Raw genomic sequence first — 114894 nt, 5'->3', positions numbered from 1 at the left:
CCCCACATTGTCGGTGGCGGCCGCACTGGCCCGCACGCGTTCGCGGTCATGTTCAGTCAGTTCGCCCAAGGTGCGTTCGGCCGCTGCCTCGCTCATGGGCGCCACCAGCGGCCTCACGGTTTGCGCAGGTCCGGCCACATGAGTCAGGCCCGCCATGCTCATGAGTTGGCGCAGGCCCAGATAGGCGATCTGGAAACGCGACAAGGTCAGCCCTTTGAAACTGGTAATCCATTCGCGCGCACGCTCGCGCAAGCCGTAATGCTCCAGCAGCCCGATGGCCGGCAAGGTAAGCAGGAACATCAACAGCGGCCGATTATCGATGAAGCTGGTGCCCAGCAATGCCAGCAGGTCCGGTAGCGAAATGCCGGCCAGCAGTCCGCTGACCAATCCAGCGGCCACCACTACCAGCACCGGATTGAAGCGAAGAACGAAGCCGGCCACTACTACCGCGATGCCAAGCAGGGGCCAGTAATTCATTCGGTGCGCTCCATGGTCTGAATAGTGAAGCCGGAGGATTCGATGGCGGCGCGCAGACCGCGTGCGAAGGCGGGTGCGTCGGGGCGATCGCCATGCAGGCAGATACTGTCGGCCCGCAATGGCACCACTTCGCCTGTGCGCGCCGTAACCACACTTTGCTGCAGCATCTGCCGGACTTGTGCTGCCGCGGTAGCGACGTCTTCGATGCTGGCATCAGGCCGGCTACGCGGAGTCAGCGTGCCATCGGCCTCGTATCGGCGTTCGGCGAAAACTTCGTGCGCAACTTGCAGGCCGAGCGATTCGCCAGCGGCCGTCAACGCACTGCCAGCCAGGCCATACAAAATCAATCCAGGATCGTAATCGCGCACAGCCGCGGCGATGGCGTCGGCAAGCACGCGATCGCGCGCGGCCTGGTTGTAGAACGCGCCGTGTGGTTTGACGTGATGCAGGAGTGCGCCCGCGGCGCGGACGAAGCCACCCAGTGCCGATACCTGATAAAGCGTGAGCGCATAAGCATCACTGGCGGAGATGTCCTGTGTCGTACGACCGAAATTCTCCCGATCCTGGAAGGCAGGGTGTGCGCCGATGGCGACGCCATGTACCTGACAAAGCGCCACCGTCGCCTGCATCGTCTGCGGCGACCCGGCGTGAAAGCCGCAGGCGATACTGGCGGAACTGATGAAAGGAAGGATGCCGGCGTCGTCACCGACGCCTTCGCCGAGGTCGCAATTGAAATCAACGCGCGGTGGGTTCGACACGGGATACACCTCCCTTCCACTATTTCGCGGTATTGCCCTTCAGCAGCATGCTGATACCCACCAGAATCAGGATGGCGGGCCACCACTTGGAAATCAGTGCGCCTAGGCTGATCTGGGTGACGCCCAAATTGTTCAGCAGAAACAGAGCGCCAAGAACAATCAACACCACAGCCGGGACAAAGTTGCGTTTCATGCAGACGGACCACTGGGATAGGTAGACCGATTATGCGGCTTTTCGCCTTGCCGGGAGCTACACCTCCGACGCCCGTGCAAGCGGAAAGCAAAGCGTCGGCCACGTGGCGCCGACTTGCGCGCCGAAGTCTTGTTGCAGCCGCTGGCGGATGGCGATGGCAGTGCGTGCATGCTGCTGCCGTTGTTCTCGCGCCAACCGGTGCGACTCTTCCGCGGAGACGGCGGTGAAATGCACTTTCGCTCCGGGCCGAAGCTGCGCCAGCCGTGGCAGATCGCTGCTGACGGTATAGCCAAGCCGGGCGTAGCCGCCGACGGTCTGCGCGTCGGCCAATAGCACGATAGGCTGGCCATCCGGTGGAAGTTGCACCGTGCCAACGGCGACCGGCTCCGAAACGCCGTTGCCTTCGGAACAAGTCAGCGCCGGTCCTTCCAGTCGCAAGCCTTGCCGATCGCAGCGAACGCTGGTGGTCCAGCTTTGCGAAGCAAACGCAGTCCCGCTGGGGTGGGAAGACGCGACGAAACGAATCGGCTGGTCCTGCCAGGCATCCCGTTCGTCGATCCACCACTTGGCGATCAGCGGCGCGTCTCTGGCAAGAACGCCAATATCGTCCACCGCAAGCCGATCACCAGCGCGGAGCGCACGGCCTTCCAAACCGCCAAAATAACCGCGCAGATCGGTGCTGCGACTTCCCATAGCCACCGACACGTCAAACCCTCCGGCCACCGCGAGCCAACTACGTGCGCCGTAGCGCATGCCGCCCAATTTGAGATCCCCCGGGGGCAAATCCATGGGGCGTCCCATTGGCAACGCGATACCATTCCAATGCGCTTCTATCGAAGCGCCCGTGAGCGCTATGCGGGTCGCTTGGTGCAACCGCAACGTCGGTCCGTGCAGGGTGATTTCGAGTGCGGCGAGTCCATCGTCGTTGCCCACCAGGCGATTGGCCAAGGCTAATGCCAGCGGATCGAGTCCGCCCGCCCGGGCGACACCCACATGGCGCCAGCCATCGCGGCCTAAATCCTGCACAGTGGTCTGCAATCCTGGTGATAGCACTTCCCATGAGGTCATTGGAATGTGTCGTCCGCGAAAGCGTCGGAAGCTACGGGCACGAATCGCACGCGATCGCCAGGCGAAAGCAGCGAAGGCGAATCGCGCGTCGCATCGAACAGTCGCCGTGGCGTGCGTCCCAACAGACGCCAGCCGCCGGGGCTCTCGCGCGGATAGATGCCGGTCTGCGAGCCGCCGATAGCCACCGATCCGGCCGGCACGCGGGTGCGCGGCGTAGCCAATCGTGGCAGTGCCAGCGATTCGTCCAACCCTAGTAGATAAGGAAACCCGGGCGCGAACCCGATCATGGCGACGGTGTAGGTCGGCGCGGTATGTCGCGCTATGAGTTCATCGATGCCGATACCGCACATCCGTGCCGCTTCTGCCAGGTCGGGTCCGTATTCACCGCCATAGCAGACTGGCATTTTTATCGGGTCCGCTTGGTTCCAAGTTGCTGCCGAGGTGGTGTGGAATAGCGCCTTGATCGCGCTGGCAACATAAGTGTGCGGATCGGCATGTTCGATATGCTGCGTATCGAAGAACACGGCCAGGCTCGCGTAAGCGGGCACCAGATCGCGCAACCAGCTCGGATCCTGTTCGCGCAGCCGCGATGCAAGGGCATGTGCTTGTGCGTTGAGCGTAGCGTCGATGTTGTCGCCGAGACGGAGCAACAGCGCATCATCGGACAACGGCTCGAACGAAGGCGTCATTTCAGTTTGCGACGCCACGCGTCCACATTGCTTTGAAGCTGCTCATGCGGGAGCCGCACTGGTGATCCATTGCCCCAGACTGGGCCAGGCCAAGCGGCATCGCCATCGTGCCGGCCGACCAGATGGATGTGCAATTGGCGCACAATATTGCCCAGCGCACCGATATTCAGCTTCTCTACGCCGGGTTCATTGCGGAGCAGGGCGCCGACTTGGTTGACCTCCGCCAACAGCAGTCGCTGCTGCCCGCCATCGAGTTCGATCCATTCGCTCGCGTCGGCAACGCGAGGAATCAATAGCAGCCACGGATAACGCGCGTCGTTCATCAGCCGCACTTGTGAAAGCGGGCCGTCGGCGATGAAGACGCTGTCCTGCTCCAGTCGGGGATCGAGCACAAAGCCGCTCATGCCAGGTTCTCGGCGAAGAAGCGCAGCGTTCGTTCGCGCGCCAGCTGCGCGCTGGCAGCATCGTAGTCGGCGCGGACATCGCAGTTGAAGCCGTGACCGGCAGGATAAGTGAAGGTTTCCATCTGCGGCATCATCTCGCGATGTTGTTGGATGCGTTCCGGCGGAATGGAAGCATCACGTTCGCCAAAATGAAACATCACCGGCGCTTTGGGTTCCTCGGACAGGAAAGGTCCATTGCGAGCCCCGTAATAGCTCACAGACGGCAATCCCAGCCGCAGTGCTGCCAACAACGCGACGGTACCGCCCCAGCAATATCCGACGGTGCCGATCTTGCCGGCGCCATTCAGCGCTTCGGCCGCGGCACTAGTGATTTCCACAGCCGCTTCCAGGCCCAACTGCGCGATCAATTCGCGGCCCCGGGCTATTCCTGCATCGTCGTAACCCAGCTCTACGCCGGGCTCAATCGGATCGAAATAAGCCGGCGCGACAACGGCATAACCTTCGGCAGCGAAGCTCTCGGCCACGCTGCGGATATGCGTATTGACGCCGAAGATTTCCTGGATCACGACCAGTCCCCCGCGGGGCTGTCCGGGCGGCTCGACTTTCCAGGCGGAGATGCGGCCGCGAGGAGTATCGAGAAAAATCCAATGACCCATGGCGGCGACCCATTGCGGTGAGGGATACAGTGTAGGGCGATCAGTGCACTTTTGGGATGAAATACCCTGGATTGTTTGTGCTGCCGTGGCGCCATGCTTGAGAGCATTCACGAAAACATGAAGCCAACGGGCACCGAAGAGAAAGCCCCCGTTTTAACGGGGGCTTTTGTTCCTCCGCAGGTCGGTGAGCACTACCTGAGTGCATTCCCTTCGACAGCTCTCTCATGCATCGCCGCCAAAAAAGCTTCCGGGTCGTTAGGCGAAAATAGTACGTCGTAGCCAAGTTCCGTCGGAATAACAATCACGCGTTGCCAATCGGTCACGGCCAAGAAGACAGGGCGCTCCGAGCGCCGAGCGAACCAGCCCAAGCTCAAGCCAGGCATCCCGATCCCGTTCGTTCGACTCTGTATAGTCAGTGCAGGGTCTCTAGGCTGCACAATATGTGCGTCGGCCAGTCGCAGCTGGTTGGCTGGAAGAGTGAGGGAATATAACCCGCCGCCTATCGTCAACGCTTTTCCCGACCATTTCGCTTTGACGAAGAACAGCTGAGCGAGAAGTAGCGCAAACACAGGTACAACCAAGGCAGCAACGATGAGCCCGATCGCCGCAGCTTTCGGGCTGCCGACTAGCTTGAGTGTCCCGGCGACGATAGAGACGGGAACCAAGGCCATTACCAGAACGAAGGCAAGCGATTTCCAACTCAAGGCGCCAAGCGATTGAATATGATCCATGGTTCCTCCTTCATATGCCAAGGGTGCGGTAGGCGTAACGAGTCATTGCATCAGTAGCGGTGGAAAGCTGGGCCTTATCCAGCGTCAGTAGCCCTATCTTCTGCATAGCATTGACGACAGCTCTAACCTCCGCGGCAATCATTTCCTGAAGCGCATGCACCTGCATCCCGCGCTGGCCTCCGACAGCCCCTATTCGCAGCGCTCGCTCAGTGTTGCGCATCAATGCTGGGTCGAGCTTTGCGAAATTTCCGGTAAACGGAGCCGCAAATGGATTGGATTGAATCTGGCAGAAAACCCCGGGATCGCCGCATCCACCCCCGCCTCCACCGCCACCGCCACCAACAGTTATTGCGGTATGAGCCACAACTGACACACTCACGGCCGCCATGATCCCGATCGTCACTGCCACCGCTACTGAGACATAGGTAACAACAGTCGCCGCGATGCCCACGGCTACCGCGCACATGGCGACAGCCGTGCAGCTCATGACTGTCATGCCGTTGGAAGTAACCAGCTGACTGACAATGGCAAGGTCGTCCTCGGTGGCGTGCACGCCAGACTCCTCCAGTATCTGAAGCAGCAACTTGTTCTGATCGGAGGTCAGTGGAACTGAACCCGCCTGCTGGATGCCAGCCCGGATAGCTTCGATGTTGTCCTGCATGATCTTTTCAATCTGCAGTTGCAGCTTCGATGGGTCACGGGGTTCAAACAGTCCTGCGGCTCGTAAATAGCCGAACAGTCCCTCATAGTCGCCGCGAACCGTGCTGTCCTGCACATCGGGATGCGAGAGTGCGGTTAGCATGATGATGGTGTCGTCCTGCAACGTCTTGTCTGATACATCTAGACCGAGAGATTGCATGTAATGCTTGGGGTTGGTTGAGAAAATCCTCGCCTCATCTCTAGATGTAAGCACGTTCTCCAGCAGTTGGTTAGCGGCAGCAAGGGTGCGCAACGCCTCGGAAGGAACGCCCGCGCGTGAAAGCGGCAGGATGAATTTTTCACCAGTAGTACCGCCATTTGGGAGGACGCTGCCGGGAGTTCCGTAAAGACGTTCGGCTCCCGCCGACAATGGCAATCCAGTCGAGATGAGGCTGGCTTGGAGAAACTTTCGTCTTTTCATTGAGGGTGATCCTTCAGTTCGTAGCTTCTGTGCTGGTGGGTGCGTGCGACTCTCGTGAACGCACGCCTTGTTTCAGGAAAAACCGCGTCATGACCTCGGGTATGAAATGATGATAGCTAGCTGTGAGTTGTGCTCTTACTTCTGGCTCCTTGTGTAAGAGCACACAGGCCTGACAAACATGCACAACGTCACGGAGGAGTGATTCACTCCGATCTCCGAGGAGGCGCTCAATGATTGTTCTTGGCCCGTCCACATTGATCCAGTATTTCAGGAAGTCATCAGCCTGTGAGCGATACAGCATGCCCAAATTGGTGCCGTCGTTCTTTCCGAGTCGCATCTCTGGAATATGTTCCAGAGTTAGGCCGCAGCAGGCAGACAAGTAGTCGTGAGGCGTGACGACCATATTCCCAAAGATCTGGTCACATCCGCTTCGCATCTCAGTTAGATCAATTGATTGCTTTCTATCCTCGGCGGATTCATGGAACGGCATCCACGAGTTGGATTGCACAACTAATTTCCGAGTTCGCAACAAATCTCTAACGCGATCGTCAGCTGTGATCGCGGCCAAACAGCTCTGCTGTTCGTTGTCGAGTTCCACTGTGATAAGCGTGAAGATACCGGCATCAACTAGGGCCTCCGCAGCGTTGATTACGCTCTCCAGGGGAACCCACTCTTGGTGATCCTTGCCGGTGCTGATGTTGATCTCGCTAAGCTCGGATTTTTGCAGGGCCGACGCAACCCTAGAAGCATTGGATTTTGTTTTCCCCCAGGAGCCATTGGAAACGATGCGGGTCCGTAGATTCAGTGCGGTTGCGTGTGCTACGGCGTCGTAAAGATCTTGTTTTAGCAGGAACGCTTCGCCGCCGCTAAACACCACCATTTCCAGACTGTCGAATTCTCGTTTAGCTTCGCTAATTCTGGCTTTTATGGTTTCGGACGATAGTCGTCCCCTTACTTCTGGGCTCGATTCAAAACAGCATTGTCGACAAGCCGCTGTACACTGATAAGTACACAGCACAGTCAAGGTATGCGGCTGTATGAAATATTCATGTGTTGATTCCACTCTGCGTTCCCTCGGTTGAGTTGAATCAAAAAGGCCATGCTTGTAGCAGTTTTGTCTATCGGGGAAGTCTGAAATTCGTGTAGGAAGTTTGCGGAGCGTAGGATTCGTCACGAGTTGCTTCCAACTGTGAGATGGCGTTGCAGCCACTTGCATCGCTCATTGTTGCGGCCTTCGCATACACCTAGATGATCGCAGTCGGCGTTAGAAGTTGGACGCACTTTCGTAGGTCACGTCGATGATCGCCAGCCGTGTAATGCCAGCCGGGAGATGCGCCTCGACTTCGTCGTCCAATCTTTTTTTCAGCAGCGCGCGGGCCAGCGGCGAATCGATACTGATGTAACCCCGGGACGCATCGGTCTCGTCCGGTCCGACGATGCGGTAGAACGACACTTCGCCGGTAGCGACATTCTCCAACTCCACCCGTGCGCCGAAGTAGACCGCGTCCTGGTCGGTGGGTGGCGTATCCACCACACGCAGAACCTCCAGGCGTTTGCTCAGATAGCGCACGCGGCGATCGATCTCGCCTAGCTGCTTCTTGCGATAGGTGTACTCGGCATTTTCCGAACGGTCCCCTTCCGCCGCAGCCGCGGCGAGCGCCTTCACGACTTCCGGGCGCCGCATCCGCCACAGCTCATCCAACTCGGCTTTCAGGCGCTCGTGGCCCTCGCGGGTGATCAGCGCGGTGCTTTTTTCTGCGGGAGGACGCCAGCGGGACATGGGGCGGGGAGTTAAGAGTCAAGGGTCAATGGTTGGTAGGACGGGTCGAGCGCAGCGACACCCATCGTTCATCCGAGCCGATGGGTGTCGTTGCGCTCGACCCATCCTACCGACGCTATCAACGCTTACCGCCAAAGATGCTGCCCAAGATGCCGCGCAGGATCTGACGGCCCAGCTGATTGCCGACGGTGCGAGCGGTTTGCTTTGCCATGGTTTCCACGATGCCCTGGCGGCGCTTGGTGCCGAACACAGCGTCCTTAACGGTCTGGCCAAATCCACCTGCGTCGGGATCATCCTGCTCGGTCTTCGCCGCCGGTGCGCCCGCCGCTTGCAAGGTGCTGTCGGCGCGCTTGGCCAGCATTTCCGATGCCGATTCCCGATCGATCGCGGTGTCGTACTTCACACCCACCGGGCTGCCAGCGCGCACCTGGGCGCGTTCGGCTTCCGTGATGGCGCCCATGCGGCAGCGTGGTGGCGAAACCATGGTCTGCTGCACAGGCGCAGGAATGCCTTTGTCCTGCAACGTCGAGACCAATGCCTCGCCGGTGCCCAACTGGGAAATGGCCTTCGCGACGTCAAGCTTGGGATTCGGTACGAAGGTTTCCGCCGCTGTCTTCACCGCTTTCTGGTCGCGCGGCGTGAATGCGCGCAGCGCATGCTGCACCCGGTTGCCCAGTTGCCCCAGGATGTTGGATGGAACGTCGTCCGGGAATTGCGAACAGAAATACACACCCACGCCTTTGGAACGTATCAGGCGTACCACCTGTTCAATGCGCTGCTGCAGCGATGCCGGCGCATCGTCGAACAACAGATGTGCTTCGTCGAACACGAACACCAGTTTGGGTTTGTCCAGGTCGCCTACTTCCGGCAGGGTTTCGAACAACTCCGATAACAGCCACAGCAGGAAGCTGGAATACAGGCGCGGCTTGAGAATCAGCTGGTCCGCGGCCAGGATGCCGATGACGCCGCGGCCGTCGGGCGTCGTACGCATCAGGTCAACCAACTCCAGCGCGGGCTCCCCGAAAAATGCTTCGCCGCCATCCTGCGACAGGCGCAACAGCGCGCGTTGGATGGCGCCCACTGATTGCGCGCTGACCAGGCCATAGCTGGTGGAAATATCCTTGCGCTCGGCAGCCACCAGGTTCAGCAACGCCCGTAGGTCTTCCAGGTCCAGCAGCAACAAGCCGCGGTCGTCGGCCAGCTTGAATACGATATCCAACACGCCGGACTGAGTGTCGTTCAGTTCCAGGATGCGCGAGATCAGGGTAGGGCCCATTTCGCTGACTGTGGTACGTACCGGGTGGCCCAACTTGCCGTACAAGTCCCAGAACACCACGGGGTTAGCACCGGGAGCGTAATCGCCGATGCCGATGTCTTTCGCGCGCTGCAGCACCTTTTCGCTGCCGTCGCCTGCGGTTGCCAGTCCGGCCACGTCGCCCTTCACGTCAGCCATGAACACTGGCACGCCCATGCGCGAAAAGCCTTCGGCCAGGGTCATCAGCGTCACGGTCTTGCCGGTGCCGGTGGCGCCAGCCACCAGGCCATGACGATTGCCGAACTTCGGCTGCAAGAACACGGAAATGTCGTCGGTGACGCCTTTGCCGAGCAGAATCGGATCCATGATGCTTCCCTGGAAGTAGTCGGCAGATTCTATCCGCTCAACTTGTCCGGCGGTGGTGGTCGGGGGTGTGCACGATATTGTCCTCGCTTCGGCCTTGCTCGTTTAGGGACGGTGGGGCTACCCTCCCACCTCACGTTACCGACCTTGAATTGATGCCTTCCCCATACGCTTTCGTTCGTCTGTGGCCCACGCTGGCCGTTCTCGTATTGCTGCTGTCAGCGCCTTCGGCGTTGGCGCAGCGCGTTTCCGCTCGCGACAAAGCCGCTGTCGATGCGATCAATGCGCGCATGGCCACCGCCGAAAAACGATATCGCGATGGGTTGGTGCTGATCGCCAACAACGATCCGAAGGGAGCGGCGGAAAGCGATGCGGCGCTGCAAGACATGGAAGACGCCATGGACGCCTGTATCCAGCAACGCGGCTGCCAAGTGCACACGCTGCTGACCGCCTACAAGCGTTTGCTGAAGGAAAACGCCGACGCTGAATCGCCGGCCTCCGAAGAGACATCCGATACCGATATCGGAGAGGAAAGCGACCACAGCGTCGCCCCGGCGACCAACATACCGGAAGCGGCGCGCGCCGCGGGATTGTTGAACGACCAACGCCACGCTTTCGACAAGATGGTCCAGTACAACCCGGCGGTGCAGGCTGGCATTCGTCGCTGGCTGACCGATATGCGTGGCGCTCTGATCACCAGCTACGAGAACTATCAGAACATGCGCCCGGAGATGTACCCCAGCTGGGAGAGCCACCGGCTTCCCGAGGCGCTGCTGTTCGGCATCATGGCCAAGGAGTCCAATGGACGTGTCCATGCGACCTCGCGCGCGGGCGCGGCGGGCCCCATGCAATTCATGTATGCCACCGGCCGTCGTTTTGGGTTGGGCCCGGACGGCACCGGTTTCGACACACGTTACGACCCTTATGCCTCCGGTGAGGCCAGCGCCGCCTATATCAACGAGCGGATGCGGGAACTGAACAACAACATCGAGTTGGCGCTGGCGGCCTACAACGGCGGCGAAGGACGCGCTGCGCGGGTGTATCGGCAGAACCCGAATCTCGGATTCTGGAATGACGTGGTCTATAGCCAGTTCCCGGGCGAGACACGCGACTACGTGCCGATGGTTATCGCGGCGGCATGGCTGTTCCTGCATCCCAAGCAGTACGGACTGGAATTTCCCAAGGTCACGGTGCAGCCCGCACCGTTGAAGCTGGCCAAGGACAGCTCCATCTACGAGCTGACCATCTGCCTGGGCAACGGCGGCACGCGCGAAGGATTCATGCGCGTATTGCGCAATCTCAATCCGCGCTATGAAGCCGAGGCGTGGATTCCCGCCGGCACAACGTTGAAGGCCAATACCAAGATCGTGGGGCTTTACAGCCGCTACTGCGTCAGCGGCCCGCGCGCCGATCTGGCGCGAACCCTGGTTACCGCCGATCCCGCCGCGGCGATCATCCGCTCACTAGGTGGCAATGTCGCCGTCGGCGATGTGACGCCGGTGGAGGGCGTTGCAACCACGGTCGCGACCGGCGAACCAAAACCGGCGGAACCCAAGGCCAAACAGGCGCGCGAATACCGCATCGCCAAGGGCGATACCTTGGGCCGCGTATCGCAACGCTACCGGTGCGATCTCAAACAACTCGCCCGTGCCAACGGCCTCAAAGGTCCAGGCTATAACGTGCGACCGGGTCAGACGATCAGGTTGGAGAGTTGCAAGAAGTGAAGTAACGCGCGCGGCCTGATGTAGCGTGCGCTGTGCGCACGACGCTATCTGCTAAGTGAGGCGAGCCAAAGCCTGCCCAAGCTTCACTGGCGATTCCGCGCGCAACTCCGACTCTAGTTCCGCGACACCGGGCGGAAGCAGGATAATCACGGTGGAGCCGTAATTGAACCGGGCCATCTCCTCAAAACGATCCAGCACCACATTCTCGCCGCGATAGTCCTTCACCGTGATGGCTTCGCCATAGCGAGGAATTTCCACGCCGCTCCAAACGGTTTCCACGCCGGACACCAGCAGTGCGCCGACCATCACCGAGGCCATGGGTCCGAAGTCGGTGTCGAAGTGGCAGACCAGGCGTTCGTTGCGTGCGAACAGGCGCGGGACGTTGGAGACCGCGTCGGTGCCCACGCTGAAAAGCCGCCCCGGTACGTGCACTGTTTCGCGCAGCTTGCCTTTCCAAGGCATGTGCACGCGGTGATAGTCGCGCGGCGATAGATACACCGTGGCGAACAGGCCGTCATGGAATGGCTCGGCGGCACCTTCGTCGCCCAATAGCTCGGCCGCGGTGAACGACTGTCCCTTGGCCTGGAAAATGCGTCCGTTTTCGATAGGGCCGCACTGGCTGATGCGACCGTCGGCTGGCATCAACAGCGCGCGCGGATCCGGGTCCGGCATCCGCGCGCCTGCTTTGAGCGCACGGGTGAAGAACGCATTGAAAGTGGGATAGGCGGTGGGATCGGATTCCGCCGCTTCGGACAAGTCCACGCCGAACTTGCGCACGACCGTATCGATCAGCCACTGCTTCAATTTCGGCGACGGCGAATATGCCAGCCGACGCGCCACGGAGGACATCCAGCGGTGCGGCAAGGCGTAGGTCAGGGTGGTCACCAGACTCATCGCGCGGCTGCCTCGGTCAGCATCTGCAGATCCGTGGCAATGGCCTGAGGTTTGAACGGAGGACGGATCAGCCCGGTCAGACGGCCCTGAGGGTCCAGCACGGCGATGGCAGAGGAGTGATCCATGCTGTAGTCCTCCGGGTTTTCGGCAAAGCCTTTACCGGGCACCTTCATGAAAACGAAGCCCAGCGACTTGGCGAACTGCTCCAATGCCGGCACGTCCGCTGTTGCAGCCAACGTGTCCGGGTGAAAAGCGTGGGCGTATTCGCCGATGCGAGTGGGCGTATCGCGTTCCGGATCCACAGACACGAACAGCACGCGTGGCCGAGTGGAGTCAGGCAGCGACTTCCATTGGTTCTGCGCCTGTGCCAGCTCGGTGAGCGTAGTGGGGCAGACGTCCGGGCAGAACGTGAAGCCCAGGAACACCAGGGTCCAATGGCCATTCAACTCGCCCGAGGTCAACTGGGTGCCATCGGATTGGCGTAACGAGAACGGCGGCAGCGTGCGCGGCTGCGGAAACAGGGTGACTACCTCGGTCTGTGGCCATTGCGCCGACACCGACGCCGGGCCGAAGAACCTCTGCGCGGCGAGCAGGCCGAGGCCCGCGGCCAATGCCAATAGCAGGATCAGGCCGATTTTCTTGTTGAACATGGGCAGTGAGTCTCGAAAAGAGCCGTTCCGGCCCGGTCCTCGGGCGGAAGAAGCGGCAACCCCGCCATGATACCGGCCGGGCAGGTGGGGCGTGTCGCCGTGTTTGGAGCAGACCGCATCGGCGCGGCGCACTCCGAATACAGCGACACACCCTATAATCGGGTGCCCCAACGACGGGCCGCACCCCCGAAGCCTTGCCATGACTGCCGAAGCAGCCGCAGAACTGCACACCATCATCGATTTGATCCGCTACGGCGCGAGCCGTTTCAACGCCGCAGGACTGACCTTCGGGCACAGCTACGACAATGCTCTGGACGAATCCACGCACCTGGTGCTGCATACCCTGCACCTGCCGCCGGACATCGGCCCGGCGTACGGCCAGGCACGGGTGACGTCATCGGAAAAAGCGCAGGTGCTGGCGCTGTTTCAGCGCCGCCTGGACGAACGCGTACCCGTCGCCTATCTGACCGGCGAGGCCTGGTTCGCCGGTTTGAGTTTCAAGAGCGATTCGCGTGCATTGGTGCCGCGCTCGCCGATCGCCGAACTGGTCGAAGCCGGCTTCGAGCCCTGGCTGGGAGGCCGTGAGGTGAACCGAGCGCTGGATCTGTGCACCGGCTCGGGTTGCATCGCCATTGCCATGGGCCATTACAACCCCGATTGGCAGGTCGACGGCGCGGACGTCAGCGACGACGCGCTGGCGCTGGCCGCTGAAAACAAAGGGCGCCTGCACGCCGACAACGTCCAACTGATCAAATCCGACCTGTTTTCCGGGCTGACCGGAAAGCACTACGAACTGATCGTCACCAATCCACCTTATGTCACCAATGCCGAAACCGACGCGCTGCCGAAGGAGTATTCCTTCGAGCCCGATCTGGGTTTGCGCGCCGGCGATGACGGCCTGGATATAGTGCTGAAGATCCTGCGCGATGCGCCGTTGCACCTGAGCCAGGAAGGCCTGCTGATCTGCGAAGTCGGCGAATCCGAGCGCGCGCTGGTCAAGCTGTTGCCTGACGTCGAGTTCGCCTGGATCGAGTTCAAAGTGGGCCAGATGGGCATTTTCGCGGTGGAATGCGCCGAGCTGATCCACCACAACGCGCGCATCCGCGAACTGGCCGACGCGCGAAAATGAAGCGCGACACGCAACAGGGTCTTTCCCTGGTCTGAATCGCCGAGCTTGCTTGGCGGGTCCTCTCCGGGTTACACCGGAGCAGCGGAGCAAGCTCCGCTCTACGCGAGAAGCGATCTTGAGCAGCAACACCTTCGGAAAACTACTGTCGGTCACCACCTTCGGCGAATCCCACGGGCCGGCCATCGGCTGTGTGGTCGATGGCTGCCCGCCGGGGCTGGAGATTGCGCCGGAGGAATTTCGCCACGACCTGGAACGCCGCGCGACCGGCAAGAGCCGGCACACCTCGGCCCGTCGCGAGGCGGACGAGGTGGAAATCCTCAGCGGCGTCTACGAAGGCCGCACCACCGGTACGCCGATCGCGCTGCTGATCCGCAATACCGATGCGCGCAGTAAGGACTACAGCAACATCGCCCAGCAGTTCCGTCCTGGCCACGCCGACTACACCTATTGGCAGAAGTACGGCATCCGCGATCCGCGTGGTGGCGGCCGCTCTTCCGCACGCGAAACCACCATGCGGGTCGCTGCTGGCGTGATCGCCAAGAAGTGGCTGGCGCAGCGCTACGGTGTGACCGTGCGGGGATACCTGTCGCAGTTAGGCGAGGTCGTGCCGCATGGCTTTGATTGGAATGCCATAGAAGACAACCCGTTCTTCTGGCCCTGTGCCGAGCAGGTCCCGGAACTGGAAAGCTACATGGACGCGCTGCGCAAGTCCGGCGACTCGGTCGGCGCGCGGGTGAACGTAGTGGCGGATGGCGTGCCGGCGGGTTGGGGCGAGCCGATCTACGGCAAGCTCGATGGCGAGTTGGCCGCGGCGCTGATGAGCATCAATGCGGTCAAGGGCGTGGAGATCGGCGACGGTTTCGCCGCTGTTGCGCAGAAGGGCACCGAACACCGCGACGAAATTACGCCGCAGGGCTTTTTGTCCAATCACGCCGGCGGCATCCTGGGCGGCATCTCCACCGGGCAGCAGGTCGCCGCTTCCATCGTTTTGAAGCCGACGTCCAGCTTGCGCCTGCCAGGTCGCACGGTCGATGTCACGGGCGAAGCGGTAGAAGTGATCACCACCGGGCGCCACGACCCTTGCGTTGGCATCCGCGCGACGCCTATTGCCGAGGCGATGATGGCCTTGGTGCTGATGGACCAGGCGCTGCGCCATCGCGCCCAGTGCGGCGACGTGGGCGAGGTCCCCCCGATGATTCCAGCCGAAGCACAGCCCGGATCCCTCGATGGCTGAGCCGCGCCGCCGCGTCTGGGTGTCGCAGCCGCTGTTCGACGACATCGTCGGACGGCTGGCGGTGCATTTCGATGTAGCCGCTCCCGCTCGGGTGATGGAATACACGCCGGTACAGATCGCCGACGCATTGCGCGAAGCGGATGGCGTTCTGGCGACATTGAACGAACGCATCGGCGCCGAAGAGATTGCTGGCGCCGCGCGGCTTCGCGCCATCGCCAACGTCGGCGTCGGCTACAACAACCTCGATGTCGCCGCGCTGACGCAGGCGGGCATCCTGGCGACGAATACACCGGATGTGCTGACCGAAACCACCGCCGACTTCGGTTTCGCGCTACTGATGGCCACCGCCCGCCGAATTACTGAATCGGAGCGCTGGCTGCGTGATGGCCAATGGACGCAATGGTCTTTCGATTCGATGCTGGGCGCGGACTTGCACGGCAGCACACTCGGCATTCTTGGCATGGGCCGGATCGGGCAGGGCATCGCACGCCGCGCCGCGGGTTTCGACATGCGGGTGCTGTACCACAATCGCAGCCGCCTGCCCGCGGACACCGAGCAAGCCTGCCGTGCCGAATACGTCGATCTGGATCGCTTGCTCGCGCATTCCGATCACCTGGTGCTGGTGCTGCCGTATTCGCCGCAAAGCCACCACATCATCGACGCAACGGCGCTGGCGAAGATGAAGCCGACCGCTACGCTGGTGAATATCGCGCGCGGCGGTTTGATCGATGAATTGGCCCTGGCCCAGGCGCTGGCGGGCGGGCAATTGGCTGCAGCCGGCCTGGACGTGTTCGAAGGCGAACCCGCCGTACGACCGGAATTGCTGGCACTGCGCAATGTGGTGCTGACGCCTCACATTGCCAGCGGCAGTCTGGCGACCCGCCGTGCGATGGTGTCGCTGGCGGTAGACAATCTGATCGCAGCCTTGGGTGAAGGCCCCACCGCGGGAAATCCACCGAACCTTATCAATGGTGATGCGCTGCGTGCGGCCGGCCTGACCGGCAACGCTGGCGGCGACGCTGTCAAAACCGCGATTAAACGTTAGGGAACCCCGGCGATGCCGGTCGGTTCCCCGAACACAGCCCCGCCTTCCGTTCGCTATTCCCTTACCTCTAATTCGCGAAAACAAACCAAATGAGTAATCAGAACCGTCGTTTCAAGGTCGCTGTCGTCGGAGCCACCGGCGCAGTCGGCGAAACCATGCTGAACATCCTGGCCGAGCGCCAGTTCCCCATCTCCGAACTGGTCGCCCTGGCGTCCGAGCGTTCGGCTGGCGGCACCGTCGATTTCGCCGGGCAGAAGATCGATGTGCAGGACCTGGCCACCTTCGACCCGACGGGTGTCGACATCGCGCTGTTCTCCGCTGGCGGCAGCGTGTCCAAGGAGTACGGACCCAAGTTCGCCGCCGCAGGCGCGGTGGTCATCGACAACTCTTCGGCGTTCCGTTACGACGACGACGTGCCGCTGGTGGTCAGCGAAGTGAATCCGGAACAGGTGCAGAACCGTCCGCGCGGCATCATCGCCAATCCCAACTGCTCCACCATGCAGATGCTGGTAGCGCTGGCGCCGATCCATCGCAAGGTCGGTATCGAGCGCATCAACGTGGCGACGTATCAGTCGGTGTCGGGTGCGGGACGCTCGGCGTTGGAAGAGCTTGGTCGCCAGACAGGCGCGCTGTTGAACTTCCAGGATCCGGACCCGCAGCGTTTCCCAGTGCAGATCGCGTTCAACCTGATCCCGCACATCGACGACTTCATGGACAACGGCTACACCAAGGAAGAAATGAAGCTGGTATGGGAAACCCGCAAGATCCTGGGCGACGACAGCATCCAGGTGAACCCTACCGCGGTGCGCGTGCCGGTGTTCTACGGGCACTCCGAGGCGGTCAACATCGAAACCAAGGTCAAGATCACGCCGGAAGAGGCGCGTCAGCTGTTGGAATCGGCGCCGGGCGTGGAAGTGGTGGACGACCGCAAAGCCGGCGGATACCCGACGCCGGTCACCCATGCCTCCGGTACCGACCCGGTCTACGTGGGCCGCATTCGCGATGATCTCTCGCATCCGCGCGGCCTCAATTTGTGGATCGTCTCGGACAACATCCGCAAGGGCGCGGCGCTGAATGCGGTGCAGTTGGCGGAATTGGTGGCGAAAAACGGTTAAGTCGCTATATTCGTGGCCGGGATAGGACGGGGAGAGGCTGTGTCGGGTTCGGCAAGATATCGATCGGCTTATTGGATCGGACTGGCGTTGGCGCTGTTCAGCAGCGCCGCGATGGCCTTGGGCCTGGGCGAAATCCGGGTCAAGTCGCAGCCGGGTCAACCGCTGTTGGCCGAAATCCCCGTCATCTCCAACGAACCCGGTGAACTGGAACAACTGAGTGCGCGCTTGGCTTCACCCGTCACTTTCGAGCGGGTGGGGCTGCCGCGACCGCAAGGTCTGATCAACGAACTGGACTTCGCGGTCGCCCTGGACGATGCCGGGCGGCCGGTCATCCGCGTCACCAGCCGGGTGCCGGTGGACGTGGCGGCGGTCAATTTCCTGATCGAGGTCGATTGGGGGCAGGGACGGCTGGTGCGCGAATACTCGGCGCTGGTCAGCACTCCCAACACGTTGGCCGCGGCGGGACAGCCGCCCATCGACGCCCCTGTGGCTGCGCCCAGCGATCTCATCGTCCGTACGCCGGAAGCGCCGGTGACGGAACCTCCTCCTGAACCCGCTGCCGTGCCGCAAGCACCGCCGCCGCCGGTTGCTGCCACTCCCTCCGTTCCTCAGGCGCCCGCAGCGCCCGTGGCGCCGGCACCGTCGTTCGACGCCAGCAGTGCGATGGCGCCGGTACGCCGTGGTCAGACGCTGTCGCAGATCGCCGCACCCTTGGCCGCGCAACAAGGCTATTCCCTGGATCAGGCCATGGTGGCGCTGCTGCGGGCGAATCCGGAAGCCTTCATCAACGGCAACATCAATCTGTTGAAGCAAGGCGCGGTGCTACGTTTGCCGCAACCGACCGATGTGGCGCAACTACAGGAGGCCGAAGCAGCGGCACTGGTGCGTAGCCAGATCGCCGAATGGCGACAGGCGCGCCGGCCGATTCCACAACCGGCGGCGGTTGCGGATGCCGCGCCGCGCCCGGCACCCGCTTCCTCCGCGCCGCAGGTGGCCGAAGCGCGACTGGAAATAGCGCCGCCCGCGGCGAGTGCGGCGACTACATCAGGAACACAGTCCGGCATCAGTGCCGGCGGCGAGGGCGACATGCTGGCGAACGAGCAACTTCAACAGACCAGGGAAGATCTGGCCGCACGCGAATCCGAACTGCAGGAATTGCGCGCGCAGGTGGCGGAACTGGAAAAATTGAAGCAGCAGCAGGAACAGCTGTTGGCAATGAAGGACAGCGATCTGGCAGCTGCCCAACAACGCTTGGCGCAATCTCAAGGCGAAGGCGGCGTGCCGGTTTGGATGTGGGCGGGCTTAGGCTTGCTGCTGATCGGCGCATTGGCCTGGGGCTGGTCGCAGCGCCGTAAGCGGGTGATGCCGGTCGTTGCGCCGCGCGCTCCCGTTTTCGATAGTGCTGCATTGGCGGCAGCAATGCCGAACGCCACGTCGGCAACGCAAGACATCGATGTGCAGGAAGATGTCTACGAAGCAACCGAAGCAGTGCCGGCGCCTGCGGCCGAAGAAACCCCAGCACTCGCGCGCAAGCCAATGCAAGCGACCGCCGCCAAACCCGCTTGGCACTCCGGTGAAAGCGCAACAACGGTCGCACCGCTGAATCCGGCGCCGGCGGGGCGCGAAAGGCTGGAGCTGGCCGTCGCCTACTTGGATCTGGGCGATGTGGCGACCGCGCGCGACCTGTTGAACGAAGTCGCCGTTGGCGGCGACGACCGCGCGCGCGATGAAGCTTTGCAGCTGTTGCGCGAGATCGGCTGAAGTAGCGTGAGGTTCTGATGCGCTATGCGCTGGGCGTCGAATACGACGGCGGCGAGTTCCTGGGCTGGCAACGGTTGAGCAAGCCCGGCAAGCCGGATGCGAGCACCGTGCAAGCCGCGCTGGAGAGTGCGCTGTCGTTCGTGGCCAATGAACCGGTCGCCACCGTTTGCGCCGGCCGCACCGATGCCGGTGTACACGCACAATGCCAGGTCGTGCATTTCGATAGCAACGCGGCACGCGGCCCGCGGAATTGGATACTGGGCGTTACCTCGCACCTGCCGCCCTCTATCAGCGTGCTTTGGTGCCAGCCGATGCCCGAGGACTTCCACGCACGTTTTTCGGCCCGCGCGCGCCGCTATCGCTACTGCATCCTCAATCGGGCTGTGCGTCCCGCCTTGAGGCGGCAATACCTGAGCTGGGAGCGGTTGCCGCTGGACGCCAATGCCATGCATCGCGCGGCACAGGCATTGTTGGGCGAAAACGACTTCAGCGCCTTCCGCACCGTTCATTGCCAGGCGCCGCATCCCAACCGCGACTTGCAATCGATCTCCGTACGCCGTGAAGGCGAACAGGTGATCGTGGAAGTGCAAGCCAACGCCTTCCTGCACCATATGGTGCGCAATATCGTCGGTTCGCTGCTGCTGGTGGGAAGAGGCGAACAGCCGGAAGCGTGGATCGCCGAGCTGCTGGCGGGCCGTGACCGCACGGTGGCTGGCCCGACCGCTCCGCCGGACGGGCTGGTCTTCGTTAGCCCTTTGTATCCCGCGCAATGGGAATTGCCTGGTGAGGTGACGTTGGACAAGGCGCATCCGCTATACGATGAGCCGAAAGCACGCCGCTTGCGAGTTGAGGCGAGGAATGTATTCGCCTCGCCATCTACATTGGTAGCTGGATCTCCCCCTTTGAAAAAGGGGGACTAAGGGGGATTTGCTGTTGCTGTTGAACAGCTGTTTTGTAAGGCAAAAGCAAAATCCCCCTCAATCCCCCTTTACAAAGGGGGAGGTAAAGCAAAAGCTTCACTGCTCACTGCTCACTGCTCACTGCTCACTGCTCACTGCTCACGAACCATGTCCCAAACCCGCATCAAATTCTGTGGCCTCACTCGTGCTGAAGACGTCCGTCTTGCAGTGGAGTTGGGCGTGGATTACATAGGTTTGGTCTTCGCGCCACAGAGCCCGCGCCGATTGCTGCTGGGCCAGGCAAAAATGCTGCGTGACCTGGTGCCGGAAGAGATCGCGGTGGTCGCGTTGGTGATGGACAACAAGTCGGCGGACATCGACACGATCATCAAGGACATCCAGCCGGATATCCTGCAATTCCATGGTGCCGAAGACGATGCGTTCTGCGCTGCTTTCGGCCGGCCATTCTTCAAAGCCATTGCGATGGGCGGAAATTCCGAAGGCGCATTCGCCTCCATCGCACGGTATCCCTCCGCCAGCGGCTTGCTGTTCGACGGGCATGCGGCGGGAGAGCAGGGCGGCAGCGGCCAGCGTTTCGACTGGAAACAGTTGCCATCCACGCTGGATAAACCGTTCTTGTTGGCGGGCGGGCTGTCTCCCGACAACGTCACCGTGGCCGTACGTACGGCGCACCCTTGGGGCGTGGATGTATCCAGTGGCATTGAATCGTCACCTGGCGCGAAGGACGCCGGGAAAATGCGCCGTTTCGTGGAGGCAGTCCGGCATGCGGATCGTCCGCAATCATCGTAGCGTGCGCTGTGCGCACGGAGCCGGAAGCGGGGAACCGGCAGCGAAAAGCGAAAGCATAGCTAGAGCGTTTCGCATCGAGTGATGACCCCGAATACATGTTGCTAACACAAAAAAGTGCCAGTCTCTTTCTCGCGCGCACAGCGCAAGCTACGAAGCAGTTGCCAGCTCCGAGCGCAACCATTCGGCCAACTCGGCAACCCGTGTATCGGTATTGCGCTGCGGCGCACATAGCACCCAGGTGCCGGTGGTGAGGGTAAAGCCCCACGGTGCCGCCAAACGGCCGGAAGCGATGTCTTCGCTGACCAGCGGTTGCGGCGCGATGGCCACGCCCATGCCGGCGACGGCAGCTTCCAGCAAGTAATAGAGATGATCGAAACCTGTGCCGAGCCGTAGCGCCGCCGGATCCAGGTCGTTATGTGTTGCCCAGCTCGGCCAAGCTTGCGGCCGTGACGCGGTATGCAACAGCGTTTCGCCAAGCAGCGCCTGAACCGGCCGATCCTGCAGCTTTGCGTATCCCGCATAGCGAGGACTCACGACCGGGCCGATGTATTCCGGCGCGAGTTCATGCACTTGCCATTGCGCGGGCCAGGGTGGCTCGGCCAGCATCAGTGCCGCGTCCAACCCCGGTAGTTGGGTATCGAATGCGCCCTCGTGCGCAGACAGGTGCAGCTTCACCGAAGGCAGCTCACGCCCCAGTCGTTCCAGCCGCGGAATTACCCAGCGCGCCAGCACACTGCCTGGGCAGCCCAGTACCAGTGCCGCAGGGCCATCATCGCGGCGTAGTTCTGCGTAGGCCTCCTGCAGCCGCGCAAAAGCGGTGCCGGCTGCGTCGCGCAGGCGCATCCCGGTAGCGGTCAATGCCAAGCCGCGGCCTTGGCGAGTGAACAACGGCCGCCCTAGATCCGTTTCCAAAGCCCGGATTTGGCGACTCACCGCGCCGTGGGTGACATGCAATTCATCAGCCGCGCGGCTCACGCTTTCCAGGCGGGCGGCCGCTTCAAAAGCCCGCAGGGCGTTGAGCGAAGGCAGTTGACGGCTCATCGATATGTGAGTTTTTCTGAGGTGACGGCGCCGATTTTATAGCTTTTTGGCGCATTCCCGGTGCGCTAGAGTGCAATCCCGGGCGTCGATCAAGACGCCGGACAGACACCCCCGAACAAATCCGGACTTGCCGATGACCGCCCCCAAGATCGAAGACTTCCACGCCTATCCGGACGCCTATGGCCATTTCGGCCGTTACGGAGGACGTTTCGTTGCCGAGACCCTGATCGGACCTCTGCAGGAGCTGTCGGCTGCCTACGACGCGGCACGGATCGACCCGGCCTTTATCGCTGCATTCGACCACGACCTGAAACATTACGTCGGCCGGCCAAGTCCCATCTACGAGGCAGAACGACTGTCACGGGAGGTCGGCGGCGCCCGCATCCTGCTCAAGCGCGAAGACCTGAACCACACCGGTGCGCACAAGATCAACAACACCATCGGCCAGGCCTTGCTGGCCAGCCGCATGGGCAAGCAGCGGATCATCGCCGAGACCGGCGCTGGCCAGCATGGCGTCGCGTCGGCCACCGTCGCCGCGCGCCTGGGCCTGGAATGTGTGGTCTACATGGGCGCCACGGACATCGAGCGGCAGAAGATCAACGTCTATCGAATGAAGCTGCTTGGCGCCACTGTGGTGCCGGTCACCAGCGGCTCGCAGACCTTGAAGGACGCCCTGAACGAAGCCATGCGCGATTGGGTGACGAACGTCCATGACACGTTCTACATCATCGGTACGGTGGCCGGCCCGGACCCCTATCCGCGCATGGTGCGTGACTTCAACGCCATTGTCGGCCGCGAAGCGCGCGCGCAGATGCTGGAAGATTACGGCCGCCTGCCGGATGTCATCACCGCGTGCGTCGGCGGCGGCAGCAATGCCATCGGTCTGTTCCATGCCTTCCTCAATGATCCCGAAGTGAAGATCGTTGGTGCCGAAGCCGCGGGCGACGGTATTGGCAGCGGACGCCATGCCGCGTCGATTGCGGCCGGGCGCCCCGGCGTGCTGCACGGCAACCGTACTTATGTGCTCTGCGACGACGACGGCCAGATCATCGAAACACATTCGGTCTCCGCTGGCCTGGACTATCCCGGCGTCGGCCCGGAACACGCCTTCCTCAGCGATGCCGGCCGTGCCCAGTACGTCGGCGTGACCGACGACGAGGCGCTGTCCGCGTTCCATACCCTGGCGCGCACCGAAGGCATTCTGGCCGCGTTGGAGTCCAGTCACGCCGTGGCGCAGGCGATCAAGCTGGCACGCGATCTGCCGAAAGACGCGCTGGTGCTATGCAACTTGTCGGGTCGCGGCGACAAGGACGTGCATACCATCGCCGCTCGCGATGGGATCGATCTGTAGCTACCGGCACGTAGGAGCCGCCGCGGTAGGTAGGGGCGCCGTCCCGTCGCGAGCTCTTTCTGTCAGATCGCGATAGCCGCGAAAAGCTCTTCAACAGCGAAGTTGGTCAAAGCTCGCGCCGAGACGGCGATCCTTCGCAAATATCCCTCTTTCCCCATTTCCTTGGTTCAGCTCATGACCCGCCTCAAACAAAAATTCGCCGATCTCAAAGCGGTCGGACGCAAAGCCCTGATACCTTTCGTCACCGCGGGCGATCCGTCGCTGGAGTCCACCGTGCCGGTGATGCATGCCCTGGTGGATGCCGGTGCCGATGTGATCGAACTGGGTGTGCCGTTCTCCGATCCCATGGCCGATGGCCCGACCATCCAGCGCAGCTCCGAGCGCGCGCTGGCGCGGGGCGCCGGCCTGCGCTATGTGCTGGAAGCGGTGGAGGTGTTCAGGCAGCAGGACGACACCACACCCATCGTGCTGATGGGCTATTTGAATCCGGTGGAGATACAGGGCAGCGAGCACTTCGCGGCCGAAGCGGTCAAGGCGGGCGTAGATGGCGTGCTGCTGGTCGATCTGCCGCCGGAGGAAGCGGCCGAAACCCGCGCCATCTTCAATCGTCATGGCTTGGACCTGATCGCGCTGGCCTCGCCGACCACCACCGCCGAGCGCCTGTCGATGCTTTGCGACCATGCCCAGGGCTACCTTTATTACGTCAGCTTCGCCGGAGTGACAGGCGCATCGGACCGGCTGGACACCGTCGCCGCCAGCGATCGCCTGCGCCAGCTCCGCGCGCTTTCGAAGGTCCCTGTGGCCGCCGGTTTTGGCATCAAGGATGCCGCCAGCGCGCGTGCGATGGCGGTAGATGCCGACGGTGTGGTGGTCGGAAGTGCCTTGGTGGCTGTACTGGCGGAGGCCAGCGGCACGGAAGACGCGGCTTCCCGCGCTGCCGCATTCCTGACGCCTCTCAGGCAAGCGTTGGACGGCTGACCTGCCTCAACGGCGACTGAGCTAAACTGATGTGCTCTACGGCCCAACCTGAACGGGACCACCGACACGCATGAGCTGGCTCAGCAAATTAATGCCTTCGGGCATACGCACCGAAGGCGGTAGCGGCAAAGGAAAACGCAGTGTTCCCGAAGGGCTCTGGGAAAAATGCGACCGTTGCGGCGCCGTTCTCTACCGGCCGGAACTGGAAGAAAACCTGGAGGTCTGCCCCAAGTGCAACTTCCATATGGCGATCCGTGCCCGTGCACGGCTGGCGTCGCTGTTCGACCCGGATACCACGCAGGAAATCGGCGGTGAACTGGGTCCGGTCGACATCCTGAAATTCAAGGACCAGAAGAAGTACTCCGAACGCATCAAGGCGGCGCAGAAGGCCACCGGCGAACGCGATGCGCTGATCACGTTGCAAGGGAAGCTGAAGGGCAACGCGCTGGTTGCCAGCGCCTTTGATTTCGCCTACATGGGCGGGTCCATGGGTTCGGTGGTGGGTGAGCGTTTTTCCCTGGGCGTGGAAAAAGCGCTGGAGATCGGCTCGCCATTCGTTTGTTTCTCCGCCAGCGGCGGCGCACGCATGCAGGAGAGCCTGTTCTCGCTGATGCAGATGGCCAAGACGTCAGCTGCGCTCGGCAGGCTGCGCGAGGCGGGGTTGCCCTACATTTCTGTGCTGACGCATCCCACCACGGGTGGTGTTTCCGCGTCGTTCGCCATGTTGGGCGATATCAATATCGCCGAACCCGAGGCATTGATCGGTTTCGCCGGCCCACGCGTGATCGAGCAGACCGTGCGCGAAACATTGCCGGAAGGCTTCCAGCGTTCGGAGTTCCTGCTGGAGCACGGCGCCATCGATCAGATCTGCGACCGCCGCGAAATGCGCGACCGCCTGGCCGATCTGTTGACCTTGATGATGAGGCAGCCCAAGCCGGAGGAAAGTCTGGAGGTGACCGCATGAGCCGCAAATACTTCGGCACCGATGGCATTCGCGGCCGTGTCGGCCAGGGTCCGATTTCCGCCGACTTCGTGCTGCGCCTGGGCAATGCCTTGGGGCGGGTGCTGCTGGAGCGTAACGGCGGCCATCGGCCCACCGTGGTCATCGGCAAGGACACCCGGATATCCGGCTACATGTTCGAGGCCGCCTTGGAAGCCGGACTGGTCGCGGCCGGTACCGATGTGCAGTTGTTGGGACCCATGCCGACACCGGCGGTGGCTTTCCTGACCCGTACCCTGGGCGCCGACGCAGGCATCGTGATCAGTGCTTCGCACAACCCGCACTACGACAACGGCATCAAGTTCTTCTCGGCCGAAGGCGAGAAACTCGACGACACCACGGAAGCTGCCATCGAAGCCGCGATGGACGCCGATTTCACCACGGTCGAGTCGGAAAAATTGGGCAAGGCGATCCGCGCCCGCGACGCCGTCGGCCGCTACATCGAGTTCTGCAAGGCCAGCGTGCCGCGCGGTTTCGATCTGCGTGGATTGAAAATCGTGCTGGATTGCGCGCACGGCGCCAACTACCACGTCGCGCCGTTGATGTTTCGAGAACTGGGTGCCGAAGTGATCGCCATCGGTGCCGAGCCGGACGGATTGAACATCAATGCCGGCGTCGGTTCGATGCACATCGACAATCTGTCCCGGTGCGTGCGCGAGGCGGGAGCCGATCTGGGCATTGCCTTCGACGGCGACGGTGATCGCGTCCTGATGGCCGACGACTTGGGCAACGCGGTAGATGGTGACGATCTGATCTATGTGCTGGCCAAGAATTGGCAGGCCAGCGGACGGTTGCGTGGCGCGGTGGTCGGCACGTTGATGACCAATTACGGATTGGAACGCGCCCTGGCGGATCTCGGCATCGCCTTCGTGCGCGCCAAGGTCGGCGACCGCTACGTGCATCAGGCGCTGGTAGAAGGGCAGGGCGTGCTGGGCGGCGAGGCTTCCGGGCATTTGCTATGCCTGGATCGCGCCACCACCGGCGACGCCATCGTCAGCGCGCTGCAGGTGCTGGAAGCGCTGAAGCGCAGCAAGCAGTCGCTGCGGCAGGCGTTGAGCGGTCTGGCCAAGGTGCCGCAGAGAACCATCAACGTACGACTGACCAATGGTGCAAGACCGGCCGAGGCGCCTGGCGTGCAGGCAGCCTTGTCCGAGGCGCAAACGGCGGTGGCAGGTCGCGGACGCGCCTTTCTGCGTCCGTCCGGCACCGAGCCGGTGGTGCGGGTCACGGTGGAAGCCGACGACGATGCGCTGATGCAGGCCACCCTGGAAAAACTGGCGGATGCGGTGCGTGCCGTGAGTTGATCGTTTGCAAGCTGCGCCACTCTCCCTTGGCCGCACCGCAGATACCCGCAAGTCGTCATTCTTCTTCCCTACATCCGGCGCTTCGCGCCACCTTTTCCCGGCGGGAGAAGGAACCAAAGCTCACAGAGTTCACGCATGACCTCACGTATTCCTACCCTGGACATCAACCGTTTCGACAGCGACCGCGACGCCTTTGTGGCCGAACTGGGTGCGGCTTATCGCGAGTGGGGCTTCGCCGGTATCCGCAACCATGGCGTGTCGCAGTCGCGAATCGAAGCTGCGTACGAGGTGTTCAAGCAGTTCTTCGCCTTGCCGGAAGAAGTGAAGCGCAAATACCACGTGCCGGGCGGTGGTGGCGCGCGCGGCTACACCCCGTTTGGGGTGGAAACCGCCAAGGATTCCAAATATTTCGACCTGAAGGAGTTCTGGCATATCGGTCGCGAAATACCGCGCGATTCCAAATACGCCGAGGTGATGCCGCCCAATCTGTGGCCCGAGGAAATACCTGGATTCCGCGAGCACGGTTACGGGCTGTATCAGGACCTGGACAAGTTGGGTTCGCGCGTACTGTCGGCGTTGGCGCTGCATATCGGCCTGTCGGAAAACTGGTTTGCCGACAAAACCAACTCCGGCAATTCCATCCTGCGCCCCATCCACTATCCGCCGATCACCACGGACGACATTCCGAACGTGCGTGCCGGCGCACATGAGGACATCAACCTGATCACGCTGCTGGTGGGCGCCAGTGCGGCCGGCCTGGAAGTGCTGTCGCGGAAAGGCGAGTGGGTGCCGTTCACCGCCGAAGCGGACACGATTGTCGTCAATATCGGCGACATGCTGCAGCGTCTGACCAATCATGTGTATCCGTCTACCACCCACCGAGTGACGAATCCGCCGGGAGAACAAGCGCGCAAGCCGCGCTATTCCGTGCCGTTCTTCCTGCACCCGAATCCTGATTTCCTCATCGACGTGCTGCCGTCGACGATCACCGTGGACAATCCCAAGCGCTACCCGGAGCCGATTACCGCACAGGGCTACCTGGAAGAGCGGCTAAGGGAAATCAAGCTCAAGTAGTCGCCATGCACCTCGTGGGCTTCGGCCATGTGGGGCCGACCTGCGGCTTCGTTCAGCGCTGCGCAGGAGGGTGCGGCCACCCTCTCGACGTCCGACTGTCGTCAGCCAGCGTGAGGGAGGTTATCCTTGCGCGCTCAACTGGACGGGAATTGGTCTTATGCGCCGCAAAATCGTGGCTGGCAACTGGAAGCTTCATGGCGATCGCGCGTTTGCCCATGCATTGATGGATGAAATCGTTGCCGGCCTGCCGTTGGACGGGGTGGACCTGCTGATCCTGCCGCCGCTGCCGTACCTGGGCGACCTGATCGAAGACTACGCGGCTCGCGGCATCGTTTTTGGCGCCCAGGACGTCAGTTGCAACGAGAAGGGCGCCTACACGGGAGAGGTCTCTGCCGGCATGTTGGAGGACGTTGGCGCGCGATACGGCCTTGTCGGCCATTCCGAACGCCGCCAGTACCATCAGGAAAGCAACGAGCTGGTGGCCAGGAAGTTCCAGGCGGCGAAGAACGCAGGCCTGATACCGATTCTCTGTGTGGGTGAGACTCTGGAACAACGCGAACGCGGAGAAACGGAATCCCATGTGGGTGGTCAGGTGCGTGCCGTATTCGACTTGCTGGGATCTCAGGCCTTCGACGACGCGGTGATCGCCTATGAACCGATATGGGCCGTCGGCACTGGCCGTACCGCCAGCCCAGCCCAGGCGCAAGCGGTGCACGCTTTCATCCGTGGCGAAGTAGCGGCGCGCGATGCTAGAATTGTCAATTCACTGCCGATCCTTTACGGCGGAAGCGTGAAGCCCGACAACGCCGCGGAACTGTTCGCGCAGCCTGATGTCGATGGAGGGCTGGTAGGCGGCGCTTCACTGGTCGCCGCTGATTTCCTGGCCATCGCGCGAGCGGCGGCCGAACGAGGCTAACCCCTCACCGGGTCCGACCACTTCCGGTCGGGTTCGCCATAGGTTGAGATGAATTCGAAATGATGTTGACCCTCAATGTTATCTACGTGCTGGTCGCTATCGCGATCATCGCGCTGGTGCTGATGCAGCGCGGTTCCGGTGCGCAGGCGGGCTCGGGCTTCGGTGCCGGCGCTTCCGGCACCGTGTTCGGCTCGCGCGGCGCTTCCAACTTTCTGTCCAAGAGCACCAAGTGGCTCGCCGTGGCTTTTTTCGGCATCAGCCTGTTCATGGCCTGGTACGCCACCCACAGCGCGCGTCCGCCTGCACAGCAGAATCTCGGTGTGATGTCGCAGCAGCAGACGCCGGCTTCGCCCGCGCCTGTCGGTGAATTGCCGAAGCCGTCGACCGTACCCAGCGCACCTATCCAGGCGCCTCCCGCCTCGTCCACGGTGCCGCAGGTTCCGGCATCGACGACGCCGGTGGAAGTCGAATCGGCGCCTGCTGCCAAGCAGCCGCCGGTGACGCCTCCGCAGGGCGGCTGACGGCGGCTACAATGGCGCGGCGTTGGCATTGCGTAGAATGCCGCGTCGCGTAGATGTCATTGCCCAGGTGGCGGAATTGGTAGACGCACTACCTTGAGGTGGTAGCGATGAAAGTCGTAGGGGTTCGAGTCCCCTCTTGGGCACCAATCCAATGCGGTTTCCCGCGCAGGCCGGTCAAGGTCGCGTGAGTACCGCGAAAAGCAGGAAAGCCCGCCGCAAGCGGGCTTTCCTGTTTTTGCCGAAGACGCCTTCCCGCGCAGTAATCGTTTACTAGCGAGTTCACTAACCGTTACAATCTCGCCGATTCGCCGCCAGTGGCATGCATTGCCGTAATACGCGCAAATGCGCTGCCTGGCGACTGTAATCCCCGGTCACGACCGAGGTGCTTCTCCAGGCTTCATGCGCATCCGCGCAAAGTCGCATGCCATGCGGCTTCCATGGAAACGAGAGTCCTTCGCAAGGTGCACGCCCCCAGCGTGTAGACTCCGCGCGGGGCGGGTAAGACAAGAAGAGAATTGCGAGTGCTGGCCAATTATCTGCCGACCCTGTTGTTCTTGATCGTCGCCACCGGCATCGGCATCACGCTGATGGTGGTCGGACGTTTCCTGGGCCCGCGCCGCCCGGATGCGAAGAAACTGTCGCCGTACGAATGCGGCTTCGAAGCTTTCGAAGACGCGCGCATGAAATTCGACGTGCGCTACTACCTGATCGCCATCCAGTTCATCGTCTTCGATCTGGAAATCATCTTCATCGTTCCGTGGACCCTGGTCTTCCAGGAGCTCGGCGCCCGCGCACTGGTCACGATGGGCCTGTTCGTCGGCATGCTGTTCCTCGGCTTTATTTACGTTTGGAAGAAGGGAGCGCTCGAATGGGAGTGATCCAAACCATCGATCGGCTGATGACCAACCCGATCCCGGAAGGGCGGGTGGACGATATTCTTCGGCCCGAAGGCGATAATCCTTTGCTTGAAAAAGGCTACGTGACCACCAGCGTGGATGCGCTGATGAACTGGGCGCGTACCGGTTCGATGTGGCCGATGACCTTCGGCTTGGCCTGCTGCGCGGTGGAGATGATGCATGCCGGCGCCTCGCGCCTGGACCTGGATCGTTACGGTGTGGTGTTCCGCCCCTCGCCGCGCCAATCGGACGTGATGATCGTCGCCGGCACGCTGGTCAACAAGATGGCCCCTGCGCTGCGCAAGGTCTATGACCAGATGCCGGAACCGAAGTGGGTGATCTCGATGGGCAGCTGCGCCAATGGCGGCGGCTACTATCACTACTCCTATTCGGTGGTGCGTGGCTGCGATCGCATCGTGCCGGTCGACATCTACGTACCCGGTTGTCCGCCCACGGCGGAGGCGCTGGTCTACGGCATCCTGCAATTGCAGAAAAAGATCTGGCGCACGCAGACCATCGCGCGCTGATCCTGGTCCGGCAAGCCCAGTAAGTTTTCCCCGAACATCACACTCCAGAGCACGCCACGCCCCATGGCCGAGCAAGCTGCAAATTTCACTGATCGCCTGCGCACGCGCTTCCCGGAAGCGGCTGTCGCCGTTGCCGAGCCGCGCGGCGAAGTCACGATGGAAATCCCGTCCTCGCACTGGCACGCGGCCTGCCTGGCATTGCGCGATGAGTTCGGTTTCGAGCAGCTGATCGATGTCACCGGCGTGGACTACCTGGGTTACGGCAGCGACGAGTGGGATACCACGGACGTGTCGTCGGAAGGCTTCAGTCGTGGTGTGGAAGGCATGGGCGGTCCTGGCCGTTTTGGTTGGGATCAGCGCCCGAAGGGCGAAGGTCCGGAACACCGTTTCGCGGTGGTCGTGCACTTGTTGTCCTATCAGCACAATCAACGCCTGCGTGTGCGCTGCTATGCACCCAATGATGATGTGCCGGTGGTGGCTTCGGTGACCGATATCTGGCCGGGTGCCAACTGGTTCGAACGTGAAACCTTCGACATGTTCGGCGTGCTCTTCGAAGGTCATCCGGATTTGCGTCGCATCCTGACCGACTATGGCTTCGTCGGGCACCCGTTCCGCAAGGACTTCCCGCTGATCGGTAACGTTGAGGTGCGCTACGACGAAGAGAAGCAGCGCGTGATCTACGAGCCGGTCACTTCGGTCGAGCCACGCGTGTCCGTTCCGCGTGTGATTCGCGACGATGCGCGCTATCAGACGGCCGCCGACGAACGCGCTGGCTCTGAGCAGGCGGCGCGCGAGGGCAAACTATGAGCATGCAACCTTCTGTCGCGTCCCCGAGCACTCCCGCCGCCGGCCGCTCCGAAATCCGCAACTACACGCTGAACTTCGGTCCGCAGCATCCCGCGGCACACGGCGTGTTGCGCCTGATCCTGGAAATGGACGGCGAGACCGTGATGCGCGCGGACCCGCACGTCGGCCTGCTGCACCGCGGTACTGAGAAACTGGCCGAATCCAAACCTTTCAACCAATCGATCGGCTACATGGATCGGTTGGATTACGTGTCGATGATGTGCAACGAGCACGCCTATGTGCGCGCTATCGAAACCCTGATGGGCATCGAAGCGCCCGAACGTGCGCAGTACATCCGCACCATGTTCGACGAAATCACCCGCATCCTGAACCACTTGATGTGGGTGGGTTCCAACGGGTTGGACCTGGGCGCGATGGCGGTGATGCTGTACGCCTTCCGTGAGCGCGAAGAGCTGATGGATTGCTACGAAGCCGTCAGTGGCGCGCGTATGCACGCCACTTACTACAGGCCCGGCGGCGTATACCGCGACTTGCCGGACCGCATGCCGAAGTACCGCGAGTCGCCGTGGCGCAAGGGCAAGGCGCTGAAACGCTTCAACGCCGCGCGCGAAGGTTCGCTGCTGGACTTCCTTGATGATTTCACCCGTGAGTTTCCCAAGCGCGTTGACGAATACGAAACGCTGCTGACCGACAACCGTATCTGGAAGCAGCGTACCGTCGGCATCGGTGTCATCTCGCCGGACGAAGCGCGCGCCTGGGGCATGACCGGCGCCATGCTGCGCGGTTCGGGTATCGAGTGGGACTTGCGCAAGAAACAGCCCTACGCGAAATACGACGTGGTCGATTTCGATATTCCGGTGGGCACCAATGGCGATTGCTACGACCGCTACCTGGTCCGCATGGCCGAGATGCGCCAGTCCAACCGCATCATCAAGCAATGCGTGGACTGGCTGCGCGCCAATCCCGGACCGGTGATGGTGAAGAACTTCAAGGTGTCGCCGCCCTCCCGCGAGGAGATGAAGGACGACATGGAAGCCTTGATCCATCATTTCAAACTCTTCAGCGAAGGCTACTGCGTGCCCGCCGGCGAAACCTACGCCGCGGTCGAGGCGCCCAAGGGCGAATTCGGTTGCTATCTGGTTTCCGATGGCGCCAACAAGCCGTTCCGCGTGCACCTGCGTGCGCCGGGCTTCGCTCATCTTTCATCGATGGACCACGTTGTGCGCGGCCACATGCTGCCCGACGTTGTCGCGATGATCGGTACCTATGATCTTGTCTTTGGTGAGGTGGACCGATGAGGGCCACAGGTAATTTCGAGAACGCGCGCAACGTCGATCCGTTGGTCGTCCTGAGCGATAAGACGCGTGCGCACATCGATCATTGGCTATCCAAGTTCCCGCCTGATCGTAAGCGTTCGGCGGTGCTTCAAGGCTTGCATGCCGCACAGGAACAGAACCAGGGCTGGCTGACCGACGAGCTGATCGCCGGTGTCGCCAAGTACCTGGACCTGCCGCCGGTCTGGGCTTATGAGGTCGCCAGCTTCTATTCGATGTTCGAGACCGAAAAAGTCGGCCGCAACAACGTCGCGTTCTGCACGAACATCAGCTGCTGGTTGAACGGCGCCGAAGACCTGGTGAAGCATGCCGAGAAGAAGCTGGGCTGCAAGCTGGGTGAATCCACCGCTGATGGCCGCGTCTACCTGAAGCGCGAAGAAGAATGCGTCGCCGCCTGCTGCGGTGCGCCGGTGGTCGTGATCAATGGTCACTATCACGAGAAGCTCTCGCCCGAGAAGGTCGACGAGTTGCTGGACGGGCTGGAGTAAGCGCATGGCACACCACGAAACATCGGGCCCTGTCGGCCCCGCCCCCAAAGAACACCAGGTCGTCTACACGACACTGCACTTCGACAAGCCGTGGTCGTACGAAAACTATCTGAAGACCGGTGGTTACAGCGCGCTGCGCAAGATCATCGAAGAGAAGATCGCGCCTGCCGATGTGGTTGACATGGTCAAGCAGTCCGGCTTGCGTGGTCGCGGCGGCGCGGGTTTTCCGACTGGCCTGAAGTGGAGTTTCATGCCCAAGGGCGATATGCAGAAGTACATCCTCTGCAACTCGGACGAATCCGAACCTGGCACGGCCAAGGACCGCGACATCCTGCGCTTCAACCCGCACGCGGTGATCGAAGGCATGGCGATCGCCTGCTACGCGACCGGGTCCAGCGTGGGCTACAACTACCTGCGCGGCGAGTTCCATCATGAGCCGTTCGAACACCTGGAAGAAGCGACCGCCGAGGCCTATCAGCACGGCTGGCTGGGCAAGAACATTCTGGGCTCCGGCATCAATATCGATATCTATAACGCGTTGGGCGCCGGCGCCTACATCTGTGGCGAAGAAACCGCGTTGATGGAATCGCTGGAAGGCAAGAAGGGCCAGCCGCGCTTCAAGCCGCCGTTCCCGGCCAATTTCGGTTTGTACGGCAAGCCCACCACCATCAACAACACCGAGACCTACGCTTCGGTGCCGGCGATTATTCGCAACGGCGCCGAGTGGTTCCTCAATCTCGGCAAGCCCAACAATGGCGGACCGAAGATCTTCTCGGTGTCCGGACACGTCAGCCGACCTGGCAACTACGAGATCCGGCTGGGTACTTCGTTCGCCGATCTGCTCGAAATGGCCGGTGGTGTGCGCAACGGCAACAAGCTGAAAGCGGTGATCCCGGGCGGCTCGTCGATGCCGGTGCTGCCGGGCGACACCATGATGGGCCTGACCATGGATTACGACAGCATCCAGAAAGCCGGATCCGGCCTGGGCTCTGGCGCGGTGATCGTGATGGATGAGACCACCTGCATGGTGCGCGCCTGCCAGCGCATCGCGCGTTTCTACTACAAGGAAAGCTGCGGCCAGTGCACGCCGTGCCGCGAAGGCACTGGCTGGATGTACCGCATGATCACCCGCGTGGTGGAAGGCAAAGCCACGCTGGAAGACCTGCATACCTTGAAGGCGGCTGCCGGCCAGATCGAAGGCCATACCATCTGTGCGTTCGGTGAAGCTGCCGCGTGGCCGGTGCAGGGCATGCTGCGCCACTTCTGGCACGAGTTCGAGTACTACATCGCCAATGGACGATCCATTGTGGATGAGAAGCTGGGAGTGGCCGCATGAGCGCCCAACCCGCAAATCCCAATGTTCCGCCGGATCACGTGACCATCGAGATCGATGGCCAGTCGATGGTCGTACCCAAGAGCTCGATGATCATCAGCGCCGCCGACAAGGCCGGCATTCCGATTCCGCGTTTCTGCTACCACGACAAGCTGGGTATCGCGGCCAACTGCCGCATGTGCCTGGTGGAAGTGGAGAAGATGCCCAAGCCCGCGCCGGCCTGCGCCACGCCGGTGATGGACGGCATGAAGATCCAGACGCGCAGCGAAAAAGCGCTGAAGTCGCAGCGCAACGTCATGGAATTCCTGCTGATCAACCATCCGCTGGACTGTCCCATCTGCGACCAGGGCGGCGAGTGCGAACTACAGGATCTGTCGTTGGGCTATGGCCGTTCGGTCAGTCGCTTCCAGGAACGCAAGCGCGTGGTGCCGGATGAGGACATCGGTCCGCTGGTCGCCACCGAGATGACCCGCTGCATCCAGTGCACGCGCTGCGTCCGCTTCACCGCGGAGATCGCCGGCACGTATGAGTTGGGCGGCATGTACCGCGGCGAGAATCTGCAGATCGGTACCTACGATGGCAAGCCGCTGACCACCGAGCTGTCCGGCAACGTTGCCGACGTCTGCCCGGTCGGCGCGCTTACCAACAAGGTGTTCCGCTTCCGTGCTCGCCCATGGGAACTGATCGCGCGCGAATCGATCGGCTACCACGATGCAATGGGATCGAATCTGTTCCTGCACGTGCGTCGGGGCCAGGTTCTTCGCGTAGTGCCGCGCGACAACGAAGCGGTCAACGAATGCTGGCTGTCCGACCGCGACCGTTACTCGCACCAGGGCCTATACAGCGACGATCGCGCGCTCAAGCCGATGCGCAAGATCGACGGACAATGGCATGAAGTCTCCTGGGCTGAAGCTGTAAGCGCTGCTGCTGAAATCCTGCGCGCCCACTTGGGCGACAGCCTCGGTGTGCTGGCGCATCCGGCTACCTCGAACGAAGAGGGTGGCCTGTTGGCCAAGCTGGCGTCCGGCCTGGGCACGGGCAATCTGGATCACCGTATCTTCAACCGCGACTTCTCCGATGGTGCGACGGCACAGCCGTTCGCGTTGCCGCTGGCGGAGATCGAACGAGCCGACATGATCGTTCTCGTCGGTACCAACATCCGCCATGAACTGCCGCTGTTGCACCAGCGCATCCGCAAGGCCAACGGCAAGGGCACCAAGGTGCACGTGGTCAATCCGGTTGAGTTCGACTTCGCTTTCAACCAGACGAGCAAGCGGATTGTGCCACCGTCGCAAATCGCTGCTGCCTTGAGTGAGGCCGCGTTGCGCGATGCTGCCAAAGGCGTCAACCATGCCGTGGTGATCGTCGGTGCGATTGCCGAGAATCATCCTGCAGCCGCGCAGATTCGCGCGGCTGCCGCGGATTTCGCCTCGGCGACGGGCGCCTCGCTGTGCCGTATCCCGCAGGGCGCCAATGCCGTGGGCCTGTCCCGCAACGGCGTGCTGCCTGCTGGCCGCGATGTAGCGGGGATGTTCGCAGAACCACGCAGCGCCTACGTCATCTACGGCATCGAACCAGGCCTGGATTTCGCTGATACCGCTGCCGCGCAGAAAGCATTGAACGCCGCGAAAGTCGTCGCTTTCAGCCACTTCGCCTGCGAATCGACGCGCGCGGTGGCCGACGTGATCCTGCCGATTGGCGCGCTGCCGGAAATCGACGCCACCCTGACCAATCTGGATGGCGTCGAACAGCGCACGCAAGCGGGTGGCAAGCCGCCAGGGGAAGCGCGCGAAGGCTGGCGTGTGCTGCGAGCGCTGGGGGGTGAGTTGCAGCTGGCGGGCTTCGAGTTCGTCGATCTGGCGGAGCTGCGAGCCGTGTTGACCGATCAGCCGGCGACCACAGCGAACCTGCAGTCAGGCAGCAAGCCGGCCGCAAGCGCTTCCGAAGGACTGGAACTGACGGTGACCGCGGCGATCTACCGCACCGATGGCGTCGTGCGCCGTGCCGAAGCCTTGCAAGCACACCCCTTGAATACCGGCGCACGGATCGTGCTTCATCCCACCGATGCGGCAGCCAACGGCGTGTCCGATGGCAAGGTCGCCAAAGTCAGTGTGGCCGGCGGTACGGCAGCATTGCCGGTGGTCGTGGATGCACGCGTAGCCCCGGGTAGCGCGTGGATCGAAAGCGGCTATGGCGCCACGGCGCCGTTGGGAGCGGATCGTGTGACGGTGGTGAGCGCATGAACGAACTGTTGATCAACGCGATAGGCCCGTTGCGCGATTGGTTCTTCGGGCTGGGCGACATCGGCACCGTGTTGTGGATCGTACTGAAGATCCTGACCATCGCCGTGCCGGTGATCGTGGCGGTCGCGTTCTATGTGGTGTGGGAGCGCAAGCTGATTGGCTGGATGCATGTTCGGCATGGACCGATGTACGTGGGCATGGGCATCTTCCAGGCGTTCGCCGACGTCTTCAAATTGCTGTTCAAGGAAATCATCCAGCCCAGCAGTGCGCAGAAGACGATGTACATCCTGGCGCCGCTGATCACGCTGGCACCGGCGTTCGCCGCCTGGGCGGTGGTGCCGTTCGATGCCAAGCTGGTGCTGTCGAACGCCAACGCCGGCCTGCTGTACCTGCTGGCGATGACCTCGATGGGCGTGTACGGCATCATCATCGCCGGCTGGGCGTCGAACTCGAAATATGCGTTCCTGGGTGCGATGCGCTCCGCTGCACAGGTGGTCAGCTACGAAATCGCGATGGGCTTCGCCTTGGTCGGCGTGCTGATCGCGGCAGGCAGCTTGAACCTGAGCGAGATCGTGATGGCGCAGGCGGGCAACGCTGGCTTCCTGGAATGGTTCTGGATCCCGCTGTTCCCGTTGTTCATCGTCTACTGGGTGTCGGGCGTCGCTGAAACCAACCGCGCGCCCTTCGACGTGGTGGAAGGCGAGTCGGAAATCGTCGCCGGACACATGGTGGAATACTCTGGCGCCGCGTTCGCGCTGTTCTTCCTGGCCGAATACGCCAACATGATTCTGGTCAGTTTCCTGGTTTCGATCTTCTTCCTTGGCGGTTGGCTGAGCCCGATCCAGGGTTGGGTAACCGCTGATGTATCTCCGTGGGTGGACTGGTTGTGGAAGGGTGGTTGGCCGTGGATGCTGATGAAGGTGGTGTTCTTCGCCAGCGCCTACATCTGGTTCCGCGCCAGCTTCCCGCGCTACCGCTATGACCAGATCATGCGGTTGGGCTGGAAAGTATTTATTCCGCTGACCATCGCGTGGATCGCGGTGACGGCGCTGATGGCGTTCTTCGGCGTGTTCGAGAAGGGTGCATGAATTTGAAGGGCATGCTGCGATGAATAAGGTTGTCCACTACTTCAAGAGCCTGATGCTGCTGGAGCTTACCCAGGGCTTGTGGCTGACGCTGAAGTACGCCTTCAAGCCGAAGTACACGATGATGTACCCGATGGAGAAGTTCCCGCAGTCGCCGCGCTTCCGCGGGCTGCACGCGCTACGCCGCTATCCCAACGGCGAAGAACGCTGCATTGCCTGCAAGCTGTGCGAAGCGGTCTGCCCGGCGCTGGCCATCACCATCGACTCGGCCCCGCGCGAAGACGGCACGCGCCGCACCACGCGCTACGACATCGATCTGTTCAAGTGCATCTATTGCGGCTTCTGCGAAGAAAGCTGCCCGGTGGACTCGATCGTGGAGACGCACCTGTTGGAGTACCACTTCGACAAGCGTGGCCAGAACATCGTTACCAAACCGCAGCTGCTGGCTATCGGAGACCGGCTCGAAGCCGAGATCGCCGAGCGCCGCGCCGCCGACGCCGCCTTCCGCTGAGAACATTCCTAAAGAGAGCATGATGGACTGGGTATTGATCAGCTTTTACGCGTTTGCCGCTGTCGCGGTGGTTGCCGCAGGCGCCGTGATCAGCGTGCGCAATCCGGTGCATGCGGTGTTGTGCCTGATCCTGACGTTCTTCTCGGTTGCCTGCGTGTGGCTGCTGGTCGGCGCCGAATTCCTGGGCGTGGCCCTGATCCTGGTCTACGTGGGCGCGGTGATGGTGCTGTTCCTGTTCGTGGTGATGATGTTGGACATCGACATCGTCAAGCTCCGCGAAGGCTGGGTGCGATTCCTGCCAGTCGGGCTGCTGGTGGCGGTGGTGATGTTGGGGCAGATGCTGGTGCTGATCGGCATCAAGGCGCGGATGGCAGTTCCATTCCCGGCGAATGCCGCTGCTTCGGCCGCCGAAACATCCAATACTTCCTGGCTGGCACGCACGCTGTTTACGGAATTCCTTTTGCCGTTCGAGTTCGCCGCGGTGATCCTGACCGTGGCAGTGATCGCTGCGGTGATGCTGACGCTGCGTAAGCGGCCGGGCACCAAGACCCAGGATCCCGGCGAGCAGTCGCGAGTGAAAGCCGGGGACCGCCTGCGCATGGTGAAAATGCAGTCCGAAAAGGCGGTGCATCCAACCGGTGCACCCGCTGCCGGCGAAGCGGAGAACTTACAAGGGGGGAACACGCCATGATCACTGTGGGTCATCTGCTGGCGCTGGGCGCCGTGCTGTTCTGTATCAGCGTGGCGGGCATCTTCCTGAACCGTAAGAACGTCATCGTGCTGCTGATGTCGATCGAGCTGATGTTGTTGGCGGTGAACATCAACTTTGTCGCGTTCTCGCGCGAGTTGGGCGACGCCGCGGGACAGATCTTCGTGTTCTTCATTCTGACGGTGGCTGCCGCCGAGGCCGCCATCGGCCTGGCGATCCTGGTCACCCTGTTCCGCACCCGGCGCACGATCAACGTCGCCGAAGTCGATACGCTCAAAGGCTGATGATGACCGGTATGGACGTCGTGATTTCCAAGAACCTGCTGCTGGCCATTGTGTTGGCGCCGCTGCTGGGCAGCGTCATCGCTGGCCTGTTCGGCCGGCAGGTGGGCCGGGCCGGTTCGCATATCGTCACCATCCTGGGTGTCGCGGTCAGCTGCGCGCTCTCCGGTTGGGTGCTGTACCAACTGGTGGGGCAGGGAGCTTCACCGTTCAACCAGAACATCTACACCTTCTTCGAAGTCGGCAACTACAGCGGCCACGTCGGTTTCATGATCGACAAGCTGACCGCCATGATGATGGTGGTGGTGACCTTCGTATCGCTGCTGGTGCACATCTACACCATCGGCTATATGGCCGAAGACCCGGGTTACCAGCGCTTCTTCAGTTATATCTCGCTGTTCACCTTCAGCATGCTGATGCTGGTGATGAGCAACAACTTCCTGCAGCTGTTCTTCGGCTGGGAAGCGGTGGGGCTGGTGTCGTACCTGCTGATCGGCTTCTGGTTCAAACGGCCGACCGCGATCTTCGCCAACATGAAGGCATTCCTGGTGAATCGCGTGGGCGACTTCGGCTTCCTGCTCGGTATCGCGGGAGTGCTGCTGATGTTCGGCACGCTCGACTACGCCACCGTGTTTGCCAACGCCACGTTGCTGGTCGGCAAGGCTATCCCGGTGTGGTCGGGGGCCATCACCGTATTCGGCAATACCTGGCAGGTGCTGGATGGGCCGGTCATCTGGTCCATCGCTACCATCATCTGTGTGTGCCTGTTCATTGGCGCGATGGGCAAGTCGGCGCAGGTACCGCTGCACGTCTGGCTGCCGGACTCGATGGAAGGCCCAACCCCGATTTCCGCACTGATCCATGCCGCGACCATGGTGACCGCCGGCATCTTCATGGTGGCGCGCATGTCGCCGCTGTTCGAGCTGTCGCAGACCGCACTGGACTTCGTGCTGTTCATCGGCGCCACCACGGCGTTCTTCACCGGCCTGATCGGTATCGTGCAAAACGACATCAAGCGGGTGGTGGCGTACTCCACACTGTCGCAGCTGGGTTACATGACGGTGGCGCTGGGCGTATCGGCTTACTCGGCGGCCGTGTTCCATCTGATGACGCATGCGTTCTTCAAGGCGCTGCTGTTCCTGGCCGCTGGCTCGGTGATCATCGGCATGCACCACGAGCAGGACATGCGCAAGATGGGTGGCCTACGCAAATACATGCCCATCACCTACATCACCAGTCTGATCGGCACCTTGGCGCTGGTGGGAACGCCGTTCTTCTCAGGCTTCTATTCGAAAGACACCATCATCGAAGCGGCCAAGCACCACAAGGAACAGGCGGGCGAATTCGCCACCAAGCTGGCCGAGTTGGGCACGATGGCGCCGCCGGAAGTGCATGGACCCAGTACCTTCGTCGCCACCTACGGCTACTGGGCCGTGCTGGCAGGCGTTTTCGTCACCAGTTTCTACAGCTTCCGTTTGCTGTACTTGACCTTCCACGGCAAGGAGCGCTTCAACGATCCCGCGCCCGCGCACTACGTGGCTCCGGAAGCGGAGTCGGAAGCGCAGGAAGCGGCGCTGGCGCACGAACACGAAGCGCATGGTCATGACGATCACGGCCATGACCATCATGGCGATCACGCCCATACGCCGCACGAGTCGCCCTGGGTGGTGACGGTGCCGCTGATCCTGTTGGCTATTCCTTCGATCCTGATTGGCTACTTCACTGTTGGTCCGATGTTGTTCGGTACCGATTGGACCGGCCATCACGAGCAGTTGCCGTTCTTCCTTGGCGCCATCGACTTCATCACGCCGGCATCGGATACCGTCGCCGCGCTGAAGGAGGAGTTCCACGGGCCCGCCGCATTCGCACTGCACGGTTTCACCGCGCCGCCCTTCTGGCTGGCGTTCGCAGGCTTCGCATTGGCGACGCTGCTGTATCTGTTCAAGCCCGACTGGGCGGCGAAGGCGCGCAAGAGCTTTGCGCTGCCGGTCCGGATATTGGAGAACAAGTACGGCATGGACGATCTGTGGATCGGTGGTCTTGCTGGCGGCAGCGTCAAGCTCGGTCAGGCTTCGCGCGCGATCGATACGCATGTGATCGATGGTGCAGCGGTCAATGGCAGTGCCCGGCTGATCGACCTGGCTGCGCATTTGTTGCGCCGTAGCCAGTCGGGATTCCTTTACCACTACGCCTTCGCGATGATTCTCGGCCTGATTGCACTGTTGGCCGTGCTCATCCGGTTTTGGCAGTAATGCCCTGGCAATGACGCCTCTGGCGCTGAACTAACGGATACCACACGTGTCGAACTGGCCCTTGCTAAGTATTGTGATCTGGCTGCCGATCCTCGGCGGCGCGCTGGTGCTCGCCTTGGGCAACGCCCGCGCCGGCATGGCCCGTTGGGTAGCCTTGGTGGTGGCGCTGCTGACGCTGGTTTTCAGTGTGCCGTTGCTGACCGGCTTCAACTTCGCCGATCCGGGCATGCAATTTGCCGAGAAGCACGAATGGGTACCTGCCTTCAACATCTGGTACTCGCTGGGTGCGGATGGTATTTCGGTCGCGCTGATCGTGCTGACCACGCTGACGACGGTGCTGGCGCTGATCGGTGCGTGGACGTCGGTGGACAAGCGCGTCAGCCAGTACGTGGCGGCGTTCTTGTTCCTTGAAGGCCTGATGGTGGGCGTGTTCTGCGCGATGGACGCGATGCTGTTCTACGTGTTCTTCGAGGCCATGTTGATCCCGATGTTCCTGATCATCGGCGTGTGGGGCGGCCCGCGCCGCATCTACGCGTCGGTGAAGTTCTTCCTGTACACGTTCCTGGGTTCGGTCTTCATGCTGGTCGGACTGATCTACCTGTACCTGAAGGGCGGTAGTTTCCAACTGGCGGACCTCTATCAGTTGCCGCTCAATGCCAAGGAGCAGACCTGGCTGTTCTTCGCCTTCCTGATCGCGTTCGCGGTCAAGGTGCCGATGTTCCCGGTGCATACCTGGCTGCCGGACGCGCACGTGGAAGCACCGACCGCTGGCTCGGTGATCCTGGCGGCGATCATGCTGAAGATTGGTGGCTATGGTTTCCTGCGTTTCACGCTGCCGATCGTGCCCGACGCGGGTTACGAATGGGCCACCCTGGTGATCGTGCTATCGCTGATTGGCGTGATCTACGTCGGCCTGGTGGCACTGGTGCAGGACGACATGAAGAAGCTGATCGCCTATTCGTCGGTGTCGCACATGGGCTTCGTCACTCTTGGCATCTTCATCGCCTTTGGCTTGGTTCGCGATTACGGCAACATGGATGGCGCGCGTCTGGGCCTGCAGGGCGCCATGGTGCAGATGATCTCGCATGGTTTCATTTCCGGCGCGATGTTCTCCTGTGTTGGCGTGCTGTATGACCGCATGCATACCCGAATGATCAAGGACTACGGCGGCGTGGTGAACGTGATGCCCTGGTTCGCGGTGTTCTTCGTGCTGTTCGGTATGGCCAATTCGGGCCTGCCGGGCACCAGCGGGTTCGTCGGCGAGTTCATGGTGATCGTGGCCAGCTTCCAGAAGCACCCAGTGATCGCACTGGCGGCGGCGACCACGTTGGTGATCGGTGCGGCTTACACGCTGTGGCTGATCAAGCGGGTGATGTACGGCGAAGTGGCCAATGCGCACGTGGCTGAGTTGAAGGACATCAACTCGCGCGAGGCGCTGGTGTTGGGTGTGTTCGCTATCGGCGTGCTGGCGTTGGGCCTGTATCCCAAGCCGCTGACCGACCTGATGGAACCGTCGATCGCACAACTGGCGATGCAGCTCGCCAACAGCAAGCTGTAAGGAAGAAACATGACGACGCCGATGCTACCTTCCACCGCCGACCTGATGCCGCTGTTGCCGGAAGTGGTCCTGATCGCAGGCGCCTTCGCGCTGCTGATGCTGGACTTGTTCCTGGACAGCCGCCGCCGGGTCGTCACCCATGGCTTGTCGCTCGTGGTGCTTGCCGTGGTGCTGTACATGGTCGCCACGGGCGTCGGCGGGCAGGGCACCGTATTCAGCGGCATGTTCGTGCGCGACACGATGGCCGATGTGAGCAAAGTCGTTATCGTGCTGCTCAGTGGTCTGTCGCTGGTCTATGGCTGGCCCTATCTGCGCGAACGCAACCTGTATCCGGGCGAGGTCCCCGTGCTGGTGCTGCTGGCTACCTCCGGCATGATGATGATGGTTTCCGCCGGTAGCTTGGTGATGGTCTATCTGGGCCTGGAACTGCTGGCGCTGTGTTCCTACGCGCTGGTCGCTCTGAACCGCGACGACGGGCTTTCGTCGGAGGCGGCGATGAAGTACATCGTACTGGGCTCGCTGGCTTCGGGCTTGCTGCTGTATGGCATGTCGCTGATCTATGGCGCTACCGGTACGCTGAGCCTGCCCGGTATTCATGAGGCAGCCAGCAATGCCGCGCTGGCGATCGGCGACAACCGCATGCTGCTGTTGACCGGCGTGGTGTTCATGGTTGCTGGCGTGGCATTCAAGCTGGGCGCGGCCCCCTTCCACATGTGGCTGCCCGACGTCTATCACGGTGCGCCGACGCCGGTGACGTTGTTCATCAGCTCCGCGCCCAAGCTGGCGGCGTTCGGCATGGCGTACCGGTTGCTGGAAGACGGTCTGGGGCCGATGACGGTGCAGTGGCAATGGCTGCTGGCCGGACTGGCGGCGGCGTCGTTGATCATCGGCAACCTGATTGCCATTGCCCAATCCAATTTGAAGCGGATGCTCGCGTACTCCACTGTTTCGCATGTCGGCTTCCTGCTGTTGGGATTCGCTGGTGGCGGACAGAACGGCTATGCCGCTGCGCTGTTCTACGCGATCAGTTACACCGTCATGTCGGCGGCGGCATTCGGCGCCATCATCGTGCTGTCGCGGCAGGGTTTCGAAGCCGACAAGATCGATGATTTCAAGGGCCTGAATGCGCGTAATCCGTGGCAGGCAGGACTGGTTCTGTGCGTGATGGCCTCGCTGGCCGGCGTGCCGCCGTTCCTTGGCTTCTGGGCCAAGCTGGTAGTGCTGGGCGCCGCGTTGAACGGTGGTTTCCTGTGGCTGGCCTTGCTAGGCGTCGTTTGCGCGGTGATCGGTGCGTTCTATTACCTGCGGATCATCAAGGTGATGTATTTCGACGAGCCGGTCGGCGAAGTTCCGCTGGCTCGTACGGACCGCGTGGTTCCGATCGTATTCGGAGTCAACGCGCTGGCGCTGCTGGTACTGGGTATCGCTTGGAACCCGATCATGGCGTGGTGCCAGCAGGCATTCGCCGGCTGATTTTGCTGCCGGTCACGCGGGGAATGGGGGCAGTTAGAAATACAAGCGCGTGCTTGTATTTCGGCTACCCGCTTGTATTGCCGCTATTGGCACCCATCTGTTTCACCGGTCTTCTTGTATTTTGTTTTTGATGCGATTCAACACTTGCAATAAACCGCTTGAATCGTCATAATTCCGCTTCTGCTGCGGGGTGGAGCAGTCTGGCAGCTCGTCGGGCTCATAACCCGAAGGTCGCAGGTTCAAATCCTGCCCCCGCTACCAAGCTTTTCGGTGAGAAAAAGCCTCTTTTTGAGGCTCCTCACTGTCAAAGGCTCGGGCACGCGAAAGATGAATGTTCCCATCTTCGCACCGGAATCCAGCGTATCGGACAAGGGGCCCATCGGGCCCCTTGTTGTTTTCGTAATCCAGACATTTGTTGAAAGGTCACCACGTGAGCGACAAGGCTACCCAAATCGCTAACCTGCTGGCTCCAACGGTGCATGCCCTCGGGCTGGAACTGCTGGGCGCCGAATATCTGCCGGCTCCCGGCAGCGCCACGCTTCGCCTGTACATCGACGTGCCCGAATCCGAACAGGCTTCGCGCATGGTTGGCATCGACGACTGCGAAGCGGTCAGCCGGGAAGTCTCCGCCCAATTGGATGTGGAAGATCCGATTTCCGGCAACTACACCCTGGAAGTCTCTTCTCCCGGCATCGACCGGCCTCTGTTCACGTTGGCGCAGTTCGTTCGCCACCAGGGTGAATCGGCCAAAGTCGTGTTGAAATTGCCGCAGGACGGACGCCGGCGCCTGCAGGGCGTGATTACCCAAATCGAAGGCGAAAACGTGGTTTTTACGGTCGATGCCGCCGAGATGACGGTCGCATTCGATAATATCGACAAGGCTCGGCTGGTGCCCGACTGGGCGGCCCTGGGCTTTGCGCCTGAAAAGCCCAATGCGGGCTCTAATACTGGAAGCCGCAATACCGGGAGCCGTGCGAAGACAGCGGCTCCCAACAAGCCGGGGAAGGGCAAGCCCGCCCCGAAAAAGACACGCAAGCAACAACCCAACAAGCCGGCGGCCAACAAGCCGAGAGCGGAGTGATAAATGAGTAAGGAACTTTTGCTGGTGGTGGATGCGGTCGCCAATGAAAAAGGCGTGCCGCGGGAAGTGATCTTCGACGCGATCGAAGCTGCGCTGGCGTCCGCCGCCAAGAAGCGCTATCCGGAACAGGACGTGCAGGTGCGCGTAACGATCGACCATAAGGATGGCACCTACGAAACCTACCGCCGCTGGGAAGTGGTGGCCGATGACGTAGTGATGGAATCGCCTGACCGACAGATCCGCCTGATGGATGCTATCGACGAAAGCGATGACGTCGAAGTAGGCGATTACATCGAAGAACAGATCGAGAACCCCGATTTCGGGCGCATTTCCGCGCAGGCCGCCAAGCAGGTGATCGTGCAGCGTGTGCGCGAAGCCGAACGCGCCCAGGTGGTCGACGCCTGGAAAGACCGCGTAGGCGAGCTGGTGACCGGTGTGGTCAAGCGTGCCGAGCGCGGCAACATCTACGTGGATCTGGGCGGCAATGCCGAAGCCTTCATTCCGAAGGACAAGGGCATTCCGCGCGACGTGCTGCGCGCCGGCGACCGCGTCCGCGGCTATCTGTTCGACGTGCGCTCCGAACCGCGCGGCCCGCAGCTGTTCATCAGCCGAGCCGCACCGGAATTCATGATCGAACTGTTCAAGCTGGAAGTGCCGGAAGTGGGCCAGGGCCTGGTCGAGATCAAGGCCTGTGCACGCGATCCGGGCGACCGCGCCAAGATCGCGGTGTTGGCGCACGATACTCGCACCGACCCCATCGGCGCCTGCATCGGCATGCGCGGTTCGCGCGTGCAGGCGGTGTCGAACGAGCTCAATGGCGAGCGCGTCGACATTGTGTTGTGGAACGACAATCCGGCCACCTTCGTCATCAACGCGATGGCGCCGGCCGAAGTGCAGTCGATCATCGTCGATGAAGAAAAGCATTCGATGGACCTGGCCGTGGCTGAAGACCGGTTGGCCCAAGCCATCGGCAAGGGTGGCCAGAACGTGCGCCTGGCCAGCCGCCTGACCGGTTGGCAGCTCAACGTGATGACCCAGGACCAAGTGGCTGCCAAGTCGGAGGCCGAACAGGCCGTCGCCCGCCAGCTGTTCATGGACAAGCTGGAAGTGGACGAGGAAATCGCTGCCATCCTGGTCAGCGAAGGCTTCAACACGGTCGAGGAAATCGCTTACGTGCCGGTCGGCGAATTGCTGGCGGTGGAAGGCTTCGACGAAGACATCGTGGAAGAGCTGCGTGCCCGTGCTCGCGACGCGCTGCTCAACGAAGCGCTGGCCGAGGAAGAAGGTCTGGAAGAGCATCAGCCGGCGGAAGACCTGCTGGCGCTGGAAGGCATGGACGAAGAAACCGCTTACGCGCTGGCCTCGCATGGTGTCCGCACCAGCGAGGAGCTGTCCGATCTGGCCGCCGATGAGGTGGTGGAATTCGGCATTGAGGGACTGGATGAGGAACGCGCCGCGGCGCTGATCCTGGCCGCCCGTGCCGAGGAAATTGCTCGTTTAGAGCGTGGCGCATGAGCGCCACGAGGGCCCGTCCGGGGCGCGGCGAATGAGCCGTCGATGAACGCCGCCCTGGTAACCGCAGGGCTTAGAATCCGCGTTCCCTCCGCTACCGGCGTGGGGGCGCAAACAAGGTCATAGGATCCGAATGACGCAGCAAACCACCATCCGCAAGCTGGCCGAACTGGTTAATACCCCGGTCGAAAAACTGCTGGAGCAACTGGCCGAGGCCGGTATGAAGTTCAGCGGTCCCGACCAGGTCGTGACCAGCACCGAGAAGATGAAGCTACTCGGCTTCCTTCGCCGTACTCACGGCAAGACCGAGAAGCCCGTCGAGGACGCGGCCGCGCCGAAGAAGATCACGCTGAACCGGCGCAAGGTCCAGGAAGTGACGGTGGCTGCCGGCCGCACCAAGACCACGGTCAACGTGGAGGTCCGCCAGAAGCGGACCTACGTCAAGCCGACCGAACCGGAAATCCCGGCTTCGCAGTTGGAAATGGATCCGGAGCGCGCCGAAATCCTGCGCAAGCTGGAAGCATCCAAGCAGCGCAACCTGGAAGAACAGCAGCGCCTGGCCGAGGAAGATCGCCGCCGCAAGGAAGAGCTCGACCGTCGCCGCCAGGAAGAAGAGGCCGTGCGCGCCGAAGCAGAGGCTGCGCGTCTGCAGGCCGAAGCCGAGGTCGCTGCCGCCGCGGCAGGCGTGCCGGCCAGCGACGAAGAAGCCACCGCGCGTCCAGCCAAGCCGGGCGGACATCACGTGCCCAAGCCGGTGGTCCGCAAGGATCCACCGCGCGTGGACGATCGCGCCACCGCTGGCGCGCACAAACACAAGACCCGCGGTTCGCACGCCATGGTCGCCGGCGTCGAGGACGACGACAGCACCCAGCGCTTCGCTGGCCAGCTGCATCTGTCGGCCGCCGATCGCGCGCGCCGCACGACCTCGCGCGTCAAGCCGAAGCAACGCCGCCAAGTCGAGCAGGCGCGTGGCGGTGGCGGTCAGCACGGGTTCGAGCGCCCCACCGCGCCGGTAGTGCGCGACGTTGCGATCGGCGAAACGATCACCGTTGCCGATCTGGCGCAGAAGTTGGCATTGAAGGGTGGTGATGTAGTGAAGGCGCTGTTCAAGATGGGCGTCATGGCGACCATCACCCAGACCATCGACTACGACACCGCGGCGCTGGTCACCGAAGAACTGGGCCATGTGCCCGTGCGCGCCAGCAGTGGCGACGCCGAGGACGCGTTGCTGGCCCATACCGAGGAAGTGCAGGGTGAGAAGCTGCCGCGTCCGCCGGTGGTCACCATCATGGGCCACGTGGATCACGGCAAGACCTCGCTGCTGGATTACATCCGCCGCACCAAGATCGCCAGTGGCGAAGCCGGCGGCATCACCCAGCACATCGGCGCCTACCATGTGGAAACCGCGAAGGGCGTGGTCAGCTTCCTCGACACTCCCGGTCACGCGGCGTTCTCGCAGATGCGTGCCCGCGGTGCCAAGCTCACGGACATCGTGGTGCTGGTGGTCGCGGCCGACGACGGCGTCATGCCGCAGACGGTGGAGGCTGTGAAGCACGCCAAGGCGGCGGGCGTTCCGCTGATCGTCGCCGTCAACAAGATCGACAAGGCCGGTGCCGACCCGCTGCGCGTGAAGAACGAATTGCTGGCGCAGGAAGTCGTGGCCGAGGAATTCGGCGGCGACACCCAATTCGTCGAACTTTCCGCCAAGACGGGCCAAGGCGTCGACGAGCTGCTGGATGCCATCACGCTCCAGGCCGAAGTGCTGGAGCTGCGTGCAGCGCGCGATGGCCGTGCCACTGGCGTGGTCATCGAATCTTCGCTGGACAAGGGCCGCGGCCCGGTCGCGACCGTGCTGGTGCAACAAGGCACGTTGAAAAAGGGCGACTATCTGGTTTGCGGCATCCAATACGGCCGCGTGCGCGCGCTGTTCGACGAAACCGGCGGTCAACCGGCCGAAGCGGGTCCGTCGATCCCGGTGCAGGTGCTGGGTCTTTCCGGCGTGCCGGAAGCGGGCGACGACTTCGTCGTGGTCGAAGACGAGCGCCTGGCCAAGGATGTGGCGCAGCAGCGCGATGCCAAGCGCCGTGAATCGCGCCTGGTGCAGTCCGCCGGCAGCCGCATGGAAGACATCATGGCCCAGCTGGGCAAGGGCGAGGGCCAGTTGAGCCTCAACCTGATCATCAAGGCCGACGTGCAGGGTTCGGTGGAAGCGTTGCGTCATTCGCTGATCGGACTTTCCAACGAATCCATCCGCATCAACATCATCCACTCGGGCGTGGGCGGCATCACCGAATCCGACGCCAACTCGGCGGTCACCTCCAAGGCGACCATCATCGGTTTCAATGTGCGCGCCGACGCTTCGGCACGCCGCATCATCGAAACCAACGGCGTGGACCTGCGCTACTTCTCGATCATCTATGACGTGATCGATCAGGTGAAGCAGGTGGCCTCCGGTCTGCTGGGCGTGGAAATCCGCGAAGAGATCATTGGCGTCGCCGAAGTCCGCGATGTGTTCCGCAGTTCCAAGTTCGGTGCGGTGGCCGGTTGTATGGTCGTCGAGGGTGTGGTCAAGCGGAACAAGCCGATTCGCGTACTGCGCGAAAGCACGGTGGTATTCGAAGGCGAACTGGAATCGCTACGCCGCTTCAAGGAGAACGTCGACGAAGTACGCAACGGCACCGAGTGCGGCATCGGCGTGAAGGCCTACAACGACGTCAAGCCCGGCGACCAGATCGAGTGCTTCGAGCGTATCGAGGTACAGCGTACGCTGTGATGTAGGCAGAGACCGGAGACCAGAGACCAGGGGAAAATCGACGGCACTGCCGCCTTGGTTTTCCCTCTGGCCTCTGATCCCTGCTCTCCGGCCCCTGATCAGGAGTTCTCACCATGCCTACTAAATCCTTCTATCGTTCCGACCGCGTTTCAGCCCAGCTCCGCCGCGAGCTGGGCACGCTGGTGCATGAAGCCGTGCGCGAACATGGCTTGCCGTCGGTCAGCGTTTCCGATGTCGAAGTCACCCGCGACCTGGCCCATGCCAAGGTGTTTGTCACGGCGCTGATGCAGGAACGTTCGGCCGAAGCGGTCAAGGCGCTGAAAGAGCTGTCGCCCCAGATCCGCTACCAATTGGGCAAGGCCATGAAGCTGCGGCACGTGCCAGAACTGCATTTCCACTACGACGACTCCGTGGACCGCGGCGAGCGCATCAACAATCTGCTGCGCGACCTGCCTCCGCCTAGCGAACCCGAAGACGAGTAAGCTCCTCGACGAAGCTGCGACGCGGTGTGCCCGATCCCCGTAGGAGCGGCACCCGTCGGTAGGAGCGGCGTCCCGCCGCGAGCTCTTCTTGGCAGATCGCGATAGGAGCCAAGAGCTCGCGGCGGGACGCCGCTCCTACCGGTCCCGAGCCTTCGTGCCCCGTCAAAACAGAGACCTAATGGCCGCACGCCCTCGCTTCCGCCGCCTTGACGGCATCCTGCTGTTGGACAAGCCCCCGGGCCTGAGTTCCAACCAGGCGTTGCAGCGCGTGCGGCATTTGTTTCGGGCGGAGAAGGGCGGCCACACCGGCAGCCTGGATCCACTGGCCACCGGGTTGCTGCCGCTGTGCTTCGGTGAAGCCACCAAGATCGCCGGGCTACTACTGGGTTCGCGCAAGGCCTACGACACCACCGCTGTGCTGGGCGTCACCACGGATACGGACGATGCCGACGGCGCTGTTCTGCGCCAGCGGTCTGTGCCGCCGATCGACGCCGATCGGTTGGAAGCCGCCTTGGCGCCACTTCGCGGAGTCATCCGTCAGCGCGCGCCGATCTATTCGGCTTTGAAGCAGGGCGGGGAGCCGCTGTACGCCAAGGCGCGCCGGGGTGAAACCATCGAAGCACCAGAGCGCGACGTCGAGGTCCATGGCATCCAGATACTCGAGCATGCAGGCGATCGCGTGAAACTCCGCGTGGAATGCGGCTCGGGCACCTACGTGCGCAGTCTGGTGCGGGATATGGGAGAAACGTTGGGTTGTGGCGCGCATGTCGCCGAATTGCGCCGCCTGTGGGTAGACCCGTTCATGCAGCCGCGGATGTTCACGCTGGACGCGCTCCAGGCATTGGCTGAACAGGAAGGCGAAGCCGCCTTGGAAGCTTGTTTGCTGCCGATCGAAGCCGGACTGACCGGCTTTCCACGCCTCGACCTGGATGCCGAGTCCGCCCAGCGCCTGGGCAAAGGGCAGCGCCTGCGTGGCTATGAAGCATCGGCGGGCACATTGGCGGTCTACGGACCGGAAGGACGCGTCCTGGGGCTGGCGGTGGTGGATGCCGAAGGGCTGCTGTCGCCGCAACGATTGTTCACCTGGGCCTGTCCCGAAACGGCGCCAAAGCCAGTACCGCTGCAATAAAGCCTTGTTTCAAAAGGCGTCCGCGGCTACAATTTCGCGGCCGATTTCACGGCAACTCCCTTTTGCTTACGGCGAGCCCAGCGGTGCTCCGGTTTACTTCGGTATCTCCCGGCGTTCCTGCAGGCCACGCATCTCAGAGAAAAAACCTATGTCAGTAGATACCCAGAAAGTCATTGAAGAAAACAAGCGCAGCGCGAGCGATACCGGTTCGCCGGAAGTCCAGGTCGCCCTGTTGACCGCCCGCATCGAACAGCTCAGCGGCCACTTCAAGACCCACAAGAAAGATCACCACAGCCGCCGCGGTCTGCTGCAACTGGTCAACCGCCGCCGCAGCCTGCTCGACTATCTCAAAAAGAAAGACAACGAGCGCTACAAGACCTTGATCGAAAAACTGGGTCTGCGCCGCTAACCCAATACCCCGCCGCGGCGCAGAAATGCGCCGCGGTTTGCATTTCAGGGAATGGAATGCGCCTCACCCGCCAGCCAGGCAGACAACGTTTCAGCAGAGCCAGCGGCCGGAGCATCCGGCCACCCGCGTGCGGCATGGGTCGCGCACGGTCAATCCGTTAAGCAATATCCCTAAGGAATCAACGTGGCAAAAATTACCAAGACCTTCCAGTACGGCAAACACACAGTCACTTTGGAAACCGGCGAAATCGCCCGCCAGGCCGGCGGCGCGGTCATCGTCAAGTTCGATGACACCGTACTGCTGGTCACCGCCGTGGCGGCAAAGTCGGCCCGTGAAGGGCAGGACTTCTTCCCGCTGACGGTCGACTACCAAGAGAAGTTCTACGCCGGCGGCCGCATCCCCGGTGGCTTCTTCAAGCGCGAAGGCCGCGCGACCGAGAAAGAGACGCTGATCTCGCGCCTGATCGATCGCCCGCTGCGCCCGCTGTTCCCGGAAGAATTCCGCAATGAAGTGCAGGTCATCGCCACGGTGATGTCGCTGAACCCGGAAATCGACGGCGATATCCCGGCGCTGATCGGCGCCTCGGCAGCCGTCGCACTGACCGGCGCGCCGTTCAATGGTCCGATCGGTGCGGCCAAGGTTGGTTACATCAACGGCGAATACGTGCTCAACCCGACCGTCAGCGAGCTGAAGGATTCCAAGCTGGAGCTGGTCGTCGCGGGTACCAGCAACGCCGTGCTGATGGTCGAATCCGAAGCCGACCAGCTGTCCGAAGAAGTAATGCTGGGCGCAGTGATGTTCGGCCATCGCGAAATGCAGAAGGTCATCAACATCATCAACGAACTGACCGTTGAAGCCGGTACCAAGTCGTGGGACTGGTCGGCACCGGCCAAGAACGAAGCACTGATCTCGGCGTTGAAGGAGGCGGTAGGCACCCAGTTGGCCCAGGCCTTCCAGATTCACAACAAGTTGCAACGCCGCGATGCCATTGCCGCCATCAAGAAAGACGTGCTGCAGTCGCTGGCCGGCCGTGCCGAAGCCGATGGCTGGAGCGCTGCCGAACTGTCCAAGGAATTCGGCGAACTGGAATACCAGACCATGCGCGGTTCGGTGCTGAGCACCAAGGTCCGCATCGACGGCCGTGCCCTGGATACCGTGCGCCCGATCTCCTCCAAGGTCAGCGTGCTGCCGCGTACCCATGGCTCGGCGCTGTTCACCCGCGGCGAAACCCAGGCCATCGTGGTCACCACGCTGGGCACCGCGCGCGACGGCCAGGTGATCGACGCCGTGTCGGGCGAGTACAAGGACAACTTCCTGTTCCATTACAACTTCCCCCCTTACTCGGTGGGCGAAGCCGGCCGCATGATGGGCCCGAAGCGTCGCGAAATCGGCCACGGTCGTCTGGCCAAGCGCGGTGTGCTTGCCGTGATGCCGAGCCTGGAAGAATTCCCGTACACCATCCGCGTGGTCTCGGAAATCACCGAATCCAACGGGTCCTCCTCGATGGCATCGGTCTGCGGCAGCTCGCTGTCGCTGATGGACGCCGGCGTGCCGATCAAGGCGCCCGTCGCCGGTATCGCCATGGGCCTGGTGAAGGAAGGCAACGACTTCGTCGTGCTGTCGGACATCCTGGGCGATGAAGATCACCTAGGCGACATGGATTTCAAGGTGGCCGGTACTTCCAACGGCGTGTCCGCGCTGCAGATGGACATCAAGATCGAAGGCATCACCGAAGAGATCATGAAGAAGGCGCTGGATCAGGCCAAGGCGGGTCGTCTGCATATCCTGGGCGAAATGGCCCATGCGCTGACCACGCCGCGCCTGGAGCTCAGCGAGTTCGCCCCGCGTCTGCTGACCATCAAGATCCATCCGGACAAGATCCGCGAAGTGATCGGCAAGGGCGGCGCCACCATCCAGGGCATCACCAAGGAAACCGGCACCCAGATCGACATCCAGGACGATGGCACCATCATCATCGCCTCGGTCAACGCCGCCGCTGCGCAGGCCGCCAAGGCGCGCATCGAACAGATCACCTCGGACGTCGAGCCGGGTCGCATCTACGAAGGCAAGGTCGCCAAGATCATGGACTTCGGCGCGTTCGTGACCATCCTGCCGGGCAAGGACGGCCTGGTGCACGTCTCGCAGATTTCCAGCGAGCGCGTGGAAAAGGTCAGCGACAAGCTGAAAGAAGGCGATCTGGTGAAGGTCAAAGTGCTGGAAGTCGACAAGCAGGGCCGTATCCGCCTGTCGATCAAGGCCGTGGAAGAAGGCGAAGGCGTGCCGGCCGAATAAGCCGCCACGACATTGCAGGCTTCAAAAAAAGCGGGCTTCGGCCCGCTTTTTCTTTGCGTGTTTACCGTGGTTGGATCAGGTCTATGGGATTAACATTTGTGGGAGCGACGTGATGATGCGCTAGGCTTGGCATTCACAGGGGAATCTCATGAAGCCATTCAAAGCGCTATTGCTGGCCATCGTCTTCGCTTCATCCACTCACGCAGCTGCCCAGACACCTTTGCCTCTGCACATCGGTGGGCGAGTCGCGACCACCAGCGATGGCAAGCAGCCTATCTACCGTTATCAATGGCCCGCGGTGTATTTCGAAGCCGCGTTCGAAGGCTCCGAAGTTTCTGTGCGCGTGGCCGACGACACTAATCGTTTGCGCATTCTCGTCGATGGACAGCCAAGCGCCGTACTGGATCGCCCGGGTACTGTCGAACACAAGATCGCTAACCTGACCGAAGGCCGCCACACGATTCGTCTGGAAAAACTCACCGAATCGCAGAACGGTACCGGCACCTTCGAAGGGTTCTATATCCCCGCTTCGGGCAAGGCATTGCCGTCGCCATCGCGACCGCGCCAGATCGAGTTCGTCGGCGACTCGGACATGGTCGGTTACGGCAATACTTCCGCGACTCGCGAATGCACCGATGAACAACTATTCCTCTCGACCGACAGCCAGAAAGCCTATGGTGCGCTGGTGGCAAACCGGTTCAACGCCGACTACCAGGTCAATGCGTATTCCGGCATAGGCGTGGTGCGCAACTACGAAAGCACGAAACCGGACATGAGCATGACATCACTCTATCCGCGCGTACTGTTCGATAGTCCAATCGTATACAAGAACGAGGCCTGGAAGCCGCAGATCATCGTCGTCGGAATAGGCGCCAACGACTTCGTGCCCGCAGTCAAATCTGACGGTAGATGGAAGAACCAGCAGGCGTTGCGCAAGGATTTCGACAAGGCCTACGCGGACTTCCTGCGAATGCTGCGGAAGAAAAACCCCAACGCATTCATTCTTCTATTCGTGCTGGAAAGCTACGACACGAATTATGCCGCAGGCAACCACTTGGCCCTGAAAACGATGCAGGAAGAAGGCGACAAGCGCATCCACCTGCTCGCCTATCCCACGGTGGAAATCACCGCCTGCCACTGGCATCCATCACTCAAGGATCATGAGGCGCTTGCTGACACTATCAATGCTTATGTCGAAGCCCATCCTGAACTTTGGCAGGGGAGATAAGCGAACACCCGCAGCTATAAAAAAAGCCAGGTCTTCACCTGGCTTTTTTCCGCGTGGGGTCTACCGCTCGCGCCGCGTAATCATCCGATTCACCTTGCCGCGTCGTTGCCAATCCGGCACCACACGTTCGTGCGGTGAGAATCCGTTGTCGGCTCCGCTGGTTATCCCGCCGGTAGCGGAGGGGCTCTCCAAGGCCGGTGCTGAAGCCGCGACCGCCTGCGACTGCGCCGCGATATCGGTGCCTTGCACGATGCCCAGCGGAGCGTAGCCGGCATAGCCGGGGAATACTTGGCTGAGATTGGGATTGGCCATGCGGCGGATCAGGATTTCGGAGAACACACGGCGATAATCGGTGGTAACGGGTACGTCGCCAAAAGTCGGCGACAGCGTTTCCGGGTTCAGTCCCGGCCAGCTGCCGAAGAAGCGACGGCCGTTGACGGGCCCGCCCAGTACCAGCAACGGATTGCCGTAGCCATGGTCGGTGCCGCCATTGGCATTCGCACGGACGCGGCGACCGAACTCCGATTGCACGATCACCGTGACTCGCGACATCTCTCCACCGGCATTCAATTCGTTGAAGAACGCGTACAGCGCCGAAGACAGTTCGTTGATCTTGTTCTGATAGTAGTGATAACCGCTGCCCGCCGTGCCTTGCCCTTCATGGGTATCCCAGCCGCCCAGGTCCAACGTGGCATAACGCAGGCCCAGGTTGAAGCGGATCGACTGGGCGATGGTCCACAGTTGCTGCGCGAATCCGCCCGTGGGCCAGGTAGTGGGCAGGCTGGCGAAGGCTTGCTGACCGATGATGCCGAGTGCTCCGTTCGCCCGACGTCCCTCGATCTCCAGGCCGCTTTGGCCCACCCAAAGATCCGCCAACGTCTCGTTGATGCCGCGAAAACCCGCGGGTGCGCCGTCGCGGATTTTCTGCCAGGCATAAGCACCTGAATTCAATCCGAAATCGGAAGGGCTGCTCATCGTCAACGCATCGGTGGCGCCCATCAGGCCGGCTGGTTGCGTTCCGCTGACGCCCAAGGCCGGCAACGTGGCAGCTGGCGTGCCGCTGGCGCGGGTTTGCCAGGCGCGCGTCATCCAGCCGGTGCCAGAACCGAACTTGCCTGGCGTGCCCAGGTCGATATACAGCTGCGCGTCGAAGTGGCTGCGAGTGACCGCTGTGGACATACCGCAGGCATGCACGATCGCCAGTTTGCTGTCGTTCCACAGATCGCGCAGGCCGTTCGCCGAGGGATGCAGGCCGAATCCAGTCGCCGCACCGCCGCTCAACGTCAGCGGCAATGCGCCATACGTACCGGTGGCGGCGATCGAAAGATCTGGCCGGGCTTCTTCGTAGAACGTACGGTCCGCGCCGCTGATGGGCACCACCAGATTCAAGCCGTCCATGCCGCCGCGCAGGAACAGATGCACCACGGTGTCGTAGCTGTTCGCAGCCGCTGCGGCACCATCGGCGAAGATCAGGCTGCTGCCGGCAGCGCTGAGTACTGCCGCGCTGCCACAGCCTTTGACGAATTCCCGACGGGTCAGTTTGAAGTTGCTCATGTCGGTGTCCAGGGCCTATTAACGTTATTGGGATGAGTCACGTTGCTTCCCCGCCTTGCCAGGGGCTTGCCCTTGTAGGAGCGCCGTCCTCGGCGCGAGCTTTCGCTTCTACCGCAATCTGACAAGAAGAGCTCGCGGCGGGACGCCGCTCCTACAAAAGCGGACTCCTGGCGAGGCAGGGAAGCAACCCGAAGGGCCTGCCCCGTACTTGAAACGGCGGCCGCAACCCTGTGCGCGCGGGACAGCGTCATCATTCGTGCAAGTATCGACATACATTTCCTCATTCTTCCTTGCCCCGCACGCACTGGATTGCGGCGTGGCTTATCCCAATAGCGTTAATAGGCCCTAGCGGCTCAGGAATTCGGGGGACATCAGGATCAGCGACACCACGCTGCGCAGCCGCTGATGGTTGTAGTGCCGCTTCAGATCGCTCTGCTGCCAGACGTCGTTGTCCAGAATCACGTAGCTGTTGGGGTCGCCGTTTTGCGCCATGAAATTGACCAACACCTGCTTGCGCGTCGCTTCAGGCTGGTAGCCCAGGATGCGCTGGCACCAGAAGGTCACCAGATTATTGGCCGTCCACGAGGCCACACCGCTGCGGCTGGTCGCCAGGATCGGACTCAGCGGCACATCGGCGTCGGTGGTTTCTGTCAGCCAGTTCAGCAGTTTCCAGGTCATCGCGTATGAGTTGGAGCCCGACCACGCAATGCCGGTATCCGGAAAACCATTCGGCGCCGCCCAGTTGTAGGGCAGATGTCCGGTGAAGCCGGCCCGCCACATGAACTCATCGCTCTTGGCGTGGCCGGGACGCAGCGTCCAGTCATGTCCCAATACGCGCATGGCGGCGACCGTTGCCTCGAACGGGCGGCGTTTCTTGCGACCCCAGCTGTAGAAGAGGTCGTCGGAGTTGAGGATATGGCGCAGCGTCAGCTCTATCTGATTCGCGCTCTGCCAGTTTGCGCGGAAGACGGCAGCGGCGCTATCGATCAACGGCTGCGAAGGTGTGTCGCTGATGAAGCGGCGGATCAACTTCTTGCAGATGAACTTGGCGACGCGCGGATGGCTGGCCAAGCGATCCAGCACATCGCGGCCGTCCTTCATGGCCGGTTGCTCGGGATAGATCAGCATCCCCAGCAGGAATTTCGGCCCCGCATCGTGCCAGGACTGGCGGTAGACGAACGTGCCATCGTTTTCGGTAGGAAATTCCCAGTGCCCGTTCTTCGCCGACCAGCCTGTGAAAGCGGCCGAGGTTTCGTACACGTCGATATCGGTATAGCCGATGGGATAGTTGGGGTCTTCCGGCGAGGGTGGCACTTGGAACGGATCGGTGAAGCCCAAGTAGTTTTCCGCGCCAAACGTATGCAACTCCAGCAGCTCGCGGGCGAAGTTCTCGTTGGGACCGGAGCGGGAGTTATTGAGGTTGTCCAGGTAGTAGAGCATCGCAGTGCTCTTGGCCACCGCTTCCAGCATCGCGCGGAAATTGCCTTTGGCATTCGCGCGGATGACGTCGCGGGCGTAGTGCGCGTAGACCGGGCCGGTGTTGAATTCATTCGCCAGCACGTTGAAGTGATCGTGCCAGAAGTTGACCAGCACCTCGCGCAGCTGGCGGCGCGAATACACCGCGCGGACATAGGCAGCGCGTTGCACTTCCGTCGCCGGACGCATGCGGACGGCGTTCTCGGGATCGGCGACGATGTGATCGGCCCACAGCTGCGTCAGGCTTTTTCCCAGCGTCGTGTAACCAGCTGAGGTCAGCCGGCTCTCCACCGCCGCGTCGCTGATATTGTCCCAGTCCAGTTGCCAATCTACGTAGTTCGCCAGCCGTTGCCGGTCGGTGCTGCCCAGCGCGTTGAATTCGGCGATGGTGGTCGGCGTGGCACCATAGCTCAGATGGTTGAGTGCCTGCACGGCGAACGGAGGCCGCGGCAAGGTGACCAGGCGCGGCAGGGACATGCCGGCGCTGATTTTTCCTTCAGGGCTGGTGACTTGGGTTTCTGCTGCCGCCTCGTCGACGGCCTTTGGAGCGACGCGGCCACCGCTCTTCGAACCATACAGCCGGCGATGGCGTTCGCGGACCTGCTGCTCCAGGCTGGGCTGAGCCGGGGCGGACGTAACCGGTTTGACCACCTGTCCGGTTGCGGTTTCTCTGCGGGTCAAACGATCGAAACGGCCGCGGAACATAGTCCGCCGCAAGCTCACGAGGCGTCGCGCCATCTGGAATTCCTGATTTCCCCAATCAGCGCAGAGTATTAGCTAAGTCGCGGCCGATGAATGCGACGGGCTGCACAAGCTATTCATCCGTTGGTCGGGATAGCCTGACGTGCTGGCAAGCCGTCCGGGCGGATCCATATCCTCTCGATTCCCTTTTAAAAAAAGGGGAGGTAAAGCGATGGCATCCTGCCTGCCATCAAACCCAGCCAGTGGCATAGAACACGCCGATGATCACGAAGACCGCCGCCGTCTTGATCAGGGTGATGGCGAAAACATCCTTGTACGACTGGCGATGGGTCAGGCCGGTGACCGCCAGCAAGGTGATGACCGCACCGTTATGGGGCAGGGTGTCCATGCCGCCCGAAGCCATGGCGGCTACCCGATGCAACACGTCCATCGGAATGCCGGCGGCCTGCGCGTTGGCGATGAAGCTCTCGGCCATCGCCGCCAGTGCGATGCTCATGCCGCCGGATGCCGAGCCGGTGATGCCGGCCAGCGCGGTGACCGATATCGCTTCGTTGACCAAGGGATTGGGGATCGCCTGCAAGGCATTGGCGACCACCAGGAAGCCCGGCAGCGCAGCGATGACCGCGCCGAATCCGTATTCCGATGCGGTATTCATCGACGCCAGCAACGCGCCGCCGATCGCGCTCTTGGTGCCTTCGGCGAAACTGGCGAAGACCGGTTTCCAGGCGAACAGCATCACCGTCAGGATGCCGACCAGCAACGCGCCCTGCACAGCCCAGATGGCCGCCACTTTCGATACTTCCTGCACCACCGGTGCGGCATTGCCGATCACCGCAGGCACAAAGGATTGAGTAGGGCCGTAGAAGCCAGGTATCCAGCGAGTGAAGGCGAAATTCGCCACGCCCACGAGCAATAGCGGCAGGATCGCGATCAACGGATGGATCAGCTTGTCGCCACGAAAAGGCTCGGGTTCGTTGCGCAACTCTTTTTCATCGCCATAGCCTTCGCCGGCACGCAGCGCAACGCGGCGGCGCCATTCCAGATAGCTCATGCCCAGAATCAGGATGAATACCGCTCCCAGCGTGCCCAATACCGGGGCGGCCCAACCGGTGGTGCCGAAGAACGAGGCGGGAATGATGTTCTGGATCTGCGGCGTGCCGGGCAGCGCATCCATGGTGAACGTGAAGGCGCCAAGGGCGATCGTGCCGGGGACCAGCCGCTTGGGGATGTCGCTTTGGCGGAACAGTTCGGCCGCGAACGGGTACACCGCGAACACCACCACGAACAGCGACACACCACCGTAGGTCAGCAAGGCGCATACCAGCACGATGGACAGCATGGCGCGCTGCCGGCCCACGACCTGGATGGTGGCGGCGACAATCGACTTAGAGAAACCAGAGATCTCGATCAGCTTGCCGAACACCGCACCCAGCAAAAACACCGGGAAATACAGCTTCAAAAAGCCCACCATCTTGTCCATGAAAAGGCCGGTGAACATCGGCGCGACCAGCGAAGGATCGGTCAGCAACACCGCGCCCAATGCGGCGATGGGCGCGAACAGGATCACGCTGTAGCCGCGGTAGGCCACGAACATCAAAAAGCACAGCGCGGCCAGCACAATCAGGAAAGACATCAACGGATCCCCGGCTCGCGCCTGGCTCAAGATGCGGCGAGTATCGGTAGCGCAGGCGGTGCAGGCCCACTGTACGAAGGTACAAGTGTCCGCAGTGATGGCAGTCACTAGCCTTGGCTGCGAAATCGGCCATCTGGCCGCCGTCATGTCGTACCCGGGAGGAGGGGAGACCTTATGAAGCGCAAGCACCTTAGCTTGGCGATCGGTTGTGTACTGCTGGCACCAGCGGCAGCGTGGGCGCAGGACACCGCGGGTGGGACCAGTGATACGCCAGCCACCAGAGCCACGACCCTGGACGCGGTTACCGTCACCGCGCGCAAGCGCGAGGAAACGCTGCAGGACGTGCCGGTCGCGGTGACCGCGTTCACGCCGGAGACCCTGGACAAGTTGAACATTGAAGACCTGGCCGATCTGGATGCGCAGGTACCTAACCTGACCATCTACGCCGCACGCGGGTCCACCAGCACCGTGACCGCTTACATCCGCGGCGTTGGCCAGGCCGATCCGCTTTGGGGCGTGGACCCGGGCGTGGGCATTTACCTGGACGATGTCTACATCGCACGTCCGCAGGGTGCCTTGCTGGATGTATTCGATGTCGGCCGCATCGAAGTGCTGCGCGGCCCGCAAGGCACGCTGTACGGCAAGAACACCATCGGCGGCGCCATCAAGTACATCTCGCGCGGCTTGCCGAAAGAGATGGAAGGCTTCGCTTCGATCACGGTCGGCAATTACAACCAGCTGGATGCCAAGGCGGCGTTGGGCGGGCCCATCGGCGGCGCGGACAGCGGGCTGCGTGGACGCGTATCGGTGGCCAGCATGAATCGCGATGGCTTCGGTGAAAACACCTTTACCGGCCAGGACGTCAGCGACAAGGAAATCAACGCCGCGCGCTTCCAGTTGGGCGCCTATGCCGGTGACGATTTCGATGTGCAGTTCGCCGTGGACTGGATGGACGACCAATCCGGCGTGCGCGGCGCCAAGATGCTGGCGCCAAATCCGCTGGCGCCGGCGTATCCGCCGACCGACGACCGCTACGACATCCGCAGCGGCATGAAGAACATCAACGACACCGAGATGAAAGGCGCTTCCGCCACGGTCAACTGGCGCGCGAGCGAGGACTGGGCGTTCAAGTACGTCATCGCCAAGCGCGAATCCGATACCGAGACGAACATCGATTTCGACACCACGCCGCTGACGCTGGTGGATGTGCGCGCGTTCTATAGCGATAGCCAGGTCAGCCAGGAACTGCAGGCCAACTTCGATGGCGGTGGCCGCGCCCGCGGCGTCATGGGCGTGTTCTGGTTCAACGGCGACGCCGGCGGCCAGGTGCTGAACCACTTCTACAACCCGCTGCTGGCTACCGGCCTGACCAACCCGTTGTTCGGCGACACCCAAGGCTACGTCAACACCAAAAGCATCGCGGCATATGCGGATTGGACGTTCGATCTGACCGACCGGCTCAAGCTGGACGTGGGCGCGCGCTACACCGATGAAGACAAGCATGCCGTCGCGTTGAATCGCTTCTACACCGATCTGAGCTACGGCACGTCATGGGGCACGGCGGCCAATTTCGACAAGACGGTCAATTTCAAGAACGTCTCGCCGAAGGTCTCGCTGGATTACCAGATCACCCCGGACATCATGGCCTACGGATCGGCGTCGCGCGGTTTCAAGTCGGGCGGCTACAACATCCGTGCCAACACCACCGCGGTGCCGCGTTCGGGCGAACCATTCGACGACGAGAAGGTCGACAGCTTCGAGATCGGCAGCAAGATGTCGTTCCTGGACCAGCGGATGTTCTTGAACCTGGCGTACTTCTACAACAAGTACGAAGACATCCAACTGTCGGTGTTCACCTCGTACACCCTGCCCAATGGCAGCCAGAGCTTCTTCGGCGATTTCACCAACGCCGGCAAGGGCACGGTGCAGGGCCTGGAAGTCGAGTACCAGTTCCTGCCCACGCAGAACTGGCTGATCAGCGGCAACCTGGCGTGGCTGGATGCGGAGTACGACGAATTCATGACCGCCGGCGTCAACGTCGCCGACACACAGAAGTTCACCAACGCTCCGGAATTCTCCGGTGCGCTGAACGTGGAATATCGCACCGACCTGGCCAACGGCGGCAATCTGTCGGCACGCGTTGGCTATTCCTATCAGTCGGAAGTGTGGCCTACCACCGACCTCAGTCCGGCGATCAAGCAGGACGGCTATGGACTGGTTAGTGCGGGCGTGATCTGGCAGGCCAACGACGCCTGGACGTTCTCGTTGCAGGGCACCAACCTGGCCGATGAGGAATACCGGACCACTGGCTACAACATCGCTTCCTACGGCGTACTGACCGGTTTCTACGGTCCGCCGCGCCAGTACACCCTGACGGCGCGCTACAACTTCTGAGCGGGTTAGCTGCGGTAATGGGAAAGACAGCAGCGGTGGGCGGAAGCCCGCCGCTGCTGCGTTATGCTCCCGCCATGGCGTGGCCGCGAAAAGCAAATCCCCCGTCGCCCGCGTTGCGGGCGCCCGCCCCCTTTTTCAAAGGGGACTATTCCTGTTTCTACGCAGCGTGCGCTGTGCGCATGAGCCGAGATCGCATGGCTGCGTGCACAGCGCACGCTACGGGTGCCACATGCTGAGTGTCGGCATCGTCGTACTAGCGGCGCTGTTATGGCTCGGCCTGCTGTTCGGCTCCGCTCTGTACGCCGAGCGGCATCCGCGCGTGTTGGCCATTCAGTGGCCTTATGTCTACGCCTTGTCGCTGGCGGTGTACTGCACGTCGTGGACGTTCTTCGGCACGGTGACGCAGGCCGCGCGCTATGGCTGGCCGCTGCCACCCACTTTCGTCGGCACCATCCTGTTGTATGCGTTCGGCGCTTTTCTGCTGGTCCGGCTGGTGCGGATGGCGCGCGAATCCAACGCCACCTCGCTGGCCGATCTGATCGCCACGCGTTTGGGCAAGGATGGCTGGCTGGCGGCGACCGTTACGCTGGTGGCCGCGCTGGGACTGATTCCGTATATCGCGTTGCAGCTGAAAGCGGTGGCGATGAGTTTTGCATTGCTGACGCGTTCGGCTGGCAGCGACCATTTGCCCGCCTGGCAGGACAGCGCGCTGTACGTGGCCATCGCGATGGCCTTGTTTGCCATGTTGTTCGGCACGCGTCGTGCCAGTGCGGCGGAGCACAACCGCGGGCTGGTGCTGGCGATGGCCTTCGAGTCGCTATTCAAGCTGGCGGCGATGCTGTCGCTGGGCCTGTTCGTCTGGTTCGGATTGCCGGACCTGCCATTGAAACCGCCCGCGCCTGTGGCGCCTTCGACTACTTACGGTTTCATGCCATTGGTCGTACTGGGCGTGCTGGCGATGTTCACGCTGCCGCACCAGATCCATGTCGGCGTGGTCGAGTGCCGCGATGAGCAGCATGTGCGCACCGCGCGCTGGCTTTTTCCGCTGTACATGGTGCTGATGGCGCTGCCGTTGCTGCCATTGGCGCGCGCGGGCGGTGCGATGTTCGGTGATGAAGTGCCGTCGGATTTGTACGTGCTGGCGCTGCCGCTGGCGCAAGGACACGAGGGTTTGGCGCTGCTCGCTTTCCTGGGTGGGCTGAGCGCTGCCACCGGCATGGTGGTGGTCAGCACGCTGACACTCAGCTTGATGATCGGCAATCACTGGCTGGCACCCGGACTATTGCGCGGCGGTTGGTTGCGCAGCCGGGGCGGCGATTTGCGCGGCGTGGTACTGACCCAGCGCCGTGTCGGTATCGCGGCGGTGATGCTCTTGGCCTGGGCCTATAGTCGCCTGATCGCCGGCAATGATGCGCTGGCGGACGTGGGTGCGGTGTCGTTCTCCGCGTTGGCCACGTTGGCGCCGGCCCTGGGCTTCGCCATCTGGCGTCAGCAAACGCCGCCGCGCGCGGTGATTGCCGGCATCGCGGCGGGCTTTCTCGTATGGGCGTGGTTGCTGCTGTTGCCGGTGACCATGGACGCGCGCGGTGTCGCACCACAGTGGCTGCAGGAAGGTCCGTTTGGCATCGCAATACTGTCGCCGAACGGCTTCTTTGGATTGACGGGGTGGAGCCGCCTCGGGCGCGCGGTCGGCGTCAGTCTGTTTGTCGGCACGGCAGTGACGCTGCTGGTTGCGGCCTGGCGAGGGCATGCGCCACGCGGCCATGATAGTCGCGGTTTCGATGCGCAGACGTTGCGCGATGCCGGGCGCCGGTTCCTGCCGCGCGAACGCGTCGAGGAACTGCTGACGGATGCGCCACGCAGTGGTCCGGTGCCATCCGCCATTGAAGCGCGATTGGAACGCGAACTGTCGGCCGTGCTGGGTTCGGCGTCTGCACGGCTGCTGATGGATGCGGCGCGTCGCGAAAGCGGTGATCTGGAAACAGTGGCCGCCATCGTCGGCGAAGTCTCGCAGGACCTGCGTTTCAATCAGCAGGTGCTGGAAGCGGCGCTGCAGAACATGAGTCAGGGCATCAGCGTGGTTGATCGAGAGCAGCGACTGGTCGCATGGAATCGCCGCTATGCGGAGATGTTCGGTTTTCCCGACGAGTTCCTGCAGGTAGGCCGTCCCATCGCCGACCTGACCCGCTGGGCGTTGCAGCGCATGCCGCACCGCGGGCATGACGAACGTGCGCTGGAACGTCGGCTTGCCTTCATGCGGGCCGGCACGCCGCACCTGACCGAACGCGTGTTCCCCGACGGCAGCATCGTCGAGATCCGTGGCAATCCGATGCCGGGCGGAGGCTTCGTCGCCACCTATACCGACGTCACCGCATCGCGTCGCGCCGAACAAGCCTTGAAGCAGGCCAATGAAACACTGGAGCAACGCGTCGCCGACCGCACCGCGCTGCTGGAAACCGCCAAGCGCGATGCCGAACACGCCAACGACGCCAAGAGCCGCTTCCTGACCGCCATCGGCCACGACCTGTTGCAGCCATTGCACGCGGCACACCTGTTTACCGACGCGCTGACGCAGCAACTCCAAGATCGCCAGCAGCGCGACTCCGTGGACCAGATTCGCGGTGCACTGGATTCCACCACCGATCTGCTCACCGGCTTGCTGGATATGTCGCGGTTGGAAGCGGGCGGCTTGGTGCCGGAACTGCGGGATTTTCCGCTGGCTGAAGTGCTGGAGCCGCTGGCGTCGGAATTCCGCGTGTTGGCGGACGAACGTGGACTGGAATTCGTGGTTGTGCCGACGCGCGCGTGGACGCGCTCGGACCCGCAACTACTGCGTCGCATCCTGCAGAACTTCCTCGCCAATGCGGTGCGCTATACCGAACGTGGCCGCGTGCTGCTGGGTGTCCGCCGTGTCGGCAACGAACGCTTGCGGGTGGAAGTGCTGGATACCGGCCCGGGCATCCGGGTGGCGGAGCAACAGGTGATCTTCCAGGAATTCCGCCGTGGCGAGAACGTGGGTGGACAGGGTCTGGGGCTTGGTCTTTCCATTGCCGAACGTATGGCTCATTTGTTGGATGCGCCACTGTCGTTGCGTAGCCGGGTAGGGCGGGGCTCTCAATTCGCGGTGGAATTGCCGATGGTCGCAGCACCTGCGGGCAAGCCAACTTTGGCGGCGATCAAGCCCGGCATAGGAGGCCGCCGCGTGCTGGCGGTGGACAACGACGTCGCGGCGTTGTCAGCGCTGACCCAGGTCCTGGAAGGCTGGGGGTGCCAAGTATCGACAGCGACGAGTGGCGCGCAAGCCGAAGCCGCGCTGTCGCTGCACGCGGCGGAATTGTGGCTGTTCGACTATCACCTGGATGACGGCGATACCGGCGTCCACCTGATGCAACGGCTGTCGCAGCGTTTTGGCGCGCGTCCCTGCTTGATCCTGACCGCTGACCAGACAGAAGCGGTACGTCGCGCCGTGCACGAGGCAGAGCTATCGCTGCTGCCAAAACCCATTCGGCCGCTGGCATTGAAGTCGGTGATGGATCGTTTGCTGGCGGCGCGGTTGGTGGTTTCGTAGGAGCGGTCTTGCTTTTGTAGGAGCGGCGTCCCGCCGCGAGCTCTTCCCCTCAAGTGGCGATAAGCAATAAGCAATAAGCAATAAGCAATAAGCAATAAGCAATAAGCAATAAGCAAAGAGCGGCCGAGCCTACTGTTCGCCATCTGGACGCGCTTCTGACAGGAAGAGCTCGCGCCGAGACGGCGCTCCTACGGGGGAAGCGTGTCGCGTAGAATTCCCCAAGATTCACCAAAGACACCGCTGATGCCTTACACCCCCATCGTCGCCACCCTGGGTTATGTGTTGTCGCCCGATCGCTCGCAGGTGCTGTTGGTCCATCGCAATGCGCGGGCCGACGATCAGCATCTGGGCAAGTACAACGGCCTGGGCGGCAAGATCGAAGCAGACGAGGACGTAGTGGCCGGCATGCGCCGCGAAATCCGCGAGGAAGCCGGCATCGAATGCGATGCGCTCAGTCTGCGGGGCACCATCAGTTGGCCGGGTTTCGGCAAGCGCGGCGAAGACTGGCTGGGTTTCATCTTCATTGTCACGGCTTATTCCGGCACGCCCTACACCAGCAATCCGGAAGGCACGCTGGAATGGGTGCCGGTGGAGAAGATCATGGAACTGCCGCTGTGGGATGGCGACCGCCACTTCCTGCCGCTGGTGTTCGACGAAGACTCGCGAGCTTTCCACGGCGTCATGCCGTATCGCGAAGGCCGAATGGTGTCGTGGTCGTATTCGCGCATATAGCGAAACGCCACCTCGTCAGGAGCGAACGCATTGGTAGGAGCGCCGTCTCGGCGCGAGCTTCTTGCTTCTCGCGTGATCGACAGGAAGAGTTCGCTGCGGGCGCCGCTCCGCGCCTCGATAACCGTCCAGTGAACACGATCAGGAACGCGCCGCAGCGCGTCCAGATGACAAACAGTGGGGCTTCAGTCGTTTTATCGCGATCTGATAGCAAGAGCTCGCGGCGGGGACGCCGCTCCGCGCCTCGATAGCCGTCCAGTGAACACGATCAGGAACGCGCCGCAGCGCGTCCAGATGACAAACAGTGGGGCTTCAGTCGGTTTATCGCGATCTGATAGCAAGAGCTCGCGGCGGGGACGCCGCTCCTACGGGCGAATGGCTCTACCGGCCATCGGCCTGGGCGACTCCGTTTCTCCACAGAGGGTGTGGACGGATGCTGTGCAAAGATGTGGATAACCGCGTGCGCGCCTTACGCCACAAGCGTGTCAAGCGAAATGGCTAAAAATTAGCCATTCAATTTTTGCTTTCGCGAAATGGAGATGACGCCACGTCTCCGCTCTTGTCCACAAGAGGTGTGGATGCTTTGCCGACAAACGTGTGGATAAGTCCGCAGCGCTCTTGCGGGACGGGCCTGTCAAGAGGGTTGGCTAAAAAATGACCAGCATGATTTTCGACATCGTCGCGACTGTCGGCTCAGGGCGCTTTCGCCTTTTGTAGGAGCGGCGTCCCGCCGCGAGCTCTTCCTGTCAGATCGCGCCAGCCGCGAAGAGCTCGCGCCGAGACGGCGCTCCTACAAGGTTTCCTTTTGGGGCGCGCTAGCTTTCGAGATGGCGTGCCGGGTCAGAAAGTTCCAGCTCGCGCAGGACCACGCTGGCCTGGGTGCGGTTGCGTACGCCGAGGCGATCGAAAATCGCCGACAGGTGTGCTTTCACCGTGCGCTCCTGCACGTCCAGTCGATCGGCGATCTGTTTATTGAGCAAACCTTGTGCGACCAGGCTCAGCACGCGGAACTGCTGCGGTGACAGACTGGCCAGGCGGGCCGCCAGGTCGGCATCGTGCTGTGACGATTGCGAGCGCGCCACCGAGGCGCGCAACGATGCCGGCAACCATTGCTCGCAGGCCAGCACGCTGCGAATGGCGTCGCGCAGTTCGTCCAGCCCCGCGCTTTTGGGCAGATAGCCGGCCGCACCGTGATCCAACGCCCGACGCACCACGCGCGGATCGTCGTTGGCCGACACCACCACCACCGCCACCGCCGGAAACTGCGCGCGGATAGCCGCCAGTCCTGCCAGCCCATGGTTGCCGGGCATATGCAGGTCCAGTAGCACCAGATCGATGTCGTCGTGCGACTCCAGCGCGGCAAGCACACCATCCAACGATTCGGCTTCCAGCACCGACAACTGCGCCACCGCGTCGCTGGCCGCTCCGCGTAGCGCGGCCCGGAACAGCGGATGGTCGTCGGCGATCAGGAGGGTGGGCATGGTCAAGAGCCGGGAATGGGGAATAGGGAATGGGGAAGAGGGAATTGAAGGAACGCATTGCCGCAAGCGCGAGAACAAAGCGAACAGCGTTGCCTTTTGCTTTCCCGATTCTCCTTTTCCGATTTTCGACTCCCGGTTTTCACTGCACCGTCCACCCGCCATCCACCACGATCGTCTGGCCGGTGATGTTGCGGGCGGCGGGGGAGGACAGGAAAGCGGTGATGCCGGTCAGTTCGTCCATTTCGATGAACACTCCCTTGGGCATCGGTTTGAGCATGATCTGGCTGATCACTTCCGATTCCGGAATGCCGCGTGTGCGGGCTTGGTCGGCGATTTGCTTGTCCACCAGTGGCGTCTTCACGTAGCTGGGACAGACGGTGTTGATGGTGACGTCGGTGTCGGCGGTTTCCAGCGCGACCACCTTGGAGAAACCCACCAGGCCATGCTTGGCTGCCACGTACGCGCTCTTGAATGGGCTGGCGACCAACGCATGGATGCTGCCGATATTGATGATGCGGCCGAAGCCGCGCTTGCGCATGCCGGGCAACACCGCGCGGGTCAGTCGGGCCACGCCGACCAGCATCACTTCCACCAGGAAATCCCACTTCTGCATGGGAAAGTCTTCCAGCGGCGCGACATGCTGCAGGCCGGCGTTGTTGACCAGCACGTCCACCGGTCGGGAAATCGAGGCCAGCGCGGCGGTGACGCTGTCTTCGGAGGTCACGTCCAAAGCGACGGCTTCGGCCGAGCCGCCAGCCGCGCGGATCTGCGATGCGACCGTTTCGGCGGCCTCGCCATTGAGATCGCTGACGATGACGTGGTGACCGGCTTCGGCCAGTTGCGCGGCAATGCCGGCACCTATGCCGCTGGCGGCGCCGGTAATCAGGAAGGTGTGCGTCTGCATACGTGGGGAGCCTCAGGACAACAGGCCCCTAGCGTAGCAATTCGCTGTGTCGGCATCGGTGTACCAAAGTACGATGACGGCGATTGAACAAGCGGGTAGTTTCATGTCACTGACCGGAACCTTGGGCGAAACGGAATGCTGCGACTGCCATGTGCGTTGTTCTTTGGGATCGTCTTGGCCGGCTGCAGCACCAGCGGCGAGCGGCAATTGCCCACGGGCAATGCCATGATCGAACCGCAACGCATCAGCGAGCACCGTGGCAGCGACGATCTGCTGACCGCGGGGTTGGGACTGGACGGCCTGCGCGCGATGACCCCGCCGGCGTTCGCCGATGCCACCAAGCCCACTGCGCAGGAATTGCGCCGCCGGGCGATCTGGAACAACTGGCGCGGCATCGCCGATCTGTCGCCCACCGGCCGCTACGGCGAGGCCTATGGCAGCCTGGCGCTCATCCCTGGGCGAGAGTTCTCTGCGCTGGCCAAGCTGCCAGGCGCTCGACAGCCGCACCGGGTGCTGGTCCAGGTGCCGGACAATTTCGACCAGGAAAAGCGCTGCGTGGTAGTGGCGGCCTCTTCTGGTTCGCGTGGCATCTACGGCGCGATTGCAGTTGCCGCGCCGTGGGCATTGCCCAAGGGCTGCGCGGTGGTCTATACGGACAAGGGCGCCGGTACCGACTACTTCGATCTGGATACGCAACAGGCGCCACGCGAAGACGGCACCGTAGGCACGTTGGGCGAAGCACAGCTGGCGTTCATGCCTGATGCGCCGGTGGCGGCCAGTGGCGTCGCCGTAAAGCACGCGCATTCCCAGGACAATCCGGAAGCCGACTGGGGCCGGCACGTGAAGCAGGCCGCGGAGTTCGCGCTATCGGCACTGGGTCGCGCGTTCCCACAGGCGACGCCATTCCGTTTCGACAACACCCGCGTCATCGCGGTGGGTATCTCCAACGGCGGTGGCGCGGTATTGCGCGCGGCGGAACAGGACGGTAAAAGCACGGAAAAAAACTGGCTGGACGCCGTGGTCGCGGGAGAGCCGAACGTCCTGGCAGAGGCAGCAGGCGCGCGCGCGCTTTACGACTACACCACCGAGGCGGCATTGCTGATGCCCTGCGCGTTACTGCACCTGCCGGCCGCCAGCCTGCCGCAGCCGCCCTTGCGCGCGCAGGCCGAACCCCTGTGGACCGCCCGCTGCGCCGCGCTCAAGACGGCGGGATTGGTTGAAGGAAACACCACCCAGGCGCAGGCGCAATCCGCCTACGAGCAACTGCGCGCCAGCGGCTGGACGGACGCTGCGTTGACCGCGGGCGCGCTGAGCGTCGGATTCGATCTGTGGCGTGCGGTCGCGGTGACCTATGCCTCCGCCTATGGACGCTACGGTATTGGCGAGCACCCCTGTGGTTACGCTTTCGCTGCACAGAAGGCCGATTTCAGCGCTCGCGCAGCCACCGATGCCGAACGCGGTGCGTGGTGGTCCGACGGCAGCGGCATTCCGCCCAGCGCGGGCGTGGGCATTGTCGACACCAAGCTGGCACCGCCCGATTTCACCTTGCCGGGGCTGCAATGCCTGCGCGAGTTGCAGACCGGCGATAGCGAGGCCGCGCGGCGGGTGCAGCGCGGAATTGCCGAGACACGCGCAGGATTGCCGCGCGCCGGACTACCGGTGGTCGTTATCCATGGCACCGACGATGGACTGATTCCACCGGCTTTCACCAGCACTCCCTACGTGGCCCTGGCCAAGGCCGCCGGCCGCGATGTCCGCTATTGGCAGGTGCGCAATGCCCAGCACTTCGATGGTTTCCTGGCGCTGCCAGCCTATGGCGCGCGCTACGTACCTTTGCTGCCCTACGTTTACGCCGCGCTGGACCGGGTGGATGCGCTGCTGGATGGCAAGGCCACGCTGCCGGTCGATGCGGTGATCGAGGCCAAGCCTCGCGGCACCGGTCAGCTGGAAGCGGCGCAACTGGCGATTCCGCGGTAGCGAAAAACACAGATCTTCTTATCAGATTGCGACAGAAGCAAAGAGCTCGCGGCGAGACGCCGCTCCTACAAGGGCTTTTGCCGCATACGCGACATCCACGACAGCTGGGCTTACTCTGAGGCTCTGTCCGTCCGGTACCTGAGCCATGTCCCGACATTTTTCGATGATCCGCGACTTCCAATTGGCCGACTGGTTCACGTTGGCCAATGCGTTCTGCGGCACCGGTGCGATCTTTGCGTCGATGCGTTTCCTGCAGGAAGGCGGGGTGCGGGACCTGATGATCGGCATGGCACTGATCCCGCTGGCTTTCATCTTCGACGCGCTGGACGGGCGGGTGGCACGCTGGCGCAACCAGTCCTCGGTGCTGGGACGGGAGCTGGATTCGCTGGCCGATGTCATATCGTTCGGAGTGGCGCCAGCGGCGCTGGCTTATGCCTGCGGCATGCAGGGCGGCTGGGACTGGCTGGTGCTGTCCTACTTCGTCGCCTGTGGCGTCAGCCGGCTGGCGCGCTACAACGTCACCGCCGAGTCCCTGTCGGGAGATGACGACAAGGTGAAATACTTCGAGGGCACGCCTATTCCTACCAGCCTGGTGCTGGTCATGGTGTTGGCGGCGGCGGCCTATTTCGGGCACATCGGCCCGGCACTGTGGCTCGGAGCGCTGAAGTTGGGGCCATGGATGCTGCATCCACTGGTGCTGTTCTATGCTGTGTCGGGCACTTTGATGATCAGCAAGACGCTGCGAATCCCCAAACCATGAACGCTTGAACCCGGCGCGTCATGCACGGCGGGTCCGTCGCGGCTAAAATCGGCTGGGACGGGAGGAACACATGGCGAACTTCGCACCACCCTGGCAGGGCGACTTTGAATCGCTGGCCAAGCAGTACTGGAATTTCTGGGGCGATGCCTTGCGGCAGGGCGCGATGGGCAATGCGCCGCCTCCCGTTTCCGCCCCCGGGTGGCAGCAGGCGGTCGACTGGTGGTCGCAGTTATTGCCGGGCGGCAGTGTGCAGGTCAACGACACGGTGGAGCGCTTCAGCCGGCAAGCGCGCGACTGGTTCGGCCAGATGCAGCAAGTTGCCGCGCAGTTCGCCGGGCGCGACCAGAATCCCGCCGATATCGCCCAGGCATGGCGGCAGGCGCTCGGCGCGCACGGCGGCGCCAATCCTTTCGCCGATATTTTTCGCGCCATGCAGGGCAATGGACAGCACGGCGTAGAAGGCTGGATCGAACAAGCCAAGCCCTATCTCGACGCCATGCAGCACCAAGGCGCGCGCTGGCTGCATCTACCGACCTTCGGACCCGCACGCGAGCATCAGGAACGTTGGCAGAAGCTGGCGCAAGCGCAGCAGGAATGCCAGCACCAGCAGAACGAATACAACGCGCTGATGATGAAAGCAGCGCAGCGCGCTTTCGAGATGTTCGAAGAACAATTGACTGCCCGCGCCGAGCCTGGCCGCCAACTCGACAGTGCGCGCGCGTTGTTCGACCTGTGGATCGACGTGGCCGAACAGGCGTATGCCGAAGCGGCGCTATCGCCGGAGTTCCGCAAGGTCTACGGTGCTTTGACCAATGCGCAGATGCGCCTGCGCCTGGCGGTTCAGCGCGAGGTAGAGCAGGTCTGCGGTCTGTTCGGCATGCCCACGCGCACTGAAGTGGATTCAGCGCATCGCAAAATCGCGGAACTCGAACGCGCGCTGCGCAGGGTAAGCACGAGTCAGGCCAAGCCTGTTGCTTCCAGGGGCGTGCAAGCCGCGCCAGTACGCCAATCGAAACCAGCGGAAGCAGCGACTCCTGTCGCCGCTTCCGCGGAACCGGACGCGTCCCGCAGGCTTGCCGCCAAGCGCGCTGCCGTTGCCACCAAGAAGCAGGGCGCGCCTGGCAAGGCCGCTAAAGCGACGAAGAAGAAAGCCGCCACCAAGAAAGCGACCAGGAACGCTCCAGCCGCGAAGAAGCCGGCGATGAAGCGAACAGCGGCGAAGAAAACAACTGCCCAAGCAGCTGCCACGGCACCGCTGGCAGAACGCTCTACGAAAGCAGGCTCCACAAAAGCAAGCCCCACGAGGGCACGCTCCACGAAAGCACGCTCGACCAAAGCACGCCCCACGAAGCAAGCGACGAAGACCGCAGCGAAGATGGCGCCCTCGCAAACAGCGCCGGCATCTTCAGCTGTCGTATCGATGAAAGAGTGGGTAGGGCGCAACACCAAGACCAACGGCAAAGCCGACATGTCGCGTGCGGTCGCCAAGAGCAAATCCAAGCGCAGTAGCCGCAAATGAACGGACCACTGGACATCACTCCCGACGGGCTGGCGCGGGAAGCGCTGGAGATACAGCAGAAACTCTCCGCCGGGCTGCGCACGTTGCCGGAAGTGGAAGACGTGCATTTCGGCGCCAGCCACAAGCAGGAAGTCTGGCGCGACGGCAAGACCGTGCTGTATCGCTTCATCGGCGAAAAAGCGCCCACCGCTAAAGTACCGCTGCTGATCGTGTACGCGCTGGTCAACCGCCCATACATGGTGGATCTGCAGGACGACCGCTCGCTGGTCAAAGGTCTTCTGGCCCGCGGCGAAGACGTCTACATCGTCGATTGGGGTTATCCCGACCGCTCCGACCGTTTCCTCAACCTGGAGGATTACATCGAGCGGTTCATCGACGGCGCAGTGGATCATCTTCGCCAAGTCCATGACGTGGACGCGATCAATCTGCTCGGAGTCTGCCAAGGCGGGACGTTTACCTTGTGCTACTCGGCACTTCACCCGGACAAGATCAAGAACCTGATCACCATGGTGACGCCGGTGGATTTCCATACCGCGGACAACATGCTCTCGCATTGGACGCGCGAAATGGATGTGGACCTGTTCGTCGACACGCTGGGCAATGTGCCGGCCGACATGATGAATGCTTGCTACCTGATGCTGAAGCCGTTCCGCCTGAACATGCAGAAATATGTGGGGCTGGTCGACATACTGGACGATAAGCAGGCCATCGAGAATTTCCTGCGCATGGAGAAATGGATCTTCGATTCGCCCGATTTGGCGGGCGAAGCCTTCCGCCAGTTCATCAAGCAGTTCTATCAAGGCAACGGCTTCATCAACGGCGGGATCGATATCGGCGGCCGTCCGGTTCATTTGGGTGACGTCGATATGCCGGTGTTGAATATCTATGCCGAACAGGACCACTTGGTACCGCCCGATGCCTCGCGCGCGCTACGCGGGCTGGCGGGCACGGACGATTACACCGAGCTGAGCTTCAAGGGCGGCCACATCGGCATCTACGTCTCCGGCCGTGCCCAGCGCGAAGTTCCCACCGCCATCCACGAATGGCTGAGCAAGCGCTCGGACTGAGCCTTTGCTCCATGTAGAGCCGAGCTTGCTCGGCTGCTCTTCGATCGGCACCCGCAGAGCCAAGAGCAGCGGAGCAAGCTCCGCTCTACGAGAACTGAGCTTCAACGGCGTCACATCGGCATCTAGCGCCCAGCCCGAGGTTCCCACCGCCATCCATGAATGGCTGAGCAAGCGCTCGAACTGAGCCTTTGCTCCATGTAGAGCCGAGCTTGCTCGGCTGCTCTTCGACCGGCACCCGCAGCGCCAAGAGCAGCGGAGCAAGCTCCGCTCTACGAGAAGCGCCTGCTATTCGCCCACTGCTACGTCAAAACGGCGTCGAATAGGAGTGGAGACGACTGCGCTACGATTGGCAGGTAACACCCGGAAGGAAACGCAATGAAGTTGTCACCCATAAAATTTCTGCTGATTTTCCTTGGTCTACTGTTGCCAACGATGTCGTCGGCAGCGCCCTCGCCAAAATCCAGGGAGGAAATAGACGCTTTGATCGCCGCGCTGTCCACTTCGAAATGCGAATTCCAACGCAACGGAAGATGGTATGACGCCACCGACGCGAAATCGCATCTGCAGCGAAAGTTCGATTACCTGCTGAAAAAGAATCTGGCCGACACCGCTGAGCAATTCATTGAGCGCGCCGCCAGCGAGAGCAGCATGAGCGGCCGCGAGTACCGGGTACGCTGTCCAGGGCAGGCCGAGCAATCCTCCGCGTCGTGGTTCCAGGCACAATTGCGGCGATTGCGCGGTTCAGACGCACCCCCGCGCTGACGCGCTAGACTCCGGCAAGACGACTGTGGGGGCTAGGGCCTGCTAACGCTATTGGGATAGGCCACGCCGCAATCCAGTGTGTGCGGGGCAAGGAAGAATGAGGAAATGTATGTCGATACATGCCCGAATGATGACGCTGGCCCGCGCGCACTGGGTTGCGGCCCCCGTATCAAGTACGGGGCAGGCTCTTCGGGTTGCTTCCCCGCCTCGCCAGGAGCTTGCGCGCGGCGCCGCGACAGGCTGGCCTCCTGTTCCAGCCGCGCGCAAGCTCCTGGCGAGGCGGGGAGGCAACGTGACCTATCCCAATAGCGTTAACAGGCCCTAGTCCATGAACGACATCAAGAAACCCTTCGCCCGTTCGTTGAATGACCGCATGATCGCCGGCGTGATCGGCGGCATCGCCCATCGCCTGGGCTGGAACTCCACGCTGCTGCGGGTCGTGTTCGTGATCGTTTCGATAGCCTCGGCAGCATTCCCGGGCATCCTGGTCTACCTGATCCTGTGGCTGCTGATGCCCAACGAAGCGGATTGATGTCCACCAGCACGCCGCTGCCCTGGTTGTGGTTGGTGCGCGGCCTGGGCGCGCTCTGGACGTTGCCCAATTCGTTGATCGGCTTGATCGCTGGCACCACGGGACTGGCATTTGGCGCGAAGGCGCACTGGAGCCATCGCGACTGGGCGCTGGTATTCCATCACTGGCCATGGGGGCCGGGCGGGGCGATCACTTTCGGCAATACCATCCTGCATACCGGTGGCTCGTTGGATGCGGATTGCATCACTTACGAACACCGCGCTGGCCATTGCCAGCACCCGCCCATCCGGCTCGGCGACCATGAGCGCGCGCACGTCTATCAGTACATGGCGCTGGGGCCGCTGTTCCTGCCGGTGTATCTGCTGTGCGGCGGAGTCAGTGTACGCAACCCGTTCGAACGCGCCGCCGACCGATATGCGCTGACAGGCCGCGGCTGGTGGCCGGGTGTTCGCTGAGTCTGTGGGGGCGTAAGAACGAAGTGCGCCGAGCGCCGTTCTTGAGGTGTGGAGCGACGTGAGTCGCGACCGGAAACATTAACGTCACGACTCACGTCGCTCCCACAAGTCGTCCGGATTGACGTAGAGCGGAGCTTGCTCCGCTGCTCTTTGCACGGGTATCCGGAACTAAGAAAGGTTTAAACAGCCCGGCTTCGCGTTAGCCGGCGGTAGATAGTCTCGCCGACCGAATTCCGAACTAACTTGCTTTCTTCCTGGCCGAAGACTTCTTCGCCGCCGACTTCCTGCCAGCAGTTTTCTTTCTGGCTGATTTCTTCGCGGGCGCTTTTTTCGCCGTCGACTTCTTGGCTGCCCGCTTCTTCGTGGCTTTCTTCGTGCTCTTCTTGGTAGCAGCTTTCTTCGTCGCCTTCTTCGCTGTACGTTTCCGCGGCGACTTCTTCGTGGCCTTCTTGGCCGACTTTTTGGCGGCTTTCTTGCCGGCTTTCTTGGCAGTCTTCTTAGCTGCCTTCTTCGTGGTTTTCTTCGCGGCCTTCTTGGTAGCTTTCTTAGCCGATTTCTTCGCGGCTTTCTTGCCGGCCTTCTTGACTCCAGAACCGGATCGCTTGCCACCGCCATCCTGCTTGTTGACAGTCGCCCATGCGATTCGTTCGGCGTCTTCTTCCGAGCGGCCTTGTTCCTTTTCGCTCTCTTCGATGTGCTCGGCCTGCCGCTCTTGCTTGTCGGTGTAGGCAGATTTGTCGCCGCGGGGCATGACCGTTCTCCTGGCAGTGATGAGCCGGAGGCTACTAACGACGATGTGATTGGCAAATGAAAACCGTCGTCGAACGACAGCCGTGCCGCACGCTTTCTGTAGGAGCGGCGTCTCGGCGCGAGCTCGTCACTTCTATCGTCTATCGCGATCTGACAGAAAGAGCTCGCGCCGAGACGGCGCTCCTACAACAGTAAAAGTAGGCAAGGTCATGAGGGCAAGTCGCCCGCTCATCGCTTCAGCGCGGCAAAGCGCCATGCAGGAACAAGTCCACTGCGGCCAGGGCCCGGCTTTCCAAAGTTTCCGGGTCCGGGATATTGGTGTTGCCGCTGGCCAGCCGTACGATCTGGTCGCCGAACAGGCTCATATAAAACTGGGCGGCAGCCGCTTTGGGCGACGCCAATTGCAAACGGCCGGCATCCACTTCCTGCTGGAAGTAATCGGTCAAGGTCTTGCGAGCCGTGGTGACGGCGGTTTCGAAGAACCAATCGCGCAGGGTGGGGAAGGATTGGCCTTCGCCTATCACGATGCGATAGACCACCTGGGATTCCGCCTGCGCCATGATCCGGGCCAGGCGGATTGCCACGCGGCGCAGCGCCTGTTCCGGCGGCAAGCCGGACAGGTTCATGTCTTGCAATAGCGCGGTATGGGCTTCCAGGCGTCGCTCGATGATGGCATGCGCCAGCCCTTCCTTGTCGCCGAATATGCGGTACAGGGTAGCCAGGGAGCCGCCCGCGCGCGCGACGATCTCGCTGAGCCGCGCATGCTGGTATCCCTTCTCCGCAAAGACTTCGGTTGCCGCATCGAGGAAGCGCTCGGCGCGCATTTCGCCACGTTTGCAGAGATCCACATTCGGTCGCGTCCGTGGCGAGTTGCCTGATGCCATGTTCATGTAAACGTTTTCGCGCGAATCAGATTGAATGCTCACTCTGCAGTACCGGTTTTCATGGCGGACTAGCCACGGCCTCAATCTACCAAAAACAACTAAAACATAGTCAAGTCCTGTGCAAAACCAGGCTGGCTGTGCGAGAAGAGCGTGGATATTCAATGATGATTTTCGTGCGATCGATCACGCGCACACGGATGAAGAATGAAGTACGCGCGCGCCGCGCAATATGGACTGGAGCGCGTCTAAGCAAGGTGCAGGCCTATAGTTAGCGCTAACAGATCCACAGTTCCAGACGTTATAAAATAACCATCGTGAGCGACTTCACCGGTAATTGCCGCGCATATCCGGGGATTTTCCTCGTCCACGCTCGTGTTGGCGTGATCGATTATTCGGATATTTCGCCGATAGCCGATTTTCCAAGGAATCAACGAATAATTATTCCGATAATCGATAAGTGCGCCGTTGTCTCGATCTAAACCAAGGGGAATCAAAGCACCGACGTAATGACCAGGCACAGCGCAGCCAAGAATGTCGCGCCGAAAGTTACCCAGCCCAGGAGGTTGGTCAGACGGCCATTGGTGCGTTGCCCCATGACCTGACGATCGTTGGTCATCAGCATCATCAACAGGAGTAATGGCGGCACCGTGAAGCCCTGCACGATGCCTGACCACACCAACGCCTTCATGGGGTTGAAACCCAAAAAATTCAGAAGCACGGCAACGATGGTGACCAGCGCGATGGTGGTGTAGAAGAGCTTGGCTTCGCTGAGCCTGGCGTGCAGGCTGCCTTTCTCGCCTATGCCCTGTACCAAGTCGTAGGCCGCGCCCGTAGTCATGACCGGTACCGCCAAGAAACCCACACCGACCACCCCAAGCGCGAACAGCAGCTTGGCGGCTTCGCCAGCGACCGGTTCCAGAGCGGCGGCCGCCTGTGCAGCGGTTTCGACGCTGGTCTGGCCCGACGCGTGCAACGTGGCGCCGGTGGAAAGCAGGATGAAGTAAAGAATGATGTTGGAGAACACCATGCCGACAATTACGTCGCGTCGCGTCCGCCGCATTTCTTTATCGCTGGCTCCTTTGCGCTGATAGGCCTTTCTGCGTCCGATGGCGATCTGGTCTTCCACTTCCTGATTGGATTGCCAAGTGAAGATGTAGGCGGATAGCGACGCCCCGATGCACGCCACCAGCACAGACAGAAATTCGGAATCGAAGCGGAAGCGGGGAATGAACGTACCCCTTAGCACTTCGATCGGGTCGGGCTTGGCGAGAATGGCGGCTGCCACGTATGCGAACAACGCGAGGGCGAGCCATCGGAATATTTTCCGCAGTAGGTAGTACGAGCCGAACACCTGCAGTACAAAGATAGATGCCGCCGTCGCCACAACTATCACCGGGATGGGTACGGGCACCAGGAGGTTCACCGCCGCGCCGATTCCGCCCAGGTTCGCCGCTGCTTCAATGATGTTGCCGGCGAAGGCATTGAGCATGGTCGGGTACAGGATCCACCGCGGGTACTTATCGCGGATGATCGCAAATAGCCCTTTGCCGTAGACGCGCCCCAGCTTGGCGGAAAGGTAGACCACCAGGTACATCATTGGCAGCAGTACCGGCGCGATCCATAAAAAAGCGAAACCATATTTGGCGCCGGCACTGGCATAGGTGCCAATGGCAGACGGGTCGTCGTCGGCCGCGCCCGTGATGATGCCGTTGCCGATGGTGCGGAAAAATCCTTTCTTCCCCGGCGTTGTTTTCTGTTCGGCAGGCGGAATTTTCTTTATCCGGAACATGCGTGCCTCGTGACCAGGAAATACGCCGGCATATTGGCGAATACATTAGAGTCCGGCGGATCAACGCGGCGTGGGCAAGGTCATGCGCTTATCGTCAGCATTGCTTTCCAGTGCCGCCTTTGCAGGAGCGACGTAAGCTGCAATCAGTTGGGCGGTGAGGTCGCTCTGCTCGCTATAAGAAGGTGCTGCAGCGCCTCCCATCGGACACGCCGATCGGCCATTCGGATAGGGCGCGACTTTCGTCGCTCCTGCAGATTGGAAAAGGTGATATGGAAATAATCGACAATCGCTCGGCGAAGTCGAACTGCCGCCGCGCCGCTTGTATTGGCGGTCCACGTTGTCCAAGATCGGTGGAGCGTTGTATTCGATAAGAAGGTGGATGTCACATGAAATGTGCTTTTCTGTTGTGCTTGTTCTTGCTGGTGGGGACGAGCGGGAATTCTCATGCCGCTGAAAATTCACCGAAGCACTATGTCTACTTTCACAGCCGGGGGCCGGAAGGAAAGGGCGTCCAGCTGGACGAATCATTACGCGATGCCAGATTCAGCGGCGCACAAATTGCCTATACATGGCGGATTCTGGAGCCGAGCAAGAATCGCTATGACTTCAGTGCGATCAGAGACGACATCGCCTATCTGGATTCGATTGGAAAGAAGATATGGATTCAGCTGCAAGACAAATCCTTCACGCCTCGCCGTAACGTTCCCGATTACCTTCTGAATGATCCGCGCTACAAAGGGGGCGTCATCAAGCAGAGCATGCTGAGCGCCCCCGAGCGCGATCCGAACAAGCCTGCTACCGATGACGAGTACGGTTGGTCCGCCAAGATGTGGGAGCCGCCGGTGCGCGAGCGCTATCAGAAGTTGGTTCAGCAGCTTGGAAAGGAATTTGACGGAAAAATCGCCGGCATCAACTTCAGCGAGAGCTCGATCGACATCGGAACTGAGAATGCGGATGGCACCACGATCTTCCCAGACGACTTCAACCCACAGGATTATGTGGACGCAGTTCGGGAAAACATGCGGGTGTTGTCGGCCTCGTTCACCCGATCGATTCCCATGGTCTACCTGAACTTCGTGCCGGGCGAATGGCTGCCGTGGGATGACAACGGCTATATGCGTAGTTTGTTCGACGAAGCCAAAAGGCTGGGAATGGGAATCGGTGGCCCGGATCTCATGCCGTATCGCAAAAGCCACATGGCGCAGACCTATGGGTTCTTCAATGAGTATCCCAGCGCGCTAGTAAAAGGGATGGCGGTGCAGGACGGGAATCTTCGGCAGATCAATCCCAAGACCGGCAGGAAGAATACGGTGGAGGACATCCTCAATTTTGCCGAGCAATACCTGGAGCTGGACTACATTTTCTGGGCGAAAGATGAGTTGAGCGACGAGGTGCTCAAAGAACTGCCTTATGGGGAAGCAGCTGATTGACGGCTGGCGTTGCCATGAGATGTCGAACCTTCTCGGGCAATCACTCAATGCGCCATCTGCTACGTGCAGTAATGGCTCCTTGTGGGAGGTTCCAGATAGCGTCTCTGCTGCTGACCAGGAAGCACAGACTCCTTCGTATTCCGACTTCAGCTCGCCTCTGGCAACTGACTTGTCAATCGGTGCAACACAAACAAAAACGCCCTAAGTCGTTGACGACAAAGGGCGCTTTGGATGTTTGGTGCGAAGGTGGGACTCGAAAGTTGACAGAACGCTGGGGAAAATGGCTAGATTGGAAGCAGAAGATTAAGAGTGCCCCCAGAAATGCCCCCACAAGACGATCGCTCGGTGGTCTAGAATCTCGGTGGAATCCTGGAGTCAAAGCAATGGGTCGCTGCCGTCTATCTCTGCTGCTGATAATGGTGGCGCCCGCCGCAATGGCTCAGTCGACGGCACCATTTTGCTACGTCAGCAGCCTTGGGCAGGCCCATTGCTTCTACTACAACCTCCCAGCCTGCCAAGCGGTGGCAAGGTCAGGGCAGGGGCTGTGTGTACCAAATCCTGACTACAACAAACCAACTCCCGCTTACGTCCAGCCGCCACCCGTGCCTGTGCAACCGAACTTCGCTGAGAGGTTCTCAGATGGGTATCGACAAGGTGCGGAACAACGACGTGCTCAGGATCTACACGCGGCACAGATGCGTTCTATCGAGGCACAATCACGGGCGATGGAGGTGCAGTCGCCGCGTGTCATCTATGAGTGCCGTGCAGCGAATGGGCAGGTAGATCTGACATCTGTTCCAGCTATTGGTTGCGTCGTCGTCACTGTCTACTGAGTCGAACCCACCGGCGCACTGCCATAGTCCCGAGCCAGCTTTTGAACTTACTTGGGCTTGCGGCGAAGCGCGGACTCGGCTTGAACCGGTAAGTCTTCTTCGCTATAGACACCGTGATATGCCTGATACCTAGGCCAGCTTTGTTTAACGATGCCTTCTAAACGCTTGATCTGTTCACCCGAGAGTTGTCGGACAGCCTTTACTGTATCGCTTCTGACCTTTGAAGAGCTGGTATCTCCACTCTTAAAGTTGGCACGCTTGACAGTGTTCATTTGGGGGCTCCCATGTTTAATGCAGCAGGGTAATAGAGCTTCCGTGTGATCCACTTGAACCCGTTGTACTTCGTAATCGCCGCTAAATCTATTGGCTTGGCAACCGTCATATGGCCTGGCGCGAACCGAACATACCCACACGTTACGCCAATTAGGTAGTCCACGAAGTCTACGGCATCCTGAATAGGCATTGCGCCGTTAATCAATGGCTCCATGCTGGCTAGTAGTTGATCAGCAACGTCCTGCTGCACGCCAGCATCCAGCAATCTCTGCAAGATCTGGTCCGAATATCCCCAGAGGATTCTCTGGATTGGTTCTCTGGCTCCCTCCCAAACGCAGTCCCAAGGCGTGTCGGCCGCAATTAGCTTTGTGACGTCGCAGCCGCGCTGGGTCAGCAGGATCCGCCATACCTCGGAACTATCACTACCTGAAGCGAAGCCACCCACGAAGAAGCCCATTACGGCACCCAAGTCATCGTCAGGGCCTACCTTAGCTGCACCAAACTCCGCGAGGTACAGATCGTCGTAGTAGTACCGCTTGAATCGGTCAACAACGTCATCAATTTTGTAGTTTGCGCTGTCGATCTTCCAGTCTGGATCTTCGCTTTGAATCCGAATCTTTAAGTCATTCGCTAAACTGGAAACAGACCGATTCTTCAGCGCTCCTAATCCAAACGTAAGAGCGCCAACTGGCAGGCCATCGACCCGAATTAGCTTCTCTGTATTGAAGTAAGAATTGTGATAGTCGGTCCCTGTGAAAAGGGTGGACGCACTATCGGCCCCCAGCACTAGCCCGTCTCCGACTTTGAGAGCTACGACGATCGTCATTCACGATCCCCCCGATCAGAATGGATACCCCTGCGGCGAAGCCTAGGTCATTCTGATGGTCCGCGCCAGTTTGCTAAGGACGTGGGAGCGCGCGGTTTTGTCTCAGGTTCGCCAAGGCTCGGGCTTTTCCTTGAGGCGTGCGAGGCCCCGTGGAGCGGCCGCCATGGAACCTGCATCGCTTCTTTCCGGGTTCGCTCAATGCCTTACAGGGCAAACTGTCCCTGTGACGCCGCGCGCCGCATGGGCGGCGCTGCTGGGCTAGTGCCTGCCTCTTTTGGGCTAGCCATTTCTCTGCCCAGTGCGGCAGTCCAACTCCGAAGTCATACGCGCGCGCGCATTTGGTGTCACTTAATTCCGGCAAATGGACCGAAGTCATGGGTGTCACTACCTCGGGCTTCTTTATTCCGGCTAGCTCGGCCCACTCGGCAACGATGGCGTCTAGGGTCGCGCTGTTGGTCGCCGCCAGACTGCCTGGCTGCTTGGTCGCCTGGACGGCGAGAATGACCGCATGAGCTTCTTTGCCAGGCATGTAATCGATCCGGACCATACGCGCGCGCCTAGCCCGCTGTACGGCGGCCAAGTGTTTCCGGTCGCGTGACAAGTAACCCTCGCTCATGGCTTGTTCCCGCCGTTGTCGCCTGACTCGGCGTGCAGGGACGGAGCCGTCCGTTGTCGACAACAGGGGCAGCCTTCACCGTCGCAGTGGGGACAAATGTGCGCTTCGCTCGCGTCAGTCGTGCCATTCGCGCCAAACTCCCCGTGTGGCGTAACTGGCGCGACTGTGCCGGTAGTGGCGCGACTGGCGAGCCGCCAAGTCGCTGACTGGCCGAACCCACCGCGCCGGGATTCTACGCCTGCGCGTCTCATTGCGCGCTGCACCGTCCGCCAGGCGAAGCCAGATTCGTCCGCCTGCCTCTTCAGATCTTTGACTGGCATCGGGCAGGGCTCTAGCACGTCGCGCAGCCAGTCGGCAGCGTCGCGCTGTTCCTCACGTTCGTCGTCGTGCCGCTCCACTTCCGCTAGCAGGTCTCGGGCGTTGCCTACCAGTGCATCGCCCCACGAGACACGACATGCTTCAATGGTCGGAGTGTCCGGTAGTGGTGCTTGTGATAGGTCATAGACAAACCCTCCACCGTCGGGACCGATATTCGACTTCGCCCGCAGCAGCACACGGCGGGCCGGCGTATCTTTGTCGGCATCTTGTTTCGCTGCCACCACGATCAGCCGGGGCAGCGCGCCGAACGCAAGCGAGCCGGTGATTCGCTCAACGGGTTCACGGCCAGCCGTGCCTTTCGTGAAATGCGTAACGCCTAGCAGCGCGCAATGGTGCTGTTGGGCCAGGTCGACCAGCGGTTGCAGCCCACGCCGTACCTCGGCGTTTTTGTGCGAGTCGCCGGAGACGGCGGAAACGATAGGGTCAACCACCAACAGGCGCACGTCGGGAATATCCGCCAAAGCATCGGCCAGCAGCGCGGTATCGTTTGCCGGATCGAAGGGATAGCGTCGTCCTTTTTCTCGGATGCCGCTGACCAAATGGACACGCCTCATATCCGCGCCAGCGACCAGCAGGCGCGGTGCCAGCGTGTCGGCGGCGTCATCTTCGCCGCTCCAGATCGCCACGCTACCACGGGCTGCATGCGAACCATCCGGCCACCTGCCACCGATGGTGACGGTAGCAGCCAGCGCCGTGGCAATCGTCGTTTTGCCAGTGCCCGGTTGCCCGCCAATCAAGTGTAGCTTTCCGGCAGCCAGCCAGCCAGGCCACAGCCAATCGATAGGTTCGGGCTTCACGTCGGAACCGCGCAACAGAATCACACGGGGCGCGTCGTCATCGACCTTCGCTCCCTTGCCCGACGACGGCCAGCGGCCGGAATAGTCAGTCGCGCTCATTGAGCATCTCCCGCGCATCGAACAAGCGAACGGCCACTTCGTCTAGTTCCTGGCGTTCGTCGTCGGACAGGCCAAAGCCGGCCCGCAGGATTTCCACAATGTGTTGCAATGTGTTCACGTCTCGGCACAGCACGCCCAGCACCAGCGCAAAACCGGAGAGGCGGCGTTGCAGGCGGCGTGCGACTTGGGCTGCATTGCGCGGAAGGTCTACAGTAACGGCACTCACTGCGCACCGGCCAGCGCGGACAGGGCCGCATCCAGCAAGTCAGCGGCGATGACCGCGCCCCATTCCGGCGTGTCCGTTGTCGCGGCATAGCGGGCCAGTTCGGCGCGGGCCTCATTAACCGCATCGCGCGCGGGGTTGCGGTATATTTCCCATGCACTCAGCCTGCCAGCCTGTGTCACGTTGCCCGCCCCGCGCGGGCTTCGTTGTCTTAGTGGGATAGCCACTAGATCACCGCCTTTGCATCGCGTTCGGCAATGCGGCCGATAATCCAATCATCAATCTCGGATGTGTTCCATGCGCTTGCACGTTCACCCAGCTTTACAGCGGCTGGAAACGTGCCGATGGCGATACGTCGATAAATCTCGGATCGAGATAGGCCGGTGCGTGCCTTAACGCTTGGGAGACGTTCAAGCAGTAGGTGGCCTACTAGAGGTGGACAGTTGCTGTGGGTCATCGCGGCATCTCTCGCAATGCCCGGGGACCGCCCGGGCTTACGTAGATACTCGGGCCGCTTTTTACTTCCGAATGGCTATTGTGGAAGGATGATTGTCTATTGCGGATTGCTATCAGGAGCTTGCGTGCGGGCTTCGTCTATCCATTTTCGAATGGTTGCCTCGCCAGGACCGCCTGTGAAGCCAAGTTGCTCAAGTTGCTTCTGTACGGGAACTGCTGGTCCTCGCGTGGGAAGCTTTGCCATAACGTCTAACGCGCGGATTATTCGTAGGAGGCTGTTCCTTTCGCGTCCTTCGAGGGGTTTCTCTTGGCCCTGTCCCGTTGCGTTCCCGATGAACTCCAGTAGTTTGCTCGGGCGTACAACCACCACAACGTCTTTCGGTATCCCCCCGGCGGGAAAATAAGCGCTCGAATCGCTCCATGGCTTTTTTCTCATTGCCTCCGTGGCATATTCGTTATCGTTCCAGTGTTCTTGGAGCCACGCGAACTGTCCGCTATCGTCGCAGACGTAAGTACCGTCCAAATGCATGAGTTCAATCGGCGGTCCGCCTACTTCCTGTTGGAGTGCGTGCTCGATATCTAAGCGTTCCGCACCGATCATCGGCAGGTCCCACAGCCCGTCGATAGACGAGACATGCTTGCTGAAACTGATGCACTCAGTTGCAGATATCTGGTTTCCATTGAGAAGCACCATCTTCTCTGGATAATCTTTACTTTCCAGTAGCTGCTTGCGGCTAGGGTCTCGCTCCAGCCATGCTTCAAATTCCGGCAGTGCGGTCTCCGATATGCTTAGGCGTATACCAGTCTCTTCACCTTGACTGAGGCTTGGCATTACACGAAAGCCTGCATCCCGTATTGCCATTTTTCTGCCGAGCCTGGCACGGCCATGGTTAACGAAGTTAGCTGAAAGGACTAGGTGCTTACCAAGTGCAAAGCGATACAGATCGGCAATGGAGACGTTCTCTTGAAATACAGCAGATAAGTGCTGCGCTGCTTCATCGAGTGTCAGCCATTCCTTAAGCGACAACAGTATGCTCATGCGCGCATGCCCCCATGTTTCGTGAAATGGTGCACGGTAGGTACCTGTCTGCACATTCCATCCGGCGCTAATGACTTTCCTTTTGGTGTCATAGTCAGGTTATGCATTGCGCCTCAATTGGAGCACCTTTCCTGTGCTGGCACGAAGGTCATCTAGGTAGTTGGCCCACCTTTGCATTGCCTGCTTACGTTCTTTAACGAAAGCCGTTCGATCGTAAGCCTTCTGAATTTCGTCCTTCTTTGCATGCGCTAGCTGTGCTTCCAGGACGTCGGCAGCGATGCCAAGCCGCTCACGTGCGACGGTGCGGAACATTCCACGGAAGCCATGCGTCGCATGTTTCCCCTGAAACCCCATTCGGCGAAGGGCAGAGCTAAGTGCATCGCGGTGCAGGTGCGGGGTCGTTTGCCTTGCGAGTGGCGGGAAAACGTAGCGTCCGCCGTCCGTGTAGACTCCCATTGCGCGCAAAGTGTCCACAGCCTGCCGTGAGAGAGGGACGATATGCGCATGCCGGGTTTTCATCTTGGTTCCCGGGATTGACCATTCAGCGTTGGCCAGATCAATCTCCGACCACTCCATTGCCACAATATTGCCCGGCCTTTGTGCGGTCAGCATTGCCAGTTTCAGCGCAGCGCGCGTGACAGGAATGGGGTAGGCTTCGACGGCATTGGCTACATTGCACACGTCGGCCAAGTCCACAGCGGCAGGGATATGTCCCTTCTCGGCTTTTCTCAACACGCCACGCAGGTCAAGTAAGCGACCTTCATCCCGTAGCCCCTCCCGGATGGCGAACCTCACGATATTGCCCAAGTAGCCGCGCGCTTTGGTAGCAAGTGATGTAGGGATGCCCGTTAGTGCATCGGCAGCCTGTTTTGTCGTCAAGGTGGTTATTGAGTCGCGAGCGAGCGCTGGAGCTAAGTACGTGTCGACCACATAGAACGCCTTGCGGTGCGTCTCATCAGCCCATCCAGGCCTCATCTTCGCCAGCCATGCTCTAGCCACCTTGGGGAATGGTGCCTCCGCAGCACGCTTGGCAACGGCAGCCTTCTCCACCTTGGCGGCAGCAGGATCGGTGTCTTCTCGCAGTAGCGCGCGCGCCTTGGTTGCACGGTCGCGGGCCTCTGCAAGAGAGACTTCGGGAAACTTCCCAAATGCCAGTCGCTTTTCCTTGCCTGCGAACCGATATTTCAGCCGCCACAGGCGTGAGCCACCAAGGGTAACTTCGAGATAAAGCCCATGTCCGTCGAAATGCTTACCAGGTTTAGCAGTCTTGATTCCTAGGGAACTGAGCTTGCTCGTCTCTCGTGCCATACGTGCCCCCAAATTGGGGCACAGTCATCAATGCCGCCCCCTCGCGCCCCCAAGCATGCCCCCGAAGTGAGCGGGATTCAATGGGACATCATGGGATGACATGAAGCAAAAAGCCCCGCAAAATGCGAGGCTTTTGGCTAGTTGACTGGACCGTCTTGGATTTCTTGGGACGTGGTCGTGGTGCCGAAGGTGGGACTCGAACCCACACGCTTTTAACGGCGGCGGATTTTGAGTCCGCTGCGTCTACCATTCCGCCACTTCGGCGCGGACGCGAAGTATAGCCGAAGCGAGGCGCTCGCCGACAGGGGTTGAAGTCTGATTCGAATCCGTTCTGGCTCAGGCCGCCTGGTCTGTGCCCAGCAGGCGCTCGCCGCGGCGCTGCCAGCCTTCCACGTCGGCGTCTTCTTCTGGCGTATAGATGCCGCAGCGGACCATGGTGCGCTGGTACACGTGCAGCGACACGGCCACCGCCTTGTCGCTGGGGTTGCGGATGGTGTGGTATTCGTGCGGCGGGATCAGGCTGCCGGCCGAGCCGGTGCCGGCTTCGATGGTGCCCGCGGCGACGAAGCGATAGCGCTCTTGATCGTGCTCGGCCAGCTCGTACTGGGTGATTTCCAGCCGGCCGCGCCACACGCCTTCCACGCACCACATGCCCGAATGATCGTGGATCTTGGTGCCCTGGCCCGGCCCCCAGGTCATGGCGATCACGCTGTAGCCAAGATTCGGGCTGGTGTAGACCTCGCGGCGTGCGTAGTGATCGGCAATGGGTTCCAGCACGCAGGCGGGCAGGGCGATGTCGTCGTCGCAGATCAGCTCGCACAGCGACTTGCGCAGCGCATCGGTGACGGCCCTGTCATCGCCCAATGCGACCGCCGCATCCAGCGAAGCGACCAGTTTGTCGTGGCCCGGAAAATCGAGGCTCATGAGGCGTTCCCAGAAGAAAGTGCGGGCATTTTACTCCGCGCCTGCGTGGTGGGGATGTCCTTGCTGTGTCGTGCGTGGAAATCCACCCGATGTAGGTAGGAGCGCCGTCCCCGGCGCGAGCTCTTGCTGGACACCCGTACCGGCCCGATTCACCCGAGGAGTGAGGTTTCAGAGATCCGCCAGGAATCCGGCTACGGCGGGGCCAAAGCGGGCGATATCGACCAGGAAGGCGTCGTGGCCCTGAGGTGACTCCAACGCAAGGAATTCGGCTTGCGCGCCGCCCGCGGCGAGCCCTTCGGCGATCTGCTGTTGCTGCTGCAGCGGGAACAGGATGTCTGTGATGGCGCCGATGGCCAGCGCTTTTTCCACCCGGATGCGCGCAAGTCCGCCGACTACGTCGCCATTGGTTCGCTCTTCAGAGGCGTACTCGGCCAGATCGAACCAGTCCATCGAACGGCTGAGATAGAGATAGCAATTGGGATCGAAACGCCGGACGAAACGCCGCGCGTGGCCTTCCAGATAGCTTTCCACCTGGAATTCCAAGCCGAAGGGATCCTCGTCAGGGCGATCCGACTCCAGCCGAACGCGGCCGAAACGGCCGTCCCATTCCAGCGCCGAACGGTAGGTGATGACCCCGAGCTTGCGCGCCATGCGCATACCCGACTCCGGATAGTTCTCGTCGTCGTAATGGCCGTTGTTCCACTTCGGGTCCAGCCTTATCGCCTCGCGCTGCAACGAACGAATGGCGATGGAAAACGGCAGCGCCTGCGCACTGCCGGAAATGTTGATGTGCGTGCGCGCCGTGCCGGGGTGGCGCAGCAGGAAAGCCAGTGCGGTCATGCCGCCCATCGAGTTGCCGATGATGCAGGCCAGCCGCTGGATGCCCAGGCCGTGCACCACTTCATACGCCGCATCGGCGACGTCTTCTATCGACAGCTCCGGGAAATCCAGCCGATACAACTCGCCCGAGGCTGGGTTGATCGACGCCGGGCCAGTGGAACCTTTGCAGCTTCCCAGCGAATTGACGCAGATGACGAACCAGCGGTCGGTATCGATGGGTTTGCCGGGACCGAGCATCGCTTCCCACCAGCCATCTTCCGGATTGGCGTCATTGCGCGCGGCATGCGCGTCAGGCGACAGGCCGGTGACGATGAGGACGGCGTTGTCGCCGGCTGCGTTCAAATCGCCCCAGGTTTCGAACGCCACGCGTGCGTTGTACAACTGACCGCCGCGCTTCATCGGGAATGGCGAGGACAGGGAGTGGAAGCGTGTGCCGGGCGGGATGAATTCGGTCATCAAGCCAGTTTAGGGAAACCGGGAGAGGTGCGCCAACCCGCGGATGGATTGCTGTGTGCGTGCGGCCAATGTCGGATTGGTCTACAAGGATCGCCTACTCGACAATTTGGTCTATGCGCAGGGAGTATTCCGCGCCCGGCCTCACTTCCGCTTTAAGCGGAGCGGCTTCCAGATCGCCAGGTTTGGCCGTGACATCGCCCGCCTTGGATATGCGCGCCACCAGTTCGACATTGCCGGTCTGGGAAAGCTTCATGGTCGGCATGGGGCTGTCGCTGTCGCTCAGGGCGACGGTGATCGGGAACTCGGTCGCCGGCACCCGCTTGGCGGCGACCGGCATCGGCGGACCGCCGGCTTGGCGGGCGAATACGAACAAGACATCGCCGGCCGAAAGCCTGGCTTTCAGGACTGGGGCAATATCCACCACCACCGTCAGCAATGCCGGCGATGGGGCTGCCGCAGGTGCTTCGGGCAGTGGCGGCAGGCCGGCTTCGGAACGGGCGGTGTTGATCTGGGTCCTCAAGGTGGTGGCCGTGTTGGCATCGACTTGTGCCAGCAGCGGCTCCCAGGTCTTGGCTGCTTCGGCCGGTTGATCGTTCTGGCGCTGCGAGACGCCCAGGAACCAGCGCGCACGCTGATGATTCGGCTCGATCGCCAGCGCGCGATAAAGCAGCGTTACTTCATCGCTGCCAAGCCGTCGTTGCGGGTCGGCGAACATCCGTGCCTGAGCGGCTTCCACCAGCAAGTCGGCGTTGTCGGGCATCAGCTTGATAGCGCGATCGAACGCGGCGCGTGCCTCGGGGTAGCGTTCTTGCGCGGTGTACGACTTGCCCAGCAAGCGCCAACCTTCCGGCTCGTTGGGATGTTTCTTCAGTTCCGCTTCCAACTGCGCCACCGCTTCTTCCAGCGTCGTGGGCATGGCCTTTGCGGCGGGGTCCAGCGCATCGGGCGCGCCCACCACGCGGTAAAGCGCGAACGTGGCGATACCCAACGCCATCAGCGTACCGAATACCAGTCCACGCGAGTCCCGCCAGAGCGGCCACAGCACGCCGGCGAGTACAGCCACGGTCAACAACGCAGCAAGCGCGGCGAACAGTCCCATTACCACTCCTGATCTTCGTCGGGTTCGGAAACCGGGCGGCCACCGCGTTTTTTCACGACGCGCCACACGATCAGCCCACCGGCGATCAACAGCAGTGCGGGGCCGAACCACAACAGCCACGTTCCCGGCGTCACGTCGGGCTTGTACAGCACGAATTCGCCGTAGCGATCCACCAGGAAGCGTTTTACTTCCGCATCCGATTTGCCTTGGCGTATCAGGTCCAGTACTTCGCGACGCAGATCGTGGGCGATTTGCGCGTCGGAATCAGCCAACGATTGGTTTTGACACATCACGCAGCGCAGCTCGGCCGTCAGCCGGTGGAAGCGGACTTCCTCGGCGGTGTCGTTGAATTGCAGCGGCGTGGGGTCTTTGGCTTGGGCGAAGGTGTTGTAGGCCAGCATTGCCAACAGCAACCCCAATATCCATACCGCAGGCCGGATATTGACCCGCCGTGATGGCTCCGTGGAAACGTCGGCGTTCATCGCTCCGCTTCCACCTTCTCAAGCACGGGAATCAATTCGTTGGCGATGATCGCGTCGTCGACAGCACCCACGTGCTTCCACCGGATGATGCCCTTGCCGTCGACCAGGAAGGTTTCCGGCGCGCCGTAGATGCCCCAGTCGATGGCGGTTCGGCCTTCCACGTCGGCGATGACCAGCATGTAGGGGTTGCCGAACTGCTCCAGCCAGCGCAATGCGTCCTCGCGCTCGTCCTTCAAGTTGTAGCCGATGAAGCGCACGCGCTTGGTCAGGGCGAATTTGGTCAGCACCGGATGCTCAACGCGGCATTCCGGGCACCAGCTGCCCCACACATTCATGACATAAGGTTGGCCGGCCAGGTCGGCTGGTGTGATGCGCTTGTCGGGTTCGTGCAGCGACGGCAGGTCGAAGGAGGGCGCCGGCTTGCCGATCAGCGGCGAGGGCAGGGCATCGCGATCACCGCGACCAGACTGCTTCACACCATAGAACAGCAATCCCATCAAGCCGACGAAGAACAGCCCAATCACGACGATCGCGAAAACGAGTGCGCCGTGCGACTTCTTGGGGGCAGGTGCAGGAGATTGCGCAGGTGTGTTCATGGGATTTTCGCTTCATAAGTACGACGGAAGCGTTTGTCCGCCGCGGTGACGAATCCGCCAAGCGCCATCAGCGCGGCGCCCAGCCAGATCCAGCGTACGAAAGGTTTGATGTGCACGCGCACCGCCCAGGCGTCGTCGCCCAGCCGGTCGCCCAGCGCCACGTAGACATCGCCGAACAAGCCGGGCCGAATGCCGGCTTCCGTCATCACCTGGCCACCACTGGCGTAGGCACGCTTCTCCGGGTGCAGCAAGGTCAACGGGCGATCGTTGCGCAACACCTGCACATGGCCGCGGTCGGACAAATAATTGGGGCCGCGGACTTCATCCACGCCTTCGAAGCGGAAACCATAGCCGCCCACTTCAACCGTTTGGCCCGGCTTGAGCGCCAGTTCGCGCTGCACGTTCAAGGCTTCTACCAGCAAAGCGCCGACCAGGAACACCGCGATGCCAAAATGCGCCAGCGTCATGCCGAGCATCTCCGGTGTGAAGCGGCCATTGCCGCGCACCCGTGTCCACACGAAGCGCAACGTGCCCAGGCCGACCCAGGCCGCGGCGAAGATGCCGGCTGCCGTCTTCCATTGCCCCTGCGGCGCCATGAAATAGGCGACGGCCGCCAGCACCAGTGCCAGTACGGCCCACGGCAGCAGCATCGATAAAGGCTTTGACGCTTGCTCTCGCTGCCAACGGGTCAGCGGACCGAACGGCACCAGCAGCACCAGCGGCGTCATCAGCAGGACGAACAGCAGGCCGAAATAAGGTGGACCCACCGATATCTTGCCCATACCCAGTGCATCGGCCAGCAGCGGATACAGCGTGCCCAACAGCACCATGCCGCAGGCCGAGGTCAGCAGCACGTTGTTGGTCAGCAGCAGGGTTTCGCGCGAACTGGCGGCGAAGCTTCCCTTGGGATCGGTGTCGCTGTCGGTCAGCCCCTGCACCCGCAGCGAGTACAACAGCAGCGAACCGCCGATCACCAAACCCAGGAAGATCAGTACGAACATGCCGCGCGTAGGATCGGCAGCGAACGCATGGACACTGGTCAGCACGCCGGAGCGCACCAGGAACGTGCCCAGCAGAGACAACGAGAAGGCCGCGATGGCCAACAGCAATGTCCAGCCGCGGAAGCTGCCACGCTTTTCGGTCACCGCCTGCGAATGCAGGAGCGCGGCGCCGACCAGCCAAGGCATGAAGCTTGCGTTCTCCACCGGGTCCCAGAACCACCAGCCGCCCCAACCCAGTTCGTAGTAGGCCCACCAACTGCCCAGCGCGATGCCGGCGGTCAGGAAGCCCCAGGCGATATTGGTCCATGGCCGCGTCCAGCGTAGCCAGCGCGCATCCACGTTGCCGTCCAGCAGTGCGGCGATAGCGAAAGCGAATGGCACCGCGAACCCGACGTAGCCGACGTACAGCATCGGGGGATGGATGATCATGCCGGGGTCTTGCAGCAGCGGGTTCAGATCGCGGCCTTCACCGGGCGAGGGCAACAGGCGAACAAAGGGATTGGAAGTGAAGATCAGGAACGCCAGGAAGCCGATGGCGATGATGCCCATCACACCCAGCACGCGCGCGATGACCTTTTCAGGCAGTGCTCTAGAAAACAGGGCGACGGCCGCGGTCCATACCGCCAGCACCAGCGCCCACAGCAGCAGCGAGCCCTCGTGCGAACCCCAGACGGCGGTGTAGCGATACACCAAGGGCAACAGCGAGTTGGAATTCTGAGCGACGTACTTGACCGAAAAATCCTGCGTCACGAACGCAGTGGTCAGTACGACGAAGGCCGCCAGCACAAGCAGCAGTTGCATGTACGCGGCTGGCCGTGCCACCGCCATCCAGCTGGCCTTGCCACGCTGAGCGCCTGTCAAGGGCAGCAGCGCCTGCAGCACCGCGACGAGCAGTGCGAGGATCAGCGCGATTTGTCCAAGTTCAGGCAGCATGGGTCGAAGGCCAAAAAGAAAAGAAGGCCGTCATCCCGGCGAAGGCCGGGACCCAGCGGCTTTGGTGGTTCGTCGAAAGCACAGGCTCGTGGGCATTTCGTGCCGTCGCGCTCCAGCGCGAAACGCTATTCAATTCACCGACTCCGCAGCCGGCGCCTGCACATCATGCTTCTGGTGCGCCTTGCCCATCTTGTCAGCCACTTCCTTTGGCATGTAGGCCTCGTCGTGTTTGGCCAGCACGTCTTCGGCTACGAAGACGCCGTCCTTCATCGTGCCGGTCGCGACAACCGCTTGGCCCTCGCGGAACAGATCCGGCAGGATGCGGTCGTACGTGACAGGCAACTGTGCATCGCCATCGGTGACGCGAAATTGCGCCACCAACGAACCCGGTTCGCGCTTGAACGAGCCTTTTTCCACCATGCCGCCCAGACGGAAACGTGCGCGTTCGCCCGCTTCGCCGCGTAGTACTTCAGCGGGCGTATACAAGTAGGCAACATTGCGCTGCAAAGCAAACGCGATCAGCGTGGTGGCAATGGCGGCCACGGCAACGATCAGCAGTACCAGCAGCAGGCGTCGGCGGCGGGTCGGATTCATCGGGTCAACTCCACGGGCGCAGAACGCTTGGCATCACGCGTGGCACGCATGCGCGCGGCGCGCAGCTCGCGACGGATCTGCAAGCGAGGCGCAAGAAAATCCCACAGCAGCACAACGGCAAACACCGCATAAGCCGCCGTGACGTACGACAGATAACTCATGATTCCACCTCCGCGCTGGGTCGTCCTGCCAGACGCGCGACCCAATCCTTGCCGGACTCGCGCCGCAGGTTGTCGGCGCGAGCGCGCGCCAGCAGCGAACCGGCGAACCAGAACTTGGTGGCGACCAACATCAGCCACAACGGCAGCACCATGCTGGGGTCCATTTTTGAACCGCCCGTAAGGCTGATCGTCTGGCCTTGGTGCAGCGAATTCCACCACACCACCGAATAGCGAATGATCGGCAACAACGCCACGCCGACGATGGCGAGCAAGCCGGCGGCGCGTGCGGCGGCGCGGCGGTCGTCGATGGCGTTGTACAAACCCATGACGCCCAGATACAGGAATAGCAGGATCAGTTCGGTGGTCAGCCGCGGGTCCCAGTCCCACCAGGTGCCCCACATCGGCTTGCCCCAGATCGAGCCGGTGAGCAGGGTGATAAGGGTGAAGGCCGCCCCGATGGGCGCGCAGGCCATGGCCAGGATCTCGCACAACTTGATACGCCAGATCAGCGCGATGGCGGCGTAGAAGGCCATCAGGCCGAAGACGAACAAGCTCATCCAGGCACTGGGCACGTGAATAAAGAGAATCCGGTAGCTATCGCCCTGCTGATAGTCGGCCGGTACCACGAACAACGCCTGCCACAGGCCAAAACCGAACAGCACCAACGCGGCCAGGTAGCACCACGGCGTCCATCGCGCCGCGAAACGATCGAAGTACGGCGGCGAGCCGAGTTGATGGAACCAGCGGACGAGGGGATTCATGCGGATGCAGGGGGCTCGGGGCGGACTCGGTAGGAGCAGGCGTCAAATCGGAGAAGCGTCAGTTCAGGGCGATGCGGATGGCGGCGGCGGCAGTCAGGGGTGCCAGCACCAGCGCCAGCACCAGGCCTGCGCCCAACAGCAGCAGCGCGCCGACCGCATCAAGACCTTGTGCGCTGGCGGCAACGCTGCCGGCGCCGAACACCAGTACGGGGACGTACAACGGCAGCGCCAGCAGGGCGACAAGGATACCAGAGCGCCTCATTCCGACGGTTAGCGCCGCCACAACCGCACCCAGCAGGCTCAACAGCGGCGTTCCCAGCAACAACGAGGCCATCAGCACCGGCAACTCACCGCGCGGAAGATGCAGCAATTCGCCCAACAGCGGGGTGATCAAGATCAAAGGAAAGGCCGTCGTGGCCCAATGAGTGAGCACGCGCACCGCCACCAGCCAAGCCAGCGGCACCGGCGCCAGGATCCATTGCTCCAGCGAACCGTCCTCAGCATCGCCGCGAAACAGCGTATCCAGCGACAGCAGCCCGGCCAGCAGAACCGCGACCCAGAGCACGGCGGAGGCGACCTTGCGCAGGCTTTCCGCTTCGCCGCCCAGGCCCAAAGCGAATAACACGACCACCAGCAAGGCGAACAGCGCCGGCTGGAACGCATCGCCGCGTCGGCGCCACAGCAGGCGTAGATCGCGAACGATTAGTGCACGGGCGGCTTGGATGAGGGTAGGGGCGGTCATGGGAGCCAAGCCGGGAACCGGGAACCGGGAGTGGGGAATCGGAAGCAGGGAGCGCGGCCCGGCACCGGGCAGGCAGATGTTCCACCGGGCGAAAACCCGCTTTTCCCATTCCCCATTCCCCATTCCCCGTTTCCGCTTGTGCCAGAGACACATCCGCTCATTCGACTGCCTCCGCTTTCCCAAGCTCCAGCATTCGCGTCTGCACTGGTGGCGCGGCGTAGGCGCCGTGAGTGGTGACCAGGGCGGCACCGCCGTTACGCAGATGCGCGGAAATCATGCGATTGACCAGATTGATGCCCTCCAGGTCCAGATTGGCATAGGGCTCATCCAGCAGCCACAGCGGTGCCGGAGACAGCCACAGCCGGGCCAGCGACAGGCGTTTTTTCTGCCCGGCGGACAGTTGGCGAGCCAGGGTGTCTTCATAACCTGCCAATCCGACCATCGCCAGCGCATTGCCGGGCATCTGACGTGCGCGGCGCCCGTGCAGACCGCACAGGAAGTTCAGGTTCTCCAACGCGTCCAGATCGGCTTTCAGTGCGGGCAAATGGCCCAGGTAGGCAATGGCATGCGAGCGCCGGGCCGGACCGGCGGGTTGCCCACCGATGTCGATTTCGCCCGCGTCCGCGCGCAACAGGCCGGCCAGTACGCGCAGCAGCGTGGTCTTGCCCACACCGTTGCCGCCTTGCACCAGCAAAGCCTCGCCCGCGTCCACCGCGAATTCCAACGGCCCGAATACCGGTTCGTCATTGCGCGAGAACGACAGACCGCGCGCGGCGAGCAGCGGCGGATGGGAATGCGAAGAATCGATCATTGAGTGGGGTTAGTGCCTTCCTTGAGGACAGCGGTTGCGAGTTACAGGCGTCTCGGGCACTTATTGTAGCGGTGAGTGGCGGTCGCACCGCCGCGAGGCTTCGTCCGCCCGCTCTGGTAGAGCGGAGCTCGCTCCGCTGCTCTTCGCGCCGTGACGGAGGAAAACGCTCCAACGCCAGCGGCGGTCAGCCGGCCCAGTCGATGTAGCCACCGTCCTGAAAAGCCGCGGGACAAGGCCACTGCATCCGCAGCCGCACTGGTTCGCCACGTTGCCAGTACAAGATGCCGCCTTGCCGGAACTCCCGCGCCAACGTATCAGCGCGTTCTATCGGCGCATTCAGCACCAGCCAGCCGTGCTCGGTCGCACCACCTTTGCCGTCGCACCCGATCGCCGGATGGTAGACGTACCCCTCCGCGTTGAGCCTCGCGCGCAAACGCTCATCAGCATCCAGGTTGGCTTGCCGCGAGGCCTCCCCAGGTGGTGGATTCCACGCGGTGATGAGCAGGTACTGGTCGGCAGGCAACTGCCGTTCTATATCGGCAGCGGGTTGACCGACATGGAAAAGCCACTCCTGCCGCCCGATGGTGACGAAGTAATGCGCCGCTGCCCAGGCCGCCGCGAGCTGCGCCTTTTCCGCCTCCGGAACTCCGTGGTCGTTCATGGCCTCATCATCACCCTTCTCCGTCATTGCGTACACTCCGCAGTTCTTCCCCATTGCCGGACCGGCGGATGCTTTTGCAAACCAAACTGCCCAAGGTGGGCACCACCATCTTCACCGTCATGTCGCAACTGGCCGCCGAACACGGTGCGGTCAACCTGGGGCAGGGCTTTCCCGATTTCGCCGTGCCCCAGCGGTTGGTGGATGAGCTGGACCGCGCCATGCGCGAAGGCCACAACCAGTATGCGCCGATGATCGGCGTTGCACCGTTGCGCCAGGCCATCGCGACCAAGGCGCTGCGCTGCTACGGACGCGAGGTGAGTCCGGACACCGAGATCACCGTGACCAGCGGCGCCACCGAAGCGCTTTTCAATGCGGTGCATGCGGTAGCCCGGCCGGGCGACGAAGTGATCGTGCTGGACCCGGCCTACGACAGCTACGAACCCGCGATCGAACTGGCTGGCGCGCGCGCCGTGCACGTGCCGCTGGACCCGCGGACCTTTGCGGTGGATTGGGCCAAGGTGGCAGCGGCGATCACGCCGAAGACGCGGATGCTGATGATCAACAGCCCGCACAATCCGTCCGGTGCGATGTTCACCGAGGCGGATATGCGCGCCTTGACGGATATTCTGCGCGGCACCGACATCGTGCTGATTTCCGATGAAGTGTACGAGCACATCGTGTTCGATGGCCGGCGCCATGAATCCGCACTGCGCTATCCCGAGCTGGCCGACCGCACCTTCGTGGTATCCAGCTTCGGCAAGACCTACCACTGCACCGGCTGGAAGGTGGGTTACGCGATCGCGCCACCGGCACTGACCAACGAGTTCCGCAAGGTTCACCAGTACAACACCTTCACCACCTTCAGCCCGGCGCAGTTCGCATTTGCGGCAATGATTCGCGACGAGCCCGAGCACTACGAGCAGCTCGGCGCCTTCTATCAGCAGAAGCGAGATCATTTTCGCGAGCAGCTGCTGGAAACCCGATTGAAACCATTGCCGGTGCCAGGCGGGTATTTCCAGCTGGTCGATTACTCCGCCGTGAGTGATCTGCCGGACGCCGAATTCTGTCGTTGGCTGACGATCGAACATGGCGTCGCTGCGATTCCACTGTCGCCGTTCTACGAGTCGCCGCCGGCCGGGCAGCGACTGGCGCGATTATGCTTCGCGAAGAATCCGGCGACGTTGGATGCGGCGATAGAAAGGTTGATGAAGCTATAGTTTTTTGCCGTCATCCCAGCGAACGCTGGGATCCATTTTGCTGTTGCTTTCGCCGAGCCAAAACAGCAGAGAGCCAAGATCAAAAATGGTTAGCGTTCGCTGGGATGACGTCGAACAGAACATGCACGCTGGCGGGTGACGCTGGCGATGGAGAGCCCCATGCAAGACCTACGCATCTCACTCGTCCAAGGCGCCACCCGCTGGCACGACCCGGGCGCCAACCGCGACTACTACGGCGACCTGATCGCGCCGCTGGCGGGACGGACCGATCTTGTGATCCTGCCGGAGACGTTCACCAGTGGCTTCAGCAACGATGCCATAGGCCAGGCCGAGGGCATGGAAGGCGAAACGGTCGCGTGGCTGCTGACCCAGTCGGAACTGCTGGGCGCGGCGGTGACGGGCAGTGTGCAACTGCGTACATCAGATGGGGTGTTCAACCGGCTGTTGTGGGCCACGCCGGATGGCGGGTTGCAGTGCTACGACAAGCGCCATTTGTTTCGCTATGCCAATGAGCACGAGCGCTATGCCGCGGGCAGCGAACGACTGACGGTGGAATTGCAGGGGTGGCGCATCAATCCGCTCGTCTGTTACGACCTGCGCTTTCCCGTGTTCGCACGCAATCGCTATGACGTGGAGCGGCCGGAGGATCTTGATTTCGATCTGCAGCTCTACGTTGCCAACTGGCCAGCCGCGCGCGCTTACGCATGGAAGACACTGCTACGCGCGCGTGCCATCGAGAACCTCTGTTATGTGGCGGCCGTCAACCGGGTCGGCACCGATGGCAATGGCCTGGAATATTCCGGCGATAGCGCCGTGATCGATTTCATGGGGCAGCCGATCGTGGAGATGCCAGCGGAAGAAGGCGTGGCGACCACCACGATCTCAACAACGCAGCTGGCGGCGCATCGGGAGCGTTTCCCGGCGATGCTGGATGCGGACCGGTTTTCGTTGGACTAAGCGAAAACTTCGCCTATCCATCGTAGAGCGGAGCTTGCTCCGCTGCTTTGCTTCTTGTAGAGCCGAGCTTGCTCGGCTGCTTTTCGGTCAGTCGTTGCAAAGCAAAAGCAGCCGAGCAAGCTCGGCTCTACGAACCGCTAAAAGAGCTCAACGCTCCGGCAAAATCTGGCATACGGCTTGGCACAGTGCTACGACCTTGCCGTCGGAGCCGCGTGCTTCACCGGAAAGGTGTAGCTGGCTGCGTGTGCGTTCGATCAGCCGCGCGGTGCAGACGATGGCGGTTTCGGCGGCGGTTACCGGGCGCAGGTACTGCGTATTCAATGCCGTGGTCGCGCTGGGTGGTGCGATCAGGTACGAGAACGGCCCTAGCGTATTATCCAGCGCGGCAACGATGAAGCCGCCCTGCATGTGACCCAACGGGTTCTGATAACGCGGCAACACCGGGAAACGTACCGTCAACGAAACATCCTGCTCGTACTCGATGAATTCGCCCTGCATGTCGACCAGACAGGGAGGCGGAATCTGCAGCCGGCTGTCCGCAGGCAGCGAGGCGCGCAGCAACGCATTGATGTCGAATGGGGTCGTGCTCATGGCGTGAAACTCAGTTCGAACGAGGTGAAGAAAGGTGCGCGCGGCGGCCTGCTCAACACGCGATTCGCGAGTTGCTTCTGGAAGCAGATCGCCAGCGGCGTTCCCCCTTCGCGCCAGGTGCGCACGATTCGTCCAGCGGAATCCAGTTCCGCCACCACCACGAACGGTGCCATGTCCGGATTGGGCGTGGCACATGCCGCAATTCCCTCGCCCAGGACTACGCCTTGCGCCTTCAACAACGTGTTCGCGTCGGTGGAAGACAACGCCGCTTCGTCGGCATCGGCTTTTGCTTTGGCCTGCGTATAGCTATCGGCTTGCGCAGAAGCGACACCGGCCCAAAAAACGGCGATGGCAAGCGCAGTGTTAGCGAGCTTCATGAGTACTCCCAAGCAAGAGGAAATCAATAGCAATCATGGCGTCTTCGGCGGCTCAACGCGGAATAGCTTGCCGTCATTCTCGTCGGTCAACACGTAGACGTTGTCGTCTGGGCCGACGCGCACGTCGCGCACGCGCTCGCCGATCTCGTTCAACAGTCGTTCCTCGCCGACGATCTTGTCACCTTGCAACGTCAGGCGAATCAGGTTTCGTTCCGCCAGCGAGCCCAGGAACAGGCTGTCGTTCCAGGCAGCGCCGGGACGGCCGGTGTAGAACGCCATGCCGCTGAGCCCGGGCGATTTTTCCCATACGTGATAGGGCGGCTCCAGGCCTGCCTTCTCGCGGCCTTCGGCCTCGGGAATCGGCAGGCCGGAGTAGTTGATGCCGTGGGTGACGATGGGCCAGCCATAGTTCTTGCCCGGTTGTGGCAGGTTGATCTCATCGCCACCACGTGGACCGTGTTCGTTTTCCCACAGCTTGCCGGTACGCGGATCGATCGCCAGGCCTTGCATGTTGCGATGGCCGTAGCTCCATATTTCGGGACGTGCGTTGGCTTGGCCGACGAAAGGATTGTCTCGCGGCACGCTGCCATCCAGGTTCAAGCGCACCAGCTTGCCTTGCAGTTTGTCCAGTTCCTGCGAGGTGGGGCGGTTGTTGCGTTCGCCCTGGGTGATGAAGATGTGGCCCTGACCATCAAAGGCCAGGCGCGAACCGAAATGGTTGGGGCCCACCAATTTGGGTTCCTGTCGGTAGATGACTTTGACATTCGTCAGGCCAGCTTCGCCCAACGTGGCGAGTGCGACAGCGGTACCGGCGGTGCCGTTGTCGCCCGGCTCGGCGTAACTCAGGTAGATGTGCTGGCTGGTGGCGAAATCCGGCGACAACACGACGTCCAGCAAGCCGCCTTGCCCTTCCGCGAACACTTTCGGCACGCCCGCCAATGGCGCCGACAGCTTGCCGTCGCGACTGATCCTGCGCAGCTGGCCGGAACGTTCGGTCACCAGCATGTTGCCATCAGGCAGGAATGCCAGCGCCCAGGGATGATCAAGCCCACGCGCCACTTCAGTCACACGGATGGGACCTTTTTCGCTGGTCAGCGCCTGCGCCGAAGCGGTCGCGGGTGCCGCGTCGGATGTAGCGCTCTGGGCTTCGCCATTGGCTTGCGGTTGGCAAGCGCCCAGCAGCAATGCGACGGACAAGCCGCAGGCGAGGCGATGAGTGGGGGATTTCACTGTCTTGTTTCTCCTATGCGGGGCAATTATGCGTATCGACTTACTGCAATCAGCGATAACCGGAAGCCTGTAGTTCGAACAGCTCGGCGTAACGTCCGCCTTGCGCGAGCAGTTGCTCGTGCGTGCCGCTGGCTTCCAGCCGGCCTTCATTGAGCACCAGAATACGATCGGCCATGCGCACGCTGGAAAAGCGGTGCGAGATGAGCACGGCGGTGCGATTGTCCGACAATTCCTTGAAGCGTTGGAATACTTCGAACTCCGACCGAGCGTCTAGAGCTGCCGTGGGTTCATCCAGGATCATCACCTGCGCGTCACGCATGTAGGCACGAGCGATCGCGATCTTCTGCCATTGCCCGCCGGACAGATCGACGCCGTTCTTGAAGCGGCGGCCGATCAGTTGGTCGTAGCCATGCGGCAACCCGGCGATCACTTCGTCGGCCATCGCACGCCGCGCGGCGTCGCGAATGCGGACTTCGTCGTCCATCGCTTCTATCCTGCCAACGCCGATGTTTTCGCCGGCGGTGAGGTGATAGCGGACGAAATCCTGGAAGATCACGCCAATATTCGCGCGCAGCTCATCGAGGTCGTAGTCGCGCAGATCGCGGCCGTCCAGCAGGATGCGGCCTTCATCCGGGTCGTACAGTCGCGCCAGCAGCTTCACCAGGGTGGTCTTGCCGGCACCATTCTCACCGACCAATGCCAGCACTTCTCCGGCACGCAGTTCGAAATCCAAGTGTCGCACCGCCCAGCGCTCGGCATCGGGGTAACGGAAGCCGACGTTCTCGAAAACAAAACCTTGCGAGATAGGCTTGGGAATAGCGACAGGATTCTGCGGCGAGACGATTTCCGGTTCGATCGCAAAGAACGAAAACAAATCGTCCAGATACAGTGCTTGTCCAGCGACCTGCGAAAAGCCTATCAGCAGGCCTTCCAGCAACTGCCGCAATCGCAGGAAGCTGCCGGCCAGAAAAGTCAGGTCGCCAATGGTGAAGTCGCCGCGCACCGTACGCCATGCGATATAGCCATACGCGACGTAGTAGCCCATGGTGCCCAGGGCGGCCAGCACCGCACCCCATAACGCACGCCGTCGCGCCAGTGCGCGGTTGGCCAGGAAGAATTTTTCGGCAAGCGTGCGGTAGCGGGAAATCAGGAAGCGGTGCAGATTGAAAATCTTGACTTCCTTGGCTGTCTCCACGCTGGCGCCGGTTTGCCGCATGTATTCCAATTGGCGGCGCTCCGGCGTCCATTGGAAGTTCAGCGAGTAACCCAGCGCGTTGAAGTGCGCTTCGCCGACGAACGCCGGAATCAACGCCACGGCCAACAGCGCGATCAGCCAGGGTGCATAGATCAGCAACCCGGCGGCGAAGCCAATCACCGTGATGGCGTCCTGAGCCTGGCCAAACAGCATGCTCATCAGGTTCATCCGGCCCATGGTCTGGCGCCGCGCCCGGTCCAGCTTGTCCTGCAGTTCGGGGTCCTCGAAGTCTTCCAGATCCAGCGTGGCCGCATGCTCCATCAAGCGGATGCTGGTGACGTTGGTGAACAGTTCCGACAACAGCGCATCGGCATAACTGACCAACCGGCCCAGCAGGTCCGACACGATGGCCAGCGCGAACTCCAACGCCAGCAGCCACGCCAGATGATCCAGCGCACCGCTGCGCCATGCGGTTCCGAGTCCGGCCTGCGGCAGGCCCAACGCAACCACGCGGATCGCTTCATCGATGATCAGCTTGCCGATGTACAGCGCCACGATGGGCAGCAGGGCGCGGATCGCGCGCAGTCCCACGCTGGCCAAGGTCAGGCCGGGGCTGGTCTGCCAGATTTGCTTCAGGAAAGGCGGCAGGTTGCGCATCGCATTGAAGCGTTCGCGCAGATTGGGCTTGGAACCGGATTTGTCCATGGCGCAATTGTGCCTGTGCGATCCCTTGATAAATAAATGCGCCAGATTGAAAGTTATTGTATGGATAAACGTTTTTTTTACAAATAACCTGCCTCCCGTTGCCCAGCATGCGCTTGGCACGACATCAAAACTTTCAAAATGTTTCAGGAGATAGTGTTGAACAAGACTCTGGTTGCGGCCCTCGCCGTTGCTTTACTTGCCGCTCCGGCGGTTTCCTTTGCAAGCGAAGCCGACAGCGGCTTCTTTCTAAATGCCAATAGCGGCATATCTTCGAACCGGATGTCGCAGGGTTCGAACAAGGACATGGCTACCGACCGCAATGACAGCGCCTTTGGAGTTCGTGGCGGTTATCGCTGGGGCAGCGTCGTCAACTATGGCGCCGAACTCGGTTATGTCCACCTGGGCGACTCCTCTGTCAACCTGACAGACGGGACGCTCCGTGCCGATCTGGCTCCTAAAGTCCAAGGCCTGACGGTCGGCGGCAATCTGCAGTACGACTTCAATGGCAGTAACTGGTTTGCTGGCATGCGTGGCGGTTGGTTCCGTGCGCGCAACGATCTGACCGCTTCGATCAGCGAAGGTACTCAGACCCGGAACAGCAAAGTGCGCTATGACAATGATGGCGGCTGGTATGCCGGCGCCAATGTTGGCTATAAGGTCAGCGACAACATCCGTTTCGGGCTGGCTTATGACAACTACAACAATAAAGCGCAGGTCCGCGAAGCCGGTTTTAAGGAAAAATACAACACCGAAATGTACTCGGGCTTCTACGAGTATCAGTTCTGATCTGCTTCCAGGCAGAAGTTGTCGAGCAACGGCCGCGCAAGCGGCCGTTGTGTTTTATGGAGGTTGAGATTGCGTTTCACGTAGAGCCGAGATCATTTATATGGCGGCGCAGCTTGTTGGCTCCATACGCGTAGGTCGGCCCTACGCGGCAGTTGCACTCCCCGCGGGCGCGTGTCGCGCGCGCGACCCGACCTACAGTCTCAAACGCTCTACATCTCAGAGTGCTGCCAGCGCGCTGGACAGTGGCTGGATGGTGACCGCCTGCCCGGCCTCCACGCGCTCGCCGCCACGCACGATCAGGCGATCGCCCGCTCGCAGGTTGCCGCTGACTTCCACCAAGCCATCCAGGTTGGCGCCGGTTTGGACGCTGATGCGTTCGGCTTTGTTTGCTGAATCCACGCGCAGTACGAAGCTGCCTTCTCGGCGCAGTACGACGGCATCGCGCGGTACCGCCAGCACGTCCCGTTTGGTGTCGCTGGGCAATCCCGCCTCCACCGCTGTGCCCACGGGGAGCCGCAATGAAGTGGCGCCGACCCGCAACTCCAATTGCCGTGACGCCTCGTCGCCGACCGGCACCAAGGCCGTGATCGGGTGCGCTGATTCCTGGCCCGCGACCCGCAGCAGAACACGAGTGCCCACGGACAGGTGCCGCGCCAGATCCACAGGAGCGCGGATACGAACTTCCAGGTCGCTGGTATCGACCAGGCGCGCGACGGCGCTGCCGGCGGTCAGATATTCGCCGGGCTGCGCCAAGCGTTCCACCACCACACCAGGGAACGGCGCGCGTATCGCCATCTGGGTGCGCTGATGGCGTATCTGCGCCAGTGTGGCGTCCGCACCGGCGCGTTCCTGCGCCAGCACATCGCGTTCGGCCTGTAACTGGTCATGCTGGGAGCGGGCAATGTTCTGCTGTGCCGCCAGTTGCGCATAGCGCGCCTCTTGCCGGGTTGCCAGGTCCAACTGCGACTGAATGCGCGCCAGATCGGCAACGGCCTGGCGTTCGCGCAGGCTCAAGGCGGTATCGTCCAGCACCGCCAGCGCATCGCCTCGGCGAACATGCTGGCCGACTTCGGCGATCCGTACGATGCGGCCGCCCTGTTCGGCTGCGATGCGGGAATCCTCCCGACTGATGACACTGCCGGGTGCCCAATGACGCGGCGCGAACGATGCGGTCACCGCCGGCTCGACGCTGACGATGGCCGGAGGCGGCGTCTGTGGTTTGGCTGGCGCGCTGGCGTCGGCATCATGGTCCAGCAGAAGCAGTGCGGCCGGACTGGCAAGTGCAGCGGCAAGCAGGCATTTCGGTAGCAGGCGCATGGGGGATCTCCGATGACTAGGTAGCGGATTGCGGCAGCGCTTCGGCGTGCCGGAGTTGGACGGGTCGCTGCGCGGCCAGCCGCAGCAGCGCCGGCACCAGCACCACGGTGAACAAGAGGCTGAGTGCTACGCCGCCGACGGTGACGGCTGCCAGACCGCGATAAATGACGGCGCCGGGTCCTGGATTGATCGCCATCGGCAGTGCGCCCAGCACGCCAGTCAGCGCGGCGATCAGGATGGGGCGCATCCGTTGTTCGAGCGCCTGCTGCAACGCGCTGTCGAGGTCCGCACCCGTCGCTTGTGCTTCGCGCGTCTGCGCCACCAGCAGGATGGCGTTGTTGATCACCATGCCCAGCAGCATGATGAAGCCGATCATCGAAAGCAGGTCCAATGTCTGGCCCGCAGCCAGATCCAGCGCGCGCAGACCCAGCACGCCACCCAGGACCGCCATGGGCAGCGTCGCCATGACGAACGCGCTGTCGCGCAGCGAACGGAACATCGCCGCCATCAGCATGAACAGCACCAGCAATGCCATGGCGAAATTGGAACCCATGCTGCGCACCACTTCGCCCAAACGGTCGGCACTGCCTGAAATCCGGATGGCCGCGTCAGGCGGCAGTGTCGCGCGCAAGGCAGGCACCACTTCGCCATTGACGATGTCCAGCGCCGCTTCCAACGACAACGCAGCCGGTGGGTCCACCGTCAGCGTGACGGTACGGCGGCGATCGATGCGACGCATCTGGTTGGGAGCCAGCACGGTGTCCACTTGCGCCAGTTCGTTGAGGCTGAGAATGCCGCCGGCGGGCGTCGCCAGTGGCGCGGCGCCCAATCGCTCGAACGCGTTCTCACGGTCGCTGCGTAGGATGATGGGCAGCCGGCGGTCGCCATCGAAATGTTCGCCCAGCCATTGTCCGTCGCCGAGCGTGCGCACCACCGTGCCCAACTCCGGGCGCTTCCAGCCTACTTCGGCCAGTCGGCGGTCGTTCGGATTCACTCGCAGCTCCGGCGAGCCGGCATCGGCATTGGGCCAGGCCTGCACATTGGCGCCAGGAAAGCGTTCACTCAGCAAACGCCGACCTGCTTCAGCCGCTTGCGTCAGCGCGTCGCCATCGGTGTGCTGAAGATGGATCGCGATGGCGCGGGCGGATCCGCCGAAACTGCCAAACAATTCGCCTTCGCTGGCGAATGCACGGGTGTCCGGAAAACCGACGACGACTTCGTCCCGCACGATCCGTTCCAGTTCACCGATATCGTCGGGGTTCACCACGCGTGCACCTATGGTGCCGCCACCGGGCCAGAGGATCAGGTACCAGTTGCTCAGTTGCGGTGATTTTTTTCCGTCCAGGTACGGGCGCATGCGCTCCAGCAGGGTCGGCGCGATTTCACGATTAACGCGTTCGGGGCTCATGCCGGGCGGGAAATTGAAGACAGCATCCACCGCCGCACGTTTGACGGGTGGCAGATAGTCGATCTGCGGCATCCACAGCACGGCCAAGAGTGCGGGCAGCAGCACCAGCGAACCGACCCATGCCCATTGCCTGCGGCGACCGTCGGTGACGCGCAGCGCCCAATGGCTGACACGCGCCCAGGTACGGCCACTGTCGTCGCTTGGCCGCTGGCGCAGCCATCGGCCAGCTGCGGCAGGCAGTACGGTGACGGCGACAAGCAATGAAATACCGACCGCCAACGAGATAGTCAGCGCCAGGTCGGCGAACAGCTGGCCTTCCACGTCTTCCATGAAGATCACGGGTAGAAAAACCGCTATCGTCGTCAACGTGGAGGCGACCAGCGCACCGCCGACCTGGCGTGTGCCTTCAAAGGCCGCTTGCGTTGCCGTCAGTCCTGATTCGCGCAGGCGAACAATATTCTCCGCGACCACCACGGCCGCATCCATCACCATCCCGACAGCGAACGCCAGTCCCGCCAGCGAGATGACGTTGAGGCTGCGTCCGGTCAGCTTCAGTACGATGAACGTCGCGAACAGCGAAATCGGTATCGCGCAGGCAATCAATGCAGTGGCGCGCACATCGCGCAGGAACCACCACAGACAGCCCACCGCCAACGCGACGCCGGCGAACAGGCTGCCTGACAACAAACCGATCGCGCGGTTGATGAAGACGGATGAGTCGAAACTCTGGGCGATCTCCAGTCCTTGCGGCTTCAGTTCGGTTTCGCGTACTTCGGCGACCACCTTTTTCACTTCATCCAGCGTGTCCAACACATTGGCGCCGCTCTCGCGCAGGATGCGCAGGCCAATCGCCGGATTGCCGTTCTGGTAGGTATAGAAGCGCTGCTCGGGCCGTTTCACTTCCACGGTGGCGACATCGCCCAAACGGATGGGCCGCCCGTCGCGCCAGGTCAGGATCAAATCGCCCAGCGCCTCGGGCGAGTAGCGGCCAGCGAAACGCAATATGTACTCGCGGCGGCCCGATTCGATCACGCCGCCCGACATGTCCGTGGCGCGCGCGGCTTGCGCGGCGATCTCGGGTATCTGAATGCCGAGTGCGGCCGCTCGTTCGAGATTCAACGTGATCGTCAGTTCCTCTTCCGCACCTCCGTTGATCTCCACACCCGCCACGCCCTTCACCGCGGAGATGCGTGGCACGATGCGGTCTTCGATCATCTGCCGATAGTCCAGGATGTCGCCGGGCGTGCCGGGCAGCTTCTGCACGAAGAAAAAGGTCAGCGAGTTGTTGGCGTTGTCCGCACCGGCTTGCACTACCGGTGGACTTGCGTCACGGGGCAGGGGCGGCAGCCGGTTCATTCGCGCCAGCACTTCCACCAGCATCGCGTCCATGTCGCTGCCCACCGCGAACGTCAGGTTGATGGTGCTGTTGCCCGCGTTGATGTTGGAGGCGATTTCTTCCAGCCCCGGCAGGCCCTGCATCACCGCCTCGATGGGCTCGACAATCTCCGATTCCAGTTCCTGTGGCGATGCCGCGCGCCAAGTGGTCTGGATAGACATCTGCGGGCGTTCGATGTCAGGGAACAGCTGCAAGGGCAGTGCCATCAGGCTCAAGGCGCCGAACAGACAAACCATCGCCACGGTGACCGCAACGGCGGCGGGATTGCGAAGGGCGGCTTCGGTGATTTTCATCGCGGCGTCTACGGAGGAGGCGGACGCACGATGCGATCTATTTAGAGGATCGTTATGGGCCGAAAGTCACATGCAGAAGGCTTATGCGGCCAAGCGTGGAAGATATGCGCTGAAGCGTTGGCTGAGCGCCGGTGATCTGTCCTTGTGGGAGCGACGCAAGTCGCGACGGGTTACCGGTAGAGCTTCGTCGCGACTTGCGTCGCTCCCACAAGGAGAGAAAACTGATGCCTCAAATCAACAACGAAAGCTTCTCGCGATAGGTCCGGGAGAGCTTCAGCTCCTGGCCGCAATCCAGGCGCAGGAAGCTTTCGCCATTGGTGTGCGGGCGAAGTTCCACTACGCGCCGCGCGTTGATGATGGTGGAGCGGTGGATGCGCGGGAAACGCTGAGGATCCAGCTGCTTTTCCAGTTCGCGCATGGTGGCGCGCAGGATCAGCGTGTCCTGATCGGTGTGGATGCACATGTAATCGCCAGCGGCATCTATCCAACGGATCGAACTCATCTCAACCTTGATCGTGCGGCCGCCGTCGCGCACGGCAAGTTTGTCTTCCTTGCGGAGATGGGCCAGGGAATCAGGCTGCAATGCCTCGTCCAGTTCCAGTGGATGTCCGCTCAACTCCCCCAGCAAGCCGAGCAAATGAGCGCAGTGTCCGCTTGCCGCCCGTTGTGCCCGCGTCTCGCGCACTCGCGCCAAGGCCTGGTGTAACCGGCTGTCTTCCACCGGTTTGAGCAGGTAATCCACCGCCGATGCTTCGAACGCTCGAATGGCGTAGTGGTCGTAGGCGGTGACAAAGACCACTAGTGGCATTTCCGCGGCGGGGACGTGGCGCAGCGTGGCGAATCCATCGACGCCCGGCATCTGTACGTCCAGGAACATCAGATCCGGACGCAGCGTGTGCACCGCGGCAATGGCGGCCGCACCATCGCCGTATTGGCCGACGATTTCGATGTCGGTGTGTTCGGCCAGGCGCAGTTCCAGACCGCGGCGAGCCAAGGGCTCGTCATCAACGATCAGCGTGCGGATCTTGGCAATCGGCAGTGAGGCGGCGGCGTCCATCAACAGGCCCTAGGTGCGTGACGGATCGGTGACTTCAAATGGCAACCGCAAGCAGACTTCGATGCCGCGCGTCAGGTTGCGCACGGAAAACCCGCCCGCATCGCCGTAGAGCACGCTCAAACGCTCGCGCGTATTTCGCAAGCCGACGCCTTTTCCAGGCGGCAGTTCGCTGCCTTCCAGCGACGAGCACCCTGGGCCGTCGTCGATGACCTTCAGTACCAGCTGAGCGCCATCGCGGCGCGCTTCGATGCGCAACGTGCCGCCGGCCACTTCGCGGGCGACTGCATACTTGATGGCGTTCTCCACCAGTGGTTGCAGCAGCAAACTGGGCAGCAAGGCTCTCCAGCAATCGGCATCGATGTCGGTTTCTATCCGCAGTCGTTCGGCGAATCGGATCTTCTCGATGCCAAGGTACAACGTCAGCGCGTCCAACTCCTGGCGCAAGGTCACCCGCTGCATGGGGTCGTTGTCCAGTGAATGGCGAAGGAAGGCGGACAAACTTTGCACCATGCGATTGGCGGTGGAATTGTCGCGGTCCAGAATCAACGTGGAGATGGCGTTGAGCGTGTTGAACAGGAAGTGCGGATTGAGCTGATAACGCAGCATCTTCAGCTGCGCCTGGTGCGCCATGCTGCGTGCGGCCAGCGCCCGTTGGGTTTCGTCCTGCAGTTGCCGGTAGTACTTAACGCCCAGATACAGCCCGACCCAGGCCAGGATCACGTAGATATAGCTCAACGCATACGCGATATAGGCCAGCCGGCTCTCGTGCACGCAGGTGGGGCAGACATCGACCAGTACGCTGCGAGTGACCTGGTTCATGATCGCGGAAACGGCGAGCACCGGTACCACCATGATGGCCAGCAGACGCATCGGCGGCTGGCCCCAGCAGGCACGCAGGATGAAGCGTAGCCCCAGCGTCGCCAGCGCACCGGTAACGGCGGCGGTTACTGGCACCATCCAATAGCCGGGTGGCTTGCCGTACGCCAGGGCGGACAGATAACCCAGGCTGAAATAGCCGGTCCATCCCCCAAGATGCAACAGCCAGAACAGCTGTTCGCGGTGGGGCAGCACGAGTGGGTGGGGTGCGGCGATGGCCATGGCGGATCACGAAGGACGCAAGTGCCGCCATGCTAACGCCTGGACCCGATGTTTCCGGCAACGTTTCGTCGGATTTTCCGCTCGCCTGGGCGCAATGGGCGCCCGGGCGAACGCAATTCCCCGGGATCAGGGCAGCGGCGAGCGCAGCCCCACCGCGATGCGGTTCCAGGCATTGATGATGGCGATCATGTAGGTCAGTTCGGCGATCTGCGTTTCGTTGAAGTGCGGGAGCAGCGCTTGATAGGCGGCATCTGGCGCGCGCGTGGCGGCGACGTGCGTGAGACTTTCCGCCCACGCCAGCGCGGCGCGTTCGCGTTCATCGAAGAACGGGCTTTCGTCCCAGCCCGCCAGCGTGTCCAGCTTGCGCGGATCGACGCCGAGCTTGCGCAGGGTGGTGCCATGCATGTCCAGACAAAAGGTGCAGCCGTTGATCTGAGATACGCGCTGGTTGATCAGGACCATCAGGGTGTGGTCCACACTGGCGTGATGCAGTTCCTGGCTGAGTTTGGCCAACGCCTGGCGAGCGCTGGCGGCATGGACGGCATGGTCGACACGGGGAGAGGTCATGGTGTTGTCGTTCCTGGCAATACGCGGCCACCGTGGTCGCGTTTCATCAGGAAGACGGAGCAGCGCATTGCCGCGTGACACTTCGCGACGCTGCGACGTAGCGTTTCATGCGTGGCTTACGCGCAACTTGTCCGGGTTTGCCACATTCAACAATTCCAAGATGCAATCGCCATCGCTGACCGCAACGATGATCGCGGCCAACTGCGCACCGCGGTAACGCAGGATGGCGGCCTCGCCGTTGACCGTGCCCATGCGCCATTCCGTCGTCGGGTCCGGACGACGGTATGCGGCCCAGAACAGACGCGCGATACGTTCGCGTCCCAACAGCGGGCGAATGGCGGCAACGGCCTTGCCTCCACCATCGGATATCAGTCGTGCATCCTCGCGCAGCAGGGCAGTGATGGCGGGCTGGTCGCCGACGCGCGCGGCTTGCATGAACCGCTCCAGCAAGCGGCGGTGGCGTTCCGGGGCCACTTCGAAACGTGGGCGCTCCGCCCGCACGCGCTCGCGGCCACGGTGCACCATTTGACGGCAATTGGCTTCCGACTGATTCAGCAGGGGCGCGATCTGTGCGTATTCGTAGTCGAAGGCTTCCTTCAGCAGGAACGCGGCGCGCTCTTCCGGACCCAGTCGCTCCAGCGCCGCCAGGAACGCCAGCGACACTTGTTCCGCCAGCTCGGCGTGGTGCTCGGGGGTAGGGGATTCGTCAATCTCAAGCGGCTCCGGCAGCCAAGGGCCCACGTAATCGATGCGCTGCGTCTTGGCCGCCCGCAGCCGGTCGATGCCCAGCCGCGTGGTTGTGGTCACCAGCCAAGCTTGTGGCTCAAGAATGCTGGCCTGATCGGCCTGGCTCCAGCGCAGCCAGGCGTCCTGGACCACATCCTCGGCGTCGCTGCGGCTCCCCAGCAGCTTGTAGGCCAGGCTGAGCAGGCGGGAACGATGGATTTCGAAGAGGTTGTCGGTGTTCATATGGCTAGGACGAGCCACCGCGGCCGGCTGTGACATTCACTTTGGCCTAAAATAGCCGACTCCGCCCGCTACCCTCCGGCAGCTGACCTCGCGTCCATGACCACGATCAAGCAAGAAGACCTCATCCAATCCATCGCCGACGCGCTGCAGTACATCAGCTACTACCATCCAGTCGACTACATCAAGAACCTTGCGGCTGCGTACGAGCGTGAAGAATCGCCGGCCGCCAAGGACGCCATCGCCCAGATCCTGATCAATTCGCGCATGTGCGCGGAAGGCCACCGCCCGATCTGCCAGGACACCGGCATCGTCACGGTGTTCCTGGAAATCGGCATGAACGTGCGCTGGGATGACGCCACGATGAGCGTGGAGGATATGGTCCATGAAGGCGTGCGCCGCGCCTACAACCACCCGGACAACAAGCTGCGCGCGTCGGTGCTCGCCGATCCGGCCGGCAAGCGCATCAACACCAAGGACAACACGCCGGGTGTGGTCAACATGAAAGTGGTGCCGGGCGATGCGGTCGACGTGATCGTTGCGGCCAAGGGTGGCGGATCGGAGGCGAAGTCTAAGTTCGCCATGCTTAATCCATCCGATTCCATCGTCGATTGGGTGCTCAAGACCGTCCCGACCATGGGCGCGGGCTGGTGTCCGCCGGGCATGCTGGGCATCGGTATCGGCGGCACCGCCGAAAAGGCGATGCTGCTGGCCAAGGAAGCGTTGATGGAGCCGATCGACATCACCGACCTGCAGGCACGCGGCGCGAGCAACCGCGCCGAGGAACTGCGGCTGGAACTCTACGAAAAGGTCAACGCGCTGGGCATCGGTGCGCAGGGCCTGGGTGGCCTGACCACCGTCCTGGACATCAAGGTCAAGGATTACCCGACCCACGCCGCGAACCTGCCTGTCGCGTTGATTCCCAACTGCGCCGCCACTCGCCACGCACATTTCACCTTGGATGGCAGTGGCCCGGTGATGCTGGACCCGCCATCGCTGGAGGACTGGCCGAAGCTGACCTACGACGCCTCCAAAGGTCGCCGCGTCGACCTGGATACGCTGACCAAAGAAGATGTGGCCAGTTGGAAACCCGGCGAAGTGCTGCTGCTTAACGGC

104 protein-coding genes, 3 tRNA genes and 1 pseudogene (2 of these 108 running past the window's edge) are annotated in these 114894 nt (G+C 61.9%); 54 read left to right on the top strand and 54 right to left on the bottom strand.

All coding sequences use genetic code 11. From position 1 onward, the window contains the following. The 12 genes from AADW18_RS18885 to AADW18_RS18830 all read right to left on the bottom strand — a co-directional run. Positions 1–477 carry the 5' portion of a DUF969 domain-containing protein gene (locus AADW18_RS18885; RefSeq protein WP_337344948.1) on the bottom strand. The gene continues 243 nt to the left of window position 1, outside the view, so only the first 477 of its 720 coding nucleotides appear in the window; its start codon is at positions 475–477; its stop codon lies beyond the left edge, outside the window. Beyond that, on the bottom strand, positions 474–1235 hold the full coding sequence (locus AADW18_RS18880) for a 5-oxoprolinase subunit PxpA (protein WP_337344947.1): 762 nt from the start codon (positions 1233–1235) through the stop codon (positions 474–476). Before AADW18_RS18880 ends, AADW18_RS18885 begins: the two co-directional genes overlap by 4 nt. 19 nt (positions 1236–1254) lie before the next feature. After that, positions 1255–1428: a DUF5668 domain-containing protein gene (locus AADW18_RS18875; RefSeq protein WP_337344946.1), complete on the bottom strand. Its 174-nt coding sequence runs from the start codon at positions 1426–1428 to the stop codon at positions 1255–1257. A gap of 57 nt (positions 1429–1485) precedes the next feature. Continuing rightward, positions 1486–2496: a biotin-dependent carboxyltransferase family protein gene (locus AADW18_RS18870; protein WP_337344945.1), complete on the bottom strand. Its 1011-nt coding sequence runs from the start codon at positions 2494–2496 to the stop codon at positions 1486–1488. Beyond that, the gene (gene pxpB, locus AADW18_RS18865) at positions 2493–3185 is read right to left on the bottom strand and encodes a 5-oxoprolinase subunit PxpB (RefSeq protein ID WP_337344944.1); all 693 of its coding nucleotides are present in this window, start codon (positions 3183–3185) and stop codon (positions 2493–2495) included. Before pxpB ends, AADW18_RS18870 begins: the two co-directional genes overlap by 4 nt. Beyond that, positions 3182–3589: an HIT family protein gene (locus AADW18_RS18860; protein WP_337344943.1), complete on the bottom strand. Its 408-nt coding sequence runs from the start codon at positions 3587–3589 to the stop codon at positions 3182–3184. Before AADW18_RS18860 ends, pxpB begins: the two co-directional genes overlap by 4 nt. Beyond that, positions 3586–4245 carry a dienelactone hydrolase family protein gene (locus tag AADW18_RS18855; protein ID WP_337344942.1) on the bottom strand — a complete coding sequence of 220 codons (660 nt, stop codon included), beginning with the start codon at positions 4243–4245 and terminating at the stop codon, positions 3586–3588. Before AADW18_RS18855 ends, AADW18_RS18860 begins: the two co-directional genes overlap by 4 nt. Before the next feature lie 191 nt (positions 4246–4436). Next, positions 4437–4976: a PH domain-containing protein gene (locus AADW18_RS18850; RefSeq protein ID WP_337344941.1), complete on the bottom strand. Its 540-nt coding sequence runs from the start codon at positions 4974–4976 to the stop codon at positions 4437–4439. Positions 4977–4986: 10 nt separating this feature from the next. Further along, positions 4987–6096, bottom strand: coding sequence for a hypothetical protein (locus AADW18_RS18845; protein WP_337344940.1), 1110 nt, complete (start codon positions 6094–6096; stop codon positions 4987–4989). A gap of 13 nt (positions 6097–6109) precedes the next feature. Next, positions 6110–7159, bottom strand: a complete 1050-nt coding sequence (locus AADW18_RS18840) for a radical SAM protein (protein ID WP_337344939.1) — start codon at positions 7157–7159, stop codon at positions 6110–6112. A 201-nt stretch (positions 7160–7360) separates the two neighbouring features. After that, on the bottom strand, positions 7361–7876 hold the full coding sequence (gene greB, locus AADW18_RS18835; protein WP_337344938.1) for a transcription elongation factor GreB: 516 nt from the start codon (positions 7874–7876) through the stop codon (positions 7361–7363). A 118-nt stretch (positions 7877–7994) separates the two neighbouring features. Further along, positions 7995–9497, bottom strand: a complete 1503-nt coding sequence (locus tag AADW18_RS18830; RefSeq protein WP_337344937.1) for a helicase HerA-like domain-containing protein — start codon at positions 9495–9497, stop codon at positions 7995–7997. A gap of 152 nt (positions 9498–9649) precedes the next feature. On the opposite strand from AADW18_RS18830, the gene AADW18_RS18825 reads away from it, so the two are divergent. Then, positions 9650–11218, top strand: a complete 1569-nt coding sequence (locus tag AADW18_RS18825; RefSeq protein ID WP_337344936.1) for a transglycosylase SLT domain-containing protein — start codon at positions 9650–9652, stop codon at positions 11216–11218. A gap of 51 nt (positions 11219–11269) precedes the next feature. On the opposite strand, the gene asd is transcribed toward AADW18_RS18825, so the two are convergent. Beyond that, positions 11270–12112 (bottom strand): archaetidylserine decarboxylase, encoded by an 843-nt coding sequence (gene asd / locus AADW18_RS18820; RefSeq protein ID WP_337344935.1) that lies wholly within the window; start codon positions 12110–12112, stop codon positions 11270–11272. Next, positions 12109–12762: an SCO family protein gene (locus AADW18_RS18815; protein WP_337344934.1), complete on the bottom strand. Its 654-nt coding sequence runs from the start codon at positions 12760–12762 to the stop codon at positions 12109–12111. The genes asd and AADW18_RS18815 overlap by 4 nt, the downstream gene beginning before the upstream one ends. A gap of 199 nt (positions 12763–12961) precedes the next feature. Here AADW18_RS18815 and prmB point away from each other — a divergent pair, with 199 nt between their 5' ends. From prmB to AADW18_RS18780, 7 genes and pseudogenes are all read left to right on the top strand, one after another. Continuing rightward, positions 12962–13891, top strand: a complete 930-nt coding sequence (gene prmB, locus AADW18_RS18810; RefSeq protein ID WP_337344933.1) for a 50S ribosomal protein L3 N(5)-glutamine methyltransferase — start codon at positions 12962–12964, stop codon at positions 13889–13891. A gap of 115 nt (positions 13892–14006) precedes the next feature. Then, complete coding sequence (gene aroC, locus AADW18_RS18805) at positions 14007–15125, top strand: chorismate synthase (RefSeq protein ID WP_337344932.1); 1119 nt, start codon at positions 14007–14009, stop codon at positions 15123–15125. Then, positions 15118–16170: a D-glycerate dehydrogenase gene (locus tag AADW18_RS18800; protein ID WP_337344931.1), complete on the top strand. Its 1053-nt coding sequence runs from the start codon at positions 15118–15120 to the stop codon at positions 16168–16170. The genes aroC and AADW18_RS18800 overlap by 8 nt, the downstream gene beginning before the upstream one ends. Before the next feature lie 89 nt (positions 16171–16259). Continuing rightward, on the top strand, positions 16260–17285 hold the full coding sequence (locus AADW18_RS18795; RefSeq protein ID WP_337344930.1) for an aspartate-semialdehyde dehydrogenase: 1026 nt from the start codon (positions 16260–16262) through the stop codon (positions 17283–17285). Positions 17286–17324: 39 nt separating this feature from the next. Then, positions 17325–19046, top strand: coding sequence for a FimV/HubP family polar landmark protein (locus tag AADW18_RS18790; protein ID WP_337344929.1), 1722 nt, complete (start codon positions 17325–17327; stop codon positions 19044–19046). Positions 19047–19063: 17 nt separating this feature from the next. Beyond that, positions 19064–19840 (top strand): annotated as a pseudogene (gene truA / locus AADW18_RS18785) (tRNA pseudouridine(38-40) synthase TruA); the annotation flags it as partial. Positions 19841–20113: 273 nt separating this feature from the next. Beyond that, positions 20114–20755: a phosphoribosylanthranilate isomerase gene (locus AADW18_RS18780; RefSeq protein WP_337344928.1), complete on the top strand. Its 642-nt coding sequence runs from the start codon at positions 20114–20116 to the stop codon at positions 20753–20755. 147 nt (positions 20756–20902) lie between these two features. On the opposite strand, the gene AADW18_RS18775 is transcribed toward AADW18_RS18780, so the two are convergent. Continuing rightward, entirely contained in the window at positions 20903–21796 is an 894-nt protein-coding gene (locus AADW18_RS18775) for a LysR family transcriptional regulator (RefSeq protein WP_337344927.1), read from the bottom strand. 133 nt (positions 21797–21929) lie between these two features. Here AADW18_RS18775 and trpB point away from each other — a divergent pair, with 133 nt between their 5' ends. The 31 genes from trpB (at position 21930) to AADW18_RS18620 (ending at position 55343) form a co-directional block, all read left to right on the top strand. Next, positions 21930–23147: a tryptophan synthase subunit beta gene (trpB, locus tag AADW18_RS18770; RefSeq protein ID WP_337344926.1), complete on the top strand. Its 1218-nt coding sequence runs from the start codon at positions 21930–21932 to the stop codon at positions 23145–23147. A 174-nt stretch (positions 23148–23321) separates the two neighbouring features. Continuing rightward, positions 23322–24125 carry a tryptophan synthase subunit alpha gene (trpA, locus tag AADW18_RS18765; RefSeq protein ID WP_337344925.1) on the top strand — a complete coding sequence of 268 codons (804 nt, stop codon included), beginning with the start codon at positions 23322–23324 and terminating at the stop codon, positions 24123–24125. Positions 24126–24195: 70 nt separating this feature from the next. Beyond that, on the top strand, positions 24196–25089 hold the full coding sequence (gene accD / locus AADW18_RS18760) for an acetyl-CoA carboxylase, carboxyltransferase subunit beta (protein ID WP_337344924.1): 894 nt from the start codon (positions 24196–24198) through the stop codon (positions 25087–25089). Beyond that, complete coding sequence (gene glmM, locus AADW18_RS18755; protein ID WP_337344923.1) at positions 25086–26429, top strand: phosphoglucosamine mutase; 1344 nt, start codon at positions 25086–25088, stop codon at positions 26427–26429. Before accD ends, glmM begins: the two co-directional genes overlap by 4 nt. Before the next feature lie 135 nt (positions 26430–26564). Beyond that, the gene (locus AADW18_RS18750; RefSeq protein WP_337344922.1) at positions 26565–27503 is read left to right on the top strand and encodes a 2-oxoglutarate and iron-dependent oxygenase domain-containing protein; all 939 of its coding nucleotides are present in this window, start codon (positions 26565–26567) and stop codon (positions 27501–27503) included. Positions 27504–27660: 157 nt separating this feature from the next. Continuing rightward, the gene (gene tpiA, locus AADW18_RS18745) at positions 27661–28419 is read left to right on the top strand and encodes a triose-phosphate isomerase (protein WP_337344921.1); all 759 of its coding nucleotides are present in this window, start codon (positions 27661–27663) and stop codon (positions 28417–28419) included. Positions 28420–28478: 59 nt separating this feature from the next. Then, complete coding sequence (gene secG, locus AADW18_RS18740; protein ID WP_337344920.1) at positions 28479–28940, top strand: preprotein translocase subunit SecG; 462 nt, start codon at positions 28479–28481, stop codon at positions 28938–28940. Between the two features lie 61 nt (positions 28941–29001). Next, positions 29002–29086, top strand: a tRNA-Leu gene (locus tag AADW18_RS18735). 375 nt (positions 29087–29461) lie between these two features. Continuing rightward, entirely contained in the window at positions 29462–29818 is a 357-nt protein-coding gene (locus tag AADW18_RS18730) for an NADH-quinone oxidoreductase subunit A (RefSeq protein ID WP_337344919.1), read from the top strand. Then, positions 29809–30363: an NADH-quinone oxidoreductase subunit B family protein gene (locus AADW18_RS18725; RefSeq protein ID WP_337344918.1), complete on the top strand. Its 555-nt coding sequence runs from the start codon at positions 29809–29811 to the stop codon at positions 30361–30363. Before AADW18_RS18730 ends, AADW18_RS18725 begins: the two co-directional genes overlap by 10 nt. Positions 30364–30426: 63 nt before the next feature. Continuing rightward, positions 30427–31170 (top strand): NADH-quinone oxidoreductase subunit C, encoded by a 744-nt coding sequence (locus tag AADW18_RS18720; RefSeq protein WP_337344917.1) that lies wholly within the window; start codon positions 30427–30429, stop codon positions 31168–31170. Further along, complete coding sequence (locus tag AADW18_RS18715) at positions 31167–32468, top strand: NADH-quinone oxidoreductase subunit D (protein ID WP_337344916.1); 1302 nt, start codon at positions 31167–31169, stop codon at positions 32466–32468. Before AADW18_RS18720 ends, AADW18_RS18715 begins: the two co-directional genes overlap by 4 nt. After that, the gene (gene nuoE, locus AADW18_RS18710) at positions 32465–32992 is read left to right on the top strand and encodes an NADH-quinone oxidoreductase subunit NuoE (protein ID WP_337344915.1); all 528 of its coding nucleotides are present in this window, start codon (positions 32465–32467) and stop codon (positions 32990–32992) included. Before AADW18_RS18715 ends, nuoE begins: the two co-directional genes overlap by 4 nt. 4 nt (positions 32993–32996) lie before the next feature. After that, a complete protein-coding gene (gene nuoF / locus AADW18_RS18705) occupies positions 32997–34328 on the top strand; it encodes an NADH-quinone oxidoreductase subunit NuoF (protein ID WP_337344914.1) in 1332 nt (443 codons plus the stop codon). Continuing rightward, complete coding sequence (gene nuoG, locus AADW18_RS18700) at positions 34325–36568, top strand: NADH-quinone oxidoreductase subunit NuoG (RefSeq protein WP_337344913.1); 2244 nt, start codon at positions 34325–34327, stop codon at positions 36566–36568. The genes nuoF and nuoG overlap by 4 nt, the downstream gene beginning before the upstream one ends. Then, positions 36565–37656, top strand: coding sequence for an NADH-quinone oxidoreductase subunit NuoH (gene nuoH, locus AADW18_RS18695; RefSeq protein WP_337344912.1), 1092 nt, complete (start codon positions 36565–36567; stop codon positions 37654–37656). The genes nuoG and nuoH overlap by 4 nt, the downstream gene beginning before the upstream one ends. Before the next feature lie 19 nt (positions 37657–37675). Continuing rightward, on the top strand, positions 37676–38164 hold the full coding sequence (nuoI, locus tag AADW18_RS18690; RefSeq protein WP_337344911.1) for an NADH-quinone oxidoreductase subunit NuoI: 489 nt from the start codon (positions 37676–37678) through the stop codon (positions 38162–38164). Between the two features lie 19 nt (positions 38165–38183). Further along, the gene (locus tag AADW18_RS18685) at positions 38184–38855 is read left to right on the top strand and encodes an NADH-quinone oxidoreductase subunit J (protein WP_337344910.1); all 672 of its coding nucleotides are present in this window, start codon (positions 38184–38186) and stop codon (positions 38853–38855) included. Then, a complete protein-coding gene (gene nuoK, locus AADW18_RS18680) occupies positions 38852–39157 on the top strand; it encodes an NADH-quinone oxidoreductase subunit NuoK (protein ID WP_337344909.1) in 306 nt (101 codons plus the stop codon). The genes AADW18_RS18685 and nuoK overlap by 4 nt, the downstream gene beginning before the upstream one ends. 11 nt (positions 39158–39168) lie before the next feature. After that, positions 39169–41406 carry an NADH-quinone oxidoreductase subunit L gene (nuoL, locus tag AADW18_RS18675; protein ID WP_337344908.1) on the top strand — a complete coding sequence of 746 codons (2238 nt, stop codon included), beginning with the start codon at positions 39169–39171 and terminating at the stop codon, positions 41404–41406. Between the two features lie 46 nt (positions 41407–41452). Continuing rightward, the gene (locus AADW18_RS18670) at positions 41453–42964 is read left to right on the top strand and encodes an NADH-quinone oxidoreductase subunit M (RefSeq protein WP_337344907.1); all 1512 of its coding nucleotides are present in this window, start codon (positions 41453–41455) and stop codon (positions 42962–42964) included. 9 nt (positions 42965–42973) lie between these two features. After that, positions 42974–44437 (top strand): NADH-quinone oxidoreductase subunit NuoN, encoded by a 1464-nt coding sequence (gene nuoN, locus AADW18_RS18665; protein ID WP_337344906.1) that lies wholly within the window; start codon positions 42974–42976, stop codon positions 44435–44437. Between the two features lie 184 nt (positions 44438–44621). Next, positions 44622–44698 (top strand) — tRNA-Met (locus AADW18_RS18660). A gap of 169 nt (positions 44699–44867) precedes the next feature. Next, positions 44868–45518 (top strand): ribosome maturation factor RimP, encoded by a 651-nt coding sequence (gene rimP, locus AADW18_RS18655; RefSeq protein WP_337344905.1) that lies wholly within the window; start codon positions 44868–44870, stop codon positions 45516–45518. Between the two features lie 3 nt (positions 45519–45521). Then, positions 45522–47033, top strand: a complete 1512-nt coding sequence (gene nusA / locus AADW18_RS18650; RefSeq protein WP_337344904.1) for a transcription termination factor NusA — start codon at positions 45522–45524, stop codon at positions 47031–47033. Positions 47034–47163: 130 nt separating this feature from the next. Continuing rightward, complete coding sequence (gene infB / locus AADW18_RS18645; protein WP_337344903.1) at positions 47164–49803, top strand: translation initiation factor IF-2; 2640 nt, start codon at positions 47164–47166, stop codon at positions 49801–49803. Between the two features lie 113 nt (positions 49804–49916). Further along, a complete protein-coding gene (rbfA, locus tag AADW18_RS18640; RefSeq protein ID WP_337344902.1) occupies positions 49917–50285 on the top strand; it encodes a 30S ribosome-binding factor RbfA in 369 nt (122 codons plus the stop codon). Between the two features lie 178 nt (positions 50286–50463). Continuing rightward, positions 50464–51414, top strand: a complete 951-nt coding sequence (gene truB, locus AADW18_RS18635; RefSeq protein WP_337344901.1) for a tRNA pseudouridine(55) synthase TruB — start codon at positions 50464–50466, stop codon at positions 51412–51414. A gap of 148 nt (positions 51415–51562) precedes the next feature. Next, entirely contained in the window at positions 51563–51823 is a 261-nt protein-coding gene (gene rpsO / locus AADW18_RS18630; RefSeq protein ID WP_337344900.1) for a 30S ribosomal protein S15, read from the top strand. A gap of 183 nt (positions 51824–52006) precedes the next feature. Next, positions 52007–54115: a polyribonucleotide nucleotidyltransferase gene (gene pnp, locus AADW18_RS18625; protein WP_337344899.1), complete on the top strand. Its 2109-nt coding sequence runs from the start codon at positions 52007–52009 to the stop codon at positions 54113–54115. 148 nt (positions 54116–54263) lie between these two features. After that, complete coding sequence (locus tag AADW18_RS18620) at positions 54264–55343, top strand: SGNH/GDSL hydrolase family protein (protein ID WP_337344898.1); 1080 nt, start codon at positions 54264–54266, stop codon at positions 55341–55343. A gap of 60 nt (positions 55344–55403) precedes the next feature. On the opposite strand, the gene AADW18_RS18615 is transcribed toward AADW18_RS18620, so the two are convergent. From AADW18_RS18615 to AADW18_RS18605, 3 genes are all read right to left on the bottom strand, one after another. After that, positions 55404–56897: a DUF1501 domain-containing protein gene (locus AADW18_RS18615; RefSeq protein ID WP_337344897.1), complete on the bottom strand. Its 1494-nt coding sequence runs from the start codon at positions 56895–56897 to the stop codon at positions 55404–55406. A gap of 345 nt (positions 56898–57242) precedes the next feature. Then, complete coding sequence (locus AADW18_RS18610) at positions 57243–59111, bottom strand: DUF1800 domain-containing protein (RefSeq protein WP_337344896.1); 1869 nt, start codon at positions 59109–59111, stop codon at positions 57243–57245. Between the two features lie 193 nt (positions 59112–59304). Next, entirely contained in the window at positions 59305–60708 is a 1404-nt protein-coding gene (locus tag AADW18_RS18605; protein WP_337344895.1) for a GntP family permease, read from the bottom strand. A 174-nt stretch (positions 60709–60882) separates the two neighbouring features. Here AADW18_RS18605 and AADW18_RS18600 point away from each other — a divergent pair, with 174 nt between their 5' ends. From AADW18_RS18600 to AADW18_RS18590, 3 genes are all read left to right on the top strand, one after another. Further along, entirely contained in the window at positions 60883–63102 is a 2220-nt protein-coding gene (locus AADW18_RS18600; RefSeq protein WP_337344894.1) for a TonB-dependent receptor, read from the top strand. A gap of 229 nt (positions 63103–63331) precedes the next feature. Continuing rightward, entirely contained in the window at positions 63332–66670 is a 3339-nt protein-coding gene (locus tag AADW18_RS18595; protein ID WP_337344893.1) for a PAS-domain containing protein, read from the top strand. 243 nt (positions 66671–66913) lie between these two features. Beyond that, positions 66914–67402 carry an 8-oxo-dGTP diphosphatase gene (locus AADW18_RS18590; protein WP_337344892.1) on the top strand — a complete coding sequence of 163 codons (489 nt, stop codon included), beginning with the start codon at positions 66914–66916 and terminating at the stop codon, positions 67400–67402. 812 nt (positions 67403–68214) lie between these two features. Here AADW18_RS18590 and AADW18_RS18585 read toward each other — a convergent pair. Beyond that, complete coding sequence (locus AADW18_RS18585) at positions 68215–68880, bottom strand: response regulator transcription factor (RefSeq protein WP_337344891.1); 666 nt, start codon at positions 68878–68880, stop codon at positions 68215–68217. A 139-nt stretch (positions 68881–69019) separates the two neighbouring features. Further along, positions 69020–69784, bottom strand: coding sequence for a 3-hydroxybutyrate dehydrogenase (locus tag AADW18_RS18580; protein WP_337344890.1), 765 nt, complete (start codon positions 69782–69784; stop codon positions 69020–69022). Between the two features lie 135 nt (positions 69785–69919). On the opposite strand from AADW18_RS18580, the gene AADW18_RS18575 reads away from it, so the two are divergent. The 7 genes from AADW18_RS18575 to AADW18_RS18545 all read left to right on the top strand — a co-directional run bounded on the left by AADW18_RS18575 (position 69920) and on the right by AADW18_RS18545 (position 76856). Continuing rightward, complete coding sequence (locus AADW18_RS18575) at positions 69920–71761, top strand: 3-hydroxybutyrate oligomer hydrolase family protein (protein WP_337344889.1); 1842 nt, start codon at positions 69920–69922, stop codon at positions 71759–71761. A gap of 145 nt (positions 71762–71906) precedes the next feature. Then, positions 71907–72521: a CDP-diacylglycerol--serine O-phosphatidyltransferase gene (gene pssA / locus AADW18_RS18570; protein WP_337344888.1), complete on the top strand. Its 615-nt coding sequence runs from the start codon at positions 71907–71909 to the stop codon at positions 72519–72521. A 70-nt stretch (positions 72522–72591) separates the two neighbouring features. Next, positions 72592–74040 carry a class III poly(R)-hydroxyalkanoic acid synthase subunit PhaE gene (gene phaE, locus AADW18_RS18565; RefSeq protein ID WP_337344887.1) on the top strand — a complete coding sequence of 483 codons (1449 nt, stop codon included), beginning with the start codon at positions 72592–72594 and terminating at the stop codon, positions 74038–74040. Continuing rightward, a complete protein-coding gene (locus tag AADW18_RS18560) occupies positions 74037–75107 on the top strand; it encodes a class III poly(R)-hydroxyalkanoic acid synthase subunit PhaC (protein WP_337344886.1) in 1071 nt (356 codons plus the stop codon). The genes phaE and AADW18_RS18560 overlap by 4 nt, the downstream gene beginning before the upstream one ends. 375 nt (positions 75108–75482) lie before the next feature. Further along, positions 75483–75869, top strand: a complete 387-nt coding sequence (locus tag AADW18_RS18555) for a DUF5329 domain-containing protein (protein ID WP_337344885.1) — start codon at positions 75483–75485, stop codon at positions 75867–75869. Positions 75870–76197: 328 nt separating this feature from the next. Beyond that, on the top strand, positions 76198–76401 hold the full coding sequence (locus AADW18_RS18550; protein ID WP_337344884.1) for a PspC domain-containing protein: 204 nt from the start codon (positions 76198–76200) through the stop codon (positions 76399–76401). Next, positions 76401–76856: a hypothetical protein gene (locus tag AADW18_RS18545; RefSeq protein WP_337344883.1), complete on the top strand. Its 456-nt coding sequence runs from the start codon at positions 76401–76403 to the stop codon at positions 76854–76856. Before AADW18_RS18550 ends, AADW18_RS18545 begins: the two co-directional genes overlap by 1 nt. A gap of 238 nt (positions 76857–77094) precedes the next feature. Here AADW18_RS18545 and AADW18_RS18540 read toward each other — a convergent pair whose 3' ends face one another. The 3 genes from AADW18_RS18540 to AADW18_RS18530 all read right to left on the bottom strand — a co-directional run bounded on the left by AADW18_RS18540 (position 77095) and on the right by AADW18_RS18530 (position 80279). Further along, entirely contained in the window at positions 77095–77607 is a 513-nt protein-coding gene (locus AADW18_RS18540) for a HupB (RefSeq protein WP_337344882.1), read from the bottom strand. 235 nt (positions 77608–77842) lie between these two features. Next, positions 77843–78496, bottom strand: coding sequence for a TetR/AcrR family transcriptional regulator (locus AADW18_RS18535; protein ID WP_337344881.1), 654 nt, complete (start codon positions 78494–78496; stop codon positions 77843–77845). Between the two features lie 484 nt (positions 78497–78980). Continuing rightward, entirely contained in the window at positions 78981–80279 is a 1299-nt protein-coding gene (locus AADW18_RS18530) for an Nramp family divalent metal transporter (RefSeq protein ID WP_337344880.1), read from the bottom strand. A gap of 386 nt (positions 80280–80665) precedes the next feature. Between AADW18_RS18530 and AADW18_RS18525 the strand changes: the two genes are divergently transcribed. Beyond that, on the top strand, positions 80666–81709 hold the full coding sequence (locus AADW18_RS18525; protein ID WP_337344879.1) for a hypothetical protein: 1044 nt from the start codon (positions 80666–80668) through the stop codon (positions 81707–81709). 880 nt (positions 81710–82589) lie between these two features. Here the strand turns inward: AADW18_RS18525 and AADW18_RS18520 are convergent. From AADW18_RS18520 to AADW18_RS18420, 21 genes are all read right to left on the bottom strand, one after another. Then, the gene (locus tag AADW18_RS18520) at positions 82590–82814 is read right to left on the bottom strand and encodes a hypothetical protein (RefSeq protein WP_337344878.1); all 225 of its coding nucleotides are present in this window, start codon (positions 82812–82814) and stop codon (positions 82590–82592) included. Next, positions 82811–83641 (bottom strand): hypothetical protein, encoded by an 831-nt coding sequence (locus tag AADW18_RS18515; RefSeq protein ID WP_337344877.1) that lies wholly within the window; start codon positions 83639–83641, stop codon positions 82811–82813. The genes AADW18_RS18520 and AADW18_RS18515 overlap by 4 nt, the downstream gene beginning before the upstream one ends. Before the next feature lie 612 nt (positions 83642–84253). Then, the gene (locus tag AADW18_RS18510) at positions 84254–85531 is read right to left on the bottom strand and encodes an AAA family ATPase (protein WP_337344876.1); all 1278 of its coding nucleotides are present in this window, start codon (positions 85529–85531) and stop codon (positions 84254–84256) included. After that, positions 85518–85757: a hypothetical protein gene (locus tag AADW18_RS18505; RefSeq protein WP_337344875.1), complete on the bottom strand. Its 240-nt coding sequence runs from the start codon at positions 85755–85757 to the stop codon at positions 85518–85520. The genes AADW18_RS18510 and AADW18_RS18505 overlap by 14 nt, the downstream gene beginning before the upstream one ends. Then, complete coding sequence (locus AADW18_RS18500; protein ID WP_337344874.1) at positions 85754–85936, bottom strand: hypothetical protein; 183 nt, start codon at positions 85934–85936, stop codon at positions 85754–85756. The genes AADW18_RS18505 and AADW18_RS18500 overlap by 4 nt, the downstream gene beginning before the upstream one ends. Positions 85937–85980: 44 nt before the next feature. Next, a complete protein-coding gene (locus AADW18_RS18495; protein ID WP_337344873.1) occupies positions 85981–86211 on the bottom strand; it encodes an AlpA family transcriptional regulator in 231 nt (76 codons plus the stop codon). Between the two features lie 96 nt (positions 86212–86307). Beyond that, positions 86308–87249, bottom strand: coding sequence for a hypothetical protein (locus AADW18_RS18490; protein WP_337344872.1), 942 nt, complete (start codon positions 87247–87249; stop codon positions 86308–86310). Between the two features lie 99 nt (positions 87250–87348). Beyond that, a complete protein-coding gene (locus AADW18_RS18485; protein WP_337344871.1) occupies positions 87349–88557 on the bottom strand; it encodes an integrase arm-type DNA-binding domain-containing protein in 1209 nt (402 codons plus the stop codon). A 178-nt stretch (positions 88558–88735) separates the two neighbouring features. Next, a tRNA-Leu gene (locus AADW18_RS18480) sits at positions 88736–88821 on the bottom strand. 72 nt (positions 88822–88893) lie between these two features. Then, on the bottom strand, positions 88894–89481 hold the full coding sequence (locus AADW18_RS18475; protein ID WP_337344870.1) for a cysteine dioxygenase family protein: 588 nt from the start codon (positions 89479–89481) through the stop codon (positions 88894–88896). Between the two features lie 168 nt (positions 89482–89649). Continuing rightward, positions 89650–90777, bottom strand: a complete 1128-nt coding sequence (locus AADW18_RS18470; RefSeq protein ID WP_337344869.1) for a homoserine O-acetyltransferase — start codon at positions 90775–90777, stop codon at positions 89650–89652. A gap of 94 nt (positions 90778–90871) precedes the next feature. Beyond that, on the bottom strand, positions 90872–91876 hold the full coding sequence (locus AADW18_RS18465) for a tetratricopeptide repeat protein (RefSeq protein WP_337344868.1): 1005 nt from the start codon (positions 91874–91876) through the stop codon (positions 90872–90874). Further along, the gene (locus tag AADW18_RS18460; RefSeq protein WP_337344999.1) at positions 91876–92277 is read right to left on the bottom strand and encodes a cytochrome c-type biogenesis protein; all 402 of its coding nucleotides are present in this window, start codon (positions 92275–92277) and stop codon (positions 91876–91878) included. Before AADW18_RS18460 ends, AADW18_RS18465 begins: the two co-directional genes overlap by 1 nt. A 77-nt stretch (positions 92278–92354) precedes the next feature. Beyond that, on the bottom strand, positions 92355–92954 hold the full coding sequence (locus AADW18_RS18455) for a DsbE family thiol:disulfide interchange protein (protein ID WP_337344867.1): 600 nt from the start codon (positions 92952–92954) through the stop codon (positions 92355–92357). Further along, positions 92951–94888, bottom strand: a complete 1938-nt coding sequence (locus AADW18_RS18450; RefSeq protein ID WP_337344866.1) for a heme lyase CcmF/NrfE family subunit — start codon at positions 94886–94888, stop codon at positions 92951–92953. The genes AADW18_RS18455 and AADW18_RS18450 overlap by 4 nt, the downstream gene beginning before the upstream one ends. Positions 94889–95017: 129 nt before the next feature. Further along, entirely contained in the window at positions 95018–95482 is a 465-nt protein-coding gene (gene ccmE, locus AADW18_RS18445) for a cytochrome c maturation protein CcmE (protein ID WP_337344865.1), read from the bottom strand. Beyond that, positions 95479–95643, bottom strand: coding sequence for a heme exporter protein CcmD (locus AADW18_RS18440; protein ID WP_337344864.1), 165 nt, complete (start codon positions 95641–95643; stop codon positions 95479–95481). Before AADW18_RS18440 ends, ccmE begins: the two co-directional genes overlap by 4 nt. Next, entirely contained in the window at positions 95640–96404 is a 765-nt protein-coding gene (gene ccmC, locus AADW18_RS18435; protein WP_337344863.1) for a heme ABC transporter permease CcmC, read from the bottom strand. Before ccmC ends, AADW18_RS18440 begins: the two co-directional genes overlap by 4 nt. Before the next feature lie 58 nt (positions 96405–96462). Then, positions 96463–97146: a heme exporter protein CcmB gene (gene ccmB, locus AADW18_RS18430; protein ID WP_337344862.1), complete on the bottom strand. Its 684-nt coding sequence runs from the start codon at positions 97144–97146 to the stop codon at positions 96463–96465. A 157-nt stretch (positions 97147–97303) separates the two neighbouring features. Next, entirely contained in the window at positions 97304–97957 is a 654-nt protein-coding gene (gene ccmA / locus AADW18_RS18425; protein WP_337344861.1) for a heme ABC exporter ATP-binding protein CcmA, read from the bottom strand. Between the two features lie 184 nt (positions 97958–98141). Beyond that, entirely contained in the window at positions 98142–98645 is a 504-nt protein-coding gene (locus AADW18_RS18420; protein WP_346842737.1) for a DUF3293 domain-containing protein, read from the bottom strand. Between the two features lie 41 nt (positions 98646–98686). On the opposite strand from AADW18_RS18420, the gene AADW18_RS18415 reads away from it, so the two are divergent. Beyond that, a complete protein-coding gene (locus AADW18_RS18415) occupies positions 98687–99835 on the top strand; it encodes a pyridoxal phosphate-dependent aminotransferase (protein WP_337344859.1) in 1149 nt (382 codons plus the stop codon). A 159-nt stretch (positions 99836–99994) separates the two neighbouring features. Next, positions 99995–100792: an amidohydrolase gene (locus tag AADW18_RS18410; protein ID WP_337344858.1), complete on the top strand. Its 798-nt coding sequence runs from the start codon at positions 99995–99997 to the stop codon at positions 100790–100792. Positions 100793–100939: 147 nt separating this feature from the next. Here AADW18_RS18410 and AADW18_RS18405 read toward each other — a convergent pair whose 3' ends face one another. The 4 genes from AADW18_RS18405 to AADW18_RS18390 are packed head-to-tail and all read right to left on the bottom strand — an operon-like array spanning position 100940 to position 104890. Beyond that, positions 100940–101383: a PaaI family thioesterase gene (locus AADW18_RS18405; protein ID WP_337344857.1), complete on the bottom strand. Its 444-nt coding sequence runs from the start codon at positions 101381–101383 to the stop codon at positions 100940–100942. Then, complete coding sequence (locus AADW18_RS18400; protein ID WP_337344856.1) at positions 101380–101760, bottom strand: hypothetical protein; 381 nt, start codon at positions 101758–101760, stop codon at positions 101380–101382. The genes AADW18_RS18405 and AADW18_RS18400 overlap by 4 nt, the downstream gene beginning before the upstream one ends. Before the next feature lie 33 nt (positions 101761–101793). Further along, complete coding sequence (locus tag AADW18_RS18395; RefSeq protein ID WP_337344855.1) at positions 101794–102990, bottom strand: PQQ-dependent sugar dehydrogenase; 1197 nt, start codon at positions 102988–102990, stop codon at positions 101794–101796. A 49-nt stretch (positions 102991–103039) separates the two neighbouring features. After that, on the bottom strand, positions 103040–104890 hold the full coding sequence (locus tag AADW18_RS18390) for an ABC transporter ATP-binding protein (RefSeq protein ID WP_337344854.1): 1851 nt from the start codon (positions 104888–104890) through the stop codon (positions 103040–103042). A 156-nt stretch (positions 104891–105046) separates the two neighbouring features. Here AADW18_RS18390 and AADW18_RS18385 point away from each other — a divergent pair, with 156 nt between their 5' ends. Next, positions 105047–105676 (top strand): outer membrane beta-barrel protein, encoded by a 630-nt coding sequence (locus tag AADW18_RS18385; protein ID WP_337344853.1) that lies wholly within the window; start codon positions 105047–105049, stop codon positions 105674–105676. A 216-nt stretch (positions 105677–105892) separates the two neighbouring features. On the opposite strand, the gene AADW18_RS18380 is transcribed toward AADW18_RS18385, so the two are convergent. The 6 genes from AADW18_RS18380 to AADW18_RS18355 form a co-directional block, all read right to left on the bottom strand. Further along, positions 105893–106993, bottom strand: a complete 1101-nt coding sequence (locus AADW18_RS18380) for an efflux RND transporter periplasmic adaptor subunit (protein WP_337344852.1) — start codon at positions 106991–106993, stop codon at positions 105893–105895. 16 nt (positions 106994–107009) lie between these two features. Next, positions 107010–110090: an efflux RND transporter permease subunit gene (locus AADW18_RS18375; protein WP_337344851.1), complete on the bottom strand. Its 3081-nt coding sequence runs from the start codon at positions 110088–110090 to the stop codon at positions 107010–107012. Between the two features lie 229 nt (positions 110091–110319). Beyond that, entirely contained in the window at positions 110320–111147 is an 828-nt protein-coding gene (locus AADW18_RS18370; protein ID WP_337344850.1) for a LytTR family DNA-binding domain-containing protein, read from the bottom strand. A 9-nt stretch (positions 111148–111156) separates the two neighbouring features. Further along, positions 111157–112245, bottom strand: coding sequence for a histidine kinase (locus AADW18_RS18365; protein ID WP_337344849.1), 1089 nt, complete (start codon positions 112243–112245; stop codon positions 111157–111159). 126 nt (positions 112246–112371) lie between these two features. Beyond that, entirely contained in the window at positions 112372–112812 is a 441-nt protein-coding gene (locus AADW18_RS18360) for a carboxymuconolactone decarboxylase family protein (protein WP_337344848.1), read from the bottom strand. Positions 112813–112917: 105 nt separating this feature from the next. After that, on the bottom strand, positions 112918–113781 hold the full coding sequence (locus AADW18_RS18355) for an RNA polymerase sigma-70 factor (protein ID WP_337344847.1): 864 nt from the start codon (positions 113779–113781) through the stop codon (positions 112918–112920). A gap of 96 nt (positions 113782–113877) precedes the next feature. Between AADW18_RS18355 and AADW18_RS18350 the strand changes: the two genes are divergently transcribed. Further along, positions 113878–114894, top strand: partial view of a fumarate hydratase gene (locus AADW18_RS18350; protein ID WP_337344846.1) — the 5' portion only. The gene runs 501 nt beyond the window's last position; 1017 of the gene's 1518 nt are visible here — the first part of the coding sequence; its start codon is at positions 113878–113880; its stop codon lies off the right edge, out of view.

This window comes from Pseudoxanthomonas sp. CCNWLY206-1 (assembly GCF_039710385.1).
Lineage (GTDB): Bacteria > Pseudomonadota > Gammaproteobacteria > Xanthomonadales > Xanthomonadaceae > Pseudoxanthomonas_A.
This window is presented reverse-complemented; position numbering and strand designations above follow the sequence as displayed.

What these genes read in the sequence shown, in the direction of transcription:
- AADW18_RS18875 (WP_337344946.1), bottom strand. Translation starts at nt 1,428, where the DNA reads ATGAAACGCAACTTTGTCCCGGCTGTGGTGTTGATTGTTCTTGGCGCT.
- AADW18_RS18870 (WP_337344945.1), bottom strand. Translation starts at nt 2,496, where the DNA reads ATGACCTCATGGGAAGTGCTATCACCAGGATTGCAGACCACTGTGCAG.
- pxpB (WP_337344944.1), bottom strand. Translation starts at nt 3,185, where the DNA reads ATGACGCCTTCGTTCGAGCCGTTGTCCGATGATGCGCTGTTGCTCCGT.
- AADW18_RS18860 (WP_337344943.1), bottom strand. Translation starts at nt 3,589, where the DNA reads ATGAGCGGCTTTGTGCTCGATCCCCGACTGGAGCAGGACAGCGTCTTC.
- AADW18_RS18855 (WP_337344942.1), bottom strand. Translation starts at nt 4,245, where the DNA reads ATGGGTCATTGGATTTTTCTCGATACTCCTCGCGGCCGCATCTCCGCC.
- AADW18_RS18850 (WP_337344941.1), bottom strand. Translation starts at nt 4,976, where the DNA reads ATGGATCATATTCAATCGCTTGGCGCCTTGAGTTGGAAATCGCTTGCC.
- AADW18_RS18845 (WP_337344940.1), bottom strand. Translation starts at nt 6,096, where the DNA reads ATGAAAAGACGAAAGTTTCTCCAAGCCAGCCTCATCTCGACTGGATTG.
- greB (WP_337344938.1), bottom strand. Translation starts at nt 7,876, where the DNA reads ATGTCCCGCTGGCGTCCTCCCGCAGAAAAAAGCACCGCGCTGATCACC.
- AADW18_RS18830 (WP_337344937.1), bottom strand. Translation starts at nt 9,497, where the DNA reads ATGGATCCGATTCTGCTCGGCAAAGGCGTCACCGACGACATTTCCGTG.
- AADW18_RS18825 (WP_337344936.1), top strand. Translation starts at nt 9,650, where the DNA reads ATGCCTTCCCCATACGCTTTCGTTCGTCTGTGGCCCACGCTGGCCGTT.
- asd (WP_337344935.1), bottom strand. Translation starts at nt 12,112, where the DNA reads ATGAGTCTGGTGACCACCCTGACCTACGCCTTGCCGCACCGCTGGATG.
- AADW18_RS18815 (WP_337344934.1), bottom strand. Translation starts at nt 12,762, where the DNA reads ATGTTCAACAAGAAAATCGGCCTGATCCTGCTATTGGCATTGGCCGCG.
- prmB (WP_337344933.1), top strand. Translation starts at nt 12,962, where the DNA reads ATGACTGCCGAAGCAGCCGCAGAACTGCACACCATCATCGATTTGATC.
- AADW18_RS18800 (WP_337344931.1), top strand. Translation starts at nt 15,118, where the DNA reads ATGGCTGAGCCGCGCCGCCGCGTCTGGGTGTCGCAGCCGCTGTTCGAC.
- AADW18_RS18795 (WP_337344930.1), top strand. Translation starts at nt 16,260, where the DNA reads ATGAGTAATCAGAACCGTCGTTTCAAGGTCGCTGTCGTCGGAGCCACC.
- AADW18_RS18780 (WP_337344928.1), top strand. Translation starts at nt 20,114, where the DNA reads ATGTCCCAAACCCGCATCAAATTCTGTGGCCTCACTCGTGCTGAAGAC.
- AADW18_RS18775 (WP_337344927.1), bottom strand. Translation starts at nt 21,796, where the DNA reads ATGAGCCGTCAACTGCCTTCGCTCAACGCCCTGCGGGCTTTTGAAGCG.
- trpB (WP_337344926.1), top strand. Translation starts at nt 21,930, where the DNA reads ATGACCGCCCCCAAGATCGAAGACTTCCACGCCTATCCGGACGCCTAT.
- trpA (WP_337344925.1), top strand. Translation starts at nt 23,322, where the DNA reads ATGACCCGCCTCAAACAAAAATTCGCCGATCTCAAAGCGGTCGGACGC.
- accD (WP_337344924.1), top strand. Translation starts at nt 24,196, where the DNA reads ATGAGCTGGCTCAGCAAATTAATGCCTTCGGGCATACGCACCGAAGGC.
- glmM (WP_337344923.1), top strand. Translation starts at nt 25,086, where the DNA reads ATGAGCCGCAAATACTTCGGCACCGATGGCATTCGCGGCCGTGTCGGC.
- AADW18_RS18750 (WP_337344922.1), top strand. Translation starts at nt 26,565, where the DNA reads ATGACCTCACGTATTCCTACCCTGGACATCAACCGTTTCGACAGCGAC.
- tpiA (WP_337344921.1), top strand. Translation starts at nt 27,661, where the DNA reads ATGCGCCGCAAAATCGTGGCTGGCAACTGGAAGCTTCATGGCGATCGC.
- secG (WP_337344920.1), top strand. Translation starts at nt 28,479, where the DNA reads ATGATGTTGACCCTCAATGTTATCTACGTGCTGGTCGCTATCGCGATC.
- AADW18_RS18725 (WP_337344918.1), top strand. Translation starts at nt 29,809, where the DNA reads ATGGGAGTGATCCAAACCATCGATCGGCTGATGACCAACCCGATCCCG.
- AADW18_RS18720 (WP_337344917.1), top strand. Translation starts at nt 30,427, where the DNA reads ATGGCCGAGCAAGCTGCAAATTTCACTGATCGCCTGCGCACGCGCTTC.
- AADW18_RS18715 (WP_337344916.1), top strand. Translation starts at nt 31,167, where the DNA reads ATGAGCATGCAACCTTCTGTCGCGTCCCCGAGCACTCCCGCCGCCGGC.
- nuoE (WP_337344915.1), top strand. Translation starts at nt 32,465, where the DNA reads ATGAGGGCCACAGGTAATTTCGAGAACGCGCGCAACGTCGATCCGTTG.
- nuoF (WP_337344914.1), top strand. Translation starts at nt 32,997, where the DNA reads ATGGCACACCACGAAACATCGGGCCCTGTCGGCCCCGCCCCCAAAGAA.
- nuoG (WP_337344913.1), top strand. Translation starts at nt 34,325, where the DNA reads ATGAGCGCCCAACCCGCAAATCCCAATGTTCCGCCGGATCACGTGACC.
- nuoH (WP_337344912.1), top strand. Translation starts at nt 36,565, where the DNA reads ATGAACGAACTGTTGATCAACGCGATAGGCCCGTTGCGCGATTGGTTC.
- nuoI (WP_337344911.1), top strand. Translation starts at nt 37,676, where the DNA reads ATGAATAAGGTTGTCCACTACTTCAAGAGCCTGATGCTGCTGGAGCTT.
- AADW18_RS18685 (WP_337344910.1), top strand. Translation starts at nt 38,184, where the DNA reads ATGATGGACTGGGTATTGATCAGCTTTTACGCGTTTGCCGCTGTCGCG.
- nuoK (WP_337344909.1), top strand. Translation starts at nt 38,852, where the DNA reads ATGATCACTGTGGGTCATCTGCTGGCGCTGGGCGCCGTGCTGTTCTGT.
- nuoL (WP_337344908.1), top strand. Translation starts at nt 39,169, where the DNA reads ATGGACGTCGTGATTTCCAAGAACCTGCTGCTGGCCATTGTGTTGGCG.
- nuoN (WP_337344906.1), top strand. Translation starts at nt 42,974, where the DNA reads ATGACGACGCCGATGCTACCTTCCACCGCCGACCTGATGCCGCTGTTG.
- nusA (WP_337344904.1), top strand. Translation starts at nt 45,522, where the DNA reads ATGAGTAAGGAACTTTTGCTGGTGGTGGATGCGGTCGCCAATGAAAAA.
- infB (WP_337344903.1), top strand. Translation starts at nt 47,164, where the DNA reads ATGACGCAGCAAACCACCATCCGCAAGCTGGCCGAACTGGTTAATACC.
- rbfA (WP_337344902.1), top strand. Translation starts at nt 49,917, where the DNA reads ATGCCTACTAAATCCTTCTATCGTTCCGACCGCGTTTCAGCCCAGCTC.
- truB (WP_337344901.1), top strand. Translation starts at nt 50,464, where the DNA reads ATGGCCGCACGCCCTCGCTTCCGCCGCCTTGACGGCATCCTGCTGTTG.
- rpsO (WP_337344900.1), top strand. Translation starts at nt 51,563, where the DNA reads ATGTCAGTAGATACCCAGAAAGTCATTGAAGAAAACAAGCGCAGCGCG.
- AADW18_RS18620 (WP_337344898.1), top strand. Translation starts at nt 54,264, where the DNA reads ATGAAGCCATTCAAAGCGCTATTGCTGGCCATCGTCTTCGCTTCATCC.
- AADW18_RS18615 (WP_337344897.1), bottom strand. Translation starts at nt 56,897, where the DNA reads ATGAGCAACTTCAAACTGACCCGTCGGGAATTCGTCAAAGGCTGTGGC.
- AADW18_RS18610 (WP_337344896.1), bottom strand. Translation starts at nt 59,111, where the DNA reads ATGGCGCGACGCCTCGTGAGCTTGCGGCGGACTATGTTCCGCGGCCGT.
- AADW18_RS18605 (WP_337344895.1), bottom strand. Translation starts at nt 60,708, where the DNA reads ATGTCTTTCCTGATTGTGCTGGCCGCGCTGTGCTTTTTGATGTTCGTG.
- AADW18_RS18600 (WP_337344894.1), top strand. Translation starts at nt 60,883, where the DNA reads ATGAAGCGCAAGCACCTTAGCTTGGCGATCGGTTGTGTACTGCTGGCA.
- AADW18_RS18595 (WP_337344893.1), top strand. Translation starts at nt 63,332, where the DNA reads ATGCTGAGTGTCGGCATCGTCGTACTAGCGGCGCTGTTATGGCTCGGC.
- AADW18_RS18590 (WP_337344892.1), top strand. Translation starts at nt 66,914, where the DNA reads ATGCCTTACACCCCCATCGTCGCCACCCTGGGTTATGTGTTGTCGCCC.
- AADW18_RS18585 (WP_337344891.1), bottom strand. Translation starts at nt 68,880, where the DNA reads ATGCCCACCCTCCTGATCGCCGACGACCATCCGCTGTTCCGGGCCGCG.
- AADW18_RS18580 (WP_337344890.1), bottom strand. Translation starts at nt 69,784, where the DNA reads ATGCAGACGCACACCTTCCTGATTACCGGCGCCGCCAGCGGCATAGGT.
- AADW18_RS18575 (WP_337344889.1), top strand. Translation starts at nt 69,920, where the DNA reads ATGCTGCGACTGCCATGTGCGTTGTTCTTTGGGATCGTCTTGGCCGGC.
- pssA (WP_337344888.1), top strand. Translation starts at nt 71,907, where the DNA reads ATGTCCCGACATTTTTCGATGATCCGCGACTTCCAATTGGCCGACTGG.
- phaE (WP_337344887.1), top strand. Translation starts at nt 72,592, where the DNA reads ATGGCGAACTTCGCACCACCCTGGCAGGGCGACTTTGAATCGCTGGCC.
- AADW18_RS18560 (WP_337344886.1), top strand. Translation starts at nt 74,037, where the DNA reads ATGAACGGACCACTGGACATCACTCCCGACGGGCTGGCGCGGGAAGCG.
- AADW18_RS18555 (WP_337344885.1), top strand. Translation starts at nt 75,483, where the DNA reads ATGAAGTTGTCACCCATAAAATTTCTGCTGATTTTCCTTGGTCTACTG.
- AADW18_RS18550 (WP_337344884.1), top strand. Translation starts at nt 76,198, where the DNA reads ATGAACGACATCAAGAAACCCTTCGCCCGTTCGTTGAATGACCGCATG.
- AADW18_RS18545 (WP_337344883.1), top strand. Translation starts at nt 76,401, where the DNA reads ATGTCCACCAGCACGCCGCTGCCCTGGTTGTGGTTGGTGCGCGGCCTG.
- AADW18_RS18540 (WP_337344882.1), bottom strand. Translation starts at nt 77,607, where the DNA reads ATGCCCCGCGGCGACAAATCTGCCTACACCGACAAGCAAGAGCGGCAG.
- AADW18_RS18535 (WP_337344881.1), bottom strand. Translation starts at nt 78,496, where the DNA reads ATGAACATGGCATCAGGCAACTCGCCACGGACGCGACCGAATGTGGAT.
- AADW18_RS18530 (WP_337344880.1), bottom strand. Translation starts at nt 80,279, where the DNA reads ATGTTCCGGATAAAGAAAATTCCGCCTGCCGAACAGAAAACAACGCCG.
- AADW18_RS18525 (WP_337344879.1), top strand. Translation starts at nt 80,666, where the DNA reads ATGAAATGTGCTTTTCTGTTGTGCTTGTTCTTGCTGGTGGGGACGAGC.
- AADW18_RS18520 (WP_337344878.1), bottom strand. Translation starts at nt 82,814, where the DNA reads ATGAACACTGTCAAGCGTGCCAACTTTAAGAGTGGAGATACCAGCTCT.
- AADW18_RS18515 (WP_337344877.1), bottom strand. Translation starts at nt 83,641, where the DNA reads ATGACGATCGTCGTAGCTCTCAAAGTCGGAGACGGGCTAGTGCTGGGG.
- AADW18_RS18510 (WP_337344876.1), bottom strand. Translation starts at nt 85,531, where the DNA reads ATGAGCGCGACTGACTATTCCGGCCGCTGGCCGTCGTCGGGCAAGGGA.
- AADW18_RS18495 (WP_337344873.1), bottom strand. Translation starts at nt 86,211, where the DNA reads ATGACCCACAGCAACTGTCCACCTCTAGTAGGCCACCTACTGCTTGAA.
- AADW18_RS18490 (WP_337344872.1), bottom strand. Translation starts at nt 87,249, where the DNA reads ATGAGCATACTGTTGTCGCTTAAGGAATGGCTGACACTCGATGAAGCA.
- AADW18_RS18485 (WP_337344871.1), bottom strand. Translation starts at nt 88,557, where the DNA reads ATGGCACGAGAGACGAGCAAGCTCAGTTCCCTAGGAATCAAGACTGCT.
- AADW18_RS18475 (WP_337344870.1), bottom strand. Translation starts at nt 89,481, where the DNA reads ATGAGCCTCGATTTTCCGGGCCACGACAAACTGGTCGCTTCGCTGGAT.
- AADW18_RS18470 (WP_337344869.1), bottom strand. Translation starts at nt 90,777, where the DNA reads ATGACCGAATTCATCCCGCCCGGCACACGCTTCCACTCCCTGTCCTCG.
- AADW18_RS18465 (WP_337344868.1), bottom strand. Translation starts at nt 91,876, where the DNA reads ATGGGACTGTTCGCCGCGCTTGCTGCGTTGTTGACCGTGGCTGTACTC.
- AADW18_RS18460 (WP_337344999.1), bottom strand. Translation starts at nt 92,277, where the DNA reads ATGCTGGCCTACAACACCTTCGCCCAAGCCAAAGACCCCACGCCGCTG.
- AADW18_RS18455 (WP_337344867.1), bottom strand. Translation starts at nt 92,954, where the DNA reads ATGAACACACCTGCGCAATCTCCTGCACCTGCCCCCAAGAAGTCGCAC.
- AADW18_RS18450 (WP_337344866.1), bottom strand. Translation starts at nt 94,888, where the DNA reads ATGCTGCCTGAACTTGGACAAATCGCGCTGATCCTCGCACTGCTCGTC.
- ccmE (WP_337344865.1), bottom strand. Translation starts at nt 95,482, where the DNA reads ATGAATCCGACCCGCCGCCGACGCCTGCTGCTGGTACTGCTGATCGTT.
- AADW18_RS18440 (WP_337344864.1), bottom strand. Translation starts at nt 95,643, where the DNA reads ATGAGTTATCTGTCGTACGTCACGGCGGCTTATGCGGTGTTTGCCGTT.
- ccmC (WP_337344863.1), bottom strand. Translation starts at nt 96,404, where the DNA reads ATGAATCCCCTCGTCCGCTGGTTCCATCAACTCGGCTCGCCGCCGTAC.
- ccmB (WP_337344862.1), bottom strand. Translation starts at nt 97,146, where the DNA reads ATGACCGCCCCTACCCTCATCCAAGCCGCCCGTGCACTAATCGTTCGC.
- ccmA (WP_337344861.1), bottom strand. Translation starts at nt 97,957, where the DNA reads ATGATCGATTCTTCGCATTCCCATCCGCCGCTGCTCGCCGCGCGCGGT.
- AADW18_RS18420 (WP_346842737.1), bottom strand. Translation starts at nt 98,645, where the DNA reads ATGACGGAGAAGGGTGATGATGAGGCCATGAACGACCACGGAGTTCCG.
- AADW18_RS18415 (WP_337344859.1), top strand. Translation starts at nt 98,687, where the DNA reads ATGCTTTTGCAAACCAAACTGCCCAAGGTGGGCACCACCATCTTCACC.
- AADW18_RS18410 (WP_337344858.1), top strand. Translation starts at nt 99,995, where the DNA reads ATGCAAGACCTACGCATCTCACTCGTCCAAGGCGCCACCCGCTGGCAC.
- AADW18_RS18405 (WP_337344857.1), bottom strand. Translation starts at nt 101,383, where the DNA reads ATGAGCACGACCCCATTCGACATCAATGCGTTGCTGCGCGCCTCGCTG.
- AADW18_RS18400 (WP_337344856.1), bottom strand. Translation starts at nt 101,760, where the DNA reads ATGAAGCTCGCTAACACTGCGCTTGCCATCGCCGTTTTTTGGGCCGGT.
- AADW18_RS18390 (WP_337344854.1), bottom strand. Translation starts at nt 104,890, where the DNA reads ATGGACAAATCCGGTTCCAAGCCCAATCTGCGCGAACGCTTCAATGCG.
- AADW18_RS18380 (WP_337344852.1), bottom strand. Translation starts at nt 106,993, where the DNA reads ATGCGCCTGCTACCGAAATGCCTGCTTGCCGCTGCACTTGCCAGTCCG.
- AADW18_RS18375 (WP_337344851.1), bottom strand. Translation starts at nt 110,090, where the DNA reads ATGAAAATCACCGAAGCCGCCCTTCGCAATCCCGCCGCCGTTGCGGTC.
- AADW18_RS18370 (WP_337344850.1), bottom strand. Translation starts at nt 111,147, where the DNA reads ATGGACGCCGCCGCCTCACTGCCGATTGCCAAGATCCGCACGCTGATC.
- AADW18_RS18365 (WP_337344849.1), bottom strand. Translation starts at nt 112,245, where the DNA reads ATGGCCATCGCCGCACCCCACCCACTCGTGCTGCCCCACCGCGAACAG.
- AADW18_RS18360 (WP_337344848.1), bottom strand. Translation starts at nt 112,812, where the DNA reads ATGACCTCTCCCCGTGTCGACCATGCCGTCCATGCCGCCAGCGCTCGC.
- AADW18_RS18355 (WP_337344847.1), bottom strand. Translation starts at nt 113,781, where the DNA reads ATGAACACCGACAACCTCTTCGAAATCCATCGTTCCCGCCTGCTCAGC.